This is a genomic window from Candidatus Pelagibacter sp. HIMB1695 (assembly GCF_052047655.1).
In the GTDB taxonomy this organism is placed as follows: domain Bacteria; phylum Pseudomonadota; class Alphaproteobacteria; order Pelagibacterales; family Pelagibacteraceae; genus Pelagibacter.
The window spans coordinates 514,035-629,377 of record NZ_JBNAJT010000001.1 but is presented as its reverse complement, the minus strand read 5'-3'; the positions used below and the strand labels follow the sequence as shown (position 1 = coordinate 629,377).

At 29.6% G+C, this 115,343-nt stretch carries 125 protein-coding genes, 1 pseudogene and 1 riboswitch (2 of these 127 cut by a window edge); of the genes and pseudogenes, 55 read left to right on the top strand and 71 right to left on the bottom strand.

The window, feature by feature from the left end:
* The 4 genes in view from ACTTAX_RS03505 to ACTTAX_RS03490 are tightly spaced (at most 16 nt apart) and all read right to left on the bottom strand, a layout consistent with a single transcriptional unit that may run on beyond the window.
* Positions 1-1,568, bottom strand: the 5' portion of a protein-coding gene (locus tag ACTTAX_RS03505; protein WP_440692889.1) for an NADH-ubiquinone oxidoreductase-F iron-sulfur binding region domain-containing protein. It extends 88 nt beyond the left edge of the window; 1,568 of the gene's 1,656 nt are visible here — the first part of the coding sequence; its start codon is at positions 1,566-1,568; its stop codon lies off the left edge, out of view.
* Between the two features lie 16 nt (positions 1,569-1,584).
* Positions 1,585-2,424 carry a formate dehydrogenase accessory sulfurtransferase FdhD gene (fdhD, locus tag ACTTAX_RS03500; RefSeq protein ID WP_440692887.1) on the bottom strand — a complete coding sequence of 280 codons (840 nt, stop codon included), beginning with the start codon at positions 2,422-2,424 and terminating at the stop codon, positions 1,585-1,587.
* A 2-nt stretch (positions 2,425-2,426) separates the two neighbouring features.
* Positions 2,427-2,903 (bottom strand): HPP family protein, encoded by a 477-nt coding sequence (locus ACTTAX_RS03495; protein WP_262589592.1) that lies wholly within the window; start codon positions 2,901-2,903, stop codon positions 2,427-2,429.
* Positions 2,904-3,302, bottom strand: coding sequence for an iron-sulfur cluster assembly scaffold protein (locus ACTTAX_RS03490; protein WP_440692885.1), 399 nt, complete (start codon positions 3,300-3,302; stop codon positions 2,904-2,906).
* A gap of 24 nt (positions 3,303-3,326) precedes the next feature.
* Between ACTTAX_RS03490 and mobA the strand changes: the two genes are divergently transcribed.
* From mobA to ACTTAX_RS03460, 6 genes are read left to right on the top strand one after another with little or no spacing between them, the layout of a single operon-like run.
* Entirely contained in the window at positions 3,327-3,950 is a 624-nt protein-coding gene (gene mobA / locus ACTTAX_RS03485) for a molybdenum cofactor guanylyltransferase (RefSeq protein WP_440692884.1), read from the top strand.
* Positions 3,947-5,200: a molybdopterin molybdotransferase MoeA gene (locus ACTTAX_RS03480; protein WP_440692882.1), complete on the top strand. Its 1,254-nt coding sequence runs from the start codon at positions 3,947-3,949 to the stop codon at positions 5,198-5,200. The genes mobA and ACTTAX_RS03480 overlap by 4 nt, the downstream gene beginning before the upstream one ends.
* Before the next feature lie 49 nt (positions 5,201-5,249).
* The gene (locus ACTTAX_RS03475; protein WP_262589588.1) at positions 5,250-6,155 is read left to right on the top strand and encodes a DMT family transporter; all 906 of its coding nucleotides are present in this window, start codon (positions 5,250-5,252) and stop codon (positions 6,153-6,155) included.
* Between the two features lie 6 nt (positions 6,156-6,161).
* Positions 6,162-7,379 (top strand): aminopeptidase P family protein, encoded by a 1,218-nt coding sequence (locus ACTTAX_RS03470; RefSeq protein ID WP_440692880.1) that lies wholly within the window; start codon positions 6,162-6,164, stop codon positions 7,377-7,379.
* Positions 7,380-7,384: 5 nt separating this feature from the next.
* Complete coding sequence (locus ACTTAX_RS03465) at positions 7,385-8,500, top strand: serine/threonine protein kinase (protein WP_440692878.1); 1,116 nt, start codon at positions 7,385-7,387, stop codon at positions 8,498-8,500.
* 2 nt (positions 8,501-8,502) lie between these two features.
* Positions 8,503-9,552, top strand: a complete 1,050-nt coding sequence (locus ACTTAX_RS03460; protein ID WP_440692877.1) for a threonine aldolase family protein — start codon at positions 8,503-8,505, stop codon at positions 9,550-9,552.
* Here ACTTAX_RS03460 and ACTTAX_RS03455 read toward each other — a convergent pair.
* The gene (locus ACTTAX_RS03455; protein ID WP_440692875.1) at positions 9,545-9,772 is read right to left on the bottom strand and encodes a hypothetical protein; all 228 of its coding nucleotides are present in this window, start codon (positions 9,770-9,772) and stop codon (positions 9,545-9,547) included. The two genes, ACTTAX_RS03460 and ACTTAX_RS03455, sit on opposite strands and share 8 nt — an antisense overlap.
* A gap of 375 nt (positions 9,773-10,147) precedes the next feature.
* Here ACTTAX_RS03455 and ACTTAX_RS03450 point away from each other — a divergent pair, with 375 nt between their 5' ends.
* Entirely contained in the window at positions 10,148-10,357 is a 210-nt protein-coding gene (locus ACTTAX_RS03450; protein WP_440692874.1) for a hypothetical protein, read from the top strand.
* A 32-nt stretch (positions 10,358-10,389) separates the two neighbouring features.
* Here ACTTAX_RS03450 and ACTTAX_RS03445 read toward each other — a convergent pair whose 3' ends face one another.
* Positions 10,390-11,268, bottom strand: a complete 879-nt coding sequence (locus ACTTAX_RS03445) for a LysR family transcriptional regulator (protein WP_440692873.1) — start codon at positions 11,266-11,268, stop codon at positions 10,390-10,392.
* 149 nt (positions 11,269-11,417) lie between these two features.
* Between ACTTAX_RS03445 and ACTTAX_RS03440 the strand changes: the two genes are divergently transcribed.
* The 9 genes from ACTTAX_RS03440 (at position 11,418) to ACTTAX_RS03400 (ending at position 22,954) form a co-directional block, all read left to right on the top strand.
* Complete coding sequence (locus ACTTAX_RS03440) at positions 11,418-12,629, top strand: aminomethyltransferase family protein (protein ID WP_440692872.1); 1,212 nt, start codon at positions 11,418-11,420, stop codon at positions 12,627-12,629.
* A 2-nt stretch (positions 12,630-12,631) separates the two neighbouring features.
* Positions 12,632-14,245: a class I adenylate-forming enzyme family protein gene (locus tag ACTTAX_RS03435; RefSeq protein ID WP_440692871.1), complete on the top strand. Its 1,614-nt coding sequence runs from the start codon at positions 12,632-12,634 to the stop codon at positions 14,243-14,245.
* Positions 14,242-15,033 (top strand): crotonase/enoyl-CoA hydratase family protein, encoded by a 792-nt coding sequence (locus ACTTAX_RS03430; RefSeq protein ID WP_440692869.1) that lies wholly within the window; start codon positions 14,242-14,244, stop codon positions 15,031-15,033. Before ACTTAX_RS03435 ends, ACTTAX_RS03430 begins: the two co-directional genes overlap by 4 nt.
* Before the next feature lie 39 nt (positions 15,034-15,072).
* Positions 15,073-16,518 carry an aldehyde dehydrogenase family protein gene (locus ACTTAX_RS03425; RefSeq protein WP_440692867.1) on the top strand — a complete coding sequence of 482 codons (1,446 nt, stop codon included), beginning with the start codon at positions 15,073-15,075 and terminating at the stop codon, positions 16,516-16,518.
* Positions 16,519-16,766: 248 nt separating this feature from the next.
* On the top strand, positions 16,767-18,380 hold the full coding sequence (locus ACTTAX_RS03420) for an AMP-binding protein (protein ID WP_440692866.1): 1,614 nt from the start codon (positions 16,767-16,769) through the stop codon (positions 18,378-18,380).
* Positions 18,380-19,228, top strand: a complete 849-nt coding sequence (locus ACTTAX_RS03415) for a crotonase/enoyl-CoA hydratase family protein (RefSeq protein ID WP_440692865.1) — start codon at positions 18,380-18,382, stop codon at positions 19,226-19,228. Before ACTTAX_RS03420 ends, ACTTAX_RS03415 begins: the two co-directional genes overlap by 1 nt.
* Before the next feature lie 416 nt (positions 19,229-19,644).
* Positions 19,645-20,748, top strand: coding sequence for an aminomethyltransferase family protein (locus tag ACTTAX_RS03410; RefSeq protein WP_440692863.1), 1,104 nt, complete (start codon positions 19,645-19,647; stop codon positions 20,746-20,748).
* A 5-nt stretch (positions 20,749-20,753) separates the two neighbouring features.
* Positions 20,754-22,100, top strand: coding sequence for an aminomethyl transferase family protein (locus ACTTAX_RS03405; RefSeq protein ID WP_440692861.1), 1,347 nt, complete (start codon positions 20,754-20,756; stop codon positions 22,098-22,100).
* A 149-nt stretch (positions 22,101-22,249) separates the two neighbouring features.
* Positions 22,250-22,954, top strand: a complete 705-nt coding sequence (locus tag ACTTAX_RS03400; protein ID WP_440692859.1) for an SGNH/GDSL hydrolase family protein — start codon at positions 22,250-22,252, stop codon at positions 22,952-22,954.
* A gap of 85 nt (positions 22,955-23,039) precedes the next feature.
* On the opposite strand, the pseudogene ACTTAX_RS03395 reads toward ACTTAX_RS03400, so the two are convergent.
* Positions 23,040-23,156 (bottom strand): annotated as a pseudogene (locus ACTTAX_RS03395) (LacI family DNA-binding transcriptional regulator); the annotation flags it as partial.
* A 13-nt stretch (positions 23,157-23,169) separates the two neighbouring features.
* On the opposite strand from ACTTAX_RS03395, the gene ACTTAX_RS03390 reads away from it, so the two are divergent.
* Positions 23,170-23,577, top strand: a complete 408-nt coding sequence (locus tag ACTTAX_RS03390; protein WP_440692857.1) for a succinylglutamate desuccinylase/aspartoacylase family protein — start codon at positions 23,170-23,172, stop codon at positions 23,575-23,577.
* 246 nt (positions 23,578-23,823) lie between these two features.
* Here the strand turns inward: ACTTAX_RS03390 and ACTTAX_RS03385 are convergent, their stop codons facing one another.
* From ACTTAX_RS03385 to ACTTAX_RS03335, 11 genes are all read right to left on the bottom strand, one after another.
* A complete protein-coding gene (locus tag ACTTAX_RS03385) occupies positions 23,824-24,396 on the bottom strand; it encodes a hypothetical protein (protein ID WP_440692855.1) in 573 nt (190 codons plus the stop codon).
* A 221-nt stretch (positions 24,397-24,617) separates the two neighbouring features.
* Positions 24,618-27,167: a primase-helicase family protein gene (locus ACTTAX_RS03380; RefSeq protein WP_440692853.1), complete on the bottom strand. Its 2,550-nt coding sequence runs from the start codon at positions 27,165-27,167 to the stop codon at positions 24,618-24,620.
* 174 nt (positions 27,168-27,341) lie between these two features.
* Complete coding sequence (locus ACTTAX_RS03375) at positions 27,342-27,626, bottom strand: hypothetical protein (protein ID WP_440692851.1); 285 nt, start codon at positions 27,624-27,626, stop codon at positions 27,342-27,344.
* 29 nt (positions 27,627-27,655) lie between these two features.
* Positions 27,656-28,192: a hypothetical protein gene (locus ACTTAX_RS03370; protein WP_440692849.1), complete on the bottom strand. Its 537-nt coding sequence runs from the start codon at positions 28,190-28,192 to the stop codon at positions 27,656-27,658.
* Positions 28,189-28,359 (bottom strand): hypothetical protein, encoded by a 171-nt coding sequence (locus ACTTAX_RS03365; RefSeq protein ID WP_440692847.1) that lies wholly within the window; start codon positions 28,357-28,359, stop codon positions 28,189-28,191. The genes ACTTAX_RS03370 and ACTTAX_RS03365 overlap by 4 nt, the downstream gene beginning before the upstream one ends.
* Complete coding sequence (locus ACTTAX_RS03360; RefSeq protein ID WP_440692845.1) at positions 28,359-28,790, bottom strand: hypothetical protein; 432 nt, start codon at positions 28,788-28,790, stop codon at positions 28,359-28,361. Before ACTTAX_RS03360 ends, ACTTAX_RS03365 begins: the two co-directional genes overlap by 1 nt.
* The gene (locus tag ACTTAX_RS03355; RefSeq protein ID WP_440692843.1) at positions 28,783-29,058 is read right to left on the bottom strand and encodes a hypothetical protein; all 276 of its coding nucleotides are present in this window, start codon (positions 29,056-29,058) and stop codon (positions 28,783-28,785) included. Before ACTTAX_RS03355 ends, ACTTAX_RS03360 begins: the two co-directional genes overlap by 8 nt.
* Positions 29,051-29,302, bottom strand: coding sequence for a hypothetical protein (locus ACTTAX_RS03350; protein ID WP_440692842.1), 252 nt, complete (start codon positions 29,300-29,302; stop codon positions 29,051-29,053). The genes ACTTAX_RS03355 and ACTTAX_RS03350 overlap by 8 nt, the downstream gene beginning before the upstream one ends.
* Positions 29,302-29,589 carry a hypothetical protein gene (locus ACTTAX_RS03345; protein ID WP_440692840.1) on the bottom strand — a complete coding sequence of 96 codons (288 nt, stop codon included), beginning with the start codon at positions 29,587-29,589 and terminating at the stop codon, positions 29,302-29,304. Before ACTTAX_RS03345 ends, ACTTAX_RS03350 begins: the two co-directional genes overlap by 1 nt.
* Positions 29,590-29,656: 67 nt before the next feature.
* Positions 29,657-30,040, bottom strand: coding sequence for a hypothetical protein (locus ACTTAX_RS03340; protein WP_440692838.1), 384 nt, complete (start codon positions 30,038-30,040; stop codon positions 29,657-29,659).
* Between the two features lie 113 nt (positions 30,041-30,153).
* Entirely contained in the window at positions 30,154-31,860 is a 1,707-nt protein-coding gene (locus ACTTAX_RS03335; protein WP_440692836.1) for a hypothetical protein, read from the bottom strand.
* 195 nt (positions 31,861-32,055) lie between these two features.
* Between ACTTAX_RS03335 and ACTTAX_RS03330 the strand changes: the two genes are divergently transcribed.
* Positions 32,056-32,526: a GFA family protein gene (locus ACTTAX_RS03330; protein WP_440692834.1), complete on the top strand. Its 471-nt coding sequence runs from the start codon at positions 32,056-32,058 to the stop codon at positions 32,524-32,526.
* Here the strand turns inward: ACTTAX_RS03330 and ACTTAX_RS03325 are convergent.
* Genes ACTTAX_RS03325 through ACTTAX_RS03305 form a run of 5 tightly spaced genes read right to left on the bottom strand, consistent with a single transcriptional unit; the run spans position 32,519 to position 36,966 of the window.
* Entirely contained in the window at positions 32,519-33,316 is a 798-nt protein-coding gene (locus ACTTAX_RS03325) for a phytanoyl-CoA dioxygenase family protein (protein ID WP_440692832.1), read from the bottom strand. The two genes, ACTTAX_RS03330 and ACTTAX_RS03325, sit on opposite strands and share 8 nt — an antisense overlap.
* 26 nt (positions 33,317-33,342) lie before the next feature.
* Positions 33,343-34,422 (bottom strand): Gfo/Idh/MocA family protein, encoded by a 1,080-nt coding sequence (locus ACTTAX_RS03320; protein ID WP_440692830.1) that lies wholly within the window; start codon positions 34,420-34,422, stop codon positions 33,343-33,345.
* Positions 34,419-35,429 (bottom strand): Gfo/Idh/MocA family protein, encoded by a 1,011-nt coding sequence (locus tag ACTTAX_RS03315; protein WP_440692828.1) that lies wholly within the window; start codon positions 35,427-35,429, stop codon positions 34,419-34,421. The genes ACTTAX_RS03320 and ACTTAX_RS03315 overlap by 4 nt, the downstream gene beginning before the upstream one ends.
* Positions 35,430-35,456: 27 nt before the next feature.
* Positions 35,457-36,137 carry a formylglycine-generating enzyme family protein gene (locus ACTTAX_RS03310; RefSeq protein ID WP_440692826.1) on the bottom strand — a complete coding sequence of 227 codons (681 nt, stop codon included), beginning with the start codon at positions 36,135-36,137 and terminating at the stop codon, positions 35,457-35,459.
* A 4-nt stretch (positions 36,138-36,141) separates the two neighbouring features.
* On the bottom strand, positions 36,142-36,966 hold the full coding sequence (locus ACTTAX_RS03305; protein ID WP_440692824.1) for a phytanoyl-CoA dioxygenase family protein: 825 nt from the start codon (positions 36,964-36,966) through the stop codon (positions 36,142-36,144).
* A gap of 11 nt (positions 36,967-36,977) precedes the next feature.
* Here ACTTAX_RS03305 and ACTTAX_RS03300 point away from each other — a divergent pair, with 11 nt between their 5' ends.
* Entirely contained in the window at positions 36,978-37,751 is a 774-nt protein-coding gene (locus ACTTAX_RS03300; RefSeq protein ID WP_440692822.1) for an MOSC domain-containing protein, read from the top strand.
* Here ACTTAX_RS03300 and ACTTAX_RS03295 read toward each other — a convergent pair.
* The 12 genes from ACTTAX_RS03295 to rpsF all read right to left on the bottom strand — a co-directional run bounded on the left by ACTTAX_RS03295 (position 37,748) and on the right by rpsF (position 49,743).
* On the bottom strand, positions 37,748-39,076 hold the full coding sequence (locus tag ACTTAX_RS03295) for an MFS transporter (RefSeq protein ID WP_440692820.1): 1,329 nt from the start codon (positions 39,074-39,076) through the stop codon (positions 37,748-37,750). The genes ACTTAX_RS03300 and ACTTAX_RS03295 overlap by 4 nt on opposite strands.
* A gap of 31 nt (positions 39,077-39,107) precedes the next feature.
* Positions 39,108-39,983 carry a DMT family transporter gene (locus ACTTAX_RS03290; RefSeq protein WP_440652737.1) on the bottom strand — a complete coding sequence of 292 codons (876 nt, stop codon included), beginning with the start codon at positions 39,981-39,983 and terminating at the stop codon, positions 39,108-39,110.
* On the bottom strand, positions 39,980-40,903 hold the full coding sequence (gshB, locus tag ACTTAX_RS03285) for a glutathione synthase (RefSeq protein WP_440692818.1): 924 nt from the start codon (positions 40,901-40,903) through the stop codon (positions 39,980-39,982). The genes ACTTAX_RS03290 and gshB overlap by 4 nt, the downstream gene beginning before the upstream one ends.
* A complete protein-coding gene (locus ACTTAX_RS03280) occupies positions 40,893-42,188 on the bottom strand; it encodes a glutamate--cysteine ligase (RefSeq protein ID WP_440692816.1) in 1,296 nt (431 codons plus the stop codon). The genes gshB and ACTTAX_RS03280 overlap by 11 nt, the downstream gene beginning before the upstream one ends.
* Before the next feature lie 29 nt (positions 42,189-42,217).
* Entirely contained in the window at positions 42,218-42,775 is a 558-nt protein-coding gene (locus tag ACTTAX_RS03275; RefSeq protein ID WP_440692815.1) for an HD domain-containing protein, read from the bottom strand.
* 3 nt (positions 42,776-42,778) lie between these two features.
* Positions 42,779-44,260 (bottom strand): amidophosphoribosyltransferase, encoded by a 1,482-nt coding sequence (purF, locus tag ACTTAX_RS03270; RefSeq protein WP_440692813.1) that lies wholly within the window; start codon positions 44,258-44,260, stop codon positions 42,779-42,781.
* Entirely contained in the window at positions 44,214-44,759 is a 546-nt protein-coding gene (locus ACTTAX_RS03265; RefSeq protein WP_440692811.1) for a CvpA family protein, read from the bottom strand. Before ACTTAX_RS03265 ends, purF begins: the two co-directional genes overlap by 47 nt.
* On the bottom strand, positions 44,759-47,152 hold the full coding sequence (locus ACTTAX_RS03260) for an efflux RND transporter permease subunit (RefSeq protein WP_440692809.1): 2,394 nt from the start codon (positions 47,150-47,152) through the stop codon (positions 44,759-44,761). The genes ACTTAX_RS03265 and ACTTAX_RS03260 overlap by 1 nt, the downstream gene beginning before the upstream one ends.
* A 20-nt stretch (positions 47,153-47,172) precedes the next feature.
* The gene (locus tag ACTTAX_RS03255; RefSeq protein WP_440692807.1) at positions 47,173-48,591 is read right to left on the bottom strand and encodes a replicative DNA helicase; all 1,419 of its coding nucleotides are present in this window, start codon (positions 48,589-48,591) and stop codon (positions 47,173-47,175) included.
* Between the two features lie 68 nt (positions 48,592-48,659).
* Positions 48,660-49,118, bottom strand: coding sequence for a 50S ribosomal protein L9 (gene rplI / locus ACTTAX_RS03250; RefSeq protein ID WP_440692805.1), 459 nt, complete (start codon positions 49,116-49,118; stop codon positions 48,660-48,662).
* Positions 49,118-49,390, bottom strand: coding sequence for a 30S ribosomal protein S18 (gene rpsR, locus ACTTAX_RS03245; RefSeq protein WP_262589558.1), 273 nt, complete (start codon positions 49,388-49,390; stop codon positions 49,118-49,120). The genes rplI and rpsR overlap by 1 nt, the downstream gene beginning before the upstream one ends.
* Positions 49,390-49,743 carry a 30S ribosomal protein S6 gene (gene rpsF, locus ACTTAX_RS03240; RefSeq protein ID WP_440692803.1) on the bottom strand — a complete coding sequence of 118 codons (354 nt, stop codon included), beginning with the start codon at positions 49,741-49,743 and terminating at the stop codon, positions 49,390-49,392. Before rpsF ends, rpsR begins: the two co-directional genes overlap by 1 nt.
* 86 nt (positions 49,744-49,829) lie before the next feature.
* On the opposite strand from rpsF, the gene fabD reads away from it, so the two are divergent.
* The 4 genes from fabD to gmk are packed head-to-tail and all read left to right on the top strand — an operon-like array spanning position 49,830 to position 52,419.
* The gene (gene fabD / locus ACTTAX_RS03235) at positions 49,830-50,756 is read left to right on the top strand and encodes an ACP S-malonyltransferase (protein ID WP_440692801.1); all 927 of its coding nucleotides are present in this window, start codon (positions 49,830-49,832) and stop codon (positions 50,754-50,756) included.
* On the top strand, positions 50,753-51,490 hold the full coding sequence (gene fabG, locus ACTTAX_RS03230; protein WP_440692800.1) for a 3-oxoacyl-[acyl-carrier-protein] reductase: 738 nt from the start codon (positions 50,753-50,755) through the stop codon (positions 51,488-51,490). Before fabD ends, fabG begins: the two co-directional genes overlap by 4 nt.
* A gap of 48 nt (positions 51,491-51,538) precedes the next feature.
* Positions 51,539-51,778 (top strand): acyl carrier protein, encoded by a 240-nt coding sequence (locus tag ACTTAX_RS03225; protein ID WP_008544320.1) that lies wholly within the window; start codon positions 51,539-51,541, stop codon positions 51,776-51,778.
* A gap of 8 nt (positions 51,779-51,786) precedes the next feature.
* Entirely contained in the window at positions 51,787-52,419 is a 633-nt protein-coding gene (gmk, locus tag ACTTAX_RS03220; RefSeq protein ID WP_440692798.1) for a guanylate kinase, read from the top strand.
* On the opposite strand, the gene rsmA is transcribed toward gmk, so the two are convergent.
* The 6 genes from rsmA to ACTTAX_RS03190 are packed head-to-tail and all read right to left on the bottom strand — an operon-like array spanning position 52,408 to position 60,090.
* On the bottom strand, positions 52,408-53,193 hold the full coding sequence (gene rsmA, locus ACTTAX_RS03215) for a 16S rRNA (adenine(1518)-N(6)/adenine(1519)-N(6))-dimethyltransferase RsmA (RefSeq protein ID WP_440692796.1): 786 nt from the start codon (positions 53,191-53,193) through the stop codon (positions 52,408-52,410). The genes gmk and rsmA overlap by 12 nt on opposite strands.
* Entirely contained in the window at positions 53,190-54,158 is a 969-nt protein-coding gene (locus ACTTAX_RS03210) for a 4-hydroxythreonine-4-phosphate dehydrogenase PdxA (protein ID WP_440692795.1), read from the bottom strand. Before ACTTAX_RS03210 ends, rsmA begins: the two co-directional genes overlap by 4 nt.
* A complete protein-coding gene (locus ACTTAX_RS03205; protein ID WP_440692793.1) occupies positions 54,148-55,083 on the bottom strand; it encodes a peptidylprolyl isomerase in 936 nt (311 codons plus the stop codon). Before ACTTAX_RS03205 ends, ACTTAX_RS03210 begins: the two co-directional genes overlap by 11 nt.
* On the bottom strand, positions 55,070-57,874 hold the full coding sequence (locus tag ACTTAX_RS03200; RefSeq protein WP_440692791.1) for an LPS-assembly protein LptD: 2,805 nt from the start codon (positions 57,872-57,874) through the stop codon (positions 55,070-55,072). The genes ACTTAX_RS03205 and ACTTAX_RS03200 overlap by 14 nt, the downstream gene beginning before the upstream one ends.
* A gap of 2 nt (positions 57,875-57,876) precedes the next feature.
* Positions 57,877-58,950, bottom strand: a complete 1,074-nt coding sequence (locus ACTTAX_RS03195; protein ID WP_440692789.1) for an LptF/LptG family permease — start codon at positions 58,948-58,950, stop codon at positions 57,877-57,879.
* A 3-nt stretch (positions 58,951-58,953) separates the two neighbouring features.
* Positions 58,954-60,090, bottom strand: coding sequence for an LptF/LptG family permease (locus ACTTAX_RS03190; RefSeq protein WP_440692787.1), 1,137 nt, complete (start codon positions 60,088-60,090; stop codon positions 58,954-58,956).
* A gap of 59 nt (positions 60,091-60,149) precedes the next feature.
* Between ACTTAX_RS03190 and ACTTAX_RS03185 the strand changes: the two genes are divergently transcribed.
* Positions 60,150-61,607, top strand: coding sequence for a leucyl aminopeptidase (locus ACTTAX_RS03185; protein WP_440692786.1), 1,458 nt, complete (start codon positions 60,150-60,152; stop codon positions 61,605-61,607).
* Between the two features lies 1 nt (position 61,608).
* A complete protein-coding gene (gene ndk, locus ACTTAX_RS03180) occupies positions 61,609-62,010 on the top strand; it encodes a nucleoside-diphosphate kinase (protein WP_440693751.1) in 402 nt (133 codons plus the stop codon).
* Here the strand turns inward: ndk and purN are convergent.
* Complete coding sequence (gene purN / locus ACTTAX_RS03175) at positions 62,000-62,581, bottom strand: phosphoribosylglycinamide formyltransferase (protein ID WP_440692784.1); 582 nt, start codon at positions 62,579-62,581, stop codon at positions 62,000-62,002. The two genes, ndk and purN, sit on opposite strands and share 11 nt — an antisense overlap.
* Positions 62,556-63,587 carry a phosphoribosylformylglycinamidine cyclo-ligase gene (gene purM, locus ACTTAX_RS03170; protein ID WP_440692782.1) on the bottom strand — a complete coding sequence of 344 codons (1,032 nt, stop codon included), beginning with the start codon at positions 63,585-63,587 and terminating at the stop codon, positions 62,556-62,558. Before purM ends, purN begins: the two co-directional genes overlap by 26 nt.
* A gap of 38 nt (positions 63,588-63,625) precedes the next feature.
* On the opposite strand from purM, the gene ACTTAX_RS03165 reads away from it, so the two are divergent.
* From ACTTAX_RS03165 to aspS, 3 genes are read left to right on the top strand one after another with little or no spacing between them, the layout of a single operon-like run.
* Positions 63,626-64,678: a hypothetical protein gene (locus tag ACTTAX_RS03165; protein ID WP_440692780.1), complete on the top strand. Its 1,053-nt coding sequence runs from the start codon at positions 63,626-63,628 to the stop codon at positions 64,676-64,678.
* Positions 64,675-65,337 carry a DNA replication protein gene (locus ACTTAX_RS03160; RefSeq protein ID WP_440692779.1) on the top strand — a complete coding sequence of 221 codons (663 nt, stop codon included), beginning with the start codon at positions 64,675-64,677 and terminating at the stop codon, positions 65,335-65,337. Before ACTTAX_RS03165 ends, ACTTAX_RS03160 begins: the two co-directional genes overlap by 4 nt.
* Positions 65,338-67,122, top strand: coding sequence for an aspartate--tRNA ligase (gene aspS, locus ACTTAX_RS03155; RefSeq protein ID WP_440692778.1), 1,785 nt, complete (start codon positions 65,338-65,340; stop codon positions 67,120-67,122).
* Positions 67,123-67,124: 2 nt separating this feature from the next.
* On the opposite strand, the gene ACTTAX_RS03150 is transcribed toward aspS, so the two are convergent.
* A complete protein-coding gene (locus tag ACTTAX_RS03150; RefSeq protein ID WP_440692776.1) occupies positions 67,125-67,940 on the bottom strand; it encodes a TSCPD domain-containing protein in 816 nt (271 codons plus the stop codon).
* A 114-nt stretch (positions 67,941-68,054) separates the two neighbouring features.
* Between ACTTAX_RS03150 and ACTTAX_RS03145 the strand changes: the two genes are divergently transcribed.
* Together ACTTAX_RS03145 and ACTTAX_RS03140 are read left to right on the top strand one after the other, a co-directional pair.
* On the top strand, positions 68,055-68,414 hold the full coding sequence (locus tag ACTTAX_RS03145; protein WP_440692774.1) for an NADH-ubiquinone oxidoreductase subunit NDUFA12 family protein: 360 nt from the start codon (positions 68,055-68,057) through the stop codon (positions 68,412-68,414).
* The gene (locus tag ACTTAX_RS03140) at positions 68,377-68,778 is read left to right on the top strand and encodes a DUF2155 domain-containing protein (RefSeq protein WP_440692772.1); all 402 of its coding nucleotides are present in this window, start codon (positions 68,377-68,379) and stop codon (positions 68,776-68,778) included. Before ACTTAX_RS03145 ends, ACTTAX_RS03140 begins: the two co-directional genes overlap by 38 nt.
* Here the strand turns inward: ACTTAX_RS03140 and accC are convergent.
* Genes accC through aroQ form a run of 3 tightly spaced genes read right to left on the bottom strand, consistent with a single transcriptional unit; the run spans position 68,775 to position 70,987 of the window.
* Positions 68,775-70,112: an acetyl-CoA carboxylase biotin carboxylase subunit gene (gene accC, locus ACTTAX_RS03135; RefSeq protein ID WP_440692771.1), complete on the bottom strand. Its 1,338-nt coding sequence runs from the start codon at positions 70,110-70,112 to the stop codon at positions 68,775-68,777. The two genes, ACTTAX_RS03140 and accC, sit on opposite strands and share 4 nt — an antisense overlap.
* 3 nt (positions 70,113-70,115) lie before the next feature.
* Positions 70,116-70,550, bottom strand: a complete 435-nt coding sequence (locus tag ACTTAX_RS03130) for an acetyl-CoA carboxylase biotin carboxyl carrier protein (RefSeq protein ID WP_440692769.1) — start codon at positions 70,548-70,550, stop codon at positions 70,116-70,118.
* On the bottom strand, positions 70,547-70,987 hold the full coding sequence (gene aroQ / locus ACTTAX_RS03125) for a type II 3-dehydroquinate dehydratase (RefSeq protein ID WP_440648989.1): 441 nt from the start codon (positions 70,985-70,987) through the stop codon (positions 70,547-70,549). The genes ACTTAX_RS03130 and aroQ overlap by 4 nt, the downstream gene beginning before the upstream one ends.
* A 16-nt stretch (positions 70,988-71,003) precedes the next feature.
* On the opposite strand from aroQ, the gene thiS reads away from it, so the two are divergent.
* Positions 71,004-71,213, top strand: a complete 210-nt coding sequence (gene thiS / locus ACTTAX_RS03120; protein WP_440648991.1) for a sulfur carrier protein ThiS — start codon at positions 71,004-71,006, stop codon at positions 71,211-71,213.
* A 1-nt stretch (position 71,214) separates the two neighbouring features.
* Positions 71,215-71,988: a thiazole synthase gene (locus ACTTAX_RS03115; RefSeq protein ID WP_440692767.1), complete on the top strand. Its 774-nt coding sequence runs from the start codon at positions 71,215-71,217 to the stop codon at positions 71,986-71,988.
* Here ACTTAX_RS03115 and ACTTAX_RS03110 read toward each other — a convergent pair.
* The gene (locus ACTTAX_RS03110) at positions 71,981-73,789 is read right to left on the bottom strand and encodes an Rne/Rng family ribonuclease (protein ID WP_440692766.1); all 1,809 of its coding nucleotides are present in this window, start codon (positions 73,787-73,789) and stop codon (positions 71,981-71,983) included. The genes ACTTAX_RS03115 and ACTTAX_RS03110 overlap by 8 nt on opposite strands.
* Before the next feature lie 99 nt (positions 73,790-73,888).
* Here ACTTAX_RS03110 and ACTTAX_RS03105 point away from each other — a divergent pair, with 99 nt between their 5' ends.
* Genes ACTTAX_RS03105 through ACTTAX_RS03095 form a run of 3 tightly spaced genes read left to right on the top strand, consistent with a single transcriptional unit; the run spans position 73,889 to position 79,953 of the window.
* Positions 73,889-76,225 carry a penicillin-binding protein 1A gene (locus tag ACTTAX_RS03105; protein ID WP_440692764.1) on the top strand — a complete coding sequence of 779 codons (2,337 nt, stop codon included), beginning with the start codon at positions 73,889-73,891 and terminating at the stop codon, positions 76,223-76,225.
* Positions 76,226-76,228: 3 nt separating this feature from the next.
* Positions 76,229-77,320, top strand: a complete 1,092-nt coding sequence (prfB, locus tag ACTTAX_RS03100; RefSeq protein WP_440693749.1) for a peptide chain release factor 2 — start codon at positions 76,229-76,231, stop codon at positions 77,318-77,320.
* Positions 77,317-79,953, top strand: a complete 2,637-nt coding sequence (locus ACTTAX_RS03095; protein WP_440692762.1) for a hypothetical protein — start codon at positions 77,317-77,319, stop codon at positions 79,951-79,953. Before prfB ends, ACTTAX_RS03095 begins: the two co-directional genes overlap by 4 nt.
* On the opposite strand, the gene tyrS is transcribed toward ACTTAX_RS03095, so the two are convergent.
* Positions 79,950-81,179 (bottom strand): tyrosine--tRNA ligase, encoded by a 1,230-nt coding sequence (gene tyrS / locus ACTTAX_RS03090; RefSeq protein ID WP_440692760.1) that lies wholly within the window; start codon positions 81,177-81,179, stop codon positions 79,950-79,952. The two genes, ACTTAX_RS03095 and tyrS, sit on opposite strands and share 4 nt — an antisense overlap.
* 45 nt (positions 81,180-81,224) lie before the next feature.
* On the opposite strand from tyrS, the gene ACTTAX_RS03085 reads away from it, so the two are divergent.
* Positions 81,225-82,370, top strand: coding sequence for an anhydro-N-acetylmuramic acid kinase (locus ACTTAX_RS03085; protein ID WP_440692758.1), 1,146 nt, complete (start codon positions 81,225-81,227; stop codon positions 82,368-82,370).
* Here the strand turns inward: ACTTAX_RS03085 and ACTTAX_RS03080 are convergent.
* Positions 82,367-83,011: an alpha/beta hydrolase gene (locus tag ACTTAX_RS03080; RefSeq protein ID WP_440619478.1), complete on the bottom strand. Its 645-nt coding sequence runs from the start codon at positions 83,009-83,011 to the stop codon at positions 82,367-82,369. The two genes, ACTTAX_RS03085 and ACTTAX_RS03080, sit on opposite strands and share 4 nt — an antisense overlap.
* Before the next feature lie 148 nt (positions 83,012-83,159).
* Here ACTTAX_RS03080 and ACTTAX_RS03075 point away from each other — a divergent pair, with 148 nt between their 5' ends.
* The 9 genes from ACTTAX_RS03075 to ACTTAX_RS03035 all read left to right on the top strand — a co-directional run bounded on the left by ACTTAX_RS03075 (position 83,160) and on the right by ACTTAX_RS03035 (position 89,557).
* Entirely contained in the window at positions 83,160-83,585 is a 426-nt protein-coding gene (locus ACTTAX_RS03075) for an Rrf2 family transcriptional regulator (protein ID WP_440692756.1), read from the top strand.
* Position 83,586: 1 nt separating this feature from the next.
* Positions 83,587-85,029 carry a Fe-S cluster assembly protein SufB gene (sufB, locus tag ACTTAX_RS03070; RefSeq protein WP_262589522.1) on the top strand — a complete coding sequence of 481 codons (1,443 nt, stop codon included), beginning with the start codon at positions 83,587-83,589 and terminating at the stop codon, positions 85,027-85,029.
* The gene (gene sufC / locus ACTTAX_RS03065; protein WP_440692754.1) at positions 85,030-85,764 is read left to right on the top strand and encodes a Fe-S cluster assembly ATPase SufC; all 735 of its coding nucleotides are present in this window, start codon (positions 85,030-85,032) and stop codon (positions 85,762-85,764) included.
* Positions 85,764-87,002: a Fe-S cluster assembly protein SufD gene (gene sufD, locus ACTTAX_RS03060; protein WP_440692752.1), complete on the top strand. Its 1,239-nt coding sequence runs from the start codon at positions 85,764-85,766 to the stop codon at positions 87,000-87,002. The genes sufC and sufD overlap by 1 nt, the downstream gene beginning before the upstream one ends.
* Positions 86,999-88,219 carry an aminotransferase class V-fold PLP-dependent enzyme gene (locus ACTTAX_RS03055; protein WP_262589518.1) on the top strand — a complete coding sequence of 407 codons (1,221 nt, stop codon included), beginning with the start codon at positions 86,999-87,001 and terminating at the stop codon, positions 88,217-88,219. The genes sufD and ACTTAX_RS03055 overlap by 4 nt, the downstream gene beginning before the upstream one ends.
* Positions 88,216-88,680: a Fe-S cluster assembly sulfur transfer protein SufU gene (gene sufU / locus ACTTAX_RS03050; protein ID WP_440647787.1), complete on the top strand. Its 465-nt coding sequence runs from the start codon at positions 88,216-88,218 to the stop codon at positions 88,678-88,680. Before ACTTAX_RS03055 ends, sufU begins: the two co-directional genes overlap by 4 nt.
* 2 nt (positions 88,681-88,682) lie before the next feature.
* A complete protein-coding gene (locus ACTTAX_RS03045; RefSeq protein ID WP_075506523.1) occupies positions 88,683-88,982 on the top strand; it encodes an SUF system Fe-S cluster assembly protein in 300 nt (99 codons plus the stop codon).
* A complete protein-coding gene (locus tag ACTTAX_RS03040) occupies positions 88,982-89,314 on the top strand; it encodes a HesB/IscA family protein (RefSeq protein ID WP_075506524.1) in 333 nt (110 codons plus the stop codon). The genes ACTTAX_RS03045 and ACTTAX_RS03040 overlap by 1 nt, the downstream gene beginning before the upstream one ends.
* A gap of 72 nt (positions 89,315-89,386) precedes the next feature.
* A complete protein-coding gene (locus tag ACTTAX_RS03035; RefSeq protein ID WP_428080472.1) occupies positions 89,387-89,557 on the top strand; it encodes a hypothetical protein in 171 nt (56 codons plus the stop codon).
* A gap of 7 nt (positions 89,558-89,564) precedes the next feature.
* Here the strand turns inward: ACTTAX_RS03035 and glnA are convergent, their stop codons facing one another.
* The gene (gene glnA, locus ACTTAX_RS03030) at positions 89,565-90,971 is read right to left on the bottom strand and encodes a type I glutamate--ammonia ligase (RefSeq protein ID WP_440635040.1); all 1,407 of its coding nucleotides are present in this window, start codon (positions 90,969-90,971) and stop codon (positions 89,565-89,567) included.
* 140 nt (positions 90,972-91,111) lie between these two features.
* Between glnA and ACTTAX_RS03025 the strand changes: the two genes are divergently transcribed.
* Both ACTTAX_RS03025 and ACTTAX_RS03020 read left to right on the top strand, forming a co-directional pair.
* The gene (locus ACTTAX_RS03025; RefSeq protein ID WP_440692750.1) at positions 91,112-91,594 is read left to right on the top strand and encodes a YbaK/EbsC family protein; all 483 of its coding nucleotides are present in this window, start codon (positions 91,112-91,114) and stop codon (positions 91,592-91,594) included.
* Positions 91,591-92,472, top strand: a complete 882-nt coding sequence (locus ACTTAX_RS03020; protein WP_440692748.1) for a DMT family transporter — start codon at positions 91,591-91,593, stop codon at positions 92,470-92,472. Before ACTTAX_RS03025 ends, ACTTAX_RS03020 begins: the two co-directional genes overlap by 4 nt.
* On the opposite strand, the gene ACTTAX_RS03015 is transcribed toward ACTTAX_RS03020, so the two are convergent.
* From ACTTAX_RS03015 to ACTTAX_RS03005, 3 genes are all read right to left on the bottom strand, one after another.
* Complete coding sequence (locus ACTTAX_RS03015) at positions 92,465-93,370, bottom strand: homocysteine S-methyltransferase family protein (RefSeq protein WP_440692746.1); 906 nt, start codon at positions 93,368-93,370, stop codon at positions 92,465-92,467. The two genes, ACTTAX_RS03020 and ACTTAX_RS03015, sit on opposite strands and share 8 nt — an antisense overlap.
* Before the next feature lie 7 nt (positions 93,371-93,377).
* Positions 93,378-93,440: riboswitch (SAM riboswitch) on the bottom strand.
* Positions 93,441-93,531: 91 nt separating this feature from the next.
* A complete protein-coding gene (locus tag ACTTAX_RS03010) occupies positions 93,532-94,122 on the bottom strand; it encodes a putative 2OG-Fe(II) oxygenase (protein ID WP_440692743.1) in 591 nt (196 codons plus the stop codon).
* 36 nt (positions 94,123-94,158) lie between these two features.
* Positions 94,159-94,905, bottom strand: coding sequence for a sulfite exporter TauE/SafE family protein (locus ACTTAX_RS03005; RefSeq protein ID WP_440692741.1), 747 nt, complete (start codon positions 94,903-94,905; stop codon positions 94,159-94,161).
* Positions 94,906-94,920: 15 nt separating this feature from the next.
* On the opposite strand from ACTTAX_RS03005, the gene ACTTAX_RS03000 reads away from it, so the two are divergent.
* A complete protein-coding gene (locus ACTTAX_RS03000) occupies positions 94,921-95,421 on the top strand; it encodes a molybdenum cofactor synthesis domain-containing protein (protein WP_440692740.1) in 501 nt (166 codons plus the stop codon).
* On the opposite strand, the gene ACTTAX_RS02995 is transcribed toward ACTTAX_RS03000, so the two are convergent.
* From ACTTAX_RS02995 to moaA, 8 genes are read right to left on the bottom strand one after another with little or no spacing between them, the layout of a single operon-like run.
* Positions 95,402-95,818: a YqaA family protein gene (locus ACTTAX_RS02995; RefSeq protein ID WP_440692738.1), complete on the bottom strand. Its 417-nt coding sequence runs from the start codon at positions 95,816-95,818 to the stop codon at positions 95,402-95,404. The two genes, ACTTAX_RS03000 and ACTTAX_RS02995, sit on opposite strands and share 20 nt — an antisense overlap.
* A 21-nt stretch (positions 95,819-95,839) precedes the next feature.
* Positions 95,840-96,085, bottom strand: a complete 246-nt coding sequence (locus tag ACTTAX_RS02990) for a DUF1244 domain-containing protein (protein ID WP_440692736.1) — start codon at positions 96,083-96,085, stop codon at positions 95,840-95,842.
* Positions 96,078-96,662 carry a sulfite oxidase heme-binding subunit YedZ gene (locus tag ACTTAX_RS02985; RefSeq protein ID WP_440692734.1) on the bottom strand — a complete coding sequence of 195 codons (585 nt, stop codon included), beginning with the start codon at positions 96,660-96,662 and terminating at the stop codon, positions 96,078-96,080. Before ACTTAX_RS02985 ends, ACTTAX_RS02990 begins: the two co-directional genes overlap by 8 nt.
* A complete protein-coding gene (gene msrP, locus ACTTAX_RS02980) occupies positions 96,662-97,567 on the bottom strand; it encodes a protein-methionine-sulfoxide reductase catalytic subunit MsrP (RefSeq protein ID WP_440692732.1) in 906 nt (301 codons plus the stop codon). Before msrP ends, ACTTAX_RS02985 begins: the two co-directional genes overlap by 1 nt.
* Positions 97,554-98,006: a molybdopterin synthase catalytic subunit gene (locus tag ACTTAX_RS02975; RefSeq protein WP_440692730.1), complete on the bottom strand. Its 453-nt coding sequence runs from the start codon at positions 98,004-98,006 to the stop codon at positions 97,554-97,556. The genes msrP and ACTTAX_RS02975 overlap by 14 nt, the downstream gene beginning before the upstream one ends.
* A complete protein-coding gene (locus ACTTAX_RS02970; RefSeq protein ID WP_262589501.1) occupies positions 98,006-98,275 on the bottom strand; it encodes a molybdopterin biosynthesis protein MoeD in 270 nt (89 codons plus the stop codon). The genes ACTTAX_RS02975 and ACTTAX_RS02970 overlap by 1 nt, the downstream gene beginning before the upstream one ends.
* Positions 98,276-98,280: 5 nt before the next feature.
* A complete protein-coding gene (moaC, locus tag ACTTAX_RS02965; RefSeq protein WP_440692728.1) occupies positions 98,281-98,826 on the bottom strand; it encodes a cyclic pyranopterin monophosphate synthase MoaC in 546 nt (181 codons plus the stop codon).
* Position 98,827: 1 nt separating this feature from the next.
* Positions 98,828-99,820: a GTP 3',8-cyclase MoaA gene (gene moaA, locus ACTTAX_RS02960; protein WP_440692726.1), complete on the bottom strand. Its 993-nt coding sequence runs from the start codon at positions 99,818-99,820 to the stop codon at positions 98,828-98,830.
* Between the two features lie 33 nt (positions 99,821-99,853).
* On the opposite strand from moaA, the gene ACTTAX_RS02955 reads away from it, so the two are divergent.
* The gene (locus ACTTAX_RS02955; RefSeq protein WP_440692724.1) at positions 99,854-100,693 is read left to right on the top strand and encodes a phytanoyl-CoA dioxygenase family protein; all 840 of its coding nucleotides are present in this window, start codon (positions 99,854-99,856) and stop codon (positions 100,691-100,693) included.
* 35 nt (positions 100,694-100,728) lie between these two features.
* Here the strand turns inward: ACTTAX_RS02955 and ACTTAX_RS02950 are convergent, their stop codons facing one another.
* The 4 genes from ACTTAX_RS02950 to ACTTAX_RS02935 all read right to left on the bottom strand — a co-directional run bounded on the left by ACTTAX_RS02950 (position 100,729) and on the right by ACTTAX_RS02935 (position 104,490).
* On the bottom strand, positions 100,729-101,691 hold the full coding sequence (locus tag ACTTAX_RS02950) for an aldo/keto reductase (RefSeq protein WP_440692722.1): 963 nt from the start codon (positions 101,689-101,691) through the stop codon (positions 100,729-100,731).
* A 3-nt stretch (positions 101,692-101,694) separates the two neighbouring features.
* Positions 101,695-102,537, bottom strand: coding sequence for an amidohydrolase family protein (locus ACTTAX_RS02945; protein ID WP_440651176.1), 843 nt, complete (start codon positions 102,535-102,537; stop codon positions 101,695-101,697).
* Between the two features lie 19 nt (positions 102,538-102,556).
* Positions 102,557-103,411: an SDR family oxidoreductase gene (locus ACTTAX_RS02940; RefSeq protein WP_440692720.1), complete on the bottom strand. Its 855-nt coding sequence runs from the start codon at positions 103,409-103,411 to the stop codon at positions 102,557-102,559.
* Between the two features lie 74 nt (positions 103,412-103,485).
* Complete coding sequence (locus ACTTAX_RS02935) at positions 103,486-104,490, bottom strand: substrate-binding domain-containing protein (protein ID WP_440656426.1); 1,005 nt, start codon at positions 104,488-104,490, stop codon at positions 103,486-103,488.
* Positions 104,491-104,632: 142 nt separating this feature from the next.
* Here ACTTAX_RS02935 and ACTTAX_RS02930 point away from each other — a divergent pair, with 142 nt between their 5' ends.
* Positions 104,633-105,652 carry a LacI family DNA-binding transcriptional regulator gene (locus ACTTAX_RS02930; RefSeq protein WP_440692718.1) on the top strand — a complete coding sequence of 340 codons (1,020 nt, stop codon included), beginning with the start codon at positions 104,633-104,635 and terminating at the stop codon, positions 105,650-105,652.
* Here ACTTAX_RS02930 and ACTTAX_RS02925 read toward each other — a convergent pair whose 3' ends face one another.
* From ACTTAX_RS02925 to iolG, 3 genes are read right to left on the bottom strand one after another with little or no spacing between them, the layout of a single operon-like run.
* A complete protein-coding gene (locus tag ACTTAX_RS02925) occupies positions 105,653-106,690 on the bottom strand; it encodes an ABC transporter permease (protein ID WP_262589493.1) in 1,038 nt (345 codons plus the stop codon).
* On the bottom strand, positions 106,687-107,427 hold the full coding sequence (locus ACTTAX_RS02920) for an ATP-binding cassette domain-containing protein (RefSeq protein WP_440614594.1): 741 nt from the start codon (positions 107,425-107,427) through the stop codon (positions 106,687-106,689). Before ACTTAX_RS02920 ends, ACTTAX_RS02925 begins: the two co-directional genes overlap by 4 nt.
* Position 107,428: 1 nt before the next feature.
* Positions 107,429-108,430 carry an inositol 2-dehydrogenase gene (gene iolG, locus ACTTAX_RS02915; protein ID WP_440676695.1) on the bottom strand — a complete coding sequence of 334 codons (1,002 nt, stop codon included), beginning with the start codon at positions 108,428-108,430 and terminating at the stop codon, positions 107,429-107,431.
* Positions 108,431-108,568: 138 nt separating this feature from the next.
* Here iolG and iolE point away from each other — a divergent pair, with 138 nt between their 5' ends.
* Positions 108,569-109,471, top strand: a complete 903-nt coding sequence (iolE, locus tag ACTTAX_RS02910) for a myo-inosose-2 dehydratase (RefSeq protein ID WP_440692716.1) — start codon at positions 108,569-108,571, stop codon at positions 109,469-109,471.
* 42 nt (positions 109,472-109,513) lie between these two features.
* Here the strand turns inward: iolE and ACTTAX_RS02905 are convergent, their stop codons facing one another.
* Entirely contained in the window at positions 109,514-110,479 is a 966-nt protein-coding gene (locus ACTTAX_RS02905) for a hydroxyacid dehydrogenase (protein WP_440692714.1), read from the bottom strand.
* Positions 110,480-110,591: 112 nt separating this feature from the next.
* On the opposite strand from ACTTAX_RS02905, the gene ACTTAX_RS02900 reads away from it, so the two are divergent.
* The 3 genes from ACTTAX_RS02900 (at position 110,592) to ACTTAX_RS02890 (ending at position 113,616) form a co-directional block, all read left to right on the top strand.
* Positions 110,592-111,188 (top strand): TRAP transporter small permease, encoded by a 597-nt coding sequence (locus ACTTAX_RS02900; protein WP_440692712.1) that lies wholly within the window; start codon positions 110,592-110,594, stop codon positions 111,186-111,188.
* Positions 111,188-112,477: a TRAP transporter large permease gene (locus ACTTAX_RS02895; RefSeq protein ID WP_440692710.1), complete on the top strand. Its 1,290-nt coding sequence runs from the start codon at positions 111,188-111,190 to the stop codon at positions 112,475-112,477. The genes ACTTAX_RS02900 and ACTTAX_RS02895 overlap by 1 nt, the downstream gene beginning before the upstream one ends.
* An 86-nt stretch (positions 112,478-112,563) precedes the next feature.
* The gene (locus tag ACTTAX_RS02890; protein ID WP_440635021.1) at positions 112,564-113,616 is read left to right on the top strand and encodes a TRAP transporter substrate-binding protein; all 1,053 of its coding nucleotides are present in this window, start codon (positions 112,564-112,566) and stop codon (positions 113,614-113,616) included.
* A 40-nt stretch (positions 113,617-113,656) separates the two neighbouring features.
* Here the strand turns inward: ACTTAX_RS02890 and ACTTAX_RS02885 are convergent, their stop codons facing one another.
* The gene (locus ACTTAX_RS02885; protein WP_262589483.1) at positions 113,657-114,127 is read right to left on the bottom strand and encodes a tetratricopeptide repeat protein; all 471 of its coding nucleotides are present in this window, start codon (positions 114,125-114,127) and stop codon (positions 113,657-113,659) included.
* A gap of 105 nt (positions 114,128-114,232) precedes the next feature.
* Here ACTTAX_RS02885 and ACTTAX_RS02880 point away from each other — a divergent pair, with 105 nt between their 5' ends.
* Positions 114,233-115,343: the 5' portion of a cytochrome-c peroxidase gene (locus tag ACTTAX_RS02880; protein ID WP_440692708.1), read on the top strand. Its footprint extends 122 nt past the window's final position; 1,111 of the gene's 1,233 nt are visible here — the first part of the coding sequence; its start codon is at positions 114,233-114,235; the stop codon falls past the right edge of the window.

Here is a 115,343-nt window from a genome sequence, read left to right as displayed (position 1 = left end):
GCACATAAGCAGCCTTTTTGCATAGTAACCAACAATTCTTCTAGTAATTTTAAAGGAATTTTAGCTGTTTTCTTCTTAGCTTGATCAAACATTTCTTTTCCTCTGTAAGATCCAAGTCTACCTGGGAAACATTTTCCACAAGATTCTTCTGCAGAAAATTCAAATAAATGATGAATATATTCTGCCATTGGAAAATCTTTTGGGATACTAACTACACTTGCGTGACCTAACATAAATCCTTTTGCAGTAAACTCTTGAAAATCTAGATTTAAATTTTCTATTTCACTTAAAGGAACAACCCCACCTAAAGGGCCACCTATTTGAAAAGCTTTGACAGGTTCTTTGTATCCACCACCAATTTCATTAAATATTTTTTTCATTGGTGTTCCCATATCAATTTCATAAACACCTGGATTATTAAAAAAACTATCTAAGCAAACTAATTTTGTTCCAGCTGACTTCTTATTTCCAACTGAAGAAAATTTTTCTGATCCATTTAATAAAATTCCAGTTGCTGCCGCCAAAGTTTCAACATTGTTAACTACTGTTGGTTTTTTATATAACCCTTCTGTTACAGGGAAGGGAGGTCTTACATCTACTTCAGCTCTTCTTCCTTCAATAGAAGCTATCAAAGCTGTTTCTTCTCCACAAATATATGCACCTTGACCGATACAAATTCCAAGATCAAAAGAAAAATCTGTTCCTAAAATATTTTCACCTAATAGATTTAATTTTTTAAGTTCATTAATACATCCATTGATCGCTTCAATAGATTTTGGATACTCTCCTCTGATGTATAAAACTCCTTCATCACTTCCAATTACAAATCCACAAAGCACCATTCCAAAAATAACTTTTAATGGTTGATCCTCTAACAAGTATCTGTCCGAAAAGGCTCCAGAGTCACCCTCATCTGCATTGCAGATAACATATTTCTTATCACCTTTTGCTTTACTACAGAAATCCCATTTCATTCCTGTTGGAAAACCTGCGCCACCTCTTCCTGTAAGGTTTGAGTCTAATAATGATTTTACTATTTCTTTTTTATCTGTTTTTAAAAATTTACTTAACTGTTCTTTAAATTGATCTGTTGATGATAATTTATCATCCATTAAAAAACTTGTTGTTGCATAACTCTTAGAGAAAAACTTTTCTTGTTTAATTTCCTCACCTTTTAAAATTTGATCTATTTTTTCAATATCTTTTCCAGCATAATTTTCACCATCGTAGTGAAATGCGTGATTATCATAACAGTGACCTAGACAAAACATCTCTCCAACTTTGTCATCACCTAATTTTTCTTTTAATTTATCTTTTAGTTTGTCTTGAGTACCTGCACACATACATGCACTTCCGTTACATACGAAAGCTTTTTTTTCTCTGTGTGAAGGTCTTAAAAATTCATAAAAAGATTCAGCACCGTGAAGTGTTGAAACTCCAAGGTTATGTTTTTTTGCAATTTCTTTAATGTCTTGAGGGTTTTCACTTAATGTGTTCTCTGAAATCTGCTTAAATAGATTGTCTTTTAGGCCTATTCTTCCAGATAAATTACTTATATTTTTTGACACAATTACCCTTTTTTTATTATTCCACCTTAACTTTTTTGTTATTTGTGTAAATATTAAAACTGTCCCTCTTTACGAAACCTATGAGGGTAATGTCAAACTTATTAGCTAAATCGATGGCTAGACTTGTTGGCGCACCAACCCCGATCATAATCCCAATATTTGTCATTAAAACCTTCTGAACTAGCTCAAAATTAAGTCTCCCAGAACACGTAATAAATTGGTCTTTTGGATCAAATTGCTTTTTCTCTAAAGCACAACCAATCAGTTTGTCTAATGCGTTATGTCTTCCAACATCTTCTCTTAGAGCTATCAATTTTCCATCACTGTTAAATAGACCACTTGCATGGATACCACCAGTTTTGCTGAATTCAGACTGACCTTCTCTTAAAATATCAGGGGATTGGATAATTACATCTTTTGAAATTTTAGGTTCTGAGGCATTTGTCTTTGTAGTTTTAATTATCTCTAGCGCATCCAATGAAGATTTCCCACAAACACCACAAGAGGAGTTGGTTAAAAAATCTCTTTTAATTTTTGATATATTTACATTTTCTGAATTATTAAGTGTTGCTAGTATTTTATTTTGAATTTTATATTGACCAACTTTGTCTCCATAACTTTCAATGCTATCGATATCATTTAAACTTTTTACAATTTGTTCATTAAATAAAAATCCTCTTACAAGATCTTCATCATTACCAGGAGTTCTCATCGTAATAGATAAAGTTTGCTCAACCCAATTATCTTTTTCTTTGTACTTTAAAGAAATCTCTAATGGCTCTTCAATAGAAACTAAATCTTCAACATCTTTAAAATTATTAGATGAATACTTTAAAACTTTATATTTTGAATTCATAATTATTTTAAAGGATAGTTTTTTTGCAATAAATATTTATTGATTATGATTGCGAGTAACAAAATTATGATACATCCAAATATAATTGGATTGATTAAATAATCATAAGAAGCACTCCCAATAATAACAATTATTGGATTTCCTCCTGCAGGAGGATGAACTACATTTAATAAAATCATTAAGAACACTCCAATTCCTACTGCAAATGCAATACTCATATAAATTGGAAGTGGAATAAAATTAACAAATAACACACCCACTAAAGCAGTTAACAAATGTCCAAAGAAAACATTTTTTGGTTGAGCAAAAGGACTTTCAGGAAATCCAAATAATAAAACCATGGATGAGCCAAATGATGCTGCAATAAAATATCCAAGGGTACTTTTATAAGTTAATACTGTAAGTACTCCTATAGTGATTGTTGAAAAAAAACCTGCAATCAATGCTTTTTGTAATAATGGTTTTGTGATTTTGATCATTTAAATTTTTAATGCTTTAACAATTGTTCTTAAAGGTAAAAGCAAACATTCTTTCCTTGAAAGATTTTTTTTATCTAAAATTTCTTTAAAATCTTTCCAGTGTTTTTCTAGATTTACTTTAACATCTTCAAACAATTTTTCACCAGCTGTAACAAAATCTTTTATTTCCTTTAAGTTTTTATCCTTAATTTTTCTAGATAATAAGCTGACAGATGCTTGGCAATAAATACAAGATTTACACTGATAACCCATATCTTTTACAACGTCATCTTTGACAATTAAGCTTATTTCCATTTCATCTCCACAAATAGGATTTTTGTTTTTTGATTTGTGAGTAAAGTTTTCTAAAACTTTATTATTTTCTGTGTAAGACGCGATTTCTAAAATTCTTAAATCCATTTAATTTCTTTAATTCAACTTTGAATGTTTTATATTTTATTAATGGAACATAACAATATTTTAGGAACAGTGCTAGCAGGTGGGAAGTCACAAAGGTTTGGTGAAGACAAATCTCAGATATTGCTAGCTGATAAAATATTAATTGATTACATTTTGGCAGAAATAATTGATGAATTTAAGGAAGTATTAATAGTATCTAATAATTCAATTAAGTTTACTAATTCAGATAAAATTTCACTAATTGGAGATATTAAAAAAGATCTTGGCCCTTTAGGTGGAGTTTTGTCAGCAATGAAATGGGTCAAAGATCATAATAAAAACTATCAATGGATAGCAACTTTTCCAGTAGATACTCCCTTCTTTAAAAAAGAAATTTTAGTGCAATTCATTAATCAAATTGATGAAAATGAAAGCAGTTTATTTTTTATAAAATCAAACAATACTAGGCATAACATCTTTGGTTTATGGTCGATGAATTTATTAGATCAGTTAGAAGATGATCTAGAAAAAGGAGCTAGAAAAGTTGAATTGTGGGCCAATAGTATTGGAGTTAAAACAATTAATATGGAGTTTCCAAATCAAGATCCTTTCTTTAATATCAATACAAAAGAAGATTTAGAACAAGCTAAAGAATTATTAAAAAAATGATTAGTTACGATCAATCTAGAAAAATTTTAAAAAAAGCAAAAATTAAAATTAAAGATGAAACTATATTAAGTGAAAACTCTCTTAACAGAGTGATTTCAGATAACATTTATTCAAAGATCAATTATCCAGCAGGAGATAATGCTGCATTTGATGGATTTGCTGTTAAATCAAAAGATACAAATGGAATTAATAAAAATTCACCAAAACAATTTAAAATAATCGGATCCATTGCAGCAGGAACAAAATCATTAAATAAAAAAATTAAAAAATATGATGCTGTTGAAATAATGACAGGTGGAATAATTCCAAAGGGTTTTGATACAATCATTCCAATAGAACAGATTAATTTTTATCCAAATAAAAATAATAAAAAATATATTTTAGTTAATCAAAAAATTAAAAAGTTTAATCATGTAAGATTTGCAGGTTCAGACTTCAAAAAAGGTGAGATTGTTGTCAAAAAAAATACAATTATTCAACCAAATCATATTTTAGCTTTTAAAACTTTAGGGATAAAAAAGATTAAAGTTAAAAAGAAGATTAATATTTTATTTTTTTCAACTGGTAATGAAATTACTGACAAAGACAACATTCCAAACTGGAAAGTTAGAAACTCTAATAGTCATTACATCAAAAACCTTAAAGAAAACTTTTTATTTAATTTTAAAAATGGTGGAATACTTAGAGACAACCATCAAAATATTTATAAATCTCAAATTAAAAAACTTATAAATAGTGATACCGATATATTGATAACATCAGGCGCTGTTTCTGCTGGAAAATATGACTATATTCCAAGTATTGTTAGAACATTTAAATTATCCAATTATTTTAAAAGTGTAGCAATCCGACCAGGAAAACCAATTTTATTTGCAAAAATTAAAGGAAAACAAAAAGCAATATTTGGTCTTCCAGGAAATCCAATGTCATCATCTGCTTGTTTTAGATTTTTTGTTATTCCTTTTATGAAAAATGTTTTAGGACTAAGTGAAGAACATCCTATTAGGGCAACTTTAAAAAATAGTTTTTCTAAAAAACAAAATTTTACAAGGTTTGCAAAAAGTAAATTAAGCACAACTAAAAATGGAAAAATAGAGGTAGAAATTTTACAAGGGCAAGAGTCTTTTAGAGTAAAATCTTTTGTTAAATCAAACATTTGGTCTTTGTTACCAGCAGGGAAATCAAAATTTAAAAAAGGGGACATCTTAGATTGTTTTTTCCCCAACCACTCTAATCAATCTTTGATTTAGAAACGTATTTTTGTTGTAGAAAAATCTTTTTGGAATTAGATTTCTACAAATGTTAGAGTTAAGAAATCCAAAACTTGCTGTTCCTATCGTATTGTTTGCTGGCATATTATGGTCATTTGGACCATTAGTTGTAAGATATATGGATAGTCCCAATCTTGTTCCTTGGCAGTATATATTTGGAAGAGGTTTAACTATTTTTATTCTACTTAACCTCTATTTATATTTTGAAGAGGGAAAAAACTTCTACAAAAATTACTATAAAATAGGATTATCAGGGATAGTTGGTGGCTCAGGTCTAGGGGTTGCAATGATCACGTTTATTTATTCTATAACAAACACCAGTGCTGCTGTTACTTTACTTTGTTTAGCTGCTATGCCTTTTTTTACTGCACTTTTAGCATTTTTATTTCTTAGAGAACGAATTTCACTTAATGTTTGGATATCAATTATAATTGCATCAGCTGGTATATTGATTATGGCTATTGGTAATACTGGTGAGAAATCTTTAATTGGTTTTGTATTTGGACTAACCTCATCGATAGGTTTTTCAGTATTTTCAGTTTCGCTAAGATGGAGAAAAGAAACTCCTAAATTTACAACAGTTGCTTTTGCTGGTTTCTTTTGTTTTGTGTTTGCATCAATTATGATTTTATCTACTGGACAAGCATTCTTTGCCACGAGTTATAATAGTTCTTTATTTTCACTTCATGGATTTTTAGTTTGTTCAGGATTAATTTTATACTCAATTGGTTCAAAAGCTATTCCAGCTGCTGAGTTAACTTTGTTATCTTTAACAGAAGTTGTGGGTGGAATATTTTGGGTTTGGTTACCAATTTTAGGAATTAATGAAGTACCATCAACAAATACAATTATTGGAGGTTTCTTTTTGTTTGTATCTTTATTCTACTACAGCTTAATCATGAGATGGAATAAACGCTACATAGCATTAAATTAAATTATTATGGAACGACCAGATTTTTTTGAACTTAAAAATGGTGAAAAAGTAAAATTACCATTTACAGATAAAGAGTATAACGATCGAGTAAGTAAACTTAGATCAGTGATGGATAAAAATGATTTAGATATGATTATTTTAACATCCATGCATAACGTTGCATACTATACTGGATTTATTTACTGTTCTTTTGGTAGACCATACGGATGTGTCATTACTCAGGATAAAATTTCAACAATTTCAGCTAATATTGATGCAAGCCAACCATGGCGTAGATCGCATTGTGATAATGTGATTTATACTGATTGGAAAAGAGATAATTTTTTAAGAGCAATTGTATCAATTATCGGAAGAGATGAGCCTCCAAAAAACATTGGAATTGAAAATGATCATGTCACTTTAGATATGAGAGAAAAAATAGGATCTATTTTTACTTTCTCTGTTTTTAGTGATGTTTCAAAAGATCTAATGAAACTTAGAATGATAAAATCTGATGAAGAAATTGAGATCATTCGAAATGGCGCAAGGATTGCAGACATTGGTGGTGAAGAAATAGCTAAAAATATTAGAGAAGATAACACGGAGATCGAAGTAGCAATAGCAGCAAGAGATAGAATGGAAAGGGAGATTGTTAAAAGTTATCCAGGTGCAGAGTACATGGACACTTGGGTATGGTTTCAATCTGGCATCAATACTGATGGAGCTCACAATCCAAAGACTAATAGAAAATTAGTTAAAGGAGATATTTTATCTTTAAATACTTTTCCTATGATCTCAGGTTATTACACTGCACTAGAGAGAACTTTGTTTTTGGATCATGCAGATGATGCCTCACTTAAAGCTTGGGAAGCAAACGTTAAAGTGCATAAGCGAGGATTAGAATTGATTAAACCAGGTGTTAAATGTTCGGACATTTGTCATGAGCTAAATGAATTATTTGCTGAACTTGGTTACCTTCAGTACCGAACATTTGGCTATGGCCATTCATTTGGTATGCTTTCACACTTTTATGGAAGAGAAGCTGGTTTAGAATTAAGAGAAGATATTGATACTGTTCTTGAGGAAAATATGGTGGTGTCTATGGAGCCAATGATCATGATCCCAGAAGGTAATCCTGGTGCTGGTGGATATAGAGAACACGATATATTAGTGATTGGTAAAGATGGAGCAGAAAATATTACAAAATTTCCTTTCGGCCCTGAGCATAATATTATAAAAAACTAATCTTTATGAGTGAAAATAAAACTATTGTTAATAGTTGGAACGAGTGGGATCCGTTAAAACATGTTATCGTTGGAAGAGCGGATGGTACTTGTATTCCAGCACCAGAGCCAGCATTAGATGCTAAGGTTCCTGAAGATAGTGATATGCGAGGACAGTTTGGGCCGAGAACTAAAGACACAGTCGATAAAGCGAATGAATTATTAGACAACTTTTCAAACATGCTTCAAAAAAGAGGCATTAAAGTTGATCGACCAACACCAATTGATTTTAATCAAAAAACATCAACACCAGATTGGGAAGCAGAAACTATGTTTGGTTGTATGCCTCCAAGAGATGTTTTGTTAACTGTAGGTAATGAAATTTTAGAAGCAACGATGAGTTATCGATGTCGTTGGTTTGAATATTTATGTTACCGACCATTACTTAAAGATTATTACAATCAAGATCCAAATATGAGACACGAGTCTGCTCCAAAACCAAGACTAACAGATGCAGATTACAGAAAAGATTATCTATCAGATAAAATTGGTGTTCAAAAAAGATTAGAGTGGACTGAAAAAAAATATTTTGTAACTACTGAAGAAGAGCCATTGTTTGATGCAGCAGATGTATTGAGATTTGGAAAAGATTTGGTTGTTCAACATGGATTTACAACTAATTTAAAAGGAATTGATTGGCTAAAGAGACATTATAAAGATCATAGAGTACACGCAGTAAATTTCCCAGGAGATCCATATCCTATTCACATTGATGCAACCTTTACCCCAATAAAAGAAGGTTTAATTATCAACAATCCTCAAAGAAGATTACCAAAAGAACAAAGAAAACTTTTTGAAGATAATGGATGGGAAATTGTTGATAGTGCTCAACCAGCTCATAATGAACCACCACCACTATGTTATTCTTCAACATGGTTATCAATGAATGTTTTAGTTTTAGATTCTAAAACAGTTTGTGTTGAGAAAAGTGAAATTTATCAAGCAGAGCAATTAGATAAATTAGGAATGGAAGTAGTACCAGTAGAATTAAGAGATGCTTATGCATTTGGTGGAGGACTTCATTGTTGTACAGCAGATGTATATAGAGAAGGCACTTTAAAAGATTATTTTCCAAAACAATAAAAATGGCAAAAATTAAAACAAAAAGAGAGCGAGTTAAATTCGCTTCTGATAATGTTGCAGGCGCATGTCCTGAGGTATTAGAAGCAATCATTAAAGCAAATGAAGGAGATAGCACTCCTTATGGAAATGATCCTTTATCAACAGACTTACAAGATAAGTTTTCTGAAATATTTGAAAAAGAAGTAATTGTTTTTCCAACTGCATCAGGAACAGCTGCAAATGCTTTGGCTTTATCAACTATGACACCTTCATATGGAAATATTTATTGCCATAAGATGTCTCACATTAATACGGATGAATGTGGTGCACCTGAATTTTATACAGGAGGTGGAAAATTAATCCCTTTAACTGGAATAATGGGAAAAATAACTGCAGAAGAATTACATCAATCTATAGGTGGAAAAGGTATTGTTCATCACACTCAACCTTCATCAGTTAGCATTACTCAAGTTTGTGAAACAGGCGAAGTTTATCAATTAGATGAAATCAAAAAAATTGCAGAGATAACTCACAAACATAAACTAAATTTACACATGGATGGTGCTAGATTTGCTAATGCATTAGTATCTTTAGATGCAACTCCTGCTGAAATGACTTGGAAATCTGGAGTTGATGTATTGTCATTCGGTGCAACTAAGAACGGATGTTTAGCAGCTGAAGCAATAATATTTTTTAAGAAAGAATTAGTAGGAGATATTGCATTTTTAATGAAAAGAGCAGGGCACTTATTGTCTAAAATGCGTTTTGTCTCTGCACAGTTAGATGCTTATATTTCAAATGATGTTTGGTTGAGAAATGCAAAGCATGCAAATGCAATGGGTAAAAAATTAAGTGATGGTTTAAGTAAACATAATGATATTGAAATTGCTTATCCAACTGAAGCAAATGAAGTTTTTGCAAAATTTCCAAGAGAAAAAATAGAACATCTTAATTCAGAAGGTTACAAAATGAATGAAGAAGAATTGGATGGTAAAGCAGTAAGATTAGTTGCTGCTTGGAATACTAAAGATAGTGATGTTGATGAATTATTAAATACAATTAAATCTAACTAGGATTTTCTTTTAAAAACTCAATATACTTTATAACTTCATCGTATTGTTCATCTGGAATATCTTTATAACTTGCATTGAATTTGCTCTTTACACAAATAGCAACATGAGCATAGGGGTTTCTTCCTTTTGGGTGATTTGGATGGTCAGGTAATTGTCCCACCAAATAATCGCCAGCTTCCTGAATAATTTTCCATAGTTTACTTGCGTTTTCGGGCGTCATCACTAGTAAAAACTTGATTTATCTTTTTCGTATCGAGTTTGTGTCGAGTTTATACTTTGTTTGCTCTTATTTCATTAAGTTTTTCTTAATATTTGATTATCGAGTTTTATCTCCAAAAAGACTCATATCTCTTGATTTCTTGGTTGTGGATAAATAATTCAATCTTCATATTTTGTTCCATACTATTAGATGTCTTTTCTAAAGGGATCCTAAACGATTTTGATTTTTGCAATTTAAAAAAAGTTTAATGCATTCAATAAATGTTAGGAGTTCCAACTGCTTTCAGTTTATAGAAAGAAATAGAAACTTAACCCTGTGAAAAACTTATTTGTTTTAATTGTAATGTCTAAAAAATTATAATAAATTTTTTTTCGAATGGCGTCTTGGCAAAACTCATCAGGCAAAGAAAACCACAAATCTCTTTTTGAAAACGTGAGCCATGATCGGTGCATCTTCTGCGGTGGGGATCGAACAGAAATAGCTAGAACTGATTTTACAATCATGTTTAGTGAATTTGAGTACACAACAGGCTCTATTTGCAAGCCCTGTTATCATGCCAATGCAAAACAAGTAAAAGCTATATAAGACACGGTTTTTGTTTATAGCAATTAGACTGTTCAGGATTTGGTAATCTTGGAAGATGAAATGCTATTGCCTTCCTCTTTTATCCATTCAAAAAAAAGTTTAACAGTATCATTCTCAAGAATATTTTCTTTTACTCTTATATAATAACCATATTCATCTAACTGAATATTAGATAGATAATGTAAATTCCCTGAGTTAATTTCAGGGGATACCAGATGATCCCAAAGTGCTATACCTTGCCCATCAATAACTGCTTGGACACGGCTATTAGAATCTGAAATAGAAACTCCTTGTATTGATTTTTTAAAATCAATACCAGCATGACTAAACCAGTCCTGCCAACCTATACTTTCAGATGAGTCAAACAATATAGGTGTTGTCAAAATAATTTTATCCAATCCCTCTTTTTTAACTCTTTCAGCAATTTGACTATTGGCCGTTGGACAAGCTGGACAACTAATAAGTCTTTCATGTGGTGAATTAATCATCCCCTCTTTTCCCCAACAAATAGAGATGTCAGCTTCAATATTATCCATTTCATTTATGAAATTTAAAGGCACAAAACGAAGTCCAATTTCTGGATGTTTAGCAGTAAACTTCATTAAACGTGGTGATAGCCATCTACTAAGAAAATAAGATTGTAAAGCAATTGTAAGTGAAGTGGGCTTCTTAAATTTTAATAATTCAATTTCCTGATCAATTTGATCCAAAGATAATGTAGAGACATTTAATAATTTTTGTCCCTTTGAAGTAAGATGTAAACGCGCATTGCTTCGCTCAAAAAGTGTAAAACCTAATTGGTTTTCCAAAGTTTTAATTTGATAACTTATAGAACCTTTTGATTGATTAAGTTTTAAAGCAGCCTCAGTCATACTAAGGTTCTTAGCTACTATTTGAAAAGTACGTAGCATATCATAAGAGTACAAAGGCATATATATCGTTCAAATTATTTAAACAAATTGTTTAATATTTTAGTTTTGAAGTCAATAAATTACTAGCTTAACTTAATAATTATAAATCTATACTTTTTAATATAACAATTTTTTTGAACGTATAATTAATGACACTTACACTTAAAAATACAAGATTTGTTGCAAAAGCCATTTTAAGTGAAGGGCAGCGCCCACGTGAATTGTCCCGTACAATGCCACCTCATCCACTTAGCTATATGGAGTTGCCCTACGATCCAGAATACACTTTATATAACTCAAGACTTACCCCTGAAAAATTAGATACAGCAACTGATGATGAAATGTATTGGGCTGTTAGAACAAATGTAATTTTTAGACACACAGGAGAATTACCAATTGAAATCAGTGGACCAGATGCAGAAAAACTTCTTAATAAAGTATTTACTCGTAATGTTAGTAAACTAAAACCAGGACGATGTTCATACCAATTTGCTTGCTACCATGATGGCGGCATGATTACAGACGGAGTGCTCTTACGGTTAGAGCAAAATAAATTTTGGATGGCACAGGCTGATGGTGATTTGTTCAGCTGGTATAAAGCTCATGCTGAAGATTTAGATGTAAAGATAACCGACCCAAATGTTTGGATAAGTCAAGTTCAAGGACCTCGTTCGTTAGATTTATTAAAAGAAGTAATAGATAATCCATTACCTGATCCTTTCAGATATTTTGATTGCGCAGAAATGAGTATAGCAAATCAAACATGTTGGATAAGCCGTTCTGGCTTTACTAATGAACTTGGTTGGGAGATTTATCTTTTACCAGATACTGATATTGCAGCAATAGGCAATCATATCATGGAGGTAGGAAAGAAATTTGATATTTTATTAACTGGTACTCCTGTTTTTCGTGCAAGAAGAATAGAAGCTGGGTTATTAAATGCAGGTTCTGATTTTGGAGAAAACACAACTCCATTTGAAGCAGGCCTTGGTAATTTTGTCGAGTTCGATGATCGTAATTTTATAGGCCGTAAGGCTTTAGAGGCATCAGATAAGAAATGTCGTACTTGGGGAATGAGAGTTAATAATGGTGTTGCTCAATTAGGAAAGAATATCTTATTAGATGATAAAATTGTAGGACATGTTTGTTCGTCAGGTTATTCACCCTATCAAGAATGTGGAGTTTGCATTGTAAGAATGGATGATGCAGTAAATGGTCCAGGAACAAAAGTTAAAGTTAAATGTATAGATGGCTCACTACAAGATGCTGAACTTTGTAGATTGCCAATGTATGATGAGGAACGTTTAATTCCTCGTGGAAAATTAATTGATATTCCAACAAAACCAATTTCATCAAAATAATTATGTATAAAGTTAAACTTACTAATTCTCATTTTAAAGCTCAGAATGATGCAGAGATTAGAGATATAACTATTGGAGATTTATTAAAAGAGATTTCAGATACCCACCCTAACGCAGTTGCTATGGTAGATGTGATGGATGATGGTGAATGTGGAAAGTCATGGAATTATTCAGATTTATTTAAACAATCTGATCTCCTTGCAAAAGCTCTAACTACGAGGTTTAAAGTAGGAGAGAAGGTTGTTGTATGGGCTCCAAATATTCCTGAGTGGATCTTTATGGAGTATGCTTGTGCATTATCTGGTTTAGTTCTTGTTACTGCAAACCCTTCATTTCAAGCTGCAGAATTAAAATATGTAATAGAACAATCTGGTGCAGTTGGTTTGTTCTTAATTAATGAATTTAGAGGCAACCCAATGGGTGATATTGCAAAAGAAGCAGTGAAAGGTAACACTCTAATTCGTGAAATAGTTAATTTAGAAAATCAAGAAAGTCTTTATGCAAACAAAAATCAAAATACAAAATTACCAGAAGTAAAACCAGAGGATGCTGCTCAAATTCAATATACTTCAGGAACCACAGGTTTTCCAAAAGGAGCAGTGTTAAGTCATAAAAATCTTTTAAATAATGCTAGACTCTTTTGCGCTCGAAAAAATGTAGGACCTCATTCAGTATGGGCAAATTTTATGCCACTATTTCATACAGCAGGATGTGCAACAGGTGCATTAGGTTGTCTTCAGGCTGCTTGTAAAATGTTATTAATTAAAAGATACAACGCTGATAACTTTGCAAAGTTAATTGAACAACAAGGCGTTACAACCTGTTTTGCTGTTCCCACAATGTTGTTCAATCTACTAGAATCTCTTGAAAGTATCCCTCGAAATATGTCTTCACTTGAAGCCATATCAACAGGTGGTGCACCTGTACCACCTGACCTTGTTCGTAGAGTAAAAGAAAAGTTAGGCTGTCATTTACTCAGTGCTTTTGGACAAACAGAGCATAGTCCTATGATTTGTCTTAATCCAATTGAAGCAACTGTTGAGCAAATAGTTGAAACAGCAGGTCAACCACTTCCTCATACCGAAGTTTCAATTCGTTCAACAAACGATAATAAAGTGCTTCCAATTAATGAAGTCGGTGAAATATGTGCAAAGTCTTATGCTGTGATGATTGGATATAATGATAATCCTAAAGCAACAAATGATGCAATAGATAAAGAAGGTTGGTTACATACTGGTGATCTTGGTAAAATGGATGAACAAGGTTTTGTACGTGTTACTGGAAGAGTTAAAGATATGATAATTCGTGGAGGTGAAAATCATTTTCCTGCTGAAATAGAAGCAGTTCTTGTAACACATGCAGATGTTAATCAAGTAGCAGTGATAGGTTTGCCAGATGAAAAATGGGGTGAGATAATAGCTGCATTTATATTGTCTGATACTACGCCAAAAGTAGATAGCTTAAAAAGTCATTGTCGTACTCACTTGTCGCCACAAAAAACCCCTTCAATATGGGTACAAGTGCCAAATTTTCCATTAACAGGTTCAGGTAAAGTTCAAAAATTTACAATCAAAGATCAATATCTTGATGGTAACTATGGTAAGGTTTTAACATGAGTGTTCGTATAGAAAAAAAAGGTCCAGTGTGGACAATTATTCATTCTCGACCTGAGGCGCGAAATGCAATTGATCCTGAAAGCGCAAAAGCTATTTACAATGCTTTCAATGAATTCAATAAAGATAAAACTGCTCACGTTGCAGTGCTATGGGGCGAAGGTGGAGCTTTCTGTTCAGGTTGGGATCTAAAGTACGCTTCTACTCTTTCTGGATCAGATGCACTTGAGCCTTATAATTTCCCAGATGCTGGAGAACCGCCTATGGCAGTCATGGGAATAAGTCGTCTTGAATTATCGAAACCTGTTATAGCAGCAGTTTCAGGTGCTGCAGTTGCGGGTGGTATGGAAGTTGCAATTTGGTGTGATATTAGAGTTATGGAAGAAACATCTTATATGGGGGTGTATAATCGTCGATGGGGTATACCTCTTATTGATGGTGGCACAGTTCGATTACCTCGTTTAATTGGAGAGGGACGTGCTATGGATTTAATTCTTACTGGTCGAAGAGTTGAGGCAGATGAAGCTTTAAAGATTGGGCTTTGCGAATATGTTGTTCCAGAAGGTGAAGCACGAAGTAAAGCTGAAACTTTGGCTCATACTTTAGCAAAATTTCCTCAAAGTTCGATGCTCAAAGATCTTAAGTCAGTGAGATCTCAGCATGGGCTTTCAATTCGTGACGCTATGAAACAAGAATGGTCTGAAAGCAAAGAAGAAATCGTAAAAGGTATTAAGGGTGCTTTAGAATTTGTAAATGGTAAAGGAAGAGGTGGAAAATTTGAAGATGAATAATGATTTGATAATTAAATTAACTGCAAATTTGGAGACATAATGAAAAATCTATTACAGCATTACATAAATGGAAAGTGGGTAAATTCAAACGGTGGAAATACAATGGATGTTATAAATCCTTCTACTGAAAACAAGATAGCCACTATTACACTAGGTAGTTCTAAAGATGTAGATGTTGCAGTCTCAGCAGCTAGAGCGGCATTTAAATCATGGTCAGAAACAAACCTTAATGAAAGAATTTCTCTGTTAGAAAAATTATTGGAAATATACAAATCACGTTCTGATGAAATGGCAAAATTTATAAGTGACGAGATGGGTGCTCCAATTGATCTAGCAAAATCAGCTCAAGTAGGTGCTGGAGCTGGACATTTAAAAAATACTATACGATCAGCTAAAAAATTTTCCTTTGAAAAACCTCTTGGTGATCATTCACCAGGAGATATGATTTTTTATGAACCCGTTGGTGTCTGTGCATTAATCACACCTTGGAACTGGCCTATGAACCAGGTTATGTTAAAAGTGGCTCCTGCATTAGCAACTGGGTGCACAATAATTCTTAAACCTTCTGAAATTTCCCCTTTAAGCTCTATGTTGTTAGCCGAAATGATTAATGATGCAGGTTTTGCACCTGGTGTTTTTAATCTTGTAAATGGTGATGGAGCAGGAGTTGGAACTTATCTTACCAAACATACAGATGTTGATATGGTTAGTTTTACTGGATCTACTCGTGCAGGTATTGCAATAAATAAAAGTGCAGCTGACACAATTAAACGAGTGAGCCTTGAATTAGGTGGTAAAGGAGCAAATATTATTTTTGCAGATGCAGATGAAAAAGCAGTAGCTCGTGGTGTAAGACATTGTTTTAATAACTCAGGTCAATCTTGTAATGCACCTACTAGAATGCTTGTAGAAAATTCAATTTATCAAAAAACTATTGAGACAGTTCGTAAAGTAGCAGAACAAACAGAGGTAGGACCATCTGATAAAGAAGGACGACATATTGGACCAGTAGTATCTGAAAATCAGTTTAAAAAAATTCAATCTTTGATTAAAACTGGATTAGAAGAAGGTGCAAAACTAATTTCGGGAGGTGAAGGACGACCTGATGGATTGGATAAAGGTTATTTTGTTCGCCCAACAATTTTTTCTGATGTAACTCCCAACATGACTATTTGGAAAGAAGAAATTTTTGGACCAGTTCTTTGTATTACTCCTTTTAGCAATGAAGAGGAGGCTGTAAAACTTGCAAATGACACTCCTTATGGATTAACAAATTATGTTCAAACTTCTGACAATGAAAAAGCTCGTCGAGTTGCAAAACAACTACGTTCTGGAATGGTTGAGATGAATAGTAAATTTCTAGGCGCAGGTTCACCATTTGGTGGGATGAAGCAATCAGGAAATGGTCGAGAAGGTGGAACTTGGGGTCTTGAAGAATTTTTAGAAGTTAAAGCAGTTAGTGATTGGAACCAACTTTCAGCATAAATAATTTATTTAATTTCCACTCCATATACGCGTCAATGACATTGGTTCTTGACTAAGATTCTTTAATTTGATTCAATATAGGTAGAAAGGAAAGAGAGCATTTACAGGAGTAATTGATTTAGAGTGAGAGAGCAGGGTTCAATGATGGGTTGGTAGAATTGATTAAGATCTTTTTTTGTTTAAAGATAATTCAATTATTCGTAAAATAATAATAGCAAAAACACTTTATGAAAACTCAGTAACGTTAAATGGAAAAAAATAAACTTCAAAAATCTTATTTCCCTGCTCTTCAAGATAGAGCTACCAAAAATATTACTATCGGAGAAGTTCTTAAAGATACAGCTTCAAAACATGGTGATATTGAAGCTTTGGTAGAAGTGAAGCAAGATGGCAACATAGGACGTCGATGGAATTACAAAAATTTATACAAAGAAAGTTTGAAATTAGCATTTGCATTATCAACTCGATTTAAAAAAGGGGAACATGTCGTAATTTGGTCCCCAAATAACCCCGAATGGATACTTATAGAGTATGCTGCTGCGTTGTCTGGTATTGTTCTTGTAACAGCTAATCCAGCACTTCAGGAAAAAGAACTTCGTTATATTATTGAAAATTCGCATGCTGTTGCATTATTTCTCGTACCTGAGTTTCGTGGAAATCCAATGATAGATATTGGTAAAAAATCTGTTTTAAACAACACAGCTATTCGAGAAATCATTAATATACTAGATTATGGTGCATTGTTTTATAACTCAAAAAAGAATGTAACTTTACCACATGTACAACCAGATGATGCTGCACAAATCCAATATACTTCAGGAACCACCGGGTTTCCTAAAGGCGCAATGCTTTCTCATCTTGGTCTCATTAATAATGCTTATTTTTATTCTAAACGGTGTGGTGTCACAAAAGATTCTACATGGGTTAATATCATGCCATTGTTTCATACTAGTGGTTGCGGCATGGTTACATTAGGTTGTCTAAATTCTAGTTGTAGAATGGTGTTAATTTCTGTATTTGATGCAAACACAATACTTAATACCTTAGCAAATTTTAAAGCTGATATAATTCTTGGCGTTCCTACTATGATACTTTCATTATTAGAAGTTCAAGAGACACATCCGCGAAATACTGACAATCTCAAAGTAGTAAGTTGTGGTGGCTCTAACGTAGATCCAGATATGGTTTTCCGTGTTCAGAAGGCTTTTGGATGCAAATTTTCTACTCTTTATGGGCAGACAGAGTATTGTCCTGTCATTACTCAACATCATTTGACAGACACAATAGACGATATTTGTAAGACAATTGGTCAACCGATTAGTCAAACTGAAGTTTCAGTTCAATCTGTTGAAGAAAAAATTATATTGCCTATTGGCAGTGTTGGAGAGATATGTGCACGTGGCCCTTCAAAAATGTTACAATATTATAACAACGCGGAAGCCACACATCAAACTATAGATCAAGATGGATGGTTGCATACTGGTGATTTAGGGAAGATGGATGAAAGAGGTTATATTGAAATTTCTGGACGAGTAAAAGAAATGATAATTCGTGGAGGAGAGAACCATTTTCCTATAGAAATTGAAAATGTATTACGCCAACACTCTCAAATTTTAGATATAGCGATTGTTGGCATGCCAGATAAAAAATATGGTGAGATTATCGCAGCTTTTGTAAAATTTCGTAACAAATCATTAACATCAGGTGAATTAAAGAAATTTTCACGGCAAGAAATGTCTCCGCAAAAAACACCTTCTGTTTGGATTGAAGTTGAAAACTTTCCACTGACAGGATCTGGAAAAATTCAAAAATTCAAACTAATAGAAAGTTTCGAAAAAGGTTATTATAAGGAGATAGCATAATGCAAAAAATTTTATATAAAAAAGATGGTCGTATAGCTAGAATTACACTAAATCGCCCAGAAAAACTTAATGCTATAGATGACGATATTCCTAATTTATTACAAGAAGCAATTATAAAAGCAGAAAATGATGCAAATATTCACGTAATAATATTATCTGGGAACGGCAAAGCATTCTGTGGGGGTTATGATTTATCATCTTATGCTGAAAATAAAGAATTCAACAATGTATATCAGGGAAAAAATTGGGATCCTCTTTCAGACTATAATTTTATGTGGGGAAACACCCAAAAATTTATGTCGATCTGGCATTGTTCCAAACCAGTCCTATGCAAAATACATGGTTTTGCAGTTGGAGGTGGCTCAGACATAGCTCTTTGTTCGGACATGATTTTTATGGCTGAGAATGCCCGTATTGGGTACATGGCAACGCGTGTATGGGGATGTCCTTCTACTGCAATGTGGGTTTATAGGGTTGGAGCTGAACGCGCAAAAAGAATACTTTTTACTGGAGACCAAATTACTGGAAATGAAGCGGCTGAAATGGGTCTGGTGTTAAAATCTGTACCTGAAGACAAACTTAATGACGAAATTGAAGCAATGGCAAATCGACTGACATCTGTTCCAATAAATCAATTAGCAATGCAAAAAATGGTAATCAATCAAGCAGTTGAGGCTTCAGGACTTTCAGGAACACAAAAGCTTGCAACACTTCTTGATGGTATTTCTAGGCATACCCCAGAGGGACATAACTTTAAGAAAAGAGTTGAAGAAAAAGGTTGGAAGCAAGCTGTTGATGAAAGAGACAATGGTACTTTTGATTGGACTAAAAATAGTTCGATTGATTAAAACTAAAGGTATTATCTAAATTTTAAGTTCAGATTAATAAAACATTAATTTTTACATTCTGAAAATTATAAAAAGTATTAATTATAATAAATGTTAATTACCAATTTCCTAGGGTGCTCTGCCCACTTCCCGCTACCATTTTAGACGATCAATATCATTTTGCTCCAATAGTGCTCCAATGACATTGGTTTGGTATAGTAAATTATTGCTTTACTGAATATTAAAAAAATATTAATGTTTTTTTATTAAATTTAAAATTAATAAAATGATTTTTTATTTTAAAAAAAATACTTCTAAACATTGTTTTATGTTTAGTACAACTTTCCCTCAAAACTATAATAAAGTTTCATAGCTAAATAATTCTCTTTAAATTCAAAGTTTTTAAAAATTAAGAAAAAATTAACTAAGGAGAATAAATGACAAAACCAAATTCAAGAACATCAGCATTAGCTGAAAAACATAAAAATTTGGGATCAGGTCTAGAAGACTGGAATGGCATGGGTACTGCTTGGTCCTACAATACAGACCCAGACAAAGAACATGATGCAATAAGAGAAGGTGCTGGCATTATTGATATGTCTGGATTAAAAAAAATAAGAGTTAGTGGCAAAGATACGGAAGAAGTTTTAAACCACGTTTTTTCAAGAGAGATTAAAAAACTTCAACCTGGACAATCTAGTTATGGAATAGTCTTGAATGATAAAGGTTTCATAGCTGATGATGCCATCGTTTATAAAAATGAAAACGAATTTATTTTTGTGCATGGTTCAGGAGAAAGTATGGAACTTATTCAGGAAAGTGCAAAAGGGAAAGAGGTAGAAGTAAAATTTGATGATGACTTACATGATATTTCTCTTCAAGGCCCTAATGCTTTAGAGATATTAAAAAATCATACTCCTGTAGATTTAGATTCTTTAAAATATTTTAATCACTACGAAACTGAATTGTTTGGAAAAAAATGTATCTTATCTAGAACAGGCTATTCAGGTGAAAAAGGTTTTGAGTTATTTGTCTCTAGCACTGATGCAGTTGCTGTTTGGGATAATATTTTAGAAGCAGGTAAAAATTTAGGAGTGATGCCCGCGTCATTTACAGCTCTAGATAAAGCCAGAATTGAAGCCGGGTTATTATTTTATGGATACGACATGACTAATGAGCATTCACCTTGGGAAGTCAATTTGCATTGGACAATGTCTAAAGGCAAATCTGGTTATCGTGGTTATGATGCAGCAATGAACCTTAAAGATAAACTAAATTTTACAAATGTAGGTTTAGATATAGATCATAACGAAGGATTAGCTGGTGGTGAAGAAATTTTGGTTAATGATAAAAAAGTTGGTGTTGTTAACAGTCCTTGTTACTCAAAGAGAATGGGTAAATCTTTGGCATTGGGTCATGTCGATGTTGATTGTTCTAAACCAGAAACAGCAGTTGTAATAAATACTTCTGATAAGAAGCTAAATGCAATTGTCTCTAGTTTACCGTTTTACGATCCTAAAAAAACTAGAACACACTCGTAAATCATATGACAAACAAACATAATCATATTACTTCTGTAGATCAATCTGACAGAAAGGTTCCTTACAATTTAAGACAATCAGGTGATACCCCAGTTCAAATGTTAATTTGGAATAAGGTTCGTAAATCTCCTTTTTGGCATAAATCAATTAACCATGGAGCTTGGAGAGCAACTGTTTATAACAGAGTGTTCCATCCATTTGGCTATTCTAAACCAGAAGATGGTGGTCCTATGGTTGAATACGAAGCTTTAATGAATGATGTAACATTATGGAATGTTGCTGTCGAAAGACAAATTAGAGTTAAGGGTCCTGATGCAGAAAAATTTGTAGATTATGTAATTACAAGAGATGCAACTAAAATTTCACCTATGCGTGCAAGATATGTGATTTTGTGTAACCAATATGGAGGTGTTTTAAATGATCCTATTCTTCTAAGAATATCCGAAGATGAATTTTGGTTTAGCCTTTCCGATAGTGATATTGGAATTTATTTACAAGGTATTAATCATGACAATAAATTTGATGTTGAAATTAAGGAAATTGATGTTTGCCCCCTACAAGTACAAGGACCAAAATCAAAAAACTTAATGCATGATTTGGTTGGTAGTCAAATAGATGTTTCCAATATGCCTTTTTATGGTTTAGCAAAAGCAAAAGTAGCAGGAAGAGATTGTATAATATCTCAAACTGGATTTTCCGGAGAAGAAGGTTATGAAATTTATCTTTTAAACTCAACTTTATACGCAGATGAAGTATGGGATGAAATTATTTCGAAAGGTAAGAATCATAATTTGATGGTAACAGCACCATCTCATTGCAGAAGAATTCAGGCTGGAATTTTATCTTGGGGCCAAGATATGGATAATGAACATAACCCTTTTCAATGTAATTTAGGTTATCAAGTTTCATTATCTGGAAAGGGCCAATGGGATAAAAAAGGAGATTATATTGGAAGAAAAGTCTTAGAAGAAATGAAAAATGATTTGAAAGATGGCAAAAAACCCTTCAAACTCCAATTAGTTGGTTTAGAATTTTCAGGAAAACCTGTTCTAGACTTTGCAACTGACTTTTGGCCGATATTAAATATTGAAAGTCAAGAACCAGTAGGATTTGTTACATCGCCTTGGTATCACCCTGATAAAAAAACAAATATAGCAATGGGGTATGTTCCGTATGAAGGTGATCTATCAAAAAATAATTTTCCAATTGGAAAGTTAGGTAAAAAATACTTAATTGAATTACCTGAAAAATATCAATCTTCCTCAACAACTGAAGAAGCTATAGTAGTTCCAATACCTTTTACCAAATCAAAAAATCCAAACACCAGGGAGGTAATTGATAATATTGGTTAACTTTGACATTGGTTTTACTTTAAACTGTAAAAATATTGATAAAAAAATATAAATGGCCTGGTATAATATTAGTAGCCCTGATGGTATTGCAAAAGAATTTGATCAAAAGAAACGTATAGAAAAATGTGGAAGTTGTGGAATGTGTATCTGTGATAAAAAAAATTATTAACATGACACCAACTAGTAAAAAAAAAAGAATTTTTGTTTTCGGTGACTCTAATAGCTGGGGATACACTGACGAAGATGATGGTCATCGTTTTGAGGAAAGATGGCCTATCTCCTTAAAAACTTTTCTCAGTGAAATGGATCTAGATGTTGAAATAATTGAAGATTGTCTTCCAGGAAGAACTACTAATATTGATGATGCTCAAGATGGCTCTCATCTAAATGGAGCCAAAGTATTAATGTCATCTTTACTTGCACACTCGCCAATTGATTTAGTGATTATAATGCTGGGCACCAATGATTTAAAAATCAGATTTCAAAGAACGCCCGAAGCTATAGCTGAAGGAATAAAAGAATTGATTAATACAGTAAAAAATACAAATTCAGGACCTGGAGGCTGGCACGATCAAAATAAATCTGATTTATTTATTATCTGCCCACCTTCTCTAAATATAAAAGCTAATGACACTAACTGGATCAAATTCAATGAATGGGAAAATGGTTTGGTAAAATCGATTATATTATATGACTCTTTAAAAAAAGTTTGTGAACAAAATAATGTCTTTCTATTTGATTCTAATCAAATTATACAATCATCTAAACTTGACCCTATACATTGGTCGAAAAAAACACATAAAATCTTTGCAAAAAAAATTGCAGAACTAATTAAATATCAAATCAAACTTTAAACTAATTGGTATTTATTGTTGATACAGATCTCTTAAGAGTTTTTTCGATAAGTAGCATTGATCTCTCGTAAGGAAGGTACTTGCTTGCAAAGAAGGGATCAGAGACACACGGAACAACAATACTAATATTTTTCGTAAGCTGCCGGTTTTGGTTGATGGTATAAAAATTAGGATAGTAGTAATATTTCTCTAAAGCATCTTCGAAAGTTTGGTACATGCGGATATCAAAAATTTCAGAACAATATTATGTTTTTCAGACGGCTGGCACGGTCAACAATCAAGCTTTGTCAATTTGTCGTCGCGGTATCAGAAATGTACTTTCGCATCTTGGGATTCTTGATGCACCAATTGAAACGCAAACGTTTTCAGAAAAAGTTTTGAAAGTACCTGGTGCAAAGGGTTTTGTTTATGCGGAAGAAGACGGTGTGTTTGAAAGTTTTCATAAACTTGGAGATGAAGTGAAAGAGGGCGATCCAGCTGGACAAATTCACCAACTCCTCAATCCTGAACGGCCACCGGTGGTTCTTCGATTTTCTACAAGTGGAATTATTTATGGTCGACGGTCACTAGGACGTGTTAAACAGGGAAACTGTTGCCTAGTCGTTGCTGTGCCAGAAAGTTGAGTGCAATTAGTTTTTTAATCAAACTTAGCTAAATAATATTAATTATTAGTAAAGTAGTTTTACAAGATCAAAAAATTAGACAATTTATTTTTGCCCCCAACACTATGGGCATAATGCTGAGGGCGAACGTGAATTACTAATGTAATTTAAAAATAACATTTTAAAAAATTATAACAAGTTGGTCATTTCAGCGTGCAGCGAGAAGCTAGCAGCAAGCAGCAAGTTTCAGGCATCCGGCATCAGGAATTAAATCTCGTATGGTCCTTTTTTAGGTTTCGGTTTTTGCCTCGGTGTGTTCCTAAATGTAATTGGAGAATGTAAGTGAGCATGAGCAGAGTGATAATAAGTTGATCCGTAACCACCATTGCTCTCATTAAAAGTAGTAACATATGGAGAAGTTTTTTTTTGAGGTTTCATTATGGACCTTTGAACCTCTTGCAGACGTTCTCGTTTTTTACTTTTTGCAATTTCTATAGCTTCAGGCATCAGGTCCTGGACATCCTGGTCGACATTATATTTAAGTTTTGCTAGCATTTTTGCTTCATTATGCTTTCTAAATGCTTCATTTGGATAATTAGCTTTGAAGTGATTTCCTCTTCGATAGATCTTCTTTAAAGTGGTCTTTTGACCACCTGGTTTATCTAAGGAACCACGCAGAGGCAGAGGCGCACGGAAAAAATATTTTCCATTTCTGAATTCATATTCTCCTTCTAACTTACCGTGGCGCATACGCATTCTTACAGCATTTGGAGAAATACCTAATAATTCCGCGTATTCTGAACGGCTAAGATCAAATGGGTTTATGTTTTTTCTCTGCATAATAAATATATTCAACGTAACAAAGGTAACTACTAAAAATATTGGGTGGTTATCTTTTTTGCACGCTAAGAATATTATAACATTAATTGACTCTCACTCAATCACTCAGGCAAAAATTCTTAATTCAGAGATACTACTTTTAGACTGTTGCCTTAATTGAATTTGTTTTAGGTAAATAGAATCTTTTGTTAATTAGTATTGAGTGAGTGAGTGATATAATATTATTCATCATTTTGATTTTGATTAAATGCTTCTAGAAGTTCATCAATCTTAGTGAAACTATTGCAGTATTTTTTCAGCAATTTCTTTTTCTCTTCTTGGCCTGCATTTCTAATTTCATTCATTGCAGCTAAGTATTTTTCAAAGTCATACATATCTTCCTGCCCAGCGTCTTTTTCTCCGACTTTATGTTTTTGTAGTATTGATTGAATAGCTAGATTTTTTTTAATTACTGTAGTTAGTAGGTCTTCATAGAATCTAAGCTCCATATCGTTTGTCCATTTAGATCCAAATATTAATTTAATATTTTCTATAACTGTTTCGTTAGGGGATGATTTTCCGTATGTATTTTTATCCAGCGCATTTTTTAATTTAAATTGTTCATACTGGTAAACATTCATATCGTTTGGAGCGCTGCCTAGTTCTGTTTCAGACAAACTTCTCAAATAGTCACTATCTTCTAGTAAGTGTACTCTAGGTCTGCTACCGTCTTTGTTTAAAATTTGTCTAGTTTGTTTTCCGTTTTTCCATAAAAAACCTCTTTCACGTAACCAATCTTTTACGTATTTTTCATTTACTTGTGTTTTCCATTTTTCCCGTATGTATTCCAACAAGTCATCAAGATTAACAAATCCTGGAAATGTATTATCAAAAGGAGCTGTTTTCTGATCTAGCGCTCTATCTAATTTCTGGATGATAGGATGTTGTCCTTCATCTTGCATTTGTTTTAATGCTGCTGTTTGTGGAGCTCTTCCACCGTTATATAATTCCCAATCTTTTACTTTTACTTCGTTTAGGAAGTGATGGAATAAATGTTTGATCTTATCGGATTGAATAAAGTTATATATCTTTTTAAAAACACCTTCCTTTTCAAATTTCAATAATTTACTGACTGATAATCTGTCATATAAATTTATAACGCCATATCTCCTTGAGCTTTTTCCAAGATGTAAACAATTCTGCTCATTACTAAAACACATTCCGTTAGCATTATTCCAATATCTAAATGGCCTGATATGTTTTGGATTGATTTTACTGTCTTCATCTGTCCAAAACGGCTTCAATTTATTACTAATTTCAGTTTTCTTCTCTACATCCCCTGTAGTGACTACCTCATTTATGAAGATGAATAATTTGTTGTAAATAACTTCGCTATGATTTCCTATTAATTCATCATACCTGGCGTTAGCATCTACAAATTCTCTTCCTATAATTCTCTGCAGTGTTTCTGCTATAGCTTTTTTTCCTGTACCTTCAGGACCAACTAACAAGTAACCCCATTGAATTTTCATAGGACCAATTTTGTTTTTTAATTCTGCGGGAATATCTAATTTATACTTAAATATTTTTTGAATTAACGCTGCAAGATATTGCTCTATATGTTCGTAATTCTCTTCTCCTAGAATTTGCTTAAAGGTATTTGCCCAGTCTGAAACGTCTCCCTTCTCGGGTTCTGTTGGTGGACCAGGATATAAATTTAAATATTTTCCAGGTTTTAGATAAAAATGTTCTCTACCAATTTCTGCTATAGGATAATCATAACCAGGTAAAACAGCTCTACCAATTACTTTGTTCTCATGAAAAAATTCAAAGTCTGTCATTAGACTTTGGAATGCTAGCTTTTTATTTTTGCCACCTGGAAAATGATACAGGTTGTCGTTATTAAAATCGTCCTTCTTCTGTTCATGTCCATTATCGGTATTAAACATTGAAGCACTATCTTGGATGTATACATATTTCTTTTTTAACTCTTCAAGATTTCTATTAGGAGGATTTACACCAACCCACTCGAATATTTTATAAAGAGACTGTGCATCTTCTAATCCAAGTAATTCTCTAAGTGTGTTGAAACCTGTTAATCTTCCACCATTAAGTAATTGTTTATGAGCATGAACACCCTTACCTTTACGTGATTCCTCGTCTCCTGAATTAGCTGCAAGATAATCTATGAATTCATCTATTTCGTAGTCTTTCCATGTTGTATGTTTGGCAAGAATACTAGCGATAGCAAAACAATAGTCGTCTCTGTTTCCTGTTGAAGGATATAAAATTGATAATGCAGTTGCAAAAGCAACTTTAGAAATATCTTTGAATATGTCTCCAGGATAAGGAGATATACCTTCATAAATATTCCACTCTACTAAATCGCCCTCTATTTTTGATCCAGGTACTATCGTCTGTTTATCTGAACCATGTCTGCATTCTATTATTGTAGCTCCGTGAGGTAGATGTTTATAAAATTTCTCTAAATCTTTATGTAGAAAAAATTTTTTAAATTTTGCTTTACCTTTAAAAAGTAAATGGCTTATAGGTTTATTACCTCTTCCATAAACTGCTGAACAGGGTTGAATATACTTACTGATAAAAGGTAATGCTTTTTGTGAGTCTATATCAACATCAATATCTTCTGACAGTTTTAAACCTATATTATGTTCAGGTTTAAAATCTTCTAATTTAAAATTCTTTTTCTGCCACTCTGCAGCTATCGGAATTTTTCCATCACAAGGGATTATTAGTTTTTTATTGCTTAGGTATTCTTCTGGTGTTTTCATTAGGTAATTCACTTTTGTTATTAATTTGATTTTGCCCGACTTTAATTAACCACTCGATTGTTTGCGGAATGCTTACTCGAATAGGAATTTGTTTTTGTATTTCCTGGAGCTGTTCAAAACTCCTCGTTTTTATTGATATATTGTGCCATTTGGATTTAATACTGTTATCCATAATTAGTTATCAGTCCTTTCATCAGTTAGTTGTTTTTCCATAAATGCTCTGCCTTCTTCTCTTTTCTTCTTTTTTTCTAATTCTTCATCAATCTTTTCCCATTTCTTCGCAACGCATCTGCTCCATTTGGATTTCCATTTATCTCTATCAATTTTAATCTCAGCTATTTCCCATTTTTGCTCTCGCATGTAGTCATTCTTTGAACCTATCTCGTCCCAAAAATTTTCAAGTTGTTTTGTGAGGCGAAGATTAGCTTCAATCAACTGCTGTATTCTAGATTCAAGCATTATGATTTTGCCCTGGAGCTGCCACTTCATCATTTTTCTGCTCCACCCATTAAGTATGCAAGACCGCTATTTTTAATTCGTAATCTTTCTTCCTCTGCTTTTTGCATCATGTCATTAAATCTTTTTTCTGCTGCAACTTCTTCAGCAGTTCTAGTCAATGGCTCAACTAAAGTTGGCATATTGATTTTTAAATCCTGAATGATCTGTGTTGCAGTTGGTTCAGTTGCTTTTTTATTTTTAACAAATGTAGCAACTTTCTTTTGGTTTATAGGAACCCTATCAATACCTGTTGGATCTTTCTTCGGTTGAATTTTCTGTAGTTCTTGTTTTACAGTTTTTAAATCTTCAGGGTTTGGGTTGTCATATAACTCATGATTTTTAATTATTTGTTCAGGAATCTTGTCCAATGGATTTATTTTCTTTTTCATTAATTTTTGACCAAGTGGGTTTAGTGCAGTTGGTTTTTCTTTGTATCTGTTTTCAATAGTTAATAATTCTTTTAATTCTTCTTTGTCTGCAGTTTGTTTCATTATTTCCCATACCGTTTGATAACCTTTAATGCTCATTGGTTTTTCTCCTGTGTTGGTGGAACAATATGAAGTTTTACTTTTCCACCTAGTAAATTAATTTCTTTTTTAAATTTGACATATTCATCTGCAGTAAATTCAACATGCTCCACTGCTTTAGGATCAATAGATTCTATTAATCTTAGTAATTTTTCTTTTTCCGACATTAGTCCTTCTTCCCTAGTGTAAGTTTCAGCAGCGTATTTAAAGTTGCCCTCTGATTGTCATCTAACTCAGCTAGTGTTGTGTCTGGTGTGAATTGTGATGCTAGATCTAATTTACGAATAGATTTTTCTGGCTTTCTTTTTTCCTTCTCAGAAATAAATGAAATAACTTTTCCTCCAGAATTGTAAAATTTTCGTAACTCTTCTTCTGGTAATGATTTTATAAAATCTTCTCTTGTACCTTCGAAACCATTTTTAACTGCTTCATCAAAAGCTTCTGATAGTTCTATTATTCTCCTAATATCAATGCCTTCTGGAGTATAATCATCTAACTTAGATGCTAGTTTTATAAATTGTTGCATATCTAGAGGGCGAGTGTTTTCACCACCCGCGCTCATTTTTTTTTCGATTTGATTGTTAGTTAGTTTAGACATTGCTTTTCTCCTTATTGTTATATTTTGGCTTTTTGCCTCTGTGGTATTCACTCCACATATCTTCAAGGGTATGTAAAACCACTTTAGATTTTGCTACTTGGTCAGTCATATTGCACCAACCAATGTATTTTTTACTTCCAAACAGTTGAGCTTTATTTCCATCAATTACTGAATTTAAAATCCAGTAAATTTGATGAAGGTTCTTTCCAAAATCTGTTGGACTTAATTCTTCACCAGTTGATACAAGTTTTATTTTATCGTTATCCATTAATAACCTCCTCATGTTCAGTATCTCTAAAACCTATTTCTTTTAGTGTTTTAATTTCATCAGGATCATTTGTTTCGATTTGCCAACAAAGATTACTAGGATCAGTTGATACTTGTTCTAACCCCTTAATGCTTTGTAATTTTTTGAAACGAAGACCATAGAATTTACAAGTAGCTTCAAGTTCATCTAAAGTTTCTCCCATTTGAAATTTAGGAACGAATGAAAATTCTAATATTTTAGACATTATTTTTTCTCTTTCTCCGAAGAGTTTCTGGATACGAACAAAATTAAATTCTTGTCTCGTTTGTCCTTCGGTAAATTTTTTAATTTATTTTCTACGATCCAATCCAGAAACATTATTGGATCCCAATATGCTTTTTTACCAATTAATCTTAGACCCATGTCCCAACAGTCGTTCCCTTTTTTTCTCCACTGAGTTTTCCAAAAGTCCAGAGTGGAAATAGAAATAGACAGCTCTTTTAAAAGCACTTTTGTTGTTAATAGTTTAGAATTAAAATGGTAATTCAACATACAAGATGCTTTTCCTATGAAATTCCAGGAATGTCGAAGGGGTACTTATTAAAAATTTATCTAGGAATTACTGAGCTGATTTACGTAAAATTTTCAAGATCCACTTAGAACGCTCTAAATCTTCCTCAACTTGCTTCTCTTTAAATGTTAAGTATTCGTCAAGCCATTTTTTTTTGATGTGATTTTTATAAAAATTAATTCTGTTATTTCTGTTTTTAAATATTTCAACAAATGTATTTTGGTGTTCTTTTTTATTTTTATAATGCTCTTGCATTAATTCTTGGAAGCCATGTTTTTTAAATTTATTTTTTTCTATGTCTACTTCAGATAATTTTAACCAAGCTTGTCTCGGTGTTAAGTTATAGCGTCTTACGTATTGGACAATTTTAAAACAGATAGATCTTCTAACGAATAATGTTGTTGGAGGTTGTCCTCTTTTTGATGTGCCCATATACTTGAAGTATAACACTCATAATAAATAAAACCAATGTTGTGATCCATAGTAATTAAATATAGAGCTTACTTTTTATATTCACAGTTAAAATATATGGACCATGAATTATTTTAAGCAGATCTCCTTTTAACAAAATGAAATACCTCAGCAACTTTGTTGGCATGCATTCTCTTCGTTTCAAGTTTTGGTTTGTTGTAATGCTTATTCAAAGTATCTACTGATGCATGTCGTGTCATCTGCATAGTTATTTCTGATCTGCCACCATGTTTTTGCTGTGATAGTGTTGCATATGATTTTCTTAAAATCTTAGGTGCATACATAAGATTTGGATCTCCAGACTTTTGTCTCATAAGATTTCTAAGTTCTGGAATATATTTTTCATCTCCACCTAATCTTGCATCCTGGGACATTCTAAAATCTTTATTGAAATATTTATCTGCTGACCATTTTCTAGTAGCAAATAACCATGGAAAATCTTTCATTTTGTAGAAATCTCTGAATTGTGGATGATTTTCATAATCTAAAATATTTCTTAACAAGACTTCAAGCTCTGGTGTAATGGGAAGCTCTTCATCTCTCTTTCCTGTTTTACTAATACCTTTTGGGATTAATAAAGATCCTCTATCAAAATCGATATATTCTTTTTTCATTTTTAGAGCTTCTGTTTTTCTTAGGGCAGTTAAAACCATGAATTGATGTAGCTCTGCTTTAAATGGAAACTGCTTAGCTAGCTCATCTGAACATTCCCAAAACAATTGAAGTTCCTCGTCACTCTCCATTGCTATGTGCTTATAAGGATCTTCTTTTCGTGTTTCTTTTTTTATGAACACTTGACCATTATCAAACGGACACTCACCAGGATTGGTCCCCAACCAACCACGTTTTCTTGCAAACATCCAAAGAGTTATAAAGCATTTGATATATTCTGTTTTAACTTCCCAAGAAGACTTATCCCGTAGCCATTGCTCTATATCGCCAGCAGTTAATTCGCTAATTAAACTTTTGCCAATGTCACTGTCATAGATAGAGTAGTTTTGAGATTTTTTAATTGTGTAGGTTCTTTTTTTTCTTCTGTTGTAATAAACCCTATCTTTCTCCATGCCTTTACCAGGTGGGTATTTTCTGAATAAATCTCTCCATGATGTGGGTTTAGCTACTCTAAAATGCTTGTTTGGAAGAAATTCTCCGTAACCATAACCATTGTCATCATCAATAAATCGAACCAGTGTTGTACGATTATTATATCCACACATATACCTAAACCAAACCCTGCAGCTCTTAGCTCTTCGATATCCTTCTTTACGATCTCTACTAAAGCCTCTTTCTGTGATCTCTCCAGGTAATTCAGCTCCACAATAAGCTTCAATAACTTCATTGATTGTGTAGCCTTTTGGTATTGTTGTGTCAGGTTTTTCAACTAATCTTTTTTTATCAGCCTTAGTTTTATTTGGATCTTTTATCCAAAACCCTCTCTCATCTTGATGAGTTTGAGCTAAATCCATACATAGTTTCTCAACATCTTTGCATTTGATGTTTGGGTATTTTCCTATGATGTAATAAGAATTTCTACTATTGAACCAGATGCTCAATACGAAGTTTTTAATTTCAGTATTTTTATAAAACCTTAATTGGAGTCCTTTTAATGATGAACCTTTTGGAACATTAAATTTATATGTTTTAAATTTTCTATTTTCAAAATCTGTATTTAGTTTTGTAATTTTATCAATTGCACTGTCTTTAAAGTTAATTGTAGATCTATTTGATCGAGTTTGTTTTATCTCAACTGTGTCGAGTGAGTGATCGAGTTTTTTATTCATTCTTTCTCCAGGTTTAGTTATTTATTTCTATTACTCTAGCGAAAGTGATAGTGTCTAGTGTCTACTAGTGTGATGTAGTGTTGAGTAGGGTAAATCTCCTATAACCCAAATAATCGCCAGCTTCCTGAATAATTTTCCAGAGTTTACTTGCGTTTTCTTTGTTCATATTATTTTAAAATATTATAGTCTTTAATTATGTCAGATAAAGAAATTCACAAAGGTGGCTGTGCTTGTGGAGAAAACAGATATGAAACAACTGGCAATCCAGAAAGAGCTAGAGTTTGTCACTGTAGATATTGCCAACTAAGATCAGGAAGTCCTTTTGGTGTTGGTGCTTGGTTTAAAGAGGAAAATGTAAAACACCATTCACAAAATTATAATCAATATAAATTTGTAACTGAGAGTGGAAATACTTTTGAAACAAATTTTTGTAAAAAATGTGGAACCAGTGTTTATTGGACAATATCAGCACCCGCTTTAAAAGGTTTAACAGCAATTGCTGCTGCAACATTTGATCCACCAAGTTTTTGGTTTGGAGTATCAGGTGAGATTTTTACAAGATCAAAAGCGCCTTATATTGATATTAAATGTGAAGAACAATTTGAAACATCACCTACTTACAATCCAACTAAACAGGATGAAGATAGGTTTGATGGATCTAAATAGAATTACTTTCCCACAACAGAGGAAAATATTTCTCATCTAATAAATCGCTATTTTCTTTTTTGTATTTTTTGTAAGTTTTAGCAGTTCCACCTTGATTTGTTGGATGAAACTTAGCATTACTTGGAACACAATGAGAAACAATTGCTCGTCGGTGGTTGCTTGAAGTATTTATTCCTGAACCATGCCAAGTAAATCCATGATGAAACGAAACTCCACCAGCTGGCACTTCTACATAAGCAACTTCTATTTGTTTATTATTTTTTTCAGCAAAAATATTTAATTCTTTTTTATAATCTTCAGGGGAGTGAAATTCTCCTTTAGGAGGTTGAAGACCCCATTTATGAGAGCCTTTTATATACTCTAAAGTCCCAGTTTCTTTTGATGAATCATCTAATGACATCCAACAAGTCATCATGGTTTGTGGAATAAGCCAATCATCATAAGCAGCGTCTTGATGAAAGCCTAATGTTTTTCCTCCTGGTGGTTTCCATAAAATATTATCCTGAACTAATCTTGCACCTTTCCAGTTCATTAAACTAGAGCAAACTTCACCAATTATTTTATGACAAACTACTTTTTTTATTAAATGATCTGCCTTCCAAGCATTACAGATTTGACGAGTAACATCTTCAGGATCTTTACCAAATCTCCAGTTCCACTCATCTGGCTCAATTCCTGTTTCAAAATTACCTTTAAATAAAGGCTCAAATTTATTTCTAAGATCTTCAATATAATTTAAATCTAAAAAGTTATCTAAAATCAGAAAACCATTATTATTAAACTCTTCCATTAAATTCTCAGAGAGCTCAAAGTTTATCATGAATTATTCGGTAACCATGAATGATAAAGTGGATTATCTTTATCTATTGGAAGTTTAATGTTTTTATTTTGTCTGGAAGAATCGTAGACAGCAGTAACAAATTCTAAAGATTTTTTAGCATCTAATAACGTTACCTCATCACTAGCAGATCCATCTAATTTATTTGCAATTTCGTCAAACATACCTGCATACCAAGATTGTGGCTCATTTACTTTTGCCAACACTTCATCAATTTGGGCTTGAGTAACTGGTGATCTTGGTAAGAAATGCCACTCATCATCTGCTGGACTGTATGGTTTATCCGGTGATGCACCAGATTCTGCTGTTAATCCTTTAAAACAAAATCGAAGTCTGCTGGTATCATTTGCAGCTCCAAGTGTAATTGAGCTTGTAACCAATGTCCCATTTTCCATTTCAATTGATAAAGCTGCACAATCTTCTACTTCAATATCATTTACTCTAGTTGATAATTTAGCAAATACATTTGAAACCGGACCCAAGATCATGCTTACTAAGTCATGAATATGTATCGAATGACTTAATATAGCTCCACCTTGTTCACCTTCCCAAGTTCCTCTCCAAGGTTTTGAATAATAATCTTTCCCTCTATTCCAATGCGTTTCTAAAGAAGCAACCAATGGTTTTCCTGCTAAACCAGATTTCATTAATGCTTTTAACTTTGAAAATCCTAGACCATATCGATATTGGAAAACTGGAAAAATAATTTTACCTGTTTCTTTACTGATCTTTTCTAATTCATCGACTTCTTTAAGACTTGATACTAATGGCTTTTCACAAATTACATGTTTTCCAGCTTCCATAGCTTTTTTACAAGCTGAAAAATGTAAGTGGGGTGGAAGACATATATCAATGATATCTATCTCTTTTACTTTTAGTACATCATCAAAGTTGAGAGATACTTTTGTTTCGGTGTCATTTGATAAAATATTATCAATTGCTTCTCTTGTAAGCCCACATAAAGTGTGAACATTAAATCTTTCTTTAACTTTTTGAAAATCTTCATAGTGCTTAGCACCTATGTTGGTTCCAATAATTGCTACTTGAAATTTCTTCATTTTGTTTCAGCTTTTAATTGTGCTTTTATTGCAAGTTCCATTGAGAGATAAGTTAATTCCTGAGCACAAGCAGTTTCAGTTCTGTTGATTACATCATTAATTAAATTTCTAAAGTAGGGAAGCTTAACATTAGAACAATCGATATATTTTACCTCTTCATTATTAGCTAAATATAAATGATTACCTTTTTCTGATTTTACTAAATCTGTATATTTTCTTATCTCTATATAGCCTTTATCTCCAAGAATTAATAATCTTCCATCTCCCCATGTTGGAAGTGCATCTGGAGTAAACCAATCTAATCTAACGTAACCATGTCCACCATTACCAGTTAGATTAACCTCTCCAAAATCTTGAAAACCAGGTTTTTCCTTTTTGGTAGTGTTTTCTACAAGTGCATGATTAATTTTCGCTTCATTTGAATTTGTAAATACTAAAAATTGATGAATTTGATGTGAGCCTATATCAGTAATTATTCCACCATAACTTTCTCTTTCATAAAACCAATCAGGTCTTTCATAGTTCCCTTGTCTGTGTGGACCAGTTCCAATTGTTTGCTTTACTTTACCAATTTTTCCTTCGTTAACTAATTCTTCAGCCTTAGCAACAGCTGCAACATGAAATCTTTCTGAAAAATTAACTGACCATATTTTTCCAGTTTCTTTTACTGTTTGTTTAAGTTCATTTAATTGATCTAAAGTAGTGCAACCAGGTTTATCGACCATTACATCTTTTCCAGCTCTTAAAGCTTCTATTGAATTATGAGCCCTATCTTTTGGAACTGAAGATATTAAAATCATATCAATTGATGGATCATTTAATATTTCTTCCTTATTTTCTTTTCTTTTAATGTTTGGATATTTTGAATTAAATTCCTTTAAGGTTAATGGATCACCCTCTGTCCAAAAGAATTCACAATTACATCCTTCTTTCAACATTTCATCTAACATGTCAAAGATATGACCATGATCGATACCTATAACTCCCAATTTTAAATTATTTTTCATTTGAAGATTTAATTTTAAAATAAAATTTTAATCAAAAGCACATCTAAAACCAACATAAATTGCATAGAAATTAGATGGTTTGTATTGTGCTCCACTTTTAGAAGTCTTAGAACCTCCATACCACCAAGAAGCACCAGCTGTTAATGAATTATTGTTTTTTTGATCGTCTATCCATTCCCAAACATTTCCTCCCATTGCAACTAAACCATTAATTCCTTCTGGTAATTTAGTTACATCAATATGTTTGTCATAATTTAATAGTCCTTGAGAGTTCATATTTTTAGCTTCATCACCGCTTGGGTATTTATAGACTTTGCCTTTTTCAAACTCTGAAGAATTAAATACTTGCTGATATGCAGCATAAGACCATTCATCAAAAGAGGGCAGTCTTCCATCTATTGATTTACAGTAATCTTCAGCTTCATATCTACTAACATGGACTGCTGGTTCTAATTCACTATCAGGATTTTCGCCGTAGGGGGTTTTATATGTCCAACCATCTCTTTTTTCCCAACCAGCACCCCATTCATATCCACCACCAGTTTTCTCTGCTTCAGTGATTAAATTATTTTTTTTGGCATAATTTTTAAATTCTTGGATAGTAATTTCATATTTATTTAAAGAAAAATTTCCAAAATCAATTTTAGGATTTTCAAAAGCAAATGTTTTAGAAAACAAAAATAAACTTAAAATAATTAATTTCTTCATTTAATTAGTAGTTTCCTTTTTTATCTGAACCTTTGTAAAAAATATCTTGAAGATTTTGATTTTCTCTTTTTTTAATCAACAAATCCTCTTTGTTCATCAGTGATTTTGGTCTTTGAATTATCTCATGGTAATTAAATTCATCAACACCTCTTGCTAATTGAACACTATTTTTGCCTAATACTTGTTTAACGTTTGTGCCGATATAACTTTGGATTACAAATCCAATTCTTCTGTCATTACTTTTGTTTATCCCTGATCCATGAACTATTCTTGGATGGTGCAATGACATTTGACCTGCAACAAGTTCAACAGATTTAACTTCATCATCTGGAACATCATTAACTGTTTGACCTCTTGTTAATAAATTTCCTTCATTAAATTTTTCATCATGATCTTTAATTTCTATATGTGATTTAGGCCACATTTTCATACAACCATTTCCTTCATTTGAATCTGTTAAAGCTACCCAAGCCGTAACCCAATTATGAGGTTCTAAACCAATATATTTTGCATCCTGATGATAACTTACAAAACCTTCTTGATTAGGATTTTTTATAAATAAAGTTGTTCCACATACTAAAATATTTTTTCCAATAATACTTTCTACTGCATCTAATAGTTTTGAATTATGAACTATTGCATCTAGTTTTGGTGATATTAAATGAGCATTATATCTTTCTGATTTATCAATTTCATCAGGCATTTCTTTTTCGATTAATTCAATTTCATCTCTTGCTTCTTTAGCTTCTTCTTTTGATAAAATATCAATTGGTGCTAAGTAACCTTGATCTTGGTATTCTTTAAGTTGATTTGAATTTAAATTAGCCATATGTTTTTGGAATGAATATTAGCATATCCTCTATTTATTTTTCACCAGTAAAATCAATCTCGTTTCAAAAAATTAATAAATGTGAGATTAAAAAAAATATAGGAATTATTAATGATCGTTTGTTTGCGTTCTCAAGATTATTAGATAGTGGAAAGGCTCAAAATATGGAGCAGGAGCCTGGTGTTAGAAAATTAATAAATTTTCTTACTTTAAAAAATACACCTATACTTAACAAATATTCATTTGAATTTAATGAAGGAAATCTCGAATTATTTGATGATCAAAAAAAATTAATTTCTATCAATCCTAACAATCCAGAAGAAGTAAGTTTAATAGAACAAGAAGTATTAAATTTAGATGACCAAGTTAAAGGACCAGTATTTCTATTAAAGAATAACCAAAACCCTTTTTTTGATACAAATAGTGGGGGAGAGGTAATGAACTCAATATCTTTGATAAATCACAATAGTATTAAAGACTTTGAAAAAAACATGGGTAAGAAAGTTGAGCATCAAAGGTTTAGAGGAAACTTCTACGTAAGTGGTTTAGATGCTTGGGAAGAGAGAAATTGGATAGGTAAAACCATCAATATTAATGGAGTACCTTTTAAAGTTGACGATCATATTCCAAGATGCTCAGCAACAAATCTGAAACCTAAATCAGGTGAAATAACCTTTAACCTTCCTCAGAAACTTAAAGAATTTTATGATCACATGGATCTTGGAGTTTATTTAATTCCTCTAGAGGATGGTGAAATATCTATTGAGGATAAAATTATAATTTAATTTGTTGAACTAGGTTCTTCAAAAACGTTTTTTGTTTCGTTTGTAGCAGTATTATCTAATGTTTCTGGAGTATCTGGGTCTAATTCTAATCCTGCAGGTGTGATGGTTGCAGGAACGGGTGTAAATGTAGAATCTGGATTGTCCACAGTTTCTCTTATTCTCATTCTGTATAAACCAAATGCACCAATTAAAGCATGAACTATAATTAAAAAAACAAAAAATCCATTTAATCCAAACCATTCCATAAACAATGAACATAAAATTGGACCACTTATTGCACCAACACCAAAGATTAATTGAAGTCCTCCTCCAGCAGCTACGAATTTAGATTTTGGTACAAAGTCATTAGTGTGTGCAAGATTTAATGAAAACAATGGAAGGCATAAACTTGAATAAAGACCAACCGCAATAAAGAAAACTATTTTTTTAAACGCAAGCTCATCCATATAATAAATATTTTGTATAGGATCATTAGATGTTAAAATTGATAATAATGCTAAAGCAGAACTTCCAAATGTGGTTACAATAATTACTCTTCTTCTATCGTATTGATCTGAAAAATATCCAATTGGTCCCTGACCTAACACTCCCGCAATTGTTGCTATAAATAATAAGATTGAAGTTTCAAATAAAGTTAATTTTGCAAGGGTCGCATAAACTGAGATCAATGAAAAAAATGCAGCATGAATTACTCCAGTGAAGAAAGAACTAAAAGTTCCAAGAGGAGAGATTTCATAAAGTTCTTTAATACTAATTGTTTCAATTTTTTTAAATTTAGGAGCTGGTCTTTTTGTTAATAAAATTGGAACAAGTGCTAAAGATAAAAGCACAGATACTAAAATAAAAGGTTCATATGCTTTTGGTTCACTTAAGTTAAGTAACAACATTCCAACTGCAAGACCAAAATAAATTACCATCATATAAGCAGACAATAATTGTCCTCTATTTTTATTTGTTGCTCTGTCGTTTAACCAACTTTCAGTAACAACATAACAACTAACTAAACTGATACCTGTTATAAATCTACTTACTGTCCACATAAATGGATTTACATAAACTACTGCAAGCAATGCACTAAGTGATGCAAGGGACGCAAAAGCTGCAAACACTCTAATGTGACCAACCTTAGATACAAAATTTGGAGTTGTTCTTGAGCCAATAAAATAACCAACATAATATCCTGACATGAAGACACCTGTGGTAAAAACACTAAAGTCCTCAAGTACAGATCTAATACCCATTATCTGCATTTGTAGTCCATGAGCTATCATCATGGTTCCAATACCTATAAATAGAGCCCAGGATTTTTTTACTTCTTTTTGCATTTCTAAATTTTAAGTATCAATAAATTGCGGGCTAAGTAGTTTTGGTTTGTGTTTTTTTTATGGCTAGGAATGAGTGAATAGCGATAGTTAAAATGATCACCACTCCTCCCTGAATTGTCTCCATTGAAGGTTGTTCTTTAACAACCATCCACACCCATATAGGTCCCAAAACTGTTTCCATTAGAAAGAATAGATTTACCTCAGCTCCTGTTATGTATCTTGGAGCTAGTGTTACTAACACAAAAGGAATTGCTACACAAAGGATACACATCGCTGGAATGATATAGATATCATTGTCTTTTAGCTCAAACGTATCAATAAAGAATAAAGCAACTAATGCTACAACCAGCTTACCAACTACAGCTGAAGGAACTAGGTTTAGACTTTTTCCAGCTCTGATGATTGTTGCTCCTGCAGCAAGACCGCATGCTGTAATAAAACCTAAAATATCTCCAAAAATATTTCCTAATTTTACAGAGTCGTAAAATATATAAAGAACACTTAAAAACGTAATTGCAATAGCAACTAAAGTATTTCGATCTGGTTTTTCTTTTAAAAATATTGCACCAAAAATAGCTGACAACATTGGTGCTAGTGCAATCATAACAAGCGTGTTTGCAACATTTGTGTTTTGAATTGATAGTACAAAAGTAATGTTGGTTATTGAAAATGTAACAATGTAAGCAACACCATAAATTGAGTTTCCATAAAGTAATTTAAAAAAACTTGATTTGTAAATAAACAACATGCCAACAAATACAGTTACAAATGGAATGATGCCTCTATAAAAAACTAATCCCCAAGTATCTACATTTGAAAGTCTAATAAATAAACTATCAGGAGTAATAAACATCACTGCAACAAAAGCCATTAACGAACCTTTTTGCTGATCAGTTAAATTATTCACGCTTTTAATTCTTTCCAAAAAGTTTTTGCTAAATTTATTCCTGATAAATCAAAAAAAGTTTTTAGTCCTGTAGGAGAAGTAACATTGATGTCTCCATTTAATTTTTGATCTATAAAATCAATCCCTGCAAAATATATATTTTCTTTTTTTAAATCTTTCGCAATTAATTTTGAAATTTTATTTTCTTGCTTAGTTAAATTGATATTAATCGGTTTAGCACCTTTGCTCATATTACTTAAATAAGATCCTTTTTTAGGAACTCTAGAAATTGCACCACATACTTTTCCATTAATTATAAAAACTCTTTTGTCTCCTTTATTAATTTTAGGTAAAAATTTTTGACACATAATATGATCATGCTTTTTAATAAATTTATTAATAAGTTTTGAATTAAATTTATTTAATAAGTGAATATCATTGCCACTATAACTATGAATAGGTTTGATAATTACCTTCTTATGCTTTTTAATAAAATTTTTGATTTCATTTATATCCTGAGAAAAAAGTGTATCAGGCATATATTTTAAATATTTTGTTGAATATAACTTTTCAGAGATGTTTCTGATAGATGTTGGGTTATTAATTATTTTAACTTTATTTTTAATAAAATCTAAAATGTAAGTAGTTGAAATATATTCTAAATTAAATGGCGGATCTTGACGAATTAAAATAAACTTACATTTTACAAGGTCTAAAGTTTGTTTTTTAATAATTTTATAAAATTTCTTGTTATGATAATTAAACTTTATAAAGAAACCTTTAGCTAAAACTTTTTTGTTAATTATTGATAGATCTTTTGGATCATAATAAAAAATTTTATATTTGTTTTGAATTTCGTTAGCTAAAAAAACACTGGTATCAGTTACAGGGTTTAAGGTAGAGGGATGATTACCTTGAACAGCTACTATTTTATTTGTCATATAATTCTTCTAAATTTTCATATTTCGAAAATTTACTAATCATATGATCTGCATTTGTAGTCTTGTTATCAACTACATTTTGCAAATGATTTAAGAAGATAGTTTCGTTATTTCCTTTTTTACTAATGATATCTCTTTTCTCTAATCCTTTTCTAGAAATGTCCAGAAGAGTAGAAGTCCAATACAATAAATCTTTACCCATTAATTGAGTATTAAATCCTTTTTGCGGAGCCTCTAAATAGGCATTGATGATTTTATCTGTTTCCCATGAAGAGACTAATTCGTATGCTTCATCTAAATTTCCATAAAGCATTCCAATATTAAAAGCTGGTCCAGCACATAGGCAATCCCAACCACAGGTATCCATTGATCTAAGCTCGATATATTTCTTCAATCTGTTTTCAGTAAAGATTGTACTTAAGTGGGTTGTAAGATCAGCTTTAGCTGGAAGTCTATTACCTATTTCTTCAATTTTTCCGTCCATAAAATCTTTAAATTTATATTTCCTTCCTGAAATATATTGATCATTATTTTGGATGAATAAAATTGGAAAGTTCATTACAAATTCTGCATATTTTTCAAAATCTAAATTATCAAAAAATAATTTAGGCAAACCTCCTCTCGAAGTACTTTGCCAAACTTTAGATCTGTAAGATAAATAATTACTATTCTTTTTTTCTACGATTGATGAATTTGCAAATAGTGCAATTGAAATTGGAACTATAGAATTAGCTAATTTAAATTTTTTAACAAAATCTTCTTCTGAATTATAATCAATATTTAATTGTGTTCCACATGTTCGATACATCATATCTAAACTAAGCTCTCCACCTAGTGGCATGTCTTGTGTCATTAACTCATAACGTTGTTTAGGATTGTTTGGAATATCCTCTAATTTTGAAATAGGATCAAAACCTGCACTAACAATTTTGATATTTAATTTTTTAGTAACTTGTTTTAATTCAAATAAATAATCTTGTGACTCTGCACATGCTTCATGCATATGGTTTAACTTGTCACCTGATAGTTCAATTTGGTTACCAGGTTCTAGTGTAATATTTTTACCACCTTTATTAAGACCAATAATATTTTCTTTTTCAAAAACAGGGTTCCAGCCAAACTCAGTTAAGGCTGTAAACATTTCTTTTACTTTTGGGTAATCAATTCTTTTGTTTTCTTGAGTATCGAACAAAAATTTTTCGTGTTCAATTCCAATTTTAAAGTCTTTTGTTTCTTTAATCCCTGACTTAAAATATTCTATAATTTGATCTTTAGTTTTAATCATGGCCTTTAATTAGTGATTTATAAATGAATTTAAAGGTAATAATAAGGTTCTTTTGAGAATATTTTCCTTATTAATGGCGTAAAATCCTCTAAAGACATACTTTTATATTCAGGATCAAATGAACACTGATCATATTTTTCGCAAAAATCTATAGTGTCCTGATAGTACTTATGATCTTTAAATTTATCTCTTGCATTTCTATCACCACCTAAATGATGAGCACTATAATAAGTTTGAAAAAGACCATGATGAAGAATGATCCAATAAGTTCTTTCAGAAACGTAAGGTCTTAAAATAGAAGCTGCGTATTGTGAATGATTCATTGGCGCAAGATCATCACCTATGTCATGTAATAATGTTGCAACAACCATCTCATCATTTTCATTATTTTTAAATGCTCTTGTTGCAGCTTGTAAAGAATGTTCTAATCTTGTGATTTTATATCCTTCTAGCGTTGTGGTTTGCTTAGATAAATATTTAATAATCCTATCCGCTGTCTGCCTTTCAAAATTTTTTTCAAATTTTTCTAGTAGCTCATAATCTTCTTTAGAGCCATTTTTCATTTCAGTAAAATTTACTGTTTTCATATTTTAATTATTAGACGCTGTACTTAGTAAAGAAAGTTGAGTTATTTTATTATCACCTAATTCATCAACAGGTTTAACTGGGTAATCACCAGTAAAATAATGGTCAGTTAATTGAGGATAAGCTTCATTTCTCTTGTCAAAACCAATTGCTCTATACAATCCATCAATCGATAAAAATTTAAGTGATTTTGCACCTATATATTCGCAGATTTCATCATTAGTTTTATTTGCCGCTAATAACTCTTTTTTAGTAGGGGTATCTACGCCATAAAAATCTGGATATTTGATCTCAGGACAAGCAATTCGAACATGAACTTCTTTTGCGCCTGCATCATATAACATTTTAACAATCTTATAAGAAGTAGTTCCTCTAACTAATGAGTCATCAATTAAAATAATTTTTTTATCTTTAATTGTGCTTTGGTTTGCATTTAATTTTAACTTTACACCTAAACTTCTAATTTGCTGACTTGGTTCAATAAAAGTTCTTCCAACATAGTGATTTCTAATTAAACCATGCTCAAAATTCATTTTTAAATTTTGAGCAAAACCAAGAGCTGCTGCATTACCAGAGTCTGGTACAGGTACCACTATATCTGCCTCAACATCATTTTCTTTTGCAAGTTCTTTTCCTAAATTTTTTCTATGTTCATAAGCTGTTTTATTATCAAGTAAGCTGTCTGGTCTTGAAAAATAAATATACTCAAACACACATGGTCTTACTTTCTTAGGAGGGAAGGGCTTAATACTAGTTAGTTCATCATTTTCAATTAGCACTATTTCACCATTCTCTACTTCTCTAATAAATCTTGCACCAATGATATCTAATGCACAAGTTTCAGAAGCTAACACATAGCTGTTTTCTAATTTTCCAATCATCAATGGTCTAATTCCATATGGATCTCTTACACCTATTAAAGATTTTTGGGTCATCATTACCAATGCATATCCTCCTTGGATTTGGAATATGGCATCAATAACTTTATCAATTGTTTTTGATCTTTTAGATTTAGCAATTAACTGAACAATAGTTTCTGTGTCAGAAGTAGTATAAAAAATTGCTCCTTCTTCTACGAGTTTGTTTCTTAATGATATTGAATTTGTTAAGTTTCCGTTGTGAGATACCCCAATACCACCTGCATTAGTATCTGCAAAAAAAGGCTGGATATTTCTTAAAATATTATTGCCTGTAGTACTGTATCGATTATGTCCAATAGCATAATTTCCCTTAAGGTTTTTTAGAACTTTTTCTTTGTTGAAATTATCGCCAACTAATCCAAATCTTTTTTCTGAATAATATTTCTCTCCATCAAAAGTAACTATTCCACAACCTTCCTGACCTCTATGTTGTAATGCATGCAAACCTAACGCTGTTAATGCAGAAGCATCTTTTGCATTGCTAATGCCAAATACTCCACACTCTTCTTTTAATTTTGGATCAAATATCTTCAATTTTTTCTTTAGATTCTTGATATGTTTTTTCATTAGGGAATTCTTTTATCAGATAATTACTACCTTTTTTTAAATATGGAAAGGTGTATGATTTATTTAAATTAATCGGCCATTTATCATGGTTATAAACAATGTGAATTCCTGAAAATATACAAACTGAAACAATATATGCTTTTACAAAACCAAAAAAGAATCCAAAGGTTGAATCTAAACCTCCTATACCAGTATATTTCACAGCTTTACTGATACCTTTGTTAACTAATAGGACTAAAAAGATAACAACTATAAATATTGCAATTCCAAGTCCAACATCGAGAACATATTCGTTGTCAATTATATCTTTTACATAGAGTTTTATACGTGGAAATAAAATTAGTGTAATAACATAGGCCAGGAGCCATTTTGCCATTGAAAGTATGCTTAAGACAAATCCTTTTCTATAACAACTAATTAAAGACCATATTGTTATTGCGATATAGATTAAATCAATAATAGAGGATGCTTCAAAAAAATCTTTAAGAGCATCTACCATTAAGCATCTTTTCCAAATGGTTTAACCACTAATATCAATGCTGGTAGCAAAGTTAATACCGATATCATTGCAAGCAACATTGCAAGACCTGTAAACATTCCAAAATAGATAGTTGGTATAAATTTAGACAATACTAAAATTGAAAAACCAAAAACAATTGTGATTGAGGTATTTAGAATTGCAACACCAACTGTTGAGTGACACGTTTTTAAAGTTTTATTGTAATCTTTAAGTTTATTAAATTCTTCTTTGAATCTGTAGATATAATGAATACTATTATCAACAGCTATTCCGATTGTAATTGCAGCAATTGTAATAGTCATCATATCCAATGGAATTCCTAATAATCCAATAATTCCTAAAATAAAGAATGCAGCTATAAAATTTGGAACAACACCTATTAATGAAAGTTTTATATTTCTAAATAAAATAATGAACATTGAGAAAATACCAATCATAACCAAACCAAGTGTCAAAATTTGTGACTTAAACAAACTTTGTAATAAGTTATTAAATAATATTAATACACCTGCTAATTTATAATCATCTTTTTCTAATCCTAATTCATTTTCTAGATCAAAGTTAATTTTATTAATTAAGTCATTTCTTCTCAAATTTTCCTGCGAGTCTATTATTCTAAGACTAATTCGAGCTTCATTATTTTCTATTGATAGATAAGGATCAATTATTTCTGTTTTAATACTTTCAGGTATTTTTGAATACAATACTCCCATCTCTAAAGTGCCAAGTGGATTATTGTTATTCAATTGTGTTGCAATATCAATAATTGATGAAAAAGATAAAACTTTACCAACTTGTGGAAGACTATCTAAATAATTATGTACAGATGCAATTCTATCTATCTTATCTTTCGTAAACCAATATTTTTCATCATTTGTATCTTCTTCATCTCCCCAATCTTCAAACTCATCATCTTCCTCTGATTTCTTTTCTTCTTTTTTAGGGAACTTTAAAATAACTTCTAAAGGTGTAGTTCCACCAAGTTCTTCATCAATTAGCTTCATTCCTTTGTAAATTTCAGTGTTTTTATCAAAATAATTTATAAAGCTATTCTCAACTTCGAGTTTGCTAATTCCAACTACACTTAAGACAATAATAATTCCAGTTGCAGAAAAAATTGTAAATTTATTATTTAAAGAAATTGAACCAAGTAATGATGTAATTTTAGAATCTTGTTCTTTTTTTAAAGATATATTTCCTGTTGAGGTAAAACTTAAAAGAGTAGGGAGTAAAGTAAAAGTAATTATAAATGATGTAATTAAGCCAAAAGTCATCATCCAACCAAAATCTATAATGGGTTTAATTTCACTAAAGATTAAAGATAAGAAAGCTAAAATTGTTGTTAAAACTGTATACAATATAGGCCAAAACATTTTACTCGTTGTTAAGGAAATGATTTCAAAATTACTTTTTGTTGGAAAATTTTTTTTCAGCTGAAGAAACCTAGTGCTCATATGAATATTCATCGCCATTGTAAGAATAAGCATCAAAGCAATAAAGTTTGATGAAATAACAGTTACTTTCCATCCAAGCAATCCAAGTAGACCCATCATAATAATTACAGAGAAAAAACAGCTGCTAATAGGAACAATAATCCAAATTAGATTTCTAAATACAAACCAAAGAGTTGCTATAATAAATAATAAAACTCCAATACCAAACACAATGATATCACTTTTAATAAAAGTCATCATATCATCCGCAATCATTGGAATTCCACCTAAGTAAATTTTTCCTACATCTCCATAACTTTGAATTACTTGTCTTATCTCTAAAATATTTTGATGATTTTGTTTTTTAATTTGATCTTTGTAATTTTCAATTTCTTCTCTAGATTTATTTTCAATATCTTCTAATTGTTTATTTTGCTTGATGTTAATAATGATCCCACTTGTCTTACCGTCTTCGCTGATTACAAAATTTCTAAAAACAGGACTATTTAAAATCTCACTAAAACCTCTTTCTCTGTCTACTTCCTCATCTTTTAAAGTTTTAAAGCTTTCTAATCTTTCCTGAAGTGGTGCATCTGAATTATTTAAAAGTGGTATGTCTAAAAGTGTAATAACACTATGAACCCAATTTAAACTTTGAATTTTGTATTTAAGACTTAATAGGTTATTTATTGAAGAGTCTGTCACCATTCCTTCATAAGGAGTGTAAGTAAGAATTAAAAACTCCTTAGAACCGTATCTTTCTGAAACTTCCTGTAAGTAAGCTAAATCTGGATCTCCATCAATTAATAGGGTTTCTGATGAAGCATCTAGTCTAAAATCTTTAGAAAAATAACCAAAACTTAAAATAGAAATAATCAGTATTATAAATACTGACTTTGGGTTTTTTAAAACTAAGATTTGATACATTTGAGCTAACATTAGCTCTTTTATATTGGAAATTAATTAGTTTGAGTATCTTTAAATTTGGTAAATCTCTCTTCAAACTCAAGTGTTACATTACCAATTGGACCGTGTCTTTGTTTCCCAATTATAATTTGTGCTAAGTGCGCCACTTCATTCATTTTTGCTTGCCATTCAGCATGTTCTACTGTCGCTTCTCGAGGTTCTTTTCTAGATAGATAATATCCTTCTCTGTATACAAACATTACAACATCCGCATCCTGCTCGATTGAACCCGATTCTCTTAAATCTGCTAGTTGAGGTTTATGGTCATCCCTTTGTTCAACTTGTCTTGATAACTGAGATAGTGCAACAACTGGAACAGCAAGCTCTTTTGCAATAGCTTTAAGTCCTTGTGTAATTTGAGAGATTTCCTGAACTCTTCCATCTTTATTATAAGTTGTTCCTCTCATTAACTGAATATAATCAACTACGATCATATCTAATCCAAATAGTCTTTTAATTCGTCTTGCTCTGTTACTTAGTGCTGCAATGCTAATAGCCGGTGTTTCATCAATATAGAGTGGAAGTTCAGCTATATTCTTTGAAGTTTCTAAAAACTTGTCAAATTGATCATCAGAAATTCTTCCTCTTCTGATATCATTTGAGCTTATTCTCGCTTGCTCTGAGATAATACGAGTTGAAAGCTGTTCGGATGACATTTCTAAAGAGAAAAAAGCAATAGAAGATTTTTTACCACTGTCTTGCAATTTCTGAGCAGCATTGAATGCAATATTAGTAGCAAGTGAGGTTTTACCCATTGATGGTCGACCTGCAATGATTATCAAATCAGATTGGTGCAAACCACCAAGTTTATCATCTAAATCTCTAAGACCTGTTGGAACTCCTACAATTCCTTCGTCGTTTTTATATGCAGCAGATGCCATTTCGATAGTTTGTTTCATGGCATCATCAAATTTAATTAGAGAAGAGTTAAAAGAACCTTTTTCAGCTAAATCAAATAATTGTCTTTCAGAATTTTCAATTATAGTTTGCCCACTAGTATCAAGGTCATTTAATTTAGCACTATCGATAGTTTCTTCAGAAATTTTTATTAGTTCACGTCTTACAAACATATCATATATAATTTTTGAATATTCTACTGCTTGTCTCACAGATGTAGAAAATTTAGTTACTTTAACTAAATACTCTGGAACATTAATATCATCTTTTTCGTCTTCAAAATAATTTTTTAAAGTGATTGGATTAGCAAGCATACCCTTGTAGATAAGACTTTCTATTGCTTCAAAAATCTTTTGATGCATAGGATCATAAAAGTTAATAGATGAAATAATTGTATTAACCTCATCAAAAATATCATTGCTAACTAGTATCGAACCAATAACAGCTTGTTCTGCTTCAATGTTATTTGGTAATTCTTTGAATTTATCTTTAACAATACTTAAATTATTTTCCATAAAATAAACTTATAGAAAAAAATTTATTATTTAAATTTTAAATTTTAGCTGTTGAAAAGAATGTATAATTATTGAATTGTATCTGCTGATGTAACGTTAATAACTATTTCTGCATCAACTTCAGAGTGTAAAGAAATTTTAACTTTGAATTTTCCTAAAGATTTAATTTCTTCAACTGGTTGTATCATTGAAGGCTTGATTTCAATTTTATTTTCTTCTTGAATAAGTTTTGAAATTTCAGTTGGCTTCACTGAACCATAAAGTTCATTGTTTTCAGTACTTAATTTTTGAACTAAATATTCTTTTTTATTTATTTGTTCTGCAATATTAGTTGCTTCTTGTTTTCTCTCATTGTCTTTTTTAGATAAATCAGCTTTTATTTTTTCAACTTCTTTTATGTTTTCTTTAGAAGCATAAAGAGCTTTTTTGTTAGCTATTAAAAAATTTCTAGCAAAGCCTCTCTTTACATCTATTACTTCACCAATAGATCCAATTCTTTTAACGTTTTCTAATAAAATAACTTTCATTATATTAAAGCTAGGTTTCTTGCTCTTTTAATTGATAAAGATAATTCTCTCTGTTTCTTTTGAGAAACATTTGTAATTCTCGAAGGTAAAATCTTACCATTTTCAGAAACATATCTTTTTAAAAGTTTGATATTTTTATAATCAACTTTAGGAGCACCTTTTACTGAAAGTGGGCAAGTTTTTTTAAATTTATATTTATTTGGTTGAAATATACTTAACTTTGCAAAGTTACTTTGCTTTCCTTTTTTATTTCCACTTTGTCTTTTTGGCATTAGTTTTTAGTACCTTCTTTGTTTTCACTATCTTCTTTTTTTCCAAAGTAGTTAGTGTCTAAATCAAATTCTTTAACTCTAACAGTAAGATATCTTAATAATTTTTTATCAATAGCTTCGTTTTTTTCTAACTCTTCAACCACTTTACCTTTGCCTTTAATTTTAAAGTGTATGTAACTTCCTTTTTTATTTTTTTTTATTAGATAAGAAAGGTTTAGAAGGCCCCAGTTCTCAGTTTTTACAACTTCACCCTCATTTTTTTCTACAATTTTAGAATATTTCTCAGTTAACTGCTTTAACTCACTTGGAGAAGTATCTTGTCTAGCTATTATAGTATGTTCGTATAAGTTCATTTATGTTCTTTAATAAAAAGTGAGGATATACTATTATAAAAGTTCAATTACAATAGATAAAAACACAAAATTATTAATATTTTTATATGTTTTCAGTAATATTTCCAGGCCAAGGATCTCAAATAGTTGGAATGGGCAAAGAGTTTTACGACAAGTATGAGCTTGTGAAAAGCCTATTTAAAGAGGCAGACGAGACATTAAATTATTCAATTTCAAAGCTAATATTAGAAGGACCTAAAGAAGAACTTGATTTAACTGCAAACACTCAACCAGCAATTTTTTTGATAAGTTATTCTATATTTAACGTTATTAAAAAAGAATTTAATATTGATTTAAATAAAGCAAAGTACTTTGCTGGGCATTCATTAGGCGAGTATTCTGCTTTATCTTGTGCTGGATATTTAAACTTTGCAGAAACATTAAAAATTTTAAGAATCAGAGGGGATGCTATGCAAAATTCTGTACCAAAAGGTGAGGGTGGTATGGTTGCGGTACTTGGCTCAACTGTTGAAGCAATAGAAAAAATATTAAAAGATAATGAATCTAAATTTATAGTGCAAATAGCAAATGATAATTCAGAAGGACAAATAGTTTTGAGTGGAAAAACTGAAGATTTAGAAAAATTGATTGAAGTATTAAAAGAAAATTCTATTAAAAATATTAAACTTCCTGTCAGTGCTCCTTTTCACTGTAGCCTTATGAGCAAAGCAACTGAGATTATGACAGAAGAATTGAATAAAATTTCATTTTCTGATGGAAGAAATAAGTTGATATCAAATGTAACTGCTGAAGCCATTTCAAATTCTGAAGACTTAAAATCACTTTTAATAAAACAAATTGAAAATAGAGTAAGATGGAGAGAAAGTGTTATGAATATGATAAATAATGATGTTGATCATTTTATAGAAATTGGTCCTGGGAAAGTCTTATCAGGTTTGGTAAAAAGAATTAACAGAGAAGTTAAAATTAATTCGATAAATAGTCTAGAGGATATTGAAAATTTAAAAATATGAATGATTTAAAAGATAAAAATATAATTGTTACAGGCGCATCTGGAGGAATAGGAAATTCAATTGTTAAAAAATTAAATGAAAGTGGTGCAAATGTTTTAGCTTCAGGAACAAGAATTGAAAAACTAGAAGAATTAAAAAAAGAATTTGAAAAAATAAAGATATTAAAATTTGATATATCTCAAAGTGAAAAAATTGAGGAATTTATTGAAAATGCAACAAAAGAACTAGGTGGTAGTCTAGATTGTATTGTTAATAATGCAGGTATCACCCAAGACAACTTGGCAATTAGAATGAGTCTGGATGAATGGAAAAAAGTGATTGATATTAATCTAACTTCGACCTTTTTGATGAGTAAATTTGCTATAAAAAAAATGTTAAAAAACAAATCTGGAAAAATAGTTAATATTACTTCTGTTGTTGGGCACACTGGAAATTTAGGCCAAGCTAATTATACTGCATCAAAAGCTGGTATAGTGGCAATGTCAAAAAGTTTAGCAATTGAATACGCTAAGAAAAATATTAATGTTAACTGTATATCACCAGGGTTCATTAAAACCGCTATGACAGACAAGATAGATGAAAAATTCAAAGAAACAATAATATCAAAAATACCCTCAGCACGACTTGGAGAGCCTAAAGATATTGCAAATGCAGTAGGATTTTTATGCTCGGATCAATCTAGTTATATAAATGGTGAAACCTTGCATGTTAATGGTGGCATGTATATGGCTTGACAAAATAGCTTTTTAAACTATTAACGAAATATAACAAAAAGGATCAATATGTCAGAAGACGTTTCAAGCAAAGTAAAAAAAATTGTAGCAGATCACTTAGGAATAGATGAAGCAAAAGTAACTGAAGAATCAAGTTTTATAGATGATTTAGGAGCAGATAGTTTAGATACTGTTGAATTAGTGATGGCTTTTGAGGAAGAATTTGGATCTGAAATTTCAGATAGCGAAGCAGAGAAAATTTTAACTGTAGGAGATGCAGTTAAGTTTATCGAAGGAAAAGCTAATTAATTCTTTTAATGCCCTTAGAGAAAGACGGGGTAATGATAATTTTGTCTTCTCCGTCTGGAGCAGGCAAAACTACACTAGTTAAGTTGTTATCTGAAAAAAAAAACTTCGAAGTTTCTATTTCACACACTACGAGAGAACCTCGATCTAAAGAAAATCATTCTAAAGACTATTATTTTGTAAGTGAGGAAGAATTTAAGAGACTTATTAAAAATGAAGAATTTTTAGAATACGCTAAAGTATTTAAAAATTACTATGGTACCACTCGAACTCCAGTTATTGATAAATTAAACAAAGGAAAGAATGTTCTTTTTGATATTGACTGGCAGGGAGCAGATCAAATAAAAAATAAAAAACTTGATTACAAGCTTATTACTTTTTTTATTTTACCGCCAAGTAAGCAAGTTTTATTTCAAAGACTTTCAAGTAGAGATATGGAAGATAAATTGATCGCTGAAGAAAGAATGAAACAATTTGAGCGAGACGTATTACATTGGATAAATTATGATTATGTTGTAATCAATGATGACATCGATACTTGTTTTAATAAAATTAATAATTTGATAGATGCTGAAATTAATAATGGCTCTAAAGATTATGATTTAAATTTTATAAGAAATCATGTTGAAAAACTAACTGATTAAATCTTCATATTCTTGTGTTAGTTTAAAATAAGTTTCACAATTTAAGTTTTGTGGTCTTAAATTTAAGTTAATATTTAATTTTTCTGAAACACTCAAATCACCATTAAACAATTTATTATATGGTTTTTTTAACATTTTTCGTCTATTGCTAAAAAATATTCTGGTAATTTTTTCTAAATTTTTAGGATTATTTATTTTATAAAAATTTTTTTTTGGTGTAAAAAAAAGCAATGTGCTTTCAATTTTTGGTTGAGGCTTAAAACTTGAAGGATTAATATCACAAATTTTTTTTATATTCAGTTTCCAGTTACTAAGAATAGATAATCTTCCATAATTAGAATTGTTTACATTAGATATTATTCTGTCTGCAACTTCTTTTTGAAACATTAAAATCAAACACTCAAACCAAAAATTATTTTTTAAATTAATTATCCATTTACTTAATATTTCTGTAGAAATATTGTAGGGTAAATTTCCAAAAACTATAACCTTATCTTTTGCTAATAAACTTTCATCAAAATTTAGTATATCATTATTTATAATTTGTATTTTGTTATCAAATTTTCCTACCAAATGTGCTGCTAGTTCATTATCTTTTTCAACAACATAAAATTTCTTTGGTTCTTTTTTTATAATGGGGCCAGTAAGATTTCCTGTACCAGGGCCAACCTCCAACACAGTTTTATTCTTGATATTGGCACAATTTATAATCTTATCTATGATTTTATTATCAATTAAAAAATTTTGACCTAGACTTTTTTTTGCTTTTATCAATTCTTATCTAAAAATTTTATTGCTTGAATTAAACTTAAAGGATTAGATATATTTTTACCAATCATTTTCTCATTAGGTCCGTGATCAGGCGTTACTCTATAGAACGGTAAACCGAGAGTTATATTTATAGCATCATATTCAAATAACGTTTTAATAGGGGTTAAAACTTGATCATGATACATGCCTAATATGACATCATATTTACTTCTATTTTGTTTTAAAAATGCGGTATCGGCTGGCATAGGACCTCCTACAAAGTAATTTTTATTTCTTAAATATTCAACACATGGTTTTATTATTTTTTCATCCTCATTAAATTCATCTATACTTTCACCATGAGGATTTAGACTCAGTATTCCTATTTTTGGTTTTATTTTAAAATTACTTTTATAAAAGTCATTAATTAGTAAAACTTTTTCTAAAATAGCTTTCTTATCAATTTTTTTTGGCACATATTTAATTGGCAAATGAGTAGTTAACGGACAAACAGATAAATTTTTATTGTATATTAACATTGCATTATTTTTCACCTTGAATCTTTTAGAAATATATTCGGTCATTCCTAAAAACTTTTTGTTTAAAAAACTTTTTTTATTTATCGGTCCATTTATAAATTTTTTAAATTTATATTTTTTTATAGTTTCGAAAGCTACTTCAAAACATTTATTCAAATATATGTTAGATTTTTTCTTCATTATTTGATTTTTGCTAAACAAATTCTCATCTATATTAATTAAATTTATAATATTTTTTTTAAGCTTTTTATTATCTATATTTCTCTGATCTATTATTTTAATTTTTTTTTTATAATTAAATTTTCTCATCTCTTGTTTAAATAATCTTTTAGATGTAATTAAAATTATTGGACTTTTAACTGTAATTTGTTTTAATGATTTAAAAAATAATTCCATAAAAACACTTTTTGGTTCACCCGGTACAATAATTATTGGAGATTTAAAAAGCATGGAATTCAATATCTTTTTCTATTTTATTATAATAAATATTCGCAAATTGATTTAATTGTTTATTTGCAGTTTCGTTAGCAATTATTTCAATTTGTTTGTCTATATCATTAATAATTCTTGATTTTCTTTCATCTTCAATTTTTAAAACTAAAAAACCTCCAGGAATAACTATAGGTTCTGATACATCTCCAATTTTCAATTTTTGTAAAATGTCTCTTATTGTTTTATTTAGAGAATTTATTTTAATCCAACCTAAATTACCTCCATTTTTAGAGGTATCTGAAATGCTATATATTAGAGCTGTATTTGAAAAACCTTTAGCACTTATTTCATTTTTAATTATTGCAAATTTTTCATCGAGACTTTTATTTGTGTCTAATCTGAATACTATTTCAGAGAGTAAGAATTCTTTCTGAGTATTACCTTCTAGAATATTATTTCTGATGTCTACTTTATCAATCTTAATATCTTTTGAATACTTATTTACTATTAATTGGTTCCATAAAATTTCAATTTTTAATTTATTTTCTATTATGTCTATATTTAGATTTTTTTCTTTTAAAATACTTTGAAGTTCATATTCATCTTTTATATTTGCTCTCCTTAGAAAATTTAAAAATATTGAATTATAATATTTTTTGTCAACTTCGAAATTTTCAAAGTATTTTGTTAAATTTATTTTTTTTACTTTTTCACGTATTGCTGAATTTTTGCCAATTTCAAACAATTTTTCTTTTGTTAATTGATTCAAGTTTTTATTTATAAGTCCCAAATATTCAATTTCGCTAACAATGTCTATTGAAGTAATTATTTCATTATTCACTTTAAATAGAATTTTATTTTCAAATGAGTAAACAGGTTTAATTATGGCAATAAGTGCAAGTAATATTACAGTTATGTTTCTTAAAGTATTAATAAAGTTCATTGTCTACTTTTTGTTCAAATGTTGTAAGTGGAAATAATGTAATTGTAAAAAATAGATTCTCAGTTGGTTTTAAATCTTTATCCTCATAATATGTTTTATTGTATTTAATAGCAGCTGTTAAACAATCATTTTTATATTCATAAACTAAATCGTAAAATTCAGTTAAATTCAGTTTTCTATTTCTTCTAGTTTTAAAATTCAAAGAATTATTTTCGTCTATATTAAATGTAGTTGTATTGCTGATCAAATTTTGACTTCCCATATCTTTTTTTTCTTTAATAAATCCAAAATTTGTTTCAAAATTATTCAGTGAAAAAGTTGTATTAAAATCGTTGTATTGCAAATCATTAGTATTTCGATCTAAAGCAAAATTATAATTCAATTGAAATTGATCAGAAAATTTATTTGTCATTGATCCAAAAATATTTGATTGCTTTTTATTTAAAGTTGTATTTTGAGGAATGAAGTTTTCACTTTTATCACGATAAACTGTACCCAGTTTTAATTCAAAGAATTTGTTAACATCAGTTAGTAATTCTTTTTTATAATCAAATCCAAGAGTTAAAGATTTACCACTTTCAAAAGTATTACTTAAACCCATCCTATTTATTGAAAATAAGTTATTAGCATTTATTAACTTTTTTGTAGAGCTATGGTTTTTCATATCCCCAGGGTTGAACATGAATGAGGCTTTAGGTGTTAAAATATTTAATTTATTATTAACCCTTTTTTGCAAAGGATAACTAGATTGAAAATTAAAAATACTTGAAAGCTCAACTTTAGGACTAGATTTATAATTTGCAGCATTTTTCCCCACAGAGTTTATGTTTTTTAAATTTATCTGTAGTTTATTTTTAAGACCCTGGAATGAAAACTGGTCAAAACTTGTGAAATAAATATCATTTATTATTTCAGTTTTCAATTGGTTTGTATTGCTTAAATCGTTCTTACCATCAGAATTAAAATTAAAAGTTCCATGGTTAAAATTGGAGAGTATGTTTTTATTAAACTTATAATATGGTAAAATATACTGGTATCTGTCACCACTACTTTTACTTAACGTCTCATAGCTTTCGAATCCTGTTACAAAGGTTAGATCCCTTCTATTTAAAGTTGCTATCAAGCTTGAGTTTAAAATATTAGAATTTTGAGGTTTTAACGAATTTGTTTCTTCCAAAAGTGAATTATCAAATATCTTCAAAAAAGTATCATTATTTACTTTTTCAATCTTAAAATTTACTTTACTTTCAGTAAATTCATCTAAATTTAAATTATAATCCAATTTGGAAAATAAATATGTCGTATTCTTTTTTTTCTTAAGAATTTTTGAATTATAATCTCGTCCATGACCAAAATTTAAAGTTAGCTTGTGATTTTTACCTAAAGTTCTGTATTCATTTTGCAAAAGTTTATTATCCCCATCAAATAGTGTTGGGGCAATCGTAACATCACTATTAGATCTAATTTCATAAAAATATGGAATTGAAAATGAGCTACCTAGTACATTAGAATTGTTAAATCTAGGCTGTAAAAAACCAGATTTTCTTTTTACAGTTGGGTCAGGATGATAAAATTTTGGAAAATACATAACAGGAACATCATATAATTTTAAAATTGCATCCTTGTAATGTATTTCTTTTTTGACCTTGTCATGTTTTATCTCGTTTGATTGTATTGACCATGGAGGACAGCCATCATTTTTTTTGCAACTTGTAAACACCCCTTTTTTGATTATCGTCATTTTATCTTCGTTAACTGAAGATACTCCTTTAACTCTTGGATCATTATCTGAGTTATCAAATATTCCTTTATGAATTTTGATGGTTGTATCTTTTCCAATGAAATTCTGGTTTTTAAGATTTAAAATTCCATTTGAAAAATAAAACTTATCAGAAGTAGGAAGCTTGTAGTTTGAATTAATAATTATTTCTTCACCTTTTAATATTTCCTTACTTACTAAATAGTTAAATTTAGAAAAATTGTATAAATTTTCATTATCAGTAAGAATTGATTTTTCTTTGGATGAAAATTCCATTAAATTTTTTAAGAAAACAATATTTTTTGAATCAAACTTATATTTTGATTGAAATAATGCTGATGTTTTATCCTTAGTATAAATTATTTCATCTTGGATGTTGTAAATAATTATATTGCTGTAAATTTTATAGTCTTTATTAACATTTATTATAACTGCATCTTTCCTTGCTTTGACTGTGTTTTTTGGAATATTATAATCAAAATATTCGGCTCTGATTTCACTTTTATCATTTAGATTTACTGCTCTAGAATTTCCTTCAGAAAAAATTTTACCTTCTGTTCTAAAATATTTTACATAATCTGAATAAAGTTTAAGTTTTTTACTTTTTTCAAAAATCTCAACATCACCAGTTACATTAAGAATGTTTAACTTTTTATCATATTCAAATTTATTGGCCGTGATAGTGATATTATCTCTTGAACTTATGGCTTTAGAATTTATTTCTGTAATTATTTTTTCCTGTTTTTTATCATAAATCGCTTCTTCTGAAAAAATTACATAATCATTAATTGAGTCTTTGATCTCAACATCACCAGTTACATTAAGAATGTTTAACTTTTTATCATATTCAAATTTATTGGCCGTGATCACAATTCCATCATTGGTTGAAATTACACCTTTTTTATTTCCTATAAATTTATTTCCATTTTCAACTATTTCTATTTCTGTAACATCAAAATTAAATTGCTCTTGAGCAATTACACTAAAATTAATTGTTAAACAAAATAACAATGTTAAATAAATTTTAATCATCTTTATTTATCGTTAACATTTTTTAACATTATTAAATTAATGGATGTTAAAATTATCAATGGAGAGATTATAGATATAAATAATGGTATTTTTTCAGTACTCCCCAATACATACGAAAAGTTATTTAAATAATATACAATTACAGAAAAAAAGAGACCTATTGAGATCTTAAATGTTGTTCCTTTTATTTCTTTAATATTTAACATTATTAAGGAAGAAAATAGAGATATTAAAAGCAAAAACAAAGGAAATAAAAGTATTTTAAATAAATGTAAATCTATATCAATAATTGAATAATTTAGTTTTTTGTAGTTCTGGCGTAATTCGTATAATTTTATCAAGTTTAATGAAGATAGATTTGAATATAAAGTTTTAATTCTTTTTAAGTCAAAATTAGTTTTAAAATTAAGCTTGTCTTGAGTTGTATAATTATTTTTTTCATAAATTTTAGCATCATAAATGATCCAATTTTCTCTAGAAATATCAATTTTATTACTCTGAATATTTCTAATAACATTAAAATTTTCATCAAATTCTGTAATAAAATTTTCTATTAATAATTGGTTTTTAATAGAAGATGAATTTATAATAAGGATATTATCTTCAATTTTATCTTTAATCCAAAGCCCATTTTTGGTGATCACAGCAAGATATTCTTCATCGCTTGTGTATGATGATTTTGTCTCAATATATAAATTCTTAAAGCTTGATGAAATATTATAGAATAAAGAGACCACCAGAAAACCTGTGGAAAGTGACAGGATGCTTATAATAATTATTATTCTAGAATTTTTAAGCCCTGAGTATTTGAATATATCAAGTTCTCTATTTTCAAATAATTTAATGAAAAAAAGCTGAACTGTAATTAACAATATAAATGGAAATAATTCAAAAATATGAGAAGGTGAATTCAACATTGATAAAAATAAGGGGTATCCAATTTCAACAGATTTATCTTTGAAGAATTCTAATTCGTTCATAAGATTAAGTAAAAAAACCAAGCAGGTCATAATCAACAAAACATAAAATAAAGATTTAAAAAAAATTGTTGAGATAAATTTAATATATACTTTCATAGTTTATATTTTTTTTATTTTATTAAATTTAAATAACAAAAATAGGTACAAAGATATCATTAAAAAAAAAGGAATTGAAAATAACAAAATATTTTCTAATAAATTTTTTGATACAAGTCGGCTAGTAGTCTCAGAAAATAAAATGACAAAAAATCCAATTAAAAAAGTTATGATTCTCAATTTTTGATACTTATGGTTCTCTTTTGATAAAATAATAAGCATAATTGCGATAATAGAAACAACAGGTATATAAATGGGAACAATAAATCTTTTATAAATCTCTTTAAAAATATTGCTAATATTTTCTATGTTACAGTTTTTAATTTTATCATTTTTTATAATTTTCTTTTCAGTAAAATTATAAATATTCTGAAGACATTTTATAAGTTTTGTTGAATGCATCTCTTGTGTTTTGATATATGTTGCTGTGTTAGACTTAAGGTTGGCTAAAGAAAAATCTGATTTAGAAAAAGAAATATTTGTAACACTATTATTTCCTGAAGTTATTGTAGCCCCGTTATTCATTTCGAGTATTGGAATGTTTCCAATAAGTTTAAATTTACCTGTTTTTGCATAAGTTATTTGAAACTGTCCATTTTCAAGTTCTCTTTTAATATATAAATTTTTTAAATCTCCATTTTTACCTTTTTCTTCGGTGTAAATTGTTAATCCTTTAATAGTGTCATTAAATTTTTTACCTTTAATAAAATTATCAAAAAAATTGACTTCAGATTTTTTTAATAAAGATTTTGCATGATTTTGAGCATTTGGAACAATAAAAGAATTTAAAAATATTTGAAAAATCATTAAAAAAATTGAGATTTTGAAAATAAAATTAACCAAATTGATTTTATTTATTCCAAAATTCCAAAATAAAATTAATTCATTATTCAGTTCATATTTAGTTGTCACATAATAGAGACTAAAAAATAGAACAAAAATAAATATCCTACTAGTAGTTTTGGGGAAATTAAGTAATGAATACTCAATATAAACTAAATAATCTCTCCCATCTTCAATCATAATATCTAAAAAATTTACAGCCTGAAAAACCCAAATTACGGTTGCAGATGAAATAAGAGCAATTAAGAAAAAGTTTAAATAATCAAATAAAAATTTTCTAAAAATTATTTTTTTCATTGAAATAAGTTATCATATCCTTATATAACATTCTCTTTCATCGTATAGAATTTAAAATTATGAGCGTTAAAATAAAATATAATAAAACTCTAACTCCAAAAAATTCAATAAATAAAGTCCTATTTGTTGATGATAAATATAATTTTATTAAATTAAAAAAATATATATCTTCTAAAGAGTACAATGTTATTTCAGAATTAATAAAATCTTATAAAACTAAAAAAAATTTTTTAAGTTTTGATATTAGCTCTAAGGTTAAAATAACTTTAATCTCTTTAGCCAAAAATATGTCTAGTGCTGATCTAGAAAATCTTGGTGCAAAGTTTTATGATCTTTTCAAATCATCTGAAATACTAAATTTAAGTATAAATACTGACTCAGTTCCTAATACTAATAAAAGTGAGATCATTGGACATTTCTTACATGGTATTAAGTTAAAATCATACAAATTTGAAAAATATAAGAGCAAAAAAAATAAAATAAATTTATCTATAGATCTAATTGGTAAAAATAAGCCTACATTAAAAGAGCTGAGTAAATTTAAAGCGATAGAGGAAGGTACTTTTTATGCAAGAGATTTAGTTTCAGAACCTGGTAATGTATTGCATCCAGATGAATATGCAAAAAGACTAAATTCACTAAAAAAAGATGGATTGAAAATAACTATTTATGATGAAAAAAAATTAAAAAAATTAGGTATGAATACTTTGCTAGGTGTTGGCCAAGGAAGTATTAGAGGATCATATTTGGTAACAATGGAATGGAAGGGTCAAAAGGACAATTCTAAGCCCCTAGCATTTGTTGGTAAAGGGGTATGTTTTGATACCGGAGGAATCTCACTCAAACCTGCAAAATTTATGGAAGACATGACTTATGATATGGCTGGTTCAGCAGTTGTCGTTGGACTAATGAAAAGCTTAGCCTTAAGAAAAGCAAAAGTGAATGCTGTTGGTGTTGTTGGATTGGTAGAGAATATGCCAGGTGGAAATGCTCAAAGGCCAGGAGATATCGTTAAATCTTATAGTGGTAAAACAGTTGAAATTTTAAATACAGATGCAGAAGGCAGACTAGTGCTTGCAGATGCACTTACTTACACGGAAGAAAAATTTAAACCTAAATTAATAGTAGATTTGGCAACTCTTACTGGTGCAATTATTGTTTCACTTGGATCAGAATATGCAGGTTTATTTTCAAATAATGATAAATTATCAAAAGAATTAATAGAAGCAGGAGAAAAAGTTGAAGAAAAAGTTTGGAGAATGCCTTTAAACAAAAATTTTGACAAACTAATAGATTCAAAAAATGCAGATATGCAAAATATTAATTATGTAGGTGGGGCAGGCTCAACAACTGCTGCGCAATTTTTACAAAGATTTATTTTAAATAAAACACCTTGGGCTCACTTAGATATAGCGGGTATGGCGTTCTCCAAATATGGAGGTGCATTAAACTCCGGTGGAGCTACAGGTTATGGAGTAAGATTATTAAATAAACTAATAGAGGATAATTATGAGTAATATTGAACAAACTTTATCAATTATAAAACCTGATGCAGTTGAGAGAAATCTTGAGAATGAGATCAAAGAGATGTTTAAAAATAATGGTTTTTCAATTTTAAAAGAAAAGAAAATTCAAATTGAAAAATCTGAGGCTGAGAATTTTTACAAAGTTCATGAAACAAAGCCATTTTATAATGATTTGTGTGAATACCTATCTTCAGGTCCGATTGTAGTAATGGTACTTGAAAAGGAAAATGCAGTGTTAGGAAACAGAGAATTGATGGGAGCAACAAATCCCAAAGATGCTAAAGAAGGAACAATAAGAAAGAAATATGGAATTTCAATTGATAAAAACTCCGTTCACGGATCTGATAGTGCAGAAAACGCTAAAATTGAAATTGATTTCTTCTTTAAAGACTAAAGATTTTCAAAATCGCTTTTGGATACAATTTATGCTCTTGAGCTAAAATTTTTTTAGCTAGACTATCTGGAGTATCTTTTTTTAAAATATTCACCTTTTTTTGAAGAATTATTTTTCCAGAATCCAATTTTGAATTAACAAAATGCACGGTACATCCTGAGTATTTATCTTTATTTTCTATAGCTCTTTGATGAGTATATAAACCTTTATATTTAGGCAATAATGAAGGATGAATATTTAAAATTTTATTTTTAAAATTTTTAATAAAATTATTGGAAAGTATTTTCATAAAACCAGCCAAACAAACTAATTCAATTTTATTTTTTTCAAGTTCGTTAAGTATTTTTTTTTCAGCAATTTCTTTATTTTTGAAATTAATTATTTTTTTTTTAATTTTAAAAATATCCCCATATTTTAAACCCTTTGCTAATTTATTATTAGTAATAATTAGGTTAATAGAAATAGGTGATTTTTTTAATTTAGAAAATTTAATTAGTGATTTTAAATTACTACCTGTCCCAGATATAAATACCGCAGTTTTTATTTTATTTGTTCCAGTTGATAGAACCATTTAATTTTACTTTATTTTTACCGTTGGTAATTTTTCCAATTACATATGGCTTGTAATCTTTAGGAAAATAACTTTGAATTTTTTTTAAATTTTTTTGGTTAATTATTAAACAAAAACCTACACCACAATTAAAAGTTTTTAACATTTCATTTTCTGATATTCCATTTTTTTTGAGCCAGTTAAATATTTTTAAAGTTTTAATATTATTTAAATCAATATCAGCTACCAAATTATCAGGCATAACTCTTTTGATATTGTCCGCAAGTCCTCCTCCTGTGATATTGGCACAACCATTAATAAGATTTTTTGAAATTAGATTGATTATTTCCTTCACATATATTTTTGTTGGTCTTAAAAGTTCTGATCTTAAAAATTTATTTTTATTAATATTAATTTTTTTTTTATTTATTAAATATCTTACCAGTGAGAACCCATTTGAATGTAATCCACTAGATGGAATTGCTAAAATCAAGTTATTTTTTTTTATTTTATTTTTATATAAAATTTTATTTTTACCAACAACTCCGACAGCAAAACCAGCTATATCAAATTTACCTTTTGAGTAAGTGCCAGGCATCTCTGCTGTTTCTCCACCCACAAGTTCACAATCGGATAATTTACAGCCCTTAACTATTCCTTTAATGATCGATTTAAGTTTAATTAAATTAATTTTGTTTATTGAAATGTAATCTAAAAAAATCAAAGGTTTTGCACCTTGGACAATTAAATCATTCACACTCATTGCTACAAGATCAATACCAATTGTATCAAATTTATTTAAAGAATTAGCTATTTCAATTTTAGTCCCAACACCATCTGTGCAAGCAACTATTTGAGGTTGCTTTATGTTGCTTGGAATATTTGAAATAGAACCAAATCCCCCAATATTTGAAAACTTTTTTTTGCCCCTTTTTTTTGATGATACTGATGAAATGAAATTTACAAACTTATCTGCAGCTTTAATGTTAACACCACTTTTTTTGTAGGTAAAATTTTTATTATTCATTAGAATATTTTATGAGGTGTTTTTCAAAATTAATTAAATTGAAGAGTTTATATAATCTTTTTCTATTTCTTGCTTTATTAAATATTTTTTTTTCCACAGAAAATAGTGTTGCAAAAACATTTTCTATAAAAGATATCGAAATATCATCTCCATTTAACGCCTCATTTGATAAAAATAAGATAATAAATCTTGGTTTTGTTGAAGCATATGAAGAACTTATTTTAACTATTGTTCAAAGCAAAGATCAAAAAACACTTCAAAATTCTTCAACCAAAGAAGTTAAAAGTTTAGTTGAAACATTTTCAATTGTTCAGGAAAATTTTATTGATGAAGTATACAATCTTACCTTAAATGTAGAATTCAATAAAAGAAGTTTTTTTGAATTATTAGAAAAAAAAAATGTATTTCCCTCATCAATTATTGAAAAAGATTTAATGTTTTTTCCAATAGAGGTGGATGAAAAAAAAAATGAAATATCTCTTTTTTCGGAGAGTCAATTGTTTAAGAATTGGAACTTAAAAAAAGAAAAATATCATCAATTAAATTACATTTTACCAAACGAGGATATTGATGATTATAATTTAATAAAAAAAAATATTAACAATTTAGAAGATTTTGATTTTAAAGAAATTTCGAAAAAATATAATTTTAAAGATTTCATTATAATGATTGTTTTTAAAAACAATGAAGAAATTCGAGTTCTCAATCAAATAGTATTTAACAATAATCAAAATTTAAAAAACTTTAAATTCAAAAATATTAATTTTGCAAAGTTTGATGATGTTGAAAAATTTATAAGTGAACAAAAATTAGTTTTTGAAGACTATTGGAAATTAAATAACATAATAAATACATCAATTAAATTGGATTTGACTATCTCAGTTGATAATAGCAATATAATTAAAATTGATCAGTTCGAGGAAACACTTTCAAACATAGAATTGGTTAATAATTTTAACATATTTAAATTTGATAATAAAAAAAACATTTATAAAATAACCTTTAATGGAACTAGGGATCAGTTCTTAGATGTGATGGAAGATTATGATTACTTTTTTGAAATTAAAAATAAAATTTGGGTATTAAAATGAAATCCTTAAATCAAGAAATCTTAAAATTTGATTATGATCAAAACTTTAAAGATCAAGATTTTTATGTATCAAAATCTAATGAATTTTCATTTTTATTATTGAATAGTTGGCCTAAATGGGAAAAAAATTTTATAAATTTAATTGGTGAAAAATTTTCCGGGAAATCTCATTTAATTAATATTTTTTTACATAAATTTAAGGGTATTAAAATAAACGCAGCTGATATTAGCAATGAATATATAAAAAAAATTAAAATCTATGAAAATATAATTATTGAAGATTTAAATAAAAATATTGATGAAAAGTTATTATTTACTTTTTTTAATATTATAGAGCAAGATAACAAATATTTAATTGTTACTTCAACCAAACCCATAGTTGATTACTCTTTTGAATTAAATGATTTAAATTCTAGAGCTAAGAATTTTATTTTATCAAAGATTGATAAACCAGAGGATGATTTATTATACGCTTTAATATTAAAAAATCTTTCTGATCGCCAGATATCAATTGATAAGAAATTAATAGATTTCATTATAAAAAGAATAGATAGATCCTATGGCAAAATATCTGAATTCATATATAAGATCGACGAAATTAGTTTAAAAAGGAAAAAACCAATCGATTTTAAAATTATTAAAGAAGCTTTAGGAGATTAATTGAGCAAATATAGAACACATACTTGTAACGAATTAAGAAAAGAAGACGTTGATAAAAAAGTATTTCTTTCAGGCTGGATCAATAAAAAACGAGATCATGGAAACTTATTATTCATAGATTTAAGAGATAATTATGGTGTCACACAATGTATTATTGATAAAGATAACAAAAATTTTACAAACTTAGAAAAAACTCAATTAGAAACTGTAGTCAAAATAGAAGGTAAGGTTATAGCTCGATCTGAAGATACAATTAACAAAGAAATAGGTACAGGTGAAATTGAAGTAACAATTGATACTTACGAAGAATTAGGTTCTTGTAAAGAATTGCCAATGCCAGTTTTCAGTGATCAAGAATATGCTGAAGAAATAAGATTAAAATATAGATTTTTGGATTTAAGAAGAAAAAAAATACATGAAAATATAATCTTAAGATCAAAAGTTATTTCACACATTAGAAATGAAATGACTAAATTAGGCTTTTTGGAATTCCAAACACCAATACTAACTTCCTCTAGCCCTGAGGGTGCTAGAGATTTTTTAGTTCCAAGCAGATTAAATCCAGGGAAGTTTTATGCGTTACCTCAGGCACCACAACAATTTAAACAACTAATTATGGTATCTGGTTTTGATAAGTATTTTCAAATAGCTCCTTGCTTTAGAGATGAAGATGCAAGAGCAGACAGAAGTCCTGGTGAATTTTATCAACTGGATTTAGAAATGTCTTTTGTAGAGCAAGAAGATGTATTTAATGTTGTTGAAAAATTAATGGTTAATACTTTTAAAACATTTTCTAATAAAAAATTATTGCACGACGAATTTCCAAGAATTTCTTACAAAGATGCAATGCTAAAGTATGGAAGCGATAAACCTGATTTAAGAAATCCACTTATAATAAATGATATTACTGAAATATTTACAAGAGAAGATGTAACTTTTGAAATTTTTAAAAAATTAGTAAAATCTGGTTCAAGAGTAAGATGTATAATTACCAAAAATACAAAAGATAAACCAAGAAGCTTTTTTGATAATGTTGATAAATGGGCTAAAGAACAAGGAGCATCAGGTTTAGCTTATTTTACATTTGAAAAAGATACCGAGTTGTCTGGTAAAGGACCTATAGGAAAATTTTTTTCAAAAGAGGCTTTGTCAGAAATAATGAATTTAACTAATGCAGAAGTAGGGGACAGTATTTTTCTAGCTTGTGGCAAACAAAATGAATTAGAAAAAATAACTTCTCAGGCAAGAAATAAAATTGCAGAAGATTTAGATTTAATTGATGAAGATATTTTCGCGTTTTGCTGGATAGTTGATTACCCTATGTTTGAAAGAGATGAGGTTACCAGCAAAATCGAATTTAGTCATAATCCATTTTCTATGCCACAAGGTGATTTGACAGAAAAAGAACTAGAAAATCCTCTAGAACTATTAGCTTATCAATACGATATTGTTTGTAATGGTATTGAATTATCCTCTGGCGCTATAAGAAATCATAAACCAGAACTTATGTATAAGTTATTCTCAATTGCTGGTTATGATAAGCAGCAAGTAGATGAAAAATTTAGTGGTATGATAAATGCATTAAGTTATGGTGCTCCGCCTCACGGGGGTATTGCGCCTGGAATCGATAGAATTGTTATGCTGTTAGCTAATGAAAAAAATATTAGAGAAGTAACAATGTTTCCAATGAACCAAAATGCACAAGATTTGATGATGAACGCTCCATCTGAAGTTAATCCTGAACAGCTAAAAGAGTTAAACTTGTCTTTGAAAAATAAAAAATAAAATTATTTTTTACCTTTAAGACTTATTTTAACATCAGATAAATCAACTAGATTTTTTTTATAGTTATTTCTTACAAATCCTTTGCTAGTAATATCTTTTACAATTTTTAATAATTGATTTTGATCTTCATTTTCTTGATAATTCGTATCGTTTCCACCAATTGCAGGAGTATGTGCAAGATCTTCTCTATTTTGGTAAGATATAGCTAACTCTCTAAAAATATAATCTAAAATAGAGGTGGCGCTCAATATTCTATCATTTCCATGTACTTTACCTGATGGTTCAAATTTTGTTCCCACGAATGCACTTATAAATTCATCTAATGGTACTCCGTATTGAAGGCCTAAAGATACTGCTATTGCAAAGTTATTCATCAATGCCTTAACTAGTTCTCCTTCTTTACTTGTGTCGATAAATATTTCTCCAATTTTTCCATCTTCATATTCACCTGTATGAAGATAAACTTTATGATCTCCAATTGTAGCTTTTTGAATATAGCCTTTTCGTCTGTCAGGCATACTAAATCTTTTTCCACCTTTTTCTGAGGAATTGTTTAAGTTTTGAACGACGGTTTCTTTACTTATAGAATTTTCACTTGCACTTTTTGAAACTATTTCAATTTTTTTATTTTCAACTACTTTTTTGTTATTTGGATCTAGACTTTTAGTTTTTCTATTGTCTAATTTGACATCTAAAACTTCGAATTTACCATCGTCTCTTTTTTCTAGATTTTTAAGCTCTGTTTCATTTATGTCGTCTAAGTAATGATTCACCTTAAAGGTACAAGTGTAATAAGTTTCTACAAGATATTTTGCCATTTCACCTCAGTTTAAAATTAGTTTGAAAATAGATTCTTTTAATTTATATACTTATTCAAATTTTAGTCTAATTTAATTTTTACAATTTTTAATTGAAATAAAAAATAAAATAACATGTTGACACTTTTTAAAAAAATTTTCACTTGGTGGAATCAAGATACTTTTGGAACAAGATTAAAAACAATTTTTTTTGGAAAACTTGCTGGTACAGATCAGTTTGGAAACAAATATTATGAAGATAAAAAAGGAAAAAGATGGGTAGTATATTCTGATGTTATTGATGCATCAAAAATTCCAGTTGAGTGGTACTCATGGATGCATTTTACACCTAACAAAATAGAAAAAAAACATGAGCTAGAAAAATATGAATGGCAAAAACCTCATCAATCCAATTTAACTGGTACTGAAGAAGCATATTATCCAAATAAAAATAAAGATGGTGTTGAAAAAAAATATACTAGTTGGAAAGAATAGTTTTTTTCTCTATTTACTAATCTTCTTTTTTCTATTTACATCTATTTCACATTCTAAAAGTCAACTTGAAGGTTCTTTTACTGAAATTAAAATTTTAGATAAAATTAGTTCTAAAAATAGTTCATTAAAACTTAAAAATGGTCAATTGCTAAAATTTAAAGACTTATCAATTCAAAGTTTGAAATGTAAAAATTCTGAATTTGATGATAATCCAGAAATTACTGCTTACATCCAAGTCAGAGATTTATCAAATCAAAGCAATGATGAAGTTTTTGTTTTTAATGGATGGATGTTTTCATCAAGCCCTTCAATAACTCCTTTTGACCATCCAATTTATGATGTGTGGCTAGTAAAATGTTATTAAACTATAGTATCTTTATCTAGCCAGCTTACATTAAAATCTGAATTGATAAATTTTTTATGATTTAACAATTTTTTGTGAAGTGGAATAGTAGTTGTAATTCCTTCTATAACAAATTCATCTAAAGATCGGTTCATTCTTTGAATGGCCTCAGTTCTATTTCGTCCATGACAAATCAACTTACAAACCATACTGTCATAATATGGTGTAACTTTATAACCTTGAAATATAGCACCATCTACCCTAGTTCTAAATCCAGATGGTTGGTGGCACATCCTTATAACTCCTGGAGATGGTTGAAAATTTTTACTAGCATCTTCAGCATTTATTCTGCATTCAATAGCATGACCTCTAGGATTAATATCATTTTGCTTTAATGCTGTTTCTTCAGAAAATGCTATCCATATTTGTTCTTTAATAATATCTACTCCTGTTACCATTTCTGTAACAGGGTGTTCTACTTGAACTCTTGTATTCATTTCTAGAAAATAAAACTTTCCATCTTCGTAGATAAACTCAACTGTACCAGCGCCCATGTACCCAATTTTAGAGACCATTTTTACAGTTTTCTCAAAAAGATCTTTTCTAATTTCATCATTCAAAACAGGACTAGGAGTTTCCTCAATAAGTTTTTGATGTCTTCTTTGAACAGAGCAATCCCTTTCATGTAAATGCACAACTCTATTTTTTCCTGCAAGAATTTGCACTTCTATATGTCTTGGATTTTGAAAGAATTTCTCAATATATACTTCATCGTTTCCAAAGTATTTTTGTGCCTCTGATTTAGCTGTGGAAAACAAAGTTTCAAATTCTTCCTCTTTATGTACTATTTTCATACCTTTTCCACCACCTCCACCTGAGGCTTTAATTAGAACAGGAAAACCAATTTTTTTACAAAGATCTTTTGCTTCATTAATATCCCTAACACCACCTTCAGATCCTTCAATAACAGGTAAACCATTTTCTTTAGCTATTTTTTTAGCTTGAATTTTATCTCCCATCATCTCGATATGTTTAGAAGATGCACCAATAAATTTAATTTTATTTTCTTCCAAAATTTTAGCAAAGTTAGCATTTTCTGATAAGAATCCATATCCTGGATGAACAGCGTCTGCATTAGTCAGTTCTATTGCAGACATTAAGGCAGGAATATTTAAATAACTATTTGCTGGCTGGTGAGAACCGATGCAGACACTCTCATCTGCCATTCTCACATGCATGCTTTCTCTATCAACATCTGAATGGACTGCAACAGTTGCAATACCCCATTCTTTACATGCTCTTATAATTCTAACTGCAATTTCCCCACGGTTTGCAATTAAAATTTTTTTAAACATTATTTATTCTAAGATAATAATTGTTTGACCAAACTCAACTGGCTGGCCATCATCAACACAAATTTCTTTTACAACACCATCATGGGTAGAAGGCACATGGTTCATTGTCTTCATTGCTTCAACAATCATTATTGTTTCACCCTTTTTAATTTTTTTACCAACCTCTACAAATTTTTTTGCTCCAGGTTCCGGCGCATGATAAGCAGTTCCTATTATTGGAGAAGTAATTTCTGTTCCTGATTTAACGCTTTCAGCAGATTGGGAAGCAGCAGTTAAATTTGTATTGTTTACAGATGCTGGAATTGTTTGGTTGCTAATTGATACGTTATTTTTTGAAACTTTAACTTTAGTATCTTTTTCAGTAATCTCTATTTCAGTTAAATTAAACTCATCTAAATAATTACTAAGTTCTTTGATTATGTTTTTATCTATTTTCATTTTTGTAAAAGCTTTTGTAATGAAATTATGGCCAAAATATATCCCTCAGTGCCTAATCCAAAAATCCCACCTGTTGCAACTCCACTAATAAGTGATTTATGTCTAAATTCTTCTCTTTTATATATGTTTGATATATGCATTTCAATTATTGGTTTCTTGAACAATTCAAGAGCATCTCTTATTGCAACTGAAGTATGTGTAAATGCAGCAGCATTTATAATCATTCCATCATAAGTTTTACGTGCATCTTGAATTGTATTTACTAAATCTCCCTCCAAATTTGATTGGATAAATTCACAGTCAAGCCCAATTTCTTTTGATTTTTTTAAACAATTTTCTTTAAGTTGTTCATAGTTACCTGATCCATATTGTGATTGTTCTCTTTCACCTAATAGATTAAGATTTGGACCGTTAATAATAATTATTTTATTATTCATTCAGCTTTTATATACGATGAAAAAAATAAAAATCAAAGTAAATGGTAAAAACAGATCAATTTCTGAAACATATAAACTTTCAGATTTAATAAAACACCTTAAAATTCCTATGAAAAAAGTAGCAATTGAACTTAATGAAGAAATAATAGATAAAAAAAATGTTAACAAAATTAAATTAAATCAAAACGACAAAATTGAGATTGTTCATTTTATAGGAGGAGGGTAGCATGAAAAAAGATAATCTCATTATTGCTAAAAAAAAATTTAAATCTAGATTAATTGTTGGTACTGGAAAGTATAAAACGATGTCTGAATGTGCCAAATCTATCAAATTATCAGGAGCAGAGATTGTTACTGTTGCAGTTAGAAGAGTAAATATTTCTGATAAAAACAAACCCTTGTTAATGGATTACATAGATCCAAAAAAGATTACTTATTTACCTAATACAGCGGGTTGTTTTAATTCTAAAGAAGCTCTTAGAACTTTGAGGTTAGCAAGAGAAATAGGTGGGTGGAAATTAGTTAAATTAGAAGTTTTAGGAGATAAGGAAAATTTATTTCCAGATATGATTGAAACTTTAGAGTCTACTGAAGTTCTTACCAAAGAAGGATTTAAAGTTATGGTTTATTGTAACGATGATCCATTAATGGCAAAAAGATTAGAAAATGTTGGAGCTGCTGCGATAATGCCACTAGCAGCACCAATTGGATCAGGTTTAGGAATACAAAATAAAATTAATATTCAAATAATCAGGAAGCAAACAAAGCTTCCATTAATAATTGATGCAGGTCTCGGACAAGCTTCAGATGCTACAATTGCAATGGAGCTGGGTTGTGATGGAGTTTTGGTAAACACTGCAATTGCAAAAGCAAAAAAACCATTTGATATGGCTCTTGCATTTAAAAATGCTGTTATTGCTGGAAGACAATCATACAACTCAGGAAGAATAGATAAAACCTTGATGGGAAATCCTTCCTCTCCTCTTAAGGGTATTATTTAGACTTTTTAAAAAATTTTTTTTTTTTATAATTTTTTTTAATTTTCTTAACTTCTTTTTTTTGAGAAATCTTATCTTCTTTATTTTGGGTTTCTAAGTTTTTTAATTTTTCATAATACTCAACAAGTTCAATAGTTTTTTTGGATTTGTTCTGAATGTTGATAATATACTCAGGAATTATCAGAGTATTGTCACTGATTATATCAATTGTCATTTTATTCTTTTTTTCAAAGTAAGTTAAATCATTAACAAAATTTTCTTTCAGAAAATCTGAAATTTTTTCACAGACTTTTACTTCAACAAATTTTGCTTTATTAGTTACAGCCTTTAATTCAACAATTTTTAATAATTTTTGAGCAAAAGACTCTTCTGTTAAAGTTACCTTCCATTTAACAGCACTTTCTCTCAATCTTTGCCTAGACATTTCTAAAAGTCCGAAATTACTTATTCTTCCTATTTGAATTCTTGCTCTATCAGATCTACATTTTTCCTTAAGCTTTCTTTCTACTAAACGTCGGTTGCCAAAACTTAGCATATCGATGAAGTCTATAATTATTAATCCTGATAAATCTCTTATTTTTATCTGTCTCGCAATTTCTTCTGCTGCTTCAATATTTGTATCTAAGGCTGTGCTCTCAACATTTTTACCTTTAATGGAACTACCAGAGTTAATATCTATTGATACAAGCGCTTCGGTAGGATTAATAACTAAATATCCTCCCGATTTGAGTTTAATTTCTGAGTCAAAAATTTGATTTAATTTTTGTTCAATATTTTCCTCAATAAATAGTGGTGTTCTTCCTCTATATTTTTTAACTTTTTTTACACTCGATGGCATCATTGTTTTCATAAAAGATTGGGCTTTTTTATAACCTTCATTTCCTTCAACAATAATTTGGTTAGTACTATCATCGTACATATCTCTTAAAGTTCTTTTAATTATTTCGCTTTCTTGATGAATTAAAGAGGGAGCTATAGAATTAATTGCATTATCTTTTATCTGTCCCCAAGTATTAATAAGAGTTGTTAAGTCACTATTGATTTCATTTTTTGTTTTGTTGCTTCCTGCTGTTCTTACAATTAAACCCATCTCTTTAGGAATTTCAATTTCATTTAAAATAGTTCTAATTTTTTTTCTATCTGCAGGATTAAATATTTTTCTAGAAATTCCACCACCTTTAGGTGTGTTTGGCATTAACACTATATATTTTCCTGCAATTGAAATAAAAGTGCTTAGTGCAGCACCTTTTTGACCTCTCTCATCTTTGATGACTTGGACAAGAATTACTTGATTAGGTTTGATTACTTCTTGAATTTTGTATCTTTTAAATTTGAATCTTTTTTCAGGTTTTTTTTCATTCTTTTCCTCCGCATCTGAATTTTCTTTTGTATCTACTTCTTCTTTATCAGATTCTAAATCTTCAACTTTTTCCTCTATTGGATCATCTATTTCAAGTTTGCCCTCAGCAATATTTTCTTCTTCTTTTGCTTCAACTTGTTTTGAAAGTTCTTCTCTTGCTTTTTCTTCCTCTTCTTTTATTTTTTCTAGGTCCGCTTTTGGTATTTGATAGTAATCTGACTGAATATCGTTAAATGATAAAAATCCATGTCTTTCTCTTCCAAAGTCAACAAAGGCTGCCTGAAGCGAAGGTTCAATCCTGCTTACCTTACCTAAATATATATTATTTTTTATTAAATTGTTTTTTAAACCTTCGTACTCGTAGTCTTCAATATTTTCACCTGATTTAAGAACAACTCTAGTTTCATTTGGATGCGATGCATCGATATATAAATTTTTTTCCATAATATGTTGATTGTTAAGTTCATTAATTTTTTTTGTAATAAATTTTGTTTATCTCTGATGCCTTATCTTTAACAAATTCCAAGATATAATGGAAATAAAATGAGTAAATTATTCAAAAATATTTTGTTATTTTCCTCCACTATTTTAATATTATTGGGTATTTTGATATTTAGTATTTTATGGAAATACTCCAACGATATTCCAGATTATAAATTTCTTAAGAGTTATAAGCCACCAGTTTCAAGTAAAGTTTATTCAAGAAATGGAGAATTGGTTGCAGATTTTTCAAAAGAAAAAAGAGTTTTTGTTCCTTACAATGCTATACCAAAAAATGTAATTAACTCATTTTTATCCGCAGAAGATAAAAATTTTTTCTCTCATCCTGGTGTAGATGCGAAAGGTGTTCTAAGAGCTATTATCAACAATATTTCAAATATAATGGCCTCTAAAAGACTAGAAGGTGCCTCAACTATTACTCAACAAGTAGCAAAAAATTTTTTACTAACAAATGAAGTAAGTCTAAATAGAAAGATAAAAGAGGCAATTTTAGCTTTTAGGATTGAAAGAGCATTATCTAAAGAAAGGATATTAGAACTTTATTTAAATCAAATCTATCTTGGTAGTGGAGCCTATGGTGTAGCCGCTGCAAGTATGGAATATTTTGATAAATCTATAAGAGAACTTAATTATTCAGAAGCTGCATTGTTAGCTGCTTTGCCTAAAGCGCCTAGTAAATACAATCCTTATAAAGATAAAGATTTAGCAAAATTTAGAAGAAATTTAGTTTTAAAAAATTTATATGAAAATAATTATATTACATCTGAGTGGTTAGAAAAATTAAGTAATCAAGAAATTAAATTAAAGAAAAAACAAAAAATATACTTAGAAGATGCGCAATATTATATTGAAGATGTTAGAAAAAATGTCGTAGAAAGTTTGACCTATGACAAAGTTTACAAACAAGGTCTAAATATCAATACTCCAATAGATTTAAATTTACAAAAAATAGCAAATAATTCTTTAAGATCTGGATTAATTTCTTATGATCAGAGAAAAGGTTGGAGGGGAGCGCTAATCAACAAACCTTACAATTCGAACTGGTACAAGGATTTAGATAAATACAAACTTGAAAAATCAATTAATTGGAAATTAGCAATTGTAAAAAAATTAAATAAATTTTCAGCAATTGTAGAAACGATTGATAAAAATGATGGTGTTATTGAATATAAAGATATTTCTTGGACAAAAAAAGAGTTTAACCAATTATTAAAAATTGGAGACATAATTTATGTGAAAAAAATAAAAGATAAAAAATATAGTTTACAACAATTGCCAAAAATAAATGGAGGAATTGTTGTAATGGATCCCTATACGGGAAGAGTTTTGGCACTTAATGGTGGTTTTAGTTTTAAAAAAAGTGAGTTTAATCGCGCAACACAAGCAAAAAGACAGCCAGGTTCTGCATTTAAACCATTCGTTTATGCTATCGCCTTAGAAAACAATTATACTCCTACATCATTAGTTTTAGATGCACCTTTAGTATTAGATCAAGGGGATGATTTAAGGTTGTGGAAACCAGAAAATTATGGAAAGAAATTTTATGGTCCATCCACTATCAGAACTGGATTGGAGAAATCAAGAAATCTAATGACAGTTAGAATAGCTCAAGATTTAGGGTTAGACAAAATTATCAACTATTCTAAAAAACTGTCAATTTACGAAAATCCTGAGGAACTATTGTCAATTTCCTTAGGTTCTGCTGAAACTACTTTGTTGCAGCTTACATCTGCTTATTCTGTTTTTGTTAATGGAGGAAAACTTGTTGAACCTGTTTTGATTGACAGGATTCAAGATAGTGAGGGAAATACTATTTATAATAATGATAAGAGATCTTGTGTAAATTGTGATGCAATATCCTATCTTAGTGATGATTATCCTGAGTTAAAAAATAAATTTACACAAATTTTTTCCGAAGAAACCGCATATCAAATGACGTCAATACTTGAAGGGGTGGTTCAAAGAGGAACCGCAAAAAAATTAAGAGATTTACAATTAAATATAGCAGGAAAGACTGGAACCACGAATAATAATACTGATACTTGGTTCATTGGTTTTACATCAAACTTGTTGGTAGGTGTTTATGTAGGAATGGATAGTCCAACACCACTTGGTAAATTTGAAACAGGATCAAAAACGGCCCTACCTATATTTAAAAATTTTATAAAAAATTCTGTTAAAAAGTCTGAGGCCAGACCATTTAAAGCTGCAAAAGATACGATTATGATGGTTGTGGATCCCTCAACAGGCCAAAAAGCTAAATTCACATCTAAAAATACAATAATTGAGGTTTTTAAAAAGAAAAATGTTGTAGATGGTAAAGTTCTTTATTCAAATTCTGATAGAATAGATATAAACAACATACTAAAGTTTTACTAATGGATAACAATTACCAAAATTACAAAGAAGAAATTAATAAAATTAATCAAAGAATTAAGGAGTATCTTTGAAAACAATAAAATTTACTCAAAACTTGAAAAATTAAATTCTCAAATGTTGGATGCCAATTTTTGGCAAGATAAAGATAATTCAAAAAAAGTTATAAAAGAGAAAAAACTCTACGAAGATTTAGTAAATTCTTTAAATCAGTCTATCCAAAAATTAAATGATTTTGATGATTTGTATGAGCTTGCTTTAGAGGAAAACAATCTAGCAGTTCAGGAAGAAACTTTACAAAATATTAAGGATTTAAAAAAAGAGGTAAAAAAAAATGAAATCAAATGTTTTTTATCAGACGAAGCAGATTCATTAGATTGTTATATTGAAATACATGCAGGCGCTGGAGGGACTGAAAGTCAAGATTGGGCAGATATGTTGAGAAGGATGTATTTGAAGTGGTCTGATAAAAAAAGTTTTACATCAAATTTAATTAGTGAGCATAAAGGAGATGAAGCTGGTATTAAATCAGCAACGATAAAAATTGAAGGTGATTATGTATTTGGTTGGTTGAAAAAAGAATCAGGCATTCATCGTTTGGTTAGAATTTCTCCATTTGACTCAGGAGCAAGAAGGCACACAAGTTTTGCAAGTGTCTGGATTTACCCAGTAGTGGATGAAAATATAAATATTGAGATTTTAGAAAAAGATTTGAGAATAGATACTTATAGATCAAGTGGTGCTGGTGGACAGCATGTAAATACAACTGATAGCGCTGTAAGAATTACTCACATTCCATCTAAAATAGTAGTCCAATGTCAAAATGAAAGATCGCAACATAAAAATAAAGAAACTTGTATGAATATGTTAAAAGCAAGATTGTATGATTTTGAAATTAAAAAAAGAGAAGAGGAGAATCAAAGTACAGAAAACAGTAAATCAGAAATTGGTTGGGGGCATCAAATAAGATCATATGTTTTGCAACCTTATAGATTGGTAAAAGATAACAGAACAAATTTTGAAAGCACAAGTCCAGATAAAATTCTTGATGGAGAATTAGATGATTTTTTAGAAAAATCTCTTTACAAAATTAAATGAAAATAAATATTTTAAAATACTTTTTATTATTACTAGGATTTTTAATATCACTAATATTTTATTTAAGCATTGTTGGAATAGAAACTGACAAATTTAATCAACAAATAAAAGATACAGTTGTTAAAAGTAATAATAATTTGGATGTATCTTTAAAAAAAGTAAAATTAATTCTTGATCCTTTTAAACTTAAAATAAATGCAAAAACTATTGGTGCAAACATCTATTATGCAAATAGACCACTTGAGCTTGAATACATAAAAACTCAAGTATCACTTGAATCTATTCTTAAAAATAAATTAGTTTCCTCTAATTTTGAGGTAGCAACAAAGTCAATATTATTAAATGATTTTGTAAAATTTATAAGAGCCACAAGTAACAAACCAGAATTATTAATTTTGGAAACTTTCATTAAAAAAGGACATGTAATTTTTGATTTAAATCTAAACTTAGATCAAAATGGAAAAATTAAAAATGATTACAAAATCAAAGGATTATTGAAAGATGGAAAATTTAAATTATTTAATGGATTAGATTTTAATAATATTAATTTTTTATTTAATATTGAAAAAGACAAATATTTATTTGAAGATATTAAATTTGCATCAGATCAAATTAATTTTTCCTCTAAATTATTAAAAGTTAACAAAAAAAATAATAATCACTACATAGAGGGTAAAATTCAAAATTCTGAGGCAGTTTTATCAAACTATTTAATTAATCTATTAAATTCAAATTTAAATAACTTTAATTTAAAAAATACCAAGTTTAGTTCTGAGAATATTTTCAATTTTGAAATAACAAATAAGTTTAAATTAAATAATTTAAGAATAGACTCTGATATAAGTTTAAAAAAAGTTATTTATAATAATAATCTAATTCCAAATTATTTTTCAAATCAAAATAGTGAAATCTTATTAGATAATCATAAATTAAAATTAATTTATGAAAATAAAGCTCTTTCAGCTAATGGTGTAGGCGAATTTAAGTTAGACAACAAAACAAATAAAATTGAATATACTTTTAAAAGAGATCAAAATGATATTGAATTTGAAACTAATTTAAATATTAAAAAAGGAACATTAAAAAATCAAAAAATTATCCAAGAATATTTTCCACTTATTAAGAATCAAATAAATATTGAAAATCATAAAATACAGTTAAAGTATAAAAATAAAGATTTTACCGTCAAAGGTGAAGGTAAAGTAAAACTTAATAAAGATTTTGATTATATTGAATATTTTTACAACAAAAATGATAAGGATTTTGAATTCATATCTGATATTAATTTAAAAAGTGTTGATTTAAAAAATCAAGAATTCTTAAAACAATTTTTCCCATCTACTAAAAAATTTCTCAACCTTCAAAATCATAAACTCAATATTAAATATAAAAATGGTTCATTAACTCTTTCAGGTAACGGAAATATAAAAATTGATAAAAACTATGATGAAATAAATTATTTTGTTCTTAATGATAAAGAAAAAACTAATTTTGATTTAAAATTAGTTTTAAATCAAACAGATTTTGAAATTAAAAATTTAAATTATAAAAAAAATATAAATGAAAAAACAAATTTAGCAGTCGCTGGAATATTAAGAAATTCAAAAAATTTAAATTTTGAAAATATAAACATCAAAGATAATGCAAATAAAATTAAGATTAATAATTTAATATTGGATAAAGATTATTTAATAGACAGGTTTGATAAAATTGATTTTGATTATATTGATACTGAAAATAAAGAAAATCAGTTTATTATTCAAAGACAAAATGAAAATCATTATAAATTAAATGGATTGTTCTTAAACGCTAATTCAATTGTAACAAATTTACTTGAGAGTAAAAAAGAAAAAGAAAATAAAATTTTTAAGAATAATTTTAAATTGAACTTAAATCTGAATGAAATTTATATAGATGAAATTAATTTTGTTAAAAATTTACAAGGATCAATTTTGATTAAAGATAACAAAGTTGTTGATGCAAATTTATCTGCAAATTTTGAAAATAATAAAAATATAATTTTTTCTATTGAAACAACTGACAATGGCGAAAAAATAACTAAACTTTATTCATCTAGAGCAAAACCATTGGTGAAAAGATATAAATTTATAAAAGGATTTGATGAAGGCAACTTGGATTTCATATCAACAAAAAAAAATGAAAAATCAGTATCAAATCTTAAAATTTATGACTTTAAGTTAAAAGAAGTACCAGCATTAACAAAAATTTTAACACTAGCTTCCCTACAAGGAATTGCTGATATTTTAACTGGAGAAGGAATAAGATTTGATGAGTTTGAGATGAAATTCAATAACCAGAAAAATCTAATGACAATAGATGAGCTCTATGCAATTGGCCCAGCTATTTCAATATTAATGAGTGGTTATGTAGAAGAAGAAAAATTGATAAGTCTAAGAGGGACTTTGGTACCAGCAACAACTATAAATAAAACAATAAGTAAAATTCCATTATTAGGTAAAATTTTAGTTGGTGATAAAACAGGAGAGGGTGTTTTTGGAGTAAGTTTTAAAATAAAAGGACCACCAAAAGATCTTGAAACATCAGTAAACCCAATAAAAACATTAACTCCAAGGTTTATAACTAGAACTCTTGAAAAAATTAAAAGAAACTAACTTAATTCAATTTTAATATGCCTTTTTTTACCTATAGAAAGCTTTATATAATTTTTTGAAAATAGCTGCTGATTAATAATAAATTTTTCATCTGAAACTACAGCATCATTAATCTTAATAGCTTTACCTTTAATTAATCTTCTTATCTCACTTTTTGAATTTTCTGCTTTAGATAAAATTATTAAATCAATTATATTGACATTATTTTCTAATTGTTTTGTTTCAATTTTAACACTTGGTAAGTTAGAGCCCAAAGAATTTCCAGAAAATGCTTCTTTTGCAGCTTGTGCAGAATTATGAGCAGCATCTTCTCCATGCAACATAGCTGTGGCTTTGTTTGCTAACAATATTTTTAACTCATTAATATTTTTTTCCTCTAAAGTATTGATTTCGCTTATATCAATATCAGTAAACATTTTTAAAAATTTAATTACATCCCGATCATCAACATTTCTCCAAAATTGCCAGTAGTCATAAGCTGATAAATATTTTTCGTCTAACCAAATAGCACCATTTTCAGTCTTTCCCATTTTTGCACCTGTGGCTAGAGTAATTAATGGTGTTGTTAATCCATATGTTTGGTTATTAGAATATCTCTTAATAAGTTCAACACCATTTACAATGTTTCCCCATTGATCAGAACCACCTATTTGTAGAACACAATTTTCTTTTTTATTTAATTCTAAAAAATCATAGGCTTGGAGTATCATGTAATTAAATTCCATATAACTAAGTGATTGTTCTCTTTCTAATCTTAGCTTTACACTATCAAATGTAAGCATTCTATTAATGGTAAAATGTTTTCCTATATCTCTTAGAAAAGAAATATAATTTAAATCTTTAAGCCAGGTATAATTATTGACATAAATAGGTGAAGTTTTTGGATCGTCACTGTCTAGAAATTTTTTTAAGATATTTTGAATATTTTTAATATTTTTTTCAATTTCATTTTCATCTAAAATTTTTCTTGTTTTATCTTTTCCTGAGGGATCACCTATTCTTGTTGTTCCACCTCCCAATAATACTATTGGCCGGTGACCATTTTTTTGTAACAATCTCAAACACATGATTTGCAACAAACTACCAACATGCAAACTTTCAGCGGTACAATCAAATCCTATATAAGCTTTAATTTTTTCTTTATCTAATAAATTAGATAAGTCAGCTTCACTAGTACATTGATAGAAATATCCTCTATCTTTAAATTCTTTTAAAAATTTATTCATAAGACTATAGTTACTATATACAAATTTTTTTTAAAAATAATATCAATGAAAAAAAAATTATTTTCAGCTATGGGCTTAATGAGTGGCACATCTATGGATGGAGTGGATGTTTCAATAATTAAATCTGACGGATATGATGAGGTAGAACTAATTTTTGATCAATACTTTGAGTACGATATTGATCTCTATAGGCAATTATCAACTTTAAGAGACAAAATTAAAAGTAGTGAAGATTTGACAAAATATTCTAAGGAATTGAGTGATTTGGAGAGAGCTTTAACTATTTTTCATGCTGAAAAGATCAGCAAAATAGCATTTAAAAATGGAATAGAAATTGATCTTATAGGTTTCCATGGTCAAACGATTTTTCATAACCCTCAAATTAAAATTACTAAACAACTAGGTGATGGCAATTTGTTATCTCAATTATTAAAAAAACAAGTAATTTACGATTTTAGACAAGCAGATATTGATAACAATGGCCAAGGAGCACCTCTAACACCAATTTACCACAGATTGTTAGTTAATAATTTTTTAAATAAAGAAAAAGATAATTCAGCTCAACCTATTTGCATTGTTAACATTGGAGGAATATCCAATGCTACAATAATAAATGATATTTCCAATAATATAGAAAATGATTTAATTGCTTATGATATTGGCCCAGGTAATTGTTTAATAGATGAATGGATCAGGAATAATTCAAATTTAACCTTTGATGAAGATGGTAAGATTGCAAAATCTGGAAAAATTGATCAATTAATTCTAAATCAAGCTATAGATAATTTCAAAATTGAGACCTATTCAAAATCACTTGATGTAAAAGAATTTGATATATCTTTTGCAAGAGGTTTATCTTTAGAAGACGGGTGTTCAACAATTACAGAATTTACAGCATATTTGATTGCAGAAGGAATCAAATTTTTAAATAAAAATAATTCTAACAAATATTTATTTTGTGGTGGAGGTCGAAAGAACAAATTTTTGATTGAATCAATTATTAGAAATTCAAATTTAAATAAGAATAATTTTGATGTGATAGATAATTTTCAACTGAATGGAGATTATATCGAGTCCCAAGCGTTTGCTTATTTAGCAATCAGATCTAAATTAAATTTACCAATTTCTTTTCCAAGTACGACAAGATGTAATGCCCCAGTCATTGGAGGCAAACTAGTAAATAATTATTAATATAAAGCTGTTTCTTTTTTTATATATTTATCCAAAGTTTTTGTTAAAGCGTCATCAGTTTTAGAAAAAAAATGATTTGCTTCTGTTATAGTTTGAAATTCAACTTTGATACCTTTTTGAGCGCTTAATCTTTTATCCAATTCAGTAATATATTCTACTGGCACCAACTCATCTTTTTTTCCATAAACAACCATCCCAGATGTTGGACATGGAGATAAAAAAGAAAAATCATAGACATTAGGTTGTGGAGATATGGCTATAAATCTATTTATTTCTGGTCTTCTCATAAGCAGCTGCATTGCAATCAAAGAACCAAAAGAAAATCCTGAAACCCAACATTGCGAATTATCAAAATTTTCTCTTTCCAACCAATCTAATGCTGCTGCAGCATCTGCCAGTTCACCTTGACCATTATCAAATTCTCCATCACTTTTTCCAACTCCTCTGAAGTTTACTCTGCAAACTGAAAAATCATTTTCCATGAATGTATGAAATGTATCTACAACTACTTTATTGTTCATGGTTCCCCCATACTGTGGATGAGGCTGTAGGACTAATGCAATAGGAGAAGTATTTTTTTTACTTTTATAATATTTAGCTTCTAATCTACCAGCAGGTCCAGGTATAAAAATTTCTAAAATTTTATTATCCATATATGCAATTGATTATTGTTCTCAAAAAAAATGTACGTTTATCACAACTGAGCGACAAAATGGTAGTCTTTTTTTACTTTATAAACTTGACCATTTTAGTCGGGTATGTATAAAAAACCACATTTTAAGGGTAAAAATGAAACTAACATCAAAAGGAAGATATGCCGTAATGGCATTAGTTGATCTCGCAAGGTTTGACAATATCAACCCTGTATCATTAAGAGATATTTCTTTAAGACAAGGAATATCATTAGATTTTTTAGAGCAAATATTTTCAAAACTTAAAAAAAATCAGATTGTGAAAAGTATTAGAGGTAATCAAGGAGGCTACATTTTATCAAAAGACCCAAGTGATATAAAACTAACAAATATTTTCAATGCAGTAGATGAGAAAGTTAAAACTGTTCAGTGTAAAAAAGAATCTAAAAAAGGTTGTAACGGTAAAGCTACGAAATGTATTACACACAATCTATGGGATGAACTTGAGGTTCATATTAATACTTTCTTTGAAAATAAAAGCTTAAACGACTTATTAAAAAATAATAAAGAGAACAGAGTATAGTATGGATAGTAGGCAGAAAGAAATAGATAGTTTGAAAGATTACAAATATGGTTTTTCAACAGATATAGAAAATACAAAAGCACCCAAGGGTTTAAATGAGGATGTAATAAAATTTATCTCCAATATTAAAAAAGAGCCTCAATGGATGTTAGATTTTAGATTAAAAGCTTTTGAAAGATTTAAACAATTAAAAGAGCCTGATTGGCAGAAACCGAAATATCCTAAAATAGATTATCAGGATCTTTACTACTACTCAGCTCCCAAAAGTATGAAAGATAAACCAAAAAGTTTAGATGATCTTGATCCTAAATTATTAGAGACATATAAAAAATTAGGAATTCCTCTTCAAGAGCAAGCAAGATTAAATGGTATTGCTGTGGATGCAGTTTTCGACTCTGTTTCTGTTGCAACTACTTTTAAAGAAGAACTTACCAAGCAAGGAATTATATTTTGTTCGATGTCTGAAGCTATTCAAAAGCATCCTGAATTAGTTAAAAAATATCTTGGATCAGTTATTCCTACAACTGATCATTTTTTTGCAACTCTTAATTCTGCAGTTTTTACTGACGGCTCATTTGTATACATTCCAGAAAATGTTAAATGTCCTATGGAATTGTCTACTTACTTTAGGATCAATGCATCAGAAACAGGGCAATTTGAAAGAACATTAATCATAGCTGATAAAGGAAGTTATGTAAGCTACCTAGAAGGATGTACAGCTCCAATGAGAGATGAAAATCAATTGCATGCAGCTAATGTTGAATTAATTGCTCTTGACGATGCAGAAATAAAATATTCAACAGTTCAAAATTGGTATCCAGGAGATAAGGATGGAAAAGGTGGAATATATAATTTTGTTACCAAAAGAGGATTATGCAAAGGTAAAAATTCTAAAATTTCTTGGACCCAAGTAGAAACTGGTTCAGCAATTACTTGGAAATATCCAAGTTGTATTTTGAAAGGTGATAATTCAGTAGGTGAGTTTTATTCTATAGCAATTACAAACAATCATCAAAAAGCTGACACTGGAACTAAAATGATACACTTAGGAAAAAACACAAAAAGTAAAATAATTTCAAAGGGAATTTCAGCAGGTAAATCAGATATGATGTACAGAGGATTAGTAGATATATCTTCAAAAGCTGATAATTCTAGAAACTTTACTCAATGTGACTCTTTATTAATGGGAAACAAATGTGGAGCTCACACAATTCCTTACATCAAGAACAAAAATCTTAAATCAAATATAGAACATGAAGCAACAACATCAAAAATAAGTGATGAACAGCTGTATTACTGCAATCAAAGAGGATTAAACCAAGAAGAGGCAGTTAGTTTAATTGTAAACGGTTTTTGTAAAGAAGTTCTGCAGCAGCTACCAATGGAATTTGCAGTAGAAGCACAAAAACTTGTAGGTATTAGTTTAGAAGGGAGTGTTGGATAGATGTTATCAATAGAAAATCTTAAAGCAAAGATTGATGAAAAAGAAATATTAAAAGGTTTAAATTTAGATATTAAACCAGGAGAAGTTCATGCAATTATGGGTCCAAATGGATCTGGAAAAAGCACATTATCAAATATTTTGTCAGGCAAAAAAGGTTACGAAATAAATGGTAAAGTTACATTTGATGGAGAAAACTTATTAGAATTAGAAACAGAAGAAAGAGCTCATAAAGGAATTTTTTTAGCGTTTCAATATCCAATGGAAATACCAGGTGTTAATACAAATACTTTTTTAAAAACTTCAATAAATGCAATTAAAAAAGCTAGAGGCGAAAAAGAACTAGATGCAATTGAGTTTTTAAAATTAATAAAAGAAAAATCTTCAGAGCTTAAATTTGATGAAAAAATTTTAAACCGACAACTTAATGTTGGATTTTCAGGTGGAGAAAAGAAAAAAAATGAAATTTTACAAATGTCTATCTTAAATCCAAAATTATCAATTCTAGATGAAACAGATTCAGGATTAGATATAGATGCTTTAAGGATAGTTTCAGAAGGAGTTAATTCACTAAGAAATAAAAACAATTCTTTTTTAATAATAACTCACTATCAAAGATTATTAGATTATATCAAACCTGATTTTGTTCATGTTCTTAAAAATGGACAAATTATAAAATCAGGTGATTTTGAATTAGCAAAAGAATTAGAAAAAGTAGGTTATGAGGATTTTAATTAATGCAAAATGAACTTAAATTAAATTTTGATAAAATTATTAGTTTAAATAATTTTTCTGATAGTCAGAAAAAAATTAAACAAGAAAATTTTAATAATTATTTTGAAAAAGGTTTACCAAATAAAAGAAATGAGGATTGGAAATTTTCAGATATAAATCAAATTATTTCAAAAAATTTTGACAATTTAAACTTTATTGTTGATCAAAAAAAAGTTTTTGAAGAAAAAGATTTTCCACTAGATTTTGAACATAATAAAATAAGTTTTGTTGATGGAAAATTATATGATTTTGATTTTAAACATGAAGACAAAGATAAAATCTTAGTTGATCAAAATTTAGATTTAGATGATACTATTTATCAAAATACTCTTTTAAATTTGAATTCAGCATTTCTTACTAGTGTTTCAAATATTACTATTAAAAAAGGTTATAATGTTAAAAAACCATTGATTTTATTTAATTATTTGAGTGATGGTTTAAAATCTTCTGCAATTAATTCTAGAGTAGATATTAATTTAGAAGATAACAGTTCATTATGTGTAGTTAATTTTTTAAATGAAAATTCTGAAAAAAATTTCATTAATTTTAGACAAAAAATTAATATTGGAGTGAATTCAATTTTAAAAAATTATAGTCTAGATTCAAATACTTCAGAAAATATAAAGTATTTCAACAAAGATATTAATTTATCTAAAAATAGTCATTTAGAATATTTTATCTTGTCAGAAGGTTCTAAATTTATAAAACAAGACATCAATTGCAGTTTAGATGATGAATATGGTTCTATTGCATTAAATGGAATTATCAATTTAGAAAATGAAAAGCATCATGAAATAAAAACTGTAATTAATCATAAAAAAGAAAATTGTAAAAGTTATCAATTAATTAAAAGTGTATTGAATGATAAATCAAAAGGTATTTATCAAGGTAAAATTTTTGTAAGTCCTGAAGCACAAAAAACAGATGGATACCAATTAAGTAGAGCTTTATTGTTAAATGAAAGTGTTGAATTTAATGCGAAACCAGAATTAGAAATATATGCGGACGATGTTAAATGTTCACATGGATCTACATCAGGAAATATTGATGAAAATTCAATTTTTTATTTAATGTCTAGAGGTCTCAGTTATTCAGAATCAAAAAAATTATTAACAAATGGTTTTCTTAACGAGGTAATTGAAAAAATTTCTAATGAAGATGTAAAAAAATTAGTTAAAAAATTATCAGGTATAAATGTATGAACATAGATCAAGTTAAAAAAGAATTTCCAATATTTGATGAGAAAATCCAAAATAATGATTTGGTTTATTTAGATAGTGCAAATTCATCACAAAAACCAAAAGTAGTGGTAGATAGAATTAATGAATTTTATACCAAACAATTTTCTAATGTTGGTAGAAGTGTTCACTATCTTGCGGTTGCTGCAACAAATTTATATGAAAATACTAGAACATCAGTTCAAAAATATATTAATGCTAAAGATAAAAATGAAATAGTATTTACTAAAGGTGCTACCGAAGCATTAAACCTTGTTGCTAATACATTGGGTCAAAATCATTTAAACGAAGGTGATGAAATATTAATTACCGAATTAGAACATCATTCAAATTATGTTCCTTGGCATTTTTTAAGAAAATCAAAAAATATAAAGATAAATTTTGCAGAAATAAATGAAGAAGGAGAAATTACACTAGAAGAAATTGAAAAGAAAATTACTCCTAATACAAAAGTTATTTCAATTACTCATTTATCAAATGTGACTGGAGCAATATTACCAGTAAAAGAAATTACTGATTTAGCACATTCAAAAGGAATAATAGTTGTCGTAGATGGTTGCCAAGGAGCTCCTCATTTGAAGCTAGATATGCAAGACTTAGATTGTGATTTTTATGCAATTTCTTGTCATAAAATGTACGGCCCTACAGGATTAGGGGTTCTTTATGGTAAGAAAAAGTGGTTGGATGAACTTCCTCCTTACCAAGGCGGTGGCGGAATGATTAGAGAGGTTAAAAAAGATAGAATTACCTATGGTGATTTACCTAATAAATATGAAGCTGGAACTATGGCTACAGCGCAAGTTATTGCTTTTGATCAATCAATTAAATTTCTGGAGAGCGTAGGTATTGAAAATGTTATGAAACATGAAGCAGAATTAGTTGAGTATGGCCAAGAATTATTAAAAAAAAATAATTCAGTAAAATTAATTGGAAACCCAAAAAATAAAGGTGGAGTTTTGTCTTTCACTTTAGAAGGTGTACATCCTCATGACATCGCAACAATTTTAGATGAAGACGGAGTTGCAATAAGAGCAGGTCATCATTGCTGTCAAATTTTACATGACAAACTTAATATACCAGCGAGCGCACGAGCTTCCGTTGGAATATATAATACTAAAGAAGATTTAGATAAACTTAATGATGCAATAAATAACTGCAAGAAGATATTTAACTTAAAATGAATTTAAAAGAATTATACCAAGAAATAATTTTAGAGCATGGAAAAAATCCAAGAAATCTTCGTAAGACAGAAGATTTTAATAAAGATGCCAAAGGCAACAATCCACTGTGTGGTGATAACGTTCATGTCTATTTAAAATTAAATGGTCAAAGAATTGTAGAAGATATTTCATTTGAAGGTAGTGGTTGTGCCATTTCTATGGCTTCTGCATCAATAATGACTGATTTAATTAAAGGCAAAAATGAAAATGAAGCAAAAGAGATTGTTGAAGATTTTTTGGGGATGATTAAAGAAAATCCTGAGCTTAAATCAGAAAATCTTGAAGAAGATGAAAAAACAAAACTAATGTGCTTATCTGGAGTAAAACAATATCCAATGAGAGTAAAGTGTGCCACACTATCTTGGCATACGCTAGTCTCAGCTTTTGATAATAAAACTGATGAGGTTAAAACAGAAAATTAATTATGTCGAAAAAAGATCAAATTATTGAAGAAATTAGAAAAATTTATGATCCTGAGTTACCAGTGAATATTTATGAACTAGGTTTGATTTATGATATTAAAGTTGAGGATGATAAATTTGCAAAAATTAAAATGACTTTGACTACCCCTAATTGTCCAGTTGCTGAAAGTTTACCTAAAGAAGTTAAAGATGGCGCAATGCAAGTTGAGGGTATTGAGGACGTTGATCTTGAATTAGTTTGGGACCCACCTTGGAATAAGGACATGATGTCAGAAGCTGCAAAACTGGAGCTAAATTTATAATGAATCCAATTATTAAATTAAGTGATAATGCTGCAGAAAGAATTAAAGAAATTATGTCTAATGCAGAAAAAGATTCCTTAGGTGTAAGAGTTTCAGTTAAATCAGGAGGTTGCGCTGGTATGTCTTACGTCATGGAGTATACCAAAGAAGTAAATCCAAATGATGAAGTCATTGAGGAAAAAGGTGTAAAAGTATTTGTCGATTCTGCAGCTATTATGTATTTGCTTGGAACAGAAATGGATTACAAAAAAGAAGAGCTATCCTCTTCATTTGTATTCAATAATCCAAACGAAACAGAGAGATGTGGTTGCGGAGAATCCTTTAAAATCTAGCAAAAGTTGAATATTCCCATTTAACGCATATCAGTATTGCATCATACGCATACCTAGTATATATAACTAGGTATGAATAAATTTGAATTTAAAAATCTTGTTAAAAACCTAAAAGATACAATTAAAGAAAGAACTTTCTTTAAAGATTTACGTAAAGAAGTTGAGACCGGTGCAAACGGTACTCAAGATTACGTTGTTAAAAAAGGTATTAACAAAGATACAATTGCAACAACCAGACAGTAATTAAACACTAACTACTGTAATACATCTCAAACTCTACAGGGTGAGGTGCATGTTCAAATTTATGAATTTCCTCAAACTTAAGAGCTATATAAGCATCGATTTGGTCGTCAGTAAATACACCACCTTGAGTTAAAAACTCTCTATCTTTATCTAAACTTTCCATTGCTTCTCTTAAAGATCCACAAACAGTTGGAATAGCTTTTACTTCTTCTGGTGGTAATTCATATAGATCTTTATCAAAAGACTCACCTGGATGTATTTTATTTTTAATTCCATCGATACCTGCCATTAACATTGCTGCAAACGTTAGGTAAGGATTACCTGCTGCATCTGGAAATCTAATTTCACATCTTGCACCTTTTTTACTTAAAGTAATCGGAATTCTACATGATGCGGATCTGTTTCTCGCAGAGTAAGCTAATAATACTGGTGCTTCAAATCCAGGAATTAATCTTTTGTAACTGTTCGTAGTAGAGTTAGCAAAAGCATTAATTGCTTTAGCGTGTTTTAAAATACCACCAATATAGTGAAGTGCAGTTTCTGAAAGTCCTGCATATGCTTCACCTGAAAATACAGGGGTATCACCTTTCCAAATAGATTGGTGAATATGCATACCTGAACCATTATCACCCGCAACTGGTTTTGGCATGAAGGTTGCAGTTTTTCCAAAAGAATGTGTCACCATTTGAACTACATACTTATAAAGTTGAACGTTATCTGCTTGGTCAACTAAAGTTCCAAAATACATACCAAGTTCATGTTGACTTGGAGCAACTTCATGGTGATGTTTTTCAACTTTGATACCAACTTCTTTTAAGTTTTTTAAATATTCACCACGCATATCTTGTTCACTATCTACAGGTGGCACAGGAAAATAACCTCCTTTGATTTGAGGTCTATGTCCCATATTTCCATTTTCATATTCTTTACCTGAATTATATGGACCTTCTTTACTATCAATTTTAAATCCACTTTCATTCATGTCATTTTTAATTCTTACATCGTCGAAAACAAAAAATTCTGGTTCAGGTCCAAAAAACGCTTTATCACCAATACCTGAAGCTTTTAAATATTCCTCTGCTTTTTTCGCAACTCCTCTTGGATCTCTTTCGTAAGGATCTTTTTTGATTGCATCTAAAATATCACAGAACAAAACTACAGTATTATGAGACGTGAAAGGATCCATGAACATTCTTGCAGTATCAGGTTTTAAAATCATGTCAGATTCGTTAATTGCTTTCCATCCAGCAATAGATGAACCATCAAAAAACACTCCTTCATTAAGCATGTCAGCGTCCACTATTGATGCATCCATAGTTAAATGTTGAAGTTTTCCCCTTGGATCAGTAAATCTTAGATCTACGAATTCTGCTTCTTTTTCTTTAATAAACTTTAAAACGTTTTCTGCACTCATTTTGTCTCCTATGTAATTTTGATGGAGCCTAATTAGCAAAAAAAAGTTAAAAAATAATGCTTATTTAATAAATAACACCTATGCATTTTTTACATAAGTAGTGTATCTACTCAATCAAATTAAAGAATTTAATAAATTCAATGGAATCAATACTAAATAAAGAACCGGTAAAAAGGGCAGAAAAAGCTCTTAAATCATTCGATCAAAATTTAAATGTTATTGTATTAGAAAAAACAGCAAGAACAGCCAATGATGCCGCTACAGCTTTAGGTTGCAACGTTGGTGCCATTGTTAAAAGTTTACTTTTTAGGGCAGGTGACAATTATATATTAAGTTTAGTATCTGGAGACAAACGTTGCTCATTAAATAAATTAAAAAAAATTCTTAATGAAAAAGATGTGTCTATGGCATCTCCTGAAGCCGTTAAAGAAAATACTGGATATACAATTGGAGGAGTGTCACCAGTAGGTCACTTAAAGCAATGTAAAATCTTTATTGATAAAAGTCTTGAGAAATTCCCAGATATATTTGGAGCAGCTGGACATCCAAATGCTGTTTTCAAAATAAATTTTAATAAGTTAATTGAAATAACAAACGGAACACCAGAAGATATTATTGAATGAGAGAACCAAAACTAATTGATTATAGTTTATTAACGTTGCTAGCATTAATTTGGGCATCTGCTTTTTTTAATATTAAAATTGCAACCTATTCATTTGGACCTGTTACGATTGCATTTCTAAGAGTTTTTTTTGGTTCAATTCCAGTTCTACTACTTTGCTTTTACAAACAAATTAAAATCGAGGCATTTTCAAAAGATTGGTGCTGGTTTGCGATGATTGGACTTATAAATTTAGTGGCTCCATTTTTTTTAATAGCATATGGGATTAAATCTGTTCAAAGTAACTTAGCAGCAATTTTAATGTCATCAACTTCACTTAGCTCAGTAGTACTAGGACATTTTTACACCAAAAATGAAAAATTTAATTTAATTAGAACAACAGGAGTTCTAATTGGATTTTCAGGAATAGTTTATTTATTTTCAGATAATTTATTAATTAATGAAAATAACTTTACTTCAGCATTATTAATTTTGTTAGGTGCTACTTGTTATGTGATTGGAGGTCTTTTAACTTTAAAGATAAGTAAGAAAAAAAATGAAAATGTAACCAGTTCAATTTTGATTTGGGCTACTATTATATTATTACCTTTGGTATGTTTAATTGAACAACCTTGGAAAACTGTTCCAAGATTAGATTCTACTTTTTCAGTTATTTATCTTGGGTTGGTATCTACTGGAATTGCTTGGTTATTGAGATTTAGAATTTTAATTAACAATGGTTTAATTTTTCAATCTCAAGTATCTTATTTAATTCCAATATTTGGTACTATTTTAAGTTATATCTTTTTAAAAGAATTGGTTACTACTAAAGTTATAATTTCATTGATAGCAGTTATTATAGGTATCTATTTTGTAAGAAAAGGTACAAAATTTAAATAATGTTTTTTATTGCCTCTATATGTGAAGGGCGAGTTTCACAACATCCACCAAGAATAGTTGCTCCATTTTCTTTAAATTTTTTTGCAAAAATTGATATTTTTTCAGGATCTAAATCTTTTCTTTGACCTAAAAAACTATTAGGGTTGGATCCATCATTGTCTTTATATTGAGAAGTGTAACCACCTATTGGTTTAGTTGTGATAAACCCATTTAATTTAAAACCAAATGGAACTTTAAGTTTTTGAATTTCATCTAAATTATTCTCATAATTTTCAGGTGAAACACATGCTAGAATTACTCCTAGGCAATTTTCAGTAATTATTGAATTAATTGCAGAAATTTTTTCTCCACTTGGTAAAGAGTTTCCTTCAGAAATATGAACCCCAACTAAGTATGGTTTATTAAATTTTTTAATAGCTTCTATTCCACATCTAATTTCTTTGATACTACTCCAAACATCAAAATAGAAAAAATCTACTGAAGGGTTTAGTATTTCTGCTAATTCCAAATGATCTTTTGTGATTTCTTTTTCACTTCTCTTGTCTTCTTCATATGTCAAATCTTGAGGCGGGAGTCCTCCCGCAATCTTAATGTGAGGATTATTTAATTTAGCTTTTTGTGCAATTTCACAGGCTTTCTGATTTAAGAATTTAAATTGATCTTCTATTCCATTTTCTCTCAATCTTTTTCTTCTCGTTGTAAAAGTTGTAGTTACAATTACATCAGCTCCAGATTTAATAAAATCGTTATGAATATCCAGTATTAAGTCGTGGTATTTTTCCTCAATTAAAGCATTTGCACTCCACAAAGTTCCTTTAGGTTCCATACCTCTGGCCAATAATTCTTGACCCATTCCACCATCTAAAATTTTTGTTGTTTTAAAAAAATCCTTATTCATTTTATCCTCACTTTTTTAGTGCTTAAGCTAAATGCAGGTGCACAATATAGTTCAACTACCTTGCTAATTAGATCTATTGGGAATTTCCATTTTAGCAGTTTATGCCCGCAATAGGATCAAATCGGCAATTAGATTTATATAATATTATTAAAAATTGTAAATTATTTATTAAAAATTATTTTAGCATTGAAAGAAAACGATCTTCTTTCTTCCTCAATATTAAAGGGGTAGGCTGTATGCATTAAGTAATTGGGAAACATTAAAAGATCACCTGTTTTTGGTATCAAATTAAAAATACTTTTTGAAAGAAAAGCTCTTTGCCCATTAATAAAATCAATTGTTCCATTTGTTCTTATTTTTTTATTTTTAACATTTTTATTTTTTGTCATATGTTTTGGAATTTTTAAATAACCAACACCTGATAAGTCTCCTTCATGATAATGTATAGGATTATACTCATTTTTGTATTGGCTAACGACCCATAGGTTTAAAATTTTAATTTCTTTAATTTTTTTAATATTTTCTTTGGTTAGAAAAATTTTAATATTTTTTATTAATTCTTTTTCCAAATTTTTTTTTATAAAACTTTTAGAAATTTGAACTTCTTTTCTAATTTGACTTGCTAATTTTGAACTATAATCATTTGATTTTGAGAAGATTTTTGTATCAACTTCTTTGTTAAGTTTTTCTAAAAATTTTTTAGAAATTTTAGATTTTCCTATTGAAGGCCCAAATGGTTTAAAATTTTTCATGAGAGATTAAATATATCAAAAAATAATTAATTCAACTTATGCTATAAGTGTTATGCCCATTCTTATAGCAACAAAAATTACTAGACATGCAGTCATTAGAGCTAATATTTTGTTAGACAGGAATTTTATATTTAAAAAACTTCCAATTTGGCCACCAATTAAGACAGCAATAAATAGTGGCCAGTAATTTAAAAATTCGTTAAAGACTATATCCTTTGTTAATTGTCCTCCTATGCCAAAAATTGAATTTACTAAAATAAATAAGGATGCAGTACTTGTTATATGTTTTGGAAGCCCTGCTTTCATCAAAAATAAAATAGGACTTAAAAATATACCACCACCAATACCAACCAAACCAGACATTAAACCAATTATTGATCCTATTAATATTGATAAAACTAGGGGTGTTTTTTTAATTTCAATTTTTTGTTTGTTAAAGGATTTGCTTTCAATAAGTAAAAAAATTCCAGCTAATATTAAAATGAAGAAAAGTAAAATCTCAAATAAATTTTTGTCAATCGAGATAGATGCTCCGATAAAAGCAAAAGGTATAGAACCAATTAAATAAGGGTAAAGTAAATTAAAATTAATATTCTTTGATTTTAAAAAATTTATAGAATTTCCAGATACTACGATAATATTACAAATCAAAGCTAAAATTGGAAAAATATAGTAAGGGAGATCCCAAATTAAAAGTAATGCAAGATAAGTAGAGCCACCACCAAATCCTATGCTTGAATATAATACTGCAGTTATAAAAAAAAATATTGTAAGTATAATCATTAAAAAAATTTATTTATGATTGTAAATATAGCTTTACTAACTGTAACAGATACAAGAACAATTGATAACGATAAATCTGGTGCGATCTTGGTTGAAAAAATTAAAGAGGCCAATCATCAATTAATTGACAGAAAAATTTGTAAAGATAATAAAGAAGATATAGTTGAAATTCTAAAAGATTGGACTAATCATAAAGATATTGATGTTATCATTACAACTGGTGGCACAGGTTTAACTGGAAGAGATATTACACCCGAAGCTGTTGATGAAATAGCAGATAAACATATTCCAGGATTTGGCGAAGTTTTTAGGACTATTAGTTTAAAAACAGTTGGTACGTCTTCAATTCAATCTAGAGCTTGTGCAGTTCTATCAAATGGTAAATACATATTTGCCTTACCAGGATCCTCAGGAGGAGTAACAGATGCTTGGGACGGTATCCTTAAACATCAATTAGATATTAATCATAAACCTTGTAATTTTGTTGAATTGTTTCCTAGATTAAAAGAGAAATAAAAAAATATCTCATTATTTTTCCAAAACTCACAAGCAATAAAAAAATTAAAAATTTAATTCTCATCGTTCCAGCAATAAAAGTAATAGGGTCACCAATAATTGGTACCCACGCAAATAACAAAGACCATTTACCATACTTTGTAAACCACCTGGATGATTTATCAATTTGTGTTTTAGTAAAAGGAAACCATTTTTTATCTTGAAATTTCAAGAAATAAATTCCTAGAAACCAATTGAAGATAGATCCTAAAATATTTCCAAAACTTGCAAAAAATATTAACAAAAATTTGTTGTAAGTTTCTGATAACAGATAAGTTGCTAATATAGCCTCAGATGAAAAAGGAAGTATTGTTGCAGCTAAAAACGAAACAATAAATAGACTTAAATAGGCAAACATTAACTAGAATTGAATAGAAAGTTACTTCTGGTATTTTTCTTTCCATTGAGAGTAGGGCATTCCATAAATATGCTGCCTTGCATCAGGATCTGATATTTCTACTCCTTTTTTTTCAGCTTCTTCTCTATACCATCTAGACAAACAATTTCTGCAAAATCCAGCTAAATTCATTAAATCAATGTTTTGAACATCTTTTCTTTCATCTAAATGTTTCATTAATCTTTCAAGTGTAGCTGATTGAATTTCTTTTTTTAGATTATCATCCATAATTTACGTTCCTATTTTTAATTTTAATTCTTAAAGCAAGTAAAACAAGTATTATTACCAAATATACTAGTGGTCTAAAAAAAATTGTTTTAGATAACCATATATAATGAAGGGCTCCAAATATCGCTATTACGTAAATTAATCTGTGTAATTTTTTCCAATTGTTTTTAAGCAACTTCATCATCATTTGAGAAGACGTAATTGCCAATGGAAGTAGTAATACCCATGCTGCAAATCCAATAAAGATGTATTTTTTTTTCAGAACATCATCAATTATCGGCCGTAAATTAAATCTATAATCTATACCTACGTAAGTAAGGAGATGAAGAGATGCATAAAAAAAAACAAACAATCCCAACATTCTTCTAAAACTTATCCAAATATTTAAATTAGTTAGCCTTTTAAGTGGCGTCATACTTAATGTTAGACAGATAAATATTAAAGTCCACTCTCCAGTAAAATGAGTAATTTCTTTTACAGGTTCTGGCCCAAGTTTATTGAAGTATATTTTGTAAAAAATTAATAAAAAAGGAATTGTACTTAAAATAAATACACCTGGTTTAAAATATTTTCTCATTAAAAATATTTTTTTAGATCCATCCCTGTATATAAATTTGCAACTTCATCTCCGTAACCATTAAACATGATCGTTTTTACTCTTGGCACCCAAATATCTTTACCAATTATTCTTTCTGTTGCTTGAGACCATCTAGGATGATCTACATTAGGATTAACATTAGAGTAAAATCCATATTCTCGTGGAGATGCCCACATCCATGATGAAGTCGGCATTTTTTCTACAAATTTTATCTTAACAATTGCTTTTGCACTTTTGAAACCATACTTCCAAGGGATAAATATTCTCAGAGGCGCTCCATTTTGATTTGGAAGCTTTTTACCATACAAACCTGTTACAACTGTAGTTAAAGGGTGCATTGCTTCATCAATTCTTAATCCTTCTTTATAAGGCCAATTCAAAACCGGATATCTTTGACCTTTCATTTGTTCAGGATCATAAACACTTTCAAATTCAACATACTTTGCTTTGCTAGTTGGGTTTACTTTTGACAATAATTTACTTAACGAAAAACCCATCCATGGAATAACCATTGACCATCCTTCCACACATCTTAATCTGTATATTCTTTCCTCAGATACAAATGCCTCAGTTATTTCTTCCATAGAAATTTTGATAGGTTTTTCAACTTCACCCTCAATACTTATTGTCCATGGTGATGTTTTAAAATTTTGTGAATTAACATAAGGATCACTCTTTGAAGTACCGAACTCATAATAATTATTATAAGTTGTTATATCTTTATAACTTGTAAGTTCATTTCTATCATCAGCTTGAGTTTGACTTGCAAAAGGAATTGTAGCTACCGCTAAAGAACTTGCACCATACCCAAGAGATTTAATAAATGATCTTCTATTTTTATAAATTTTTTCAGGTGTAATTTCTGAGTATTTAATTTTTTTCATGAATAATAGGATTTCCTTTTAACCAATCACTTTGATTATTTGTATAATGTTCTTTTTTCCATATAGGAGACCTTTTTTTAATTTCTTCTATTATATATCTTGATAATACATAAGCCTCATCTCTATGTTTGCATGCAACTGCTATAATAATACTAATTTCACCTAAATTTAAGTAACCTTTGGCATGTTCAATAAAAACACTCTTATTCTTTATATTTAGTTTTTTTTCAGCTTCACTATAAATTTCTTCAAAACTTTTTATTACCAAAGCATCATGACTGTCGTATGTAATACCTAAAACACTTTTATTATTATTTTGATTACGAACTGTCCCACTAAAAATTAATGAAGCTCCAAAATCATTAGATGCTATAAATTTTTCAGCATCAATTAATGATAATTTTTTAACTTTACTATCTACAATGTCAGTATGAAGCATTAACCTCCTCCAATTGGAGGTATGATACCAATTTTTTCATTATTTGTGATTTTATAATTGTCGCTAACAATATTATTTTTTTCCGAACAAAAAGCTGAAGAGTTAATGATTTTTATATAATTTTCATTTCCATTAAATTTCTGATCTACATATTGAATTATTTTATTCCTTATATCCTTGATTGTTGTTTTTTGACCCAGATCTAGTTCTAATAAATTTTGGTCATTAAAATCTCTAGCAGCTCCAAACAACTCAATTTTAACTTTCATAAAGTTTAGAAAAAATCTTTTAAAAAATTCGGAATTCCATCTGGATTTTTCCATAATCCAGTTTTTCCACCTTCTTTAATTAATAATTTTACATTATCTATTTTTAGATGAGGATTTACAATTTTGCTTAAATCGTAAATTGTAATCAGAGCTGTATTTACACCCATTATTGCTTCCATCTCTACACCTGTTTTGGCATAGGTGGAAACCACACAGTATACTTCTAGTGAACTATCTTCTACATTCATTATGATTTTAGTAGCCGTATGATCTATTGGAAGAGGATGACACAAAGGTATTAATTCACTTGTTTTTTTAACACCTAATACTGCCGAAACTTCTGCTAAAGTAATTGGATCACCCTTAGGCATCTTTTTACTTTTAATAAGTTCAAATACCTCTTTGCCAACATAAATTTTTCCTGATGCCAAAGCTCTACGGAATGTTTCTTTTTTTTCAGAAACATCAATCATTTTAAATGAATTTTTTTTAAAAATTTCTTTTGCCCAGTTTTTTAAATCGTTGTTAGTTACAATCTTTAAATTTTTCATCTTATCCACCTGTTGTTGATAGATTTTTTGTTAATCCTGTTTCTCCTATTTCTAAATAGTGAGATTCTTTTTTATAATTTAATTGTTTCAAAATTAAATCTTTCAGTTCTTCAGTTTGGTCATCTCTTTGCATCAAGTGTCTAATATTTATTCCAGTATTTCCAAATAAACACAATCTTAAATCACCCTTGGCAGTTATTCTTAGTCTATTACAACTCTTACAAAAATCTTTTGAGTAGGGTGCAATAACACCAAATTTTCCTTTGTATTCAGGATTTATATAATTCTTTGAAGGACCAGCATCTTTACCAAATGTTTGAATCACCCAATTATTATTATTTAAATAATCTGTAAATTTATTTGCAGACACATGATACTGATTAAAATAATCTAAATTATCTCCAGTTTGCATTAATTCTATATATCTAAAATCAATTTGATTATTTTTTATAAAATTAGCCCAACTTTTAAAATCTTCTTCTTTATCATTAACGCCTTTAAGAAGGACTGCATTAACTTTAATATTTTTAAAATTTAGTTTTTGTAATTTTTTAATTCCTTCTAAAATTTCATTTAATCTATCATGTCCAGTAATTTTTCTAAAAGTCTTTGGATCAAGACTATCAATACTTATATTTATACCATCAAGACCACTCTTATTTAAATCATCTGCAATTCTATCTAAGTGATATCCATTAGTAGTAATTACAGTTTTTTTAATACCTGAATTTTTTTTAATTATTTTAATTATATCCAAAAAATCTTTTCTAACGGTAGGTTCTCCTCCAGTTAATCTTATTTTAGATACACCTAATTCTGATAAAGCTTTTGCAAGTCTTCCAATTTCTTCTTTAGTGATAAAGGTTCTGTTATCACTTTTATCAATTTTATAACCATTAGGTAAACAGTAGCCACATTTAAAATTACACACATCAGATATTGACAATCTTATGTATGGAAACCTCCGCCCAAAACTATCTTTGAGAATATTCATATGATATATTGAGTATTATTTCTTAAATAATCTATGAGTCAAATTTTAAATGATAATGAGATCAAACTATTTAAAAGAGATGGAGCGGTATTTTTAAGAAATAAATTTGATATCAAATGGATTGAGCTTTTAAGATCTGGAATAAATAAAGCAAAAAATAATCCAAGCCCCAGGTTTACTAATCATACCACAGATTCAAATTTACCTTGTTATTTAGAGGATTTTTGGACATGGAACTTACATAAAGAATTTGAGAATTTTGTTTTTAATTCACCTACAGCTAAAATTGCCTCTGAATTACTAGATGCTAAGCAGATTAATTTGGTAATGGATAATTGGTTTTTTAGAGAAGCTGGCTCTACATCTAAACCACCATTTCATCATGATATTTCTTATTTTGATTTTGAAGGTTCCATGTGTGTTTTGTGGATACCTCTTGAACCAGTAAGAAAAGAAGATTCTATAGCTTGGATAAAAGGCTCTCATTTGTGGGATAAATTATTTCTAAGAACTCGTTTTAAAGACGGCCATAAAGTTGATGGAGCAGAAGGAGTTGTGAATGGTGTTAAGTATGAATTAACCCCAGATATAATTTCTAATAAAGAAAATTATGAGTTTTTAGAATGGGATTTAGAAGTAGGAGATTGTGTATATTTCGATATTAGAACTTTGCATGGAGCTTTACACGAAACTACTCCAAAATCAGATATAAATAGATTTACACTTAGAATGGCGAAAGAAAATTCAAAAATAATTTATAGAGGTGATTGGGCTAGAGAAGAAAGATCAATTATGGAAGCTAATGGATATAAAAACGGTGATGATTTAAGTGGTAAAATGTTTCCAACCCTTTATGAAATTAATTCAAATTAATTATAAAATCTATTTGTCTTAAATTTTTTTAAAATTTAACCTGGAGTATATGTTCTCTCAGACTCTGGATCTTTAGTTGAGTAAGGTAATTTTAAAACTTCATTCCAAAATTCTTCTGGAATATCTGTTTCAGCCCATGAAATATTTTTCTCAATACTCTGAACACTAGTAACACCACAAATAGTAGATGTTATTCTTTTATCTTTCATAGAAAATTGTAAAGCTGCAGCACCCATTTCAACATTATATTTCTTACAAACTTTTTCTATTTCTCTAGCAGGTGCAAGTTTTTCTTCAGTAGCATCCTGGTAAGTTATTTTTTTAAAATTACTTGGACCTTTTGCCAAAACACCACCCGCGTAAGGGGCAGCGTTGAAAATAGATATATTTTTACTATGAGCATAACTGTACATTTCATCTGCTTCTCTATTTAACAAAGTGTATCTGTTGTGATTTATTATGACATCAAAGTCCCACTTTCTTAAGATAGGGAACATAATATCTATTCTTCCCATAGCTAAACCAACTGCTTTTGCCAAACCTTCCTCTTTAATTTTAAACAATTCATCCAATGCCCCATCTTTTTTAGTTACATCATTTATATCTTTTACGTATTCTGGGTCATGAAGAAATAAAATGTCTACAGAATTAACGTTTAAAGCTTTTAAACTTTCTTCAACAGACTCCCTTGTTCTTTTTTTATCAAGAACTAATGTATCCATATTTCTATCGATTTTAGTTGATAAAACAAAGTTTTCTGGCCATCCACCATTTTCTTTTATTGCTATACCAATTCTTTTTTCACTTTCTCCCATTGCATAATTTCTTGAAGTATCAAGCATATTTACAGGACCTTGAAAAAATCTTTTTAGTGTTTCCTGAGCTCTTTGTTCAGGTACTTCATAACCGTAAGTATCTGGCATACTACCCAAAGAAGATGTTCCAAAACTCAATTCAGTGACTTCAACACCAGTATTTTTGATTTTATTTTTTTTCATAAATTATATTTTAAGTTTATAAAACTTTTTTGCATTATTATAAAAGATGTTTTGTTTTTCATCTATACTTAAATCTTTAAGTAAATTTGTTGCTGCATTATACCATCCTGAATAATTTGTTCTTAAGTTACAGACAGGCCAATCAGATCCCCACAAAATTTTTTTATCAGTAAATAGATTTAATATCTCATCTACATATGGTTTTAGATCTTGCTCAGTCCAATTTTCGCAGGCTTCTGTGACCATTCCAGAAAATTTACAATATACATTTTCTAGCTTAGATAATTTGTTCATACCTTTTTGCCAATGAATAAATTCTTCTTGTTTATTATTACAGATTTTTGGTTTCATTAAATGATCTATGATAAATCTTAGAGAAGGATATTTTGTAGCAATTTTGTAAAAATTTTCTAAGTGCACTGGAAATCCTAGTGCATCAAAGCTTAAATCTAAATTAATTATATTTTTAAAAAAAGTATCAAAATTTTTATTTAAAACCCAATTTTCATCTGGAATATCTTGTATCATAGGTCTTACTCCAAGAAATTTAGGATGTTTTGAGAAAATTTTTAATTGTTCTAATTGATTTTGGTCTTCAAAATTCACCCAACCAATAACTCCACAAACTAAATCAGAACCTTCAGCAATATTTAACATATATTCAGTTTCTGCATTAGTTGCTGCAGCTTGAACTAAAACAGTTTTGTGTAAATCTATTGAGTCAGAAACTTGAATTAAATCTTTAACTTCATATTTTTGATTTAATATTGGATTGTCTTTTGGCATCCAATGATAATCACCCCTTGAAGGATCCCAAAAATGTTGATGTGAATCAATAACTTTCATAAGTTATTATAAATTAGGTTCACTCTCCCAAAATGCTTTCATCTAAAATCTTAGTGTCATATGCTGAATAAGAATGCCATCCTGCAACTGTTTGATCAAAATCAACAATACTTCCAGTCATAATACCCGACTCATCTGAGCACAAGAAAGCTAAGATCTTAGCAACATCCAAAGGTTTGTTTAATCTTTTAAATGGAACTTTGGCTTCAGCTTTTTTTAGCCAGTCATCATCTGCATTATGAAATTTTTTTTGAATTACTGTTTCTGCTGGCGTATCTGTCCAACCTAAATTTACACCATTCACTCTTATTTGGTGCCCAGATACTGAATTTGCAACATTTTTAATCATTATAGCTAATGCTGCTTTAGAAGAGCTGTAAGCAGTTAAGAAAGGCATACCACTATATCCAGCCATTGATAAAATATGAGCAATAGTTCCTTTTTTTTTATCCCTAATCATTATTTTTATAACATCTTGCATCATAAAAAGTGGAGCTTTCACATTTACATTAAAATTTTTGTCATAATTTTCCTCTGTTGTACTTAAAATTGTTCCTCTCTCAGTAAAAGCAGCAACATTAATAAAACTATCTACAGTATTAAATTTTTTATCAGTCTCAGAAATTATTTTTTTACAATCTTCAAGTTTTTCTAAATCTGCTTGAACGTATAAGCATTCCGCACCTATACTTTCTATTTCAGATTTTACTTTGTTTCCTTTCTCTTTATTCCTTCCACAGATAGTTATTCCTTTAGCACCTCTGCTTGCAAGCAATTTTGCTGTCTCAGCTCCACTACCTTGAGTACTTCCTGTTACAATTATTATTTTATTTTTAAACTGGTTAGCTAGATCAGATATATATTTATTAGTCATAAAATTTTAAGTTATACAGATAACTAAGCCCAATATAAAATTGGGCTTAGAAATTTTTAAGAAGAATAATGATTTTATCCTGCAATACAAGATCCAATGTTTGGTTTCATACAAACATCAAGACCTGTATAGATTGCTTTTAGTGATGGGTTGTCAAATTTTAATGCTTTACCATCTACTATGTCTTTAAGAACATACATAGCTTTATAGCCCATCATATATGGCTGTTGACCTACTTGACCATGAGTTCTTCCAGCATCTAAATCTTCCATTTGCATTGGAAGAGTGTCTGCAATTACAACAGCAGTTTTCATAGAACTAATTCTATCTGCATGCTTTTCAGCAACTCTTCTGAAAGCTTTAGATACGAATTGAGGAAAACCCCCAGTTGGTACAAATGCTGTTAGGTTTGGATGTTTTGCAAAGATATCTTCCATTTGTTGTACAGAAAGAGGGAAATCATCGTTCGTGTACAGAGGACATCCGCTAGCTTCAGTCCATCCATTTTCACCTTTAAGAGCCGCACTAGGATAAGTTCCTGAGTCTGCTCTTCCAGCAATAGTGTCTCTTATTCCTGACATTCTTTCATTGTGGTTTGCAGCTGCAGCACCACCAGATTGTATACAAATTTCACCACCGTTAGGTTTTAACATCATAACGATTTGCGCAAGGTATACACCAATGTCATAGTTTTTTGTTCCAACATAAGCTGCTCTTAAACCAGCATCTTTAGTTAAAAGATCTGAGTCCCAAGTAATGATTGGAATATCTGTTCCTTTAACAGCTTTTGCCATTGCAGCCGCATTAGAAGATGCAACAGCAATTCCATCAACACCTTTAGCAATTAAATCTTGAACAATTTGCACTTGTTCTTGTTCAGTATGCTCTCCAGGTCCAATGTATAAACATTCTATCCCGCCAATTTCTTTCTCAGCAACTTTACAACCATCTCTCGCTAAATCAAAAAACGGGTTGTTCATAGCTTTTGGAACTAATGCAAAAACTTTATCAGCTGCATATGAAATTCCAGAAATTGATACAAAAATAAATGCTAACATTGCAATTATTGTTTTTCTCATATTTCTCTCTCTCTTAGTTAGTTAATTTAATAAACAGATACTATTTAGAATGTTTTTACGTTTCAAGTAAAATGATGTTATTCAACTAAAAAGTGATACATCAAATGATTGATTTTACATCAATAAATGTTACGATGTTTATATGAAAAATCATTGGAAAAATGTCTCTATTAAGAAAATTTCTGAGGAATCAGGATATGGTACAGCCACTGTAGATAGAGTTTTAAATAACAGAAAAGGGGTGAGTAAAAAAACTAAAGATAAAATTATAAAAATTTTAAATAACCTTCGAAACGGAAATAATACAAATCAAACTAAAAATATTTTAATTTGTTGTCAATCAGGACCTTCATACAATAAGACTCTTGAGGAGAGCTTAGATAATATTAATAATGAAATTTATAAGTTTAATTTAATAAAACATTTTATTCCTGCAAAAGAATTTAAACCCAGTCAATTTGTTAAAATTTTAAGAGAAACTTCAAATTTTGATGCAGTGATTATAGTTTCACAAGAGGACCAAAATATAAATAACGAGCTAAGTAAAATTACGAGTGAAGGAAAACCTGTGATTACATTAACAACTGATTTTCCAAATTCGAACAGAGTAGCTTATATTGGTAACAATCAATCTAATGCTGGATCGACTGCTGCAAGTATAATTGGAAAAAATGTTGGTAAAAGATCAGGTTCAATTTTGATGGTCATGAGTATGCCATATAGGTGTCAACAGGAAAGAGAACTGGGTTTTAGAAAAGTATTAAGATCAGAATTTCCAAATCTTAAAATCAAAGAAAGTGTTTTTAATTTAGATACATCGGAACAAAGTTATAAATATGTAAAAAGATATATTAAAGAAAATGGACCACCTTTAGGAATTTATAATATTGCTGGAGGAAATTTAGGTGTCGCTAAAGCAATTAGTGAAATGAATGTAAAAGATCATATTATATTTGTAGGTCATGAACTAAATAAAAATTCTAAAAATCTTTTAGAAAATGATAAAATGGATTTTGTTATAGGCCACGATGTTGAATTAGAGATCAAAGTTGCATTTGATAAAATTTTAGATTTTGAGAAAAATCCAGATAATCAAAATTCTTTTTTTTCAGATATATTAATTTTCAATAGATATAATTGTATGGATAAAAAAGTTTATTAACTAATTCTTTTTATTCTTAACTTTTTCTAACCAAACTGCACCTACGATAAATATTCCTAAAAATGTTCCTTGCCAATAAGGGTCAATACCAGCCATTAGAAGACTGTTTCTAATTGTTTCCATTAATGCAGCACCAATAAATGCTCCAAAAGTACCACCAACACCACCCATTAAGTTAGCACCACCAATAACTGTTGCTGCAATAACTCTTAATTCATAAGTATAACCTAAAGCATTAGTTACAGAGCCCATCCATCCAACTATCATAACAGCAGAAATTGCAGCAAATAGTCCACTGATCATGTAGACTGACATTTCAATCCATCTTGTATTAATTCCAGATAATTCAGCAGCTTTTTTATTACTACCAACCGCAAAAACATGTTTGCCATATGAGGTATATTTCAATACTAAACCCATAACTATCGTAAGAAATATTAATAACCAAGTTGCGTTAGCAAGACCTAGCATTGAACCTCCTCCAATTTCATAAAACATTTCATCTTTAGGTCCAAATTCATAAAACATTTTATTGTTTGAGACTACTAAAGCTAAACTTCTTGCAGCAGCCATCATTCCTAAAGTGACTACAAAAGGAGAAAGTTTAACATAAGCAATTAGATATCCATTTACTGCACCAATTAATGTACCAGCAAGTAAAGCTAAAATTATTGATACCCAAACATAAACTCCTTCAAAATATGAGGCTTTGGAATACCATTCAGGTAAAAATTGAGCATCCAAAAATAAACCACATATAACTCCTGTAACACCCATTATTGACCCTACAGACAAATCTATCCCAGCAGTAATAATCACAAATGTCATTCCAATTGCCATTATTCCGATGAAAGAAAAGTTTCGTGTAATATTAAAAAGATTATCTTTGCTAGAGAAAGCATCTTCTACAAAAAACATAATAAAACAAATCCCAAATAAAGCTATTGTTACCCAAAAAGATTGTTCAGAAACAAGTTTTTGTAATAAATTTTTTTCAGTCTTAGAGATTATTTCCTGATTAAATTTTACTGAACTCATACTCTATCTATTGCTCCTGTAATTAAGCCTGTCGCTTCTTCTGTAGAAGAATCTTTTATATTTTTTTCGCAAACTTTTTCACCTCGTCTTAATACTACTAGCTTGTCGCATACTTCAAATATATCTGGCATTCTGTGACTAATTAACATCACTGCTATTCCTTGATCTTTTAATCTTTTTATAAGATCTAATACTTCAGCAACTTGCCTAACACTAATTGCTGCTGTTGGTTCATCCATTAAAACTAATTTAGGATTTGTAAGTCTTGTCCTTGCAATAGCCACAGCCTGTCTTTGTCCACCAGACATTTGCATAACTAAATCTTTTGGTCGAGTTTCGGATTTAAGTTCCTCAAATAATTCAGAGGATTTTTTAAACATTGCAGGATAATCCAAATACTTAAATGGCCAAATACCTTTTTGTATCTCTCTACCTAGAAAAACATTAGATGCTGCAGTTAAATGATTACAAAGAGCTAAGTCTTGATAAACTACCTCAATACCAGATTTTCTTGCATCTATTGGTTTTTCAAATGACACAGTATTATTTTCAAACTTTATTTCACCATTTGAAGGTTTAAAATTACCAGCTATTATTTTTAGTAGTGTAGATTTACCTGCTCCATTATCACCCATTAATCCTACAGTTTCAGCTTCTTTAATATCAAAACTAACCCCTGTTAAAGCCTGTATGGCTCCAAAATTTTTTTCTATATTATTTAAAGAAAGAATGCTCATTTTAGAATTTTACATCTACAACTTTGCCACTTTCAAATGATTCATATGCTGCATTAGCTATTATTAAAGCGTTTCTTCCATCTTCAAATCCTACTAATGGTTTTGTTTTATCTTCAACACATTTTACAAACTCATTAAATTGATCTCTGTAAGCTTGCTCATATCTTTCAATAAAAAAGAAATGTATGGGTTCTTTTTCATTTGTAGATGTACTTGTGTATCTTTCTAAAGAAGTTGGGGTTTGATTGTTTGAAATTACCATACCTTTACTTCCAAACACTTCTACTCTTTGGTCATATCCATAAACTGCTCTTCGAGAGTTATTAATATGGATTAAAACTCCTTTTTTTGATTTTAGAATAAACATTGCTGTATCTAGATCTTTTTCTTTCTGTGAATTTTTATCAAACAAAGCACCTCCAAATGCAGATATCTGAACTACAGGATCATCCCCTAAAATAAATCTAGTTAAATCGAAATCATGTATAGTTGTATCTCTAAAAAATCCTCCTGCAGCTTTTAGATAGTCAATCCCTGGGGGCTCAGGATCTCTACTTGTAATAACAACCATTTCTAATTCACCAATTTCTTTTTTTACTCTTGCTTGTTGAGCTTTTGCATGACTTGCATCAAATCTTCTATTAAAGCCGATTTGAATAGGAACGTTTGTTCCCTTTATATTTTCCATGCATTCATTTACTTTATTGATATCTAAATCAATTGGCTTTTCACAGAAAATTGCTTTTCCTGCTTTTGCAGCCATTGTGATAAATTGAGTGTGTGTTGGTGTAGCTGAAGCGATAAGAACTGCATCTACATCATCTGAATTTATTGCTTCCTCAGGTGAAGATGCAATTGAACATCCTGTTGATTTTGATACTTCTTTAGCAAATTCTGAATTAACATCATATATATATTTTAATTTTGCATTCGGATGTGCTGCAATAAATTTAGCATGCATTTTTCCAATTCGTCCTGCTCCCATTAAAGAAAAGTTAAGCATAAGAATATAGAACAGAATTAAAAAATAAAATCAAGAAACATTTTTAAATGATGAATTAAACATCAAATTAAATTATAATTTTCTTGATGCACAAAACATCATAATTTAAAAATAAATTTAACTTTTTAAATAATTAATATGTCAGTAAAATTAGGAATAGCACCAATTGCTTGGAGTAACGATGATATGCCAGAATTGGGTGGTGATACTTCTTTAGAACAATGTTTATCTGAAGCTAGTCAAGCAGGGTTTATTGGAATTGAGTCTGGTGGTAAATTTCCAAAAAAATCAGAAGAATTAATACCTAAGCTTAACGAATTTAAATTAAATCTTTGCTCAGGTTGGTATGGAGCTAATTTAAGAACAAATAGTGTTGATGAAGAAAAAAATCTCATTCAAGATCAACTAAAACTTTTTAAAGATTGTGATTCACCATGTATGGTTTTTGCTGAAGTGTCTGACTCAATTCAAGGAGATCCAAATCGAAAATTATCTACAAGACCTCAAATGGATCTTGAAGAGTGTAAAAAATATTATGAAAAAATTTCTGAAATGGGAAAATATCTTGAGGATGAAGGTATGCCGCTTGCTTATCACCATCATATGGGAACAGTAATAGAGACTGAACAAGATACAGTAAGACTACTTGAGAACACTCATGATAGTGTAAAACTAACATTAGATACTGGTCATATGTTATTTGCTCAGGGAGACTCGTTAAAAATATTAAATGACTTTAGCGAAAGATTAATCCATATGCATTGTAAGGACATTAGAAAAAATGTTTTAGAAAAATCTTTAAAAGAAGACTTAAGTTTTAGAGGAGCATTTTTAGAAGGTGCATTTACAGTTCCAGGTGATGGATGTATTGATTACAAGCCTTTATTTGATGTGTTGAAAGAAAAAAATTATTCTGGATGGTTAGTAGTAGAGGCAGAACAAGATCCTGCAAAAGCAAATCCATTTGAATATGCAAAAATAGGTTACAAGTATTTAACCGAAACTTTAAATCTTAGCGGTATTGAGATTTACAAAAGTTAACTTTCAATAAAAATAAACCTAAACTTTAAGATTAATTTCTTACTACAGTCTTACAATTTTTGATTTTTCCAATGTATCATCGAAATAATCAATTATATTTTGAATTGTTTCTACACCCATTCTTGTCATACATTCATCAGTAAATGCTGCTGTATGTGGACTTAAATAAACTTTTTCATTCTTTAAAAGAGGATTATCATTTTCTGGTGGCTCTTGTTTAAATACATCAATTCCTGCTCCAAATATTAAATCTTCATTTAAAGCCTTATCAAGATCTTCCTCATGAATAATTCCACCTCTAGCGGCATTAATGATGATGCAGTTTTTCTTCATCGTTTTAAGTAAATCATAATTAATAAGATTTTCTGTTTTTTCTGTTAAAGGCATATGTAAAGATATTACATCCATTGTTTTTACTGCATCTTCAAGATTATCAACTTTTTTTCCACCAAGCTTCTCTATTGTATCTTTATCTACAAATGGATCATAGACGAATACATTCATTTCAAATCCTAAACATCTTTTAATAAGTGCTTTACCTATTCTACCAAATCCCATTATTAGGAAATTTTTTTTCCATACTTCAATAGTTTTAGGTAATTTATTTCTATCTTTAAAATTACCTTCTTTAACAGTCGTATGATAAAGCTCTCTTCTTTTTGCAATATTTAGCAAGACAAACATAACATGCTCTGCAACTGTAACTGCATTTGCATTGGCCGTAATAGCAATTTTGATATCTCTTTCTTTAGCTGTTTTTAAATCAATATTATCGTAGCCAACTCCATGTCTAGATATTATTTTAAGATTTTTGGCTTCGTTAATTACCTCACCTGGTAGTTTTGCTATTCTAATTGAAGCACCATCACAATCTTTTATTTTTGCCTTTAAGTTTTCTACTGAAACATCGTCAGTTACCTCTACATCAAAATCTGGATGGTTATTAATTAATTCCATGCCTTTATCATGAACTTTTTGGATAACTAGAATTTTCTTTTTATTACTCATAATTTTATTTAAGCTTTTCTGTTGAAGGCTTTTCTAATACGAAAAATATCTAACAATGTAAAATAGTTTTTTAAAAAGTTGTAATTATTTTCTTATTAAAATAAATTTAGTTGTGAATTTAACTATAAAAACTCTACTTTACATTTTTAACTTTCTTGAAAAGATAAATACTTTTTTTCTAAGAATTGGAAGACAATTTGCATGGATCGCAATTTTTTTAATGGTTGTCGTAATTATGATCCAGGTTTTTTTTAGATATGTTCTCAACAACGCATTACCTTGGCCTGATGAAGTTGCAAGATTTTTAATGCTATGGATGACAGGGTTAATTGCTCCTTCAGCTTATAGGTGGGGTGGTTTTGTCTCAATTGATATGCTGGAAAGATTTTTACCTAAAATCATATCAACTTTTTTAACCTTATTTTTATTGATCATATCTTTATTTGTTTTGATCATTGGACTTGAATTAGGTTTGAAACACATTAATGCTGGATGGATATTTAATTCAGCTTCAATCAAAATTCCATTTAATTTAATTGGCGGCAAAGCAGAGCCAATAAAATTAGCCTGGATGTATATGTCGTTACCTGTTGGAATTATTTTTTTAATTTCAGTAAACATAGAGTTAATTTTAAGAAACTTTTTAAGTAATTTTACAAAATTAGAGTTACCTGAAGATTTAGATAAACAAAAATTGGAGACACAATAATGTTAATTTGGTTTCTCCCTTTATTTTTATTATTTTTGTTAATTGGATTACCAGTATTTTTTGGATTGTTGGCTGCTCCTGGAATTTTACTTTGGCTGAATGATCAATCTAGAGATGGAGCAATGCTTTATAGAAATATTTACAATGGTATTGATAGCTTTCCTTTAATGGCAATTCCTTTTTTTATGTTAGCTGGTGAGCTAATGAATAGGGGAGGAATTACTCAAAGGTTAGTAGAATTTAGCCAGGCGATGATGGGGCATTTAAAGGGTGGCTTGGCACATGTTAATGTTTTAACTTCAATGCTTTTTGCTGGCCTATCTGGATCTGCAGTTGCAGATACTTCTGCAATTGGTTCAATGTTAATTCCTGCAATGGAGAAGCAAGGGTATACTAAAAAATTTTCAGCAGCAATTACTGCAGCGAGTTCAGTAATTGGTCCAATTATTCCACCTTCAGGAATAATGATTATTTATGCATACGTCATGGGAGAGAGCGTAGCTGCCTTATTCCTAGCAGGTATTATTCCTGGAATTTTAGTTGGTGTTAGTTTGATGGTTACAATCAAGTTTATGGCTAAAAGATATAATTTTCCTGCTGTAACAAAAAAGACAACATGGAGACAAAGAGGAAAAGCTTCCTTGAAAGCTTTTTTCCCATTAATGACTCCTGTTATAATTCTAGGAGGTATACTTGGAGGAATTTTTACTCCAACTGAAGCATCTGCAGTTGCAGCTGCTTATGCAATGTTTATTGGTTTGTTTGTTTTAAAATCTTTAGAGTTGAAAGACGTACCTAAGGTTATGACAAAAGCCGCAATGGTTTCATCTGTAGTATTACTTTTGGTTGGTGCTGCAATGGCTTTTAAAACAGTTGTTAGCTTATCTCATGCACCAGAATATCTTGCTGAATTTGTTTTAGGATTAACTGATAATCCTTATATTTTATTATTTCTTATAAATATTTTACTTTTTGTTGTTGGAATGTTTTTAGATGCTGGTCCTGCAATAATTATTTTAGGACCAATACTTGGACCAGTGTTTGTAGAATTAGGTGTACATCCAGTTCATTTTGCAATTATTATGTCAGTTAATTTAACTGTTGGTTTAGCAACACCACCAATGGGTTTAGTTTTATTTGTTGCATCCTCAGTTTCTGGTGAAAGAGTTGAAACTATATCAAAAGCAATATTGCCATTTTTAGCAGTAGAAGCAATTGTAATATTTTTAATTACTTACTTCCCGTCAATCTCAATGACCATTCCTTTACTTACAGGTTTTGCAAAATAATTTTAATTTTTAGATAATAGACACAGAGGTTCAATTTAGGTATAGTTTCTATACTTTAATATATATTTAAAGAGAGGGAAATAATAATGAGTAAATTAATTAAATCATTCTTTTCATTATTATTCTTAATTAGTTTTACAGCTTCTGTTTCAGCTGCTGATTACAATTTAAGAATGACAATGAACTCTAATGATCAAGATGAAGACTATGATGGTGCAGTAGTATTTAAAAACTATGTAGAAGCAGCATCAAATGGAAAAATATCTGTAGAACTTTTCGTAGGTACACAGTTATGTTCTAAAGGAGCAGAATGTTTACAAGGTGTTTCTGATGGAAGCATCGACGTTTACATTTCTACTTCTGGAGGAGCAGCTGGTGTATTCCCATACGTTCAAGTTTTAGATTTACCATACCTAATGGCAGACGACAGAATTGCTGAAGATGTTATGCAAGGTGATTTTGTAAGAACTATGAGACAAATGGCTCTTAAAGATTCAGGCGATACAATAAGATTAATGACTATCGGAAATACTGGTGGATGGAGAAATTTTGCTAACACTAAAAGAAGAGTTGCAGAACCATCAGACATGAAAGGTCTAAAAATCAGAACTGTTGTAGCTGACTTACCTCAAGAGCTTGTAAGAGCTTTAGGTGCATCACCAACTCCTATTCCATGGCCAGAATTATTTACATCTTTTCAAACAGGTGTAGTTGAAGGTTCTAAAAATGGAATAACTGACATTATGAACATGAAGTTTCCAGATGCAGGTCTAAAATATGTTACTTTAGATGGCCATGCATACATGGGAGCACTTTGGTGGATGAACAATGCAAAATATCAATCTATGCCAAAAGAACTTAAGAAAGTTATTACGGATGGATTTTATGCATTGCAACAAGCTACATTTGCATCTCCAAAAAGAAAATCAATCAAAGCGTATGAAGACTTTGTAGCAGGCGGTGGAGATTTATATGTTCCAACTCCAGCACAAAAAGCTAGTTTCAAAAAAGCTGCTAGTCCAGTTTATGATTGGTTTAAGTCAAACGTTAAAGGTGGAGGACAAATCTTTGACGCTTTAACAAGTGCAGTTGCTGATGCTGAGAAAAAAGCATCAAGTGCATACGACAAAGACTTATAATCTTAATTTAATGATGGGGCGGATTTAATTATTCGCCTCATTACCTAAACGGATAAATCCAAGCTTTGTAATCTTTAATAAGTATATGCGCTTTTTCAATTTGTTCAGGAGTCATTTTTTTAACAACTTCTTCTTGAGAAATCGCAGCATCAGGATCGCCTCCAATAGCAGACAAACCATACCACATGTAAGCTCTAACAAGATCAGGGGCAGGAAGTCCTCTACCGATTTCATAATACCACCCAACACCCGATTGAGCACCAGGATGACCTTTCATCGAAGATCTAAGATACCATTCAAAAGCTCTAACATCGTCTTGCTCAACTCCAAGACCCATTGCATACATTATTCCAATAAGCTCTTCAGCATCAGCGTTCCCAGATCTGGCAGCTGGCATCAGTTCTTCCATAGCTTCTTGAAATTTTCCAGCTTCCATCAAATCTCTAGCATTTTCAATTTCTGCAAAAACTATAGATGGAATAAAAAAAATTATAAAAAAGTATCTCAACATATAAAAATATTAATATTTATAATTCCATTTTTAATTTCAGCAAACAAAACATATTCAATTGAATTACCAAAACCTTTAACAAGTAATGATTTTCATAAAGTTGATATGGAAAAGGTTAAAATAGGAAGACTTTTATTTCATGATAAAATTTTATCTGCCAATCGTAATATTGCTTGTGCAACTTGTCATAGCCATGATCTAGGAGGGTCTGATGGACTTTCATTAGGTATTGGTGAAGGAGGACATGGTATTGGATTAGAAAGAACAGCTGGATCAGGGGATGATAAAATTAAAAAACGTATTCCAAGAAACGCTTTAGCATTATGGAATTTAGGATTTAAAGATATTACCACATTACTTCATGATGGAAGAGTGACTAAATCTGATATATTTGGAAATGGTTTTAATACCCCAGCACAAGAACTGCTTCCAAAAGGTCTAGATAATATAGTAGCGGTACAAGCTTTATTTCCAATGACAAGACAATTCGAAATGGCTGGAAATCCAGGTGAAAATGAAATTATAGGACTGGTTTCAAAAGTTGGTAAAGACAGCATGAGAATTGATAGAGTTTGGCCTGTGATTACTCATAGAATAAGAGGAGTTCCTGAATATGTTGAGATGTTTAAACATGCTTTTGATGATGTGGATAATGCTTTAGACATAAATATTACACATATAGTAAACTCAATTGCAGCTTTTGAAATTCATGAATGGACATCTTTTGACTCTCCATTTGATGAATATTTAAACGGAAATAAATCAGCTTTAAATCAAAATCAGATTGCAGGTATGAATTTATTCTATGGCAAGGCTAATTGTAGTTCATGTCATTCAGGGTCTTTATTGTCTGATCAAAAATTTCATTCAATAGGTATTCCACAATTTGGACCGGGCAGAACCAGACCTTTCGATCCTTATGCACGTGATGTTGGAAGAATGGTTGAAACAGATGATGTGGATGACATGTATAAATTTAAAACACCTGCGCTAAGAAATGTTTCTTTAACGGCACCTTATGGTCATAATGGTGCTTATCCAACACTTAAGGGCATAATTAAACATCATTTAAATCCAGTAACTATGAATAAAAATTGGAAACCTCAATATGCAAATTTACCAAAGGCTCCATGGTTAGAAAAAATAGATTTTGTGACTTTTTCTGACAAAAGAGAACAGGATAGAATTATTTCAAGTATAGATATCAAGCCAATAG

Coding starts and splice junctions, on each gene's coding strand:
- rpsF (WP_440692803.1), bottom strand. CDS start 49,743: ATGAACTTATACGAACATACTATAATAGCTAGACAAGATACTTCTCCA.
- ACTTAX_RS03340 (WP_440692838.1), bottom strand. CDS start 30,040: ATGGGCACATCAAAAAGAGGACAACCTCCAACAACATTATTCGTTAGA.
- ACTTAX_RS03160 (WP_440692779.1), top strand. CDS start 64,675: ATGAAATCCTTAAATCAAGAAATCTTAAAATTTGATTATGATCAAAAC.
- purF (WP_440692813.1), bottom strand. CDS start 44,260: ATGAAAAAACATATCAAGAATCTAAAGAAAAAATTGAAGATATTTGAT.
- ACTTAX_RS02995 (WP_440692738.1), bottom strand. CDS start 95,818: ATGTTTGCCTATTTAAGTCTATTTATTGTTTCGTTTTTAGCTGCAACA.
- ACTTAX_RS03150 (WP_440692776.1), bottom strand. CDS start 67,940: ATGGCAAAATATCTTGTAGAAACTTATTACACTTGTACCTTTAAGGTG.
- ACTTAX_RS03350 (WP_440692842.1), bottom strand. CDS start 29,302: ATGTCTAAAATATTAGAATTTTCATTCGTTCCTAAATTTCAAATGGGA.
- ACTTAX_RS03475 (WP_262589588.1), top strand. CDS start 5,250: ATGTTAGAGTTAAGAAATCCAAAACTTGCTGTTCCTATCGTATTGTTT.
- ACTTAX_RS02890 (WP_440635021.1), top strand. CDS start 112,564: ATGAGTAAATTAATTAAATCATTCTTTTCATTATTATTCTTAATTAGT.
- ACTTAX_RS03315 (WP_440692828.1), bottom strand. CDS start 35,429: ATGAAAAATAATTTAAAATTGGGAGTTATAGGTATCGATCATGGTCAT.
- fabD (WP_440692801.1), top strand. CDS start 49,830: ATGTTTTCAGTAATATTTCCAGGCCAAGGATCTCAAATAGTTGGAATG.
- fabG (WP_440692800.1), top strand. CDS start 50,753: ATGAATGATTTAAAAGATAAAAATATAATTGTTACAGGCGCATCTGGA.
- ACTTAX_RS03015 (WP_440692746.1), bottom strand. CDS start 93,370: ATGAATAAGGATTTTTTTAAAACAACAAAAATTTTAGATGGTGGAATG.
- ACTTAX_RS03440 (WP_440692872.1), top strand. CDS start 11,418: ATGACACTTACACTTAAAAATACAAGATTTGTTGCAAAAGCCATTTTA.
- purN (WP_440692784.1), bottom strand. CDS start 62,581: ATGGTTCTATCAACTGGAACAAATAAAATAAAAACTGCGGTATTTATA.
- rpsR (WP_262589558.1), bottom strand. CDS start 49,390: ATGCCAAAAAGACAAAGTGGAAATAAAAAAGGAAAGCAAAGTAACTTT.
- ACTTAX_RS03480 (WP_440692882.1), top strand. CDS start 3,947: ATGATTAGTTACGATCAATCTAGAAAAATTTTAAAAAAAGCAAAAATT.
- ACTTAX_RS03345 (WP_440692840.1), bottom strand. CDS start 29,589: ATGTTGAATTACCATTTTAATTCTAAACTATTAACAACAAAAGTGCTT.
- ACTTAX_RS03300 (WP_440692822.1), top strand. CDS start 36,978: ATGAATATTAGCATATCCTCTATTTATTTTTCACCAGTAAAATCAATC.
- ACTTAX_RS03370 (WP_440692849.1), bottom strand. CDS start 28,192: ATGAGCATTAAAGGTTATCAAACGGTATGGGAAATAATGAAACAAACT.
- aroQ (WP_440648989.1), bottom strand. CDS start 70,987: ATGAATAATAAAATAATTATTATTAACGGTCCAAATCTTAATCTATTA.
- ACTTAX_RS03115 (WP_440692767.1), top strand. CDS start 71,215: ATGAAAAAAGATAATCTCATTATTGCTAAAAAAAAATTTAAATCTAGA.
- msrP (WP_440692732.1), bottom strand. CDS start 97,567: ATGAAAAAAATTAAATACTCAGAAATTACACCTGAAAAAATTTATAAA.
- ACTTAX_RS03195 (WP_440692789.1), bottom strand. CDS start 58,950: ATGAAAGTATATATTAAATTTATCTCAACAATTTTTTTTAAATCTTTA.
- ACTTAX_RS03425 (WP_440692867.1), top strand. CDS start 15,073: ATGAAAAATCTATTACAGCATTACATAAATGGAAAGTGGGTAAATTCA.
- ACTTAX_RS03375 (WP_440692851.1), bottom strand. CDS start 27,626: ATGCTTGAATCTAGAATACAGCAGTTGATTGAAGCTAATCTTCGCCTC.
- ACTTAX_RS03305 (WP_440692824.1), bottom strand. CDS start 36,966: ATGGCTAATTTAAATTCAAATCAACTTAAAGAATACCAAGATCAAGGT.
- ACTTAX_RS02950 (WP_440692722.1), bottom strand. CDS start 101,691: ATGAAAAAAAATAAAATCAAAAATACTGGTGTTGAAGTCACTGAATTG.
- ACTTAX_RS03390 (WP_440692857.1), top strand. CDS start 23,170: ATGCGGATATCAAAAATTTCAGAACAATATTATGTTTTTCAGACGGCT.
- ACTTAX_RS03405 (WP_440692861.1), top strand. CDS start 20,754: ATGACAAACAAACATAATCATATTACTTCTGTAGATCAATCTGACAGA.
- ACTTAX_RS02905 (WP_440692714.1), bottom strand. CDS start 110,479: ATGAGTAATAAAAAGAAAATTCTAGTTATCCAAAAAGTTCATGATAAA.
- ACTTAX_RS03105 (WP_440692764.1), top strand. CDS start 73,889: ATGAGTAAATTATTCAAAAATATTTTGTTATTTTCCTCCACTATTTTA.
- ACTTAX_RS03435 (WP_440692871.1), top strand. CDS start 12,632: ATGTATAAAGTTAAACTTACTAATTCTCATTTTAAAGCTCAGAATGAT.
- ACTTAX_RS03055 (WP_262589518.1), top strand. CDS start 86,999: ATGAACATAGATCAAGTTAAAAAAGAATTTCCAATATTTGATGAGAAA.
- ACTTAX_RS03495 (WP_262589592.1), bottom strand. CDS start 2,903: ATGATCAAAATCACAAAACCATTATTACAAAAAGCATTGATTGCAGGT.
- ACTTAX_RS03420 (WP_440692866.1), top strand. CDS start 16,767: ATGGAAAAAAATAAACTTCAAAAATCTTATTTCCCTGCTCTTCAAGAT.
- iolE (WP_440692716.1), top strand. CDS start 108,569: ATGTCAGTAAAATTAGGAATAGCACCAATTGCTTGGAGTAACGATGAT.
- ACTTAX_RS02885 (WP_262589483.1), bottom strand. CDS start 114,127: ATGTTGAGATACTTTTTTATAATTTTTTTTATTCCATCTATAGTTTTT.
- ACTTAX_RS03445 (WP_440692873.1), bottom strand. CDS start 11,268: ATGCTACGTACTTTTCAAATAGTAGCTAAGAACCTTAGTATGACTGAG.
- ACTTAX_RS03035 (WP_428080472.1), top strand. CDS start 89,387: ATGAATAAATTTGAATTTAAAAATCTTGTTAAAAACCTAAAAGATACA.
- sufU (WP_440647787.1), top strand. CDS start 88,216: ATGAATTTAAAAGAATTATACCAAGAAATAATTTTAGAGCATGGAAAA.
- ACTTAX_RS03275 (WP_440692815.1), bottom strand. CDS start 42,775: ATGAAAACAGTAAATTTTACTGAAATGAAAAATGGCTCTAAAGAAGAT.
- purM (WP_440692782.1), bottom strand. CDS start 63,587: ATGAATAATAAAAATTTTACCTACAAAAAAAGTGGTGTTAACATTAAA.
- ACTTAX_RS03085 (WP_440692758.1), top strand. CDS start 81,225: ATGAAAAAAAAATTATTTTCAGCTATGGGCTTAATGAGTGGCACATCT.
- sufC (WP_440692754.1), top strand. CDS start 85,030: ATGTTATCAATAGAAAATCTTAAAGCAAAGATTGATGAAAAAGAAATA.
- sufD (WP_440692752.1), top strand. CDS start 85,764: ATGCAAAATGAACTTAAATTAAATTTTGATAAAATTATTAGTTTAAAT.
- rplI (WP_440692805.1), bottom strand. CDS start 49,118: ATGAAAGTTATTTTATTAGAAAACGTTAAAAGAATTGGATCTATTGGT.
- ACTTAX_RS03255 (WP_440692807.1), bottom strand. CDS start 48,591: ATGGAAAATAATTTAAGTATTGTTAAAGATAAATTCAAAGAATTACCA.
- gshB (WP_440692818.1), bottom strand. CDS start 40,903: ATGACAAATAAAATAGTAGCTGTTCAAGGTAATCATCCCTCTACCTTA.
- ACTTAX_RS03205 (WP_440692793.1), bottom strand. CDS start 55,083: ATGAACTTTATTAATACTTTAAGAAACATAACTGTAATATTACTTGCA.
- ACTTAX_RS03110 (WP_440692766.1), bottom strand. CDS start 73,789: ATGGAAAAAAATTTATATATCGATGCATCGCATCCAAATGAAACTAGA.
- gmk (WP_440692798.1), top strand. CDS start 51,787: ATGCCCTTAGAGAAAGACGGGGTAATGATAATTTTGTCTTCTCCGTCT.
- ACTTAX_RS02925 (WP_262589493.1), bottom strand. CDS start 106,690: ATGAGTTCAGTAAAATTTAATCAGGAAATAATCTCTAAGACTGAAAAA.
- ACTTAX_RS03455 (WP_440692875.1), bottom strand. CDS start 9,772: ATGACGCCCGAAAACGCAAGTAAACTATGGAAAATTATTCAGGAAGCT.
- ACTTAX_RS03385 (WP_440692855.1), bottom strand. CDS start 24,396: ATGCAGAGAAAAAACATAAACCCATTTGATCTTAGCCGTTCAGAATAC.
- ACTTAX_RS03265 (WP_440692811.1), bottom strand. CDS start 44,759: ATGGTAGATGCTCTTAAAGATTTTTTTGAAGCATCCTCTATTATTGAT.
- ACTTAX_RS03075 (WP_440692756.1), top strand. CDS start 83,160: ATGAAACTAACATCAAAAGGAAGATATGCCGTAATGGCATTAGTTGAT.
- ACTTAX_RS03185 (WP_440692786.1), top strand. CDS start 60,150: ATGAGCGTTAAAATAAAATATAATAAAACTCTAACTCCAAAAAATTCA.
- ACTTAX_RS03145 (WP_440692774.1), top strand. CDS start 68,055: ATGTTGACACTTTTTAAAAAAATTTTCACTTGGTGGAATCAAGATACT.
- ACTTAX_RS03025 (WP_440692750.1), top strand. CDS start 91,112: ATGGAATCAATACTAAATAAAGAACCGGTAAAAAGGGCAGAAAAAGCT.
- moaC (WP_440692728.1), bottom strand. CDS start 98,826: ATGAAAAATTTAAAGATTGTAACTAACAACGATTTAAAAAACTGGGCA.
- tyrS (WP_440692760.1), bottom strand. CDS start 81,179: ATGAATAAATTTTTAAAAGAATTTAAAGATAGAGGATATTTCTATCAA.
- ACTTAX_RS03140 (WP_440692772.1), top strand. CDS start 68,377: ATGGTGTTGAAAAAAAATATACTAGTTGGAAAGAATAGTTTTTTTCTC.
- ACTTAX_RS03260 (WP_440692809.1), bottom strand. CDS start 47,152: ATGTTAGCTCAAATGTATCAAATCTTAGTTTTAAAAAACCCAAAGTCA.
- ACTTAX_RS03490 (WP_440692885.1), bottom strand. CDS start 3,302: ATGGATTTAAGAATTTTAGAAATCGCGTCTTACACAGAAAATAATAAA.
- ACTTAX_RS03430 (WP_440692869.1), top strand. CDS start 14,242: ATGAGTGTTCGTATAGAAAAAAAAGGTCCAGTGTGGACAATTATTCAT.
- ACTTAX_RS03225 (WP_008544320.1), top strand. CDS start 51,539: ATGTCAGAAGACGTTTCAAGCAAAGTAAAAAAAATTGTAGCAGATCAC.
- ACTTAX_RS03130 (WP_440692769.1), bottom strand. CDS start 70,550: ATGAAAATAGATAAAAACATAATCAAAGAACTTAGTAATTATTTAGAT.
- fdhD (WP_440692887.1), bottom strand. CDS start 2,424: ATGAATTCAAAATATAAAGTTTTAAAGTATTCATCTAATAATTTTAAA.
- ACTTAX_RS03380 (WP_440692853.1), bottom strand. CDS start 27,167: ATGAAAACACCAGAAGAATACCTAAGCAATAAAAAACTAATAATCCCT.
- ACTTAX_RS03190 (WP_440692787.1), bottom strand. CDS start 60,090: ATGAAAAAAATAATTTTTAGAAAATTTTTATTTGATTATTTAAACTTT.
- ACTTAX_RS03095 (WP_440692762.1), top strand. CDS start 77,317: ATGAAAATAAATATTTTAAAATACTTTTTATTATTACTAGGATTTTTA.
- ACTTAX_RS03295 (WP_440692820.1), bottom strand. CDS start 39,076: ATGCAAAAAGAAGTAAAAAAATCCTGGGCTCTATTTATAGGTATTGGA.
- sufB (WP_262589522.1), top strand. CDS start 83,587: ATGGATAGTAGGCAGAAAGAAATAGATAGTTTGAAAGATTACAAATAT.
- ACTTAX_RS02945 (WP_440651176.1), bottom strand. CDS start 102,537: ATGAAAGTTATTGATTCACATCAACATTTTTGGGATCCTTCAAGGGGT.
- ACTTAX_RS03330 (WP_440692834.1), top strand. CDS start 32,056: ATGTCAGATAAAGAAATTCACAAAGGTGGCTGTGCTTGTGGAGAAAAC.
- ACTTAX_RS03040 (WP_075506524.1), top strand. CDS start 88,982: ATGAATCCAATTATTAAATTAAGTGATAATGCTGCAGAAAGAATTAAA.
- ACTTAX_RS03325 (WP_440692832.1), bottom strand. CDS start 33,316: ATGGAAGAGTTTAATAATAATGGTTTTCTGATTTTAGATAACTTTTTA.
- ACTTAX_RS03010 (WP_440692743.1), bottom strand. CDS start 94,122: ATGAAAAATTTTAAACCATTTGGGCCTTCAATAGGAAAATCTAAAATT.
- ACTTAX_RS02970 (WP_262589501.1), bottom strand. CDS start 98,275: ATGAAAGTTAAAATTGAGTTGTTTGGAGCTGCTAGAGATTTTAATGAC.
- ACTTAX_RS02920 (WP_440614594.1), bottom strand. CDS start 107,427: ATGAGCATTCTTTCTTTAAATAATATAGAAAAAAATTTTGGAGCCATA.
- ACTTAX_RS02955 (WP_440692724.1), top strand. CDS start 99,854: ATGAGTCAAATTTTAAATGATAATGAGATCAAACTATTTAAAAGAGAT.
- accC (WP_440692771.1), bottom strand. CDS start 70,112: ATGTTTAAAAAAATTTTAATTGCAAACCGTGGGGAAATTGCAGTTAGA.
- ACTTAX_RS03465 (WP_440692878.1), top strand. CDS start 7,385: ATGAGTGAAAATAAAACTATTGTTAATAGTTGGAACGAGTGGGATCCG.
- ACTTAX_RS03410 (WP_440692863.1), top strand. CDS start 19,645: ATGACAAAACCAAATTCAAGAACATCAGCATTAGCTGAAAAACATAAA.
- thiS (WP_440648991.1), top strand. CDS start 71,004: ATGAAAAAAATAAAAATCAAAGTAAATGGTAAAAACAGATCAATTTCT.
- ACTTAX_RS03210 (WP_440692795.1), bottom strand. CDS start 54,158: ATGCTTTTTAAATCTCCAATAATTATTGTACCGGGTGAACCAAAAAGT.
- ACTTAX_RS03415 (WP_440692865.1), top strand. CDS start 18,380: ATGCAAAAAATTTTATATAAAAAAGATGGTCGTATAGCTAGAATTACA.
- ACTTAX_RS02990 (WP_440692736.1), bottom strand. CDS start 96,085: ATGGATGATAATCTAAAAAAAGAAATTCAATCAGCTACACTTGAAAGA.
- ACTTAX_RS03045 (WP_075506523.1), top strand. CDS start 88,683: ATGTCGAAAAAAGATCAAATTATTGAAGAAATTAGAAAAATTTATGAT.
- ACTTAX_RS02930 (WP_440692718.1), top strand. CDS start 104,633: ATGAAAAATCATTGGAAAAATGTCTCTATTAAGAAAATTTCTGAGGAA.
- ACTTAX_RS03200 (WP_440692791.1), bottom strand. CDS start 57,874: ATGATTAAAATTTATTTAACATTGTTATTTTGTTTAACAATTAATTTT.
- ACTTAX_RS03310 (WP_440692826.1), bottom strand. CDS start 36,137: ATGAAGAAATTAATTATTTTAAGTTTATTTTTGTTTTCTAAAACATTT.
- ACTTAX_RS03320 (WP_440692830.1), bottom strand. CDS start 34,422: ATGAAGAAATTTCAAGTAGCAATTATTGGAACCAACATAGGTGCTAAG.
- ACTTAX_RS02940 (WP_440692720.1), bottom strand. CDS start 103,411: ATGACTAATAAATATATATCTGATCTAGCTAACCAGTTTAAAAATAAA.
- ACTTAX_RS03005 (WP_440692741.1), bottom strand. CDS start 94,905: ATGATTATACTTACAATATTTTTTTTTATAACTGCAGTATTATATTCA.
- ACTTAX_RS03360 (WP_440692845.1), bottom strand. CDS start 28,790: ATGTCTAAACTAACTAACAATCAAATCGAAAAAAAAATGAGCGCGGGT.
- mobA (WP_440692884.1), top strand. CDS start 3,327: ATGTTTTATATTTTATTAATGGAACATAACAATATTTTAGGAACAGTG.
- ACTTAX_RS03335 (WP_440692836.1), bottom strand. CDS start 31,860: ATGAATAAAAAACTCGATCACTCACTCGACACAGTTGAGATAAAACAA.
- moaA (WP_440692726.1), bottom strand. CDS start 99,820: ATGAATATTCTCAAAGATAGTTTTGGGCGGAGGTTTCCATACATAAGA.
- glnA (WP_440635040.1), bottom strand. CDS start 90,971: ATGAGTGCAGAAAACGTTTTAAAGTTTATTAAAGAAAAAGAAGCAGAA.
- ACTTAX_RS03460 (WP_440692877.1), top strand. CDS start 8,503: ATGGCAAAAATTAAAACAAAAAGAGAGCGAGTTAAATTCGCTTCTGAT.
- ACTTAX_RS02985 (WP_440692734.1), bottom strand. CDS start 96,662: ATGAGAAAATATTTTAAACCAGGTGTATTTATTTTAAGTACAATTCCT.
- ACTTAX_RS03000 (WP_440692740.1), top strand. CDS start 94,921: ATGATTGTAAATATAGCTTTACTAACTGTAACAGATACAAGAACAATT.
- ACTTAX_RS03450 (WP_440692874.1), top strand. CDS start 10,148: ATGGCGTCTTGGCAAAACTCATCAGGCAAAGAAAACCACAAATCTCTT.
- ACTTAX_RS02935 (WP_440656426.1), bottom strand. CDS start 104,490: ATGAGAAAAACAATAATTGCAATGTTAGCATTTATTTTTGTATCAATT.
- ACTTAX_RS03280 (WP_440692816.1), bottom strand. CDS start 42,188: ATGATTAAAACTAAAGATCAAATTATAGAATATTTTAAGTCAGGGATT.
- ACTTAX_RS02975 (WP_440692730.1), bottom strand. CDS start 98,006: ATGCTTCATACTGACATTGTAGATAGTAAAGTTAAAAAATTATCATTA.
- ACTTAX_RS03355 (WP_440692843.1), bottom strand. CDS start 29,058: ATGGATAACGATAAAATAAAACTTGTATCAACTGGTGAAGAATTAAGT.
- ACTTAX_RS03365 (WP_440692847.1), bottom strand. CDS start 28,359: ATGTCGGAAAAAGAAAAATTACTAAGATTAATAGAATCTATTGATCCT.
- iolG (WP_440676695.1), bottom strand. CDS start 108,430: ATGCTTAACTTTTCTTTAATGGGAGCAGGACGAATTGGAAAAATGCAT.
- ACTTAX_RS02895 (WP_440692710.1), top strand. CDS start 111,188: ATGTTAATTTGGTTTCTCCCTTTATTTTTATTATTTTTGTTAATTGGA.
- ACTTAX_RS03470 (WP_440692880.1), top strand. CDS start 6,162: ATGGAACGACCAGATTTTTTTGAACTTAAAAATGGTGAAAAAGTAAAA.
- ACTTAX_RS03020 (WP_440692748.1), top strand. CDS start 91,591: ATGAGAGAACCAAAACTAATTGATTATAGTTTATTAACGTTGCTAGCA.